The sequence below is a fragment of the Mesorhizobium newzealandense genome (genome assembly GCF_042682145.1).
In the GTDB taxonomy this organism is placed as follows: Bacteria; Pseudomonadota; Alphaproteobacteria; order Rhizobiales; family Rhizobiaceae; genus Mesorhizobium; species Mesorhizobium newzealandense.
This window is the reverse complement of record NZ_JBHUGZ010000016.1, coordinates 171,138-284,821: the sequence shown is the minus strand read 5'-3', so window position 1 is coordinate 284,821 and position 113,684 is coordinate 171,138. Positions and strand designations below refer to the sequence as shown.

At 59.3% G+C, this 113,684-nt stretch carries 88 protein-coding genes, 43 pseudogenes and 1 other annotated feature; of the genes and pseudogenes, 69 read left to right on the top strand and 62 right to left on the bottom strand.

What is annotated here, in order from left to right; translation table 11 throughout:
* Positions 1-278: 278 nt before the first annotated feature.
* Genes tnpC (ACFSOZ_RS24380) through tnpA (ACFSOZ_RS24370) form a run of 3 tightly spaced genes read right to left on the bottom strand, consistent with a single transcriptional unit; the run spans position 279 to position 2,685 of the window.
* Complete coding sequence (gene tnpC / locus ACFSOZ_RS24380) at positions 279-1,847, bottom strand: IS66 family transposase (protein WP_379101993.1); 1,569 nt, start codon at positions 1,845-1,847, stop codon at positions 279-281.
* 54 nt (positions 1,848-1,901) lie between these two features.
* A complete protein-coding gene (gene tnpB, locus ACFSOZ_RS24375; protein ID WP_379100304.1) occupies positions 1,902-2,255 on the bottom strand; it encodes an IS66 family insertion sequence element accessory protein TnpB in 354 nt (117 codons plus the stop codon).
* Positions 2,236-2,685, bottom strand: coding sequence for an IS66-like element accessory protein TnpA (gene tnpA, locus ACFSOZ_RS24370; protein WP_379101991.1), 450 nt, complete (start codon positions 2,683-2,685; stop codon positions 2,236-2,238). The genes tnpB (ACFSOZ_RS24375) and tnpA (ACFSOZ_RS24370) overlap by 20 nt, the downstream gene beginning before the upstream one ends.
* Before the next feature lie 345 nt (positions 2,686-3,030).
* Here tnpA (ACFSOZ_RS24370) and ACFSOZ_RS24365 point away from each other — a divergent pair, with 345 nt between their 5' ends.
* Positions 3,031-3,831, top strand: coding sequence for a hypothetical protein (locus tag ACFSOZ_RS24365; protein WP_379101989.1), 801 nt, complete (start codon positions 3,031-3,033; stop codon positions 3,829-3,831).
* Positions 3,729-4,622 carry a reverse transcriptase domain-containing protein gene (locus ACFSOZ_RS24360; RefSeq protein ID WP_379102041.1) on the top strand — a complete coding sequence of 298 codons (894 nt, stop codon included), beginning with the start codon at positions 3,729-3,731 and terminating at the stop codon, positions 4,620-4,622. The genes ACFSOZ_RS24365 and ACFSOZ_RS24360 overlap by 103 nt, the downstream gene beginning before the upstream one ends.
* A 324-nt stretch (positions 4,623-4,946) precedes the next feature.
* Here the strand turns inward: ACFSOZ_RS24360 and ACFSOZ_RS24355 are convergent, their stop codons facing one another.
* Positions 4,947-5,483, bottom strand: coding sequence for a hypothetical protein (locus ACFSOZ_RS24355; RefSeq protein ID WP_378924697.1), 537 nt, complete (start codon positions 5,481-5,483; stop codon positions 4,947-4,949).
* A 166-nt stretch (positions 5,484-5,649) separates the two neighbouring features.
* On the opposite strand from ACFSOZ_RS24355, the gene ACFSOZ_RS24350 reads away from it, so the two are divergent.
* The 6 genes and pseudogenes from ACFSOZ_RS24350 (at position 5,650) to ACFSOZ_RS24325 (ending at position 11,658) form a co-directional block, all read left to right on the top strand.
* On the top strand, positions 5,650-5,973 hold the full coding sequence (locus ACFSOZ_RS24350) for a hypothetical protein (RefSeq protein ID WP_379101987.1): 324 nt from the start codon (positions 5,650-5,652) through the stop codon (positions 5,971-5,973).
* Positions 5,948-6,460 carry a hypothetical protein gene (locus ACFSOZ_RS24345; RefSeq protein WP_379101985.1) on the top strand — a complete coding sequence of 171 codons (513 nt, stop codon included), beginning with the start codon at positions 5,948-5,950 and terminating at the stop codon, positions 6,458-6,460. The genes ACFSOZ_RS24350 and ACFSOZ_RS24345 overlap by 26 nt, the downstream gene beginning before the upstream one ends.
* Positions 6,387-7,460: a protein NO VEIN domain-containing protein gene (locus ACFSOZ_RS24340; RefSeq protein ID WP_379101983.1), complete on the top strand. Its 1,074-nt coding sequence runs from the start codon at positions 6,387-6,389 to the stop codon at positions 7,458-7,460. Before ACFSOZ_RS24345 ends, ACFSOZ_RS24340 begins: the two co-directional genes overlap by 74 nt.
* Positions 7,461-7,978: 518 nt before the next feature.
* Positions 7,979-8,430, top strand: a pseudogene (locus ACFSOZ_RS24335) (transposase); the annotation flags it as partial.
* 914 nt (positions 8,431-9,344) lie between these two features.
* Positions 9,345-10,643: pseudogene (locus tag ACFSOZ_RS24330) on the top strand (IS1380 family transposase); the annotation flags it as partial.
* Between the two features lie 466 nt (positions 10,644-11,109).
* On the top strand, positions 11,110-11,658 hold the full coding sequence (locus tag ACFSOZ_RS24325) for a hypothetical protein (RefSeq protein ID WP_379101981.1): 549 nt from the start codon (positions 11,110-11,112) through the stop codon (positions 11,656-11,658).
* A 22-nt stretch (positions 11,659-11,680) separates the two neighbouring features.
* Here ACFSOZ_RS24325 and ACFSOZ_RS24320 read toward each other — a convergent pair whose 3' ends face one another.
* Together ACFSOZ_RS24320 and ACFSOZ_RS24315 are read right to left on the bottom strand one after the other, a co-directional pair.
* Positions 11,681-12,145 (bottom strand): hypothetical protein, encoded by a 465-nt coding sequence (locus tag ACFSOZ_RS24320; RefSeq protein ID WP_379101979.1) that lies wholly within the window; start codon positions 12,143-12,145, stop codon positions 11,681-11,683.
* Positions 12,146-12,384: 239 nt separating this feature from the next.
* A protein-coding gene (locus ACFSOZ_RS24315) for an IS630 family transposase (protein ID WP_417568611.1) occupies positions 12,385-13,331 on the bottom strand; the annotation gives its coding sequence in 2 pieces (ribosomal slippage) (positions 12,385-12,987 and positions 12,990-13,331; 945 coding nt in all).
* Between the two features lie 254 nt (positions 13,332-13,585).
* Between ACFSOZ_RS24315 and ACFSOZ_RS24310 the strand changes: the two genes are divergently transcribed.
* Positions 13,586-13,846 carry a hypothetical protein gene (locus tag ACFSOZ_RS24310; protein ID WP_379101977.1) on the top strand — a complete coding sequence of 87 codons (261 nt, stop codon included), beginning with the start codon at positions 13,586-13,588 and terminating at the stop codon, positions 13,844-13,846.
* A gap of 92 nt (positions 13,847-13,938) precedes the next feature.
* Here ACFSOZ_RS24310 and ACFSOZ_RS24305 read toward each other — a convergent pair whose 3' ends face one another.
* Positions 13,939-14,226, bottom strand: a complete 288-nt coding sequence (locus ACFSOZ_RS24305; RefSeq protein WP_379101975.1) for a hypothetical protein — start codon at positions 14,224-14,226, stop codon at positions 13,939-13,941.
* Between the two features lie 186 nt (positions 14,227-14,412).
* A pseudogene (locus tag ACFSOZ_RS24300) lies at positions 14,413-15,011 on the bottom strand (IS3 family transposase); the annotation flags it as partial.
* Position 15,012: 1 nt separating this feature from the next.
* Between ACFSOZ_RS24300 and ACFSOZ_RS24295 the strand changes: the two are divergent.
* From ACFSOZ_RS24295 to ACFSOZ_RS24280, 4 genes and pseudogenes are all read left to right on the top strand, one after another.
* A pseudogene (locus ACFSOZ_RS24295) lies at positions 15,013-15,090 on the top strand (transposase); the annotation flags it as partial.
* 839 nt (positions 15,091-15,929) lie between these two features.
* On the top strand, positions 15,930-16,133 hold the full coding sequence (locus tag ACFSOZ_RS24290; RefSeq protein WP_379101974.1) for a hypothetical protein: 204 nt from the start codon (positions 15,930-15,932) through the stop codon (positions 16,131-16,133).
* The gene (locus ACFSOZ_RS24285) at positions 16,120-16,962 is read left to right on the top strand and encodes a hypothetical protein (protein WP_379101972.1); all 843 of its coding nucleotides are present in this window, start codon (positions 16,120-16,122) and stop codon (positions 16,960-16,962) included. The genes ACFSOZ_RS24290 and ACFSOZ_RS24285 overlap by 14 nt, the downstream gene beginning before the upstream one ends.
* A gap of 235 nt (positions 16,963-17,197) precedes the next feature.
* Positions 17,198-18,229, top strand: coding sequence for an IS110 family RNA-guided transposase (locus ACFSOZ_RS24280; RefSeq protein ID WP_378976624.1), 1,032 nt, complete (start codon positions 17,198-17,200; stop codon positions 18,227-18,229).
* A 404-nt stretch (positions 18,230-18,633) separates the two neighbouring features.
* Here ACFSOZ_RS24280 and ACFSOZ_RS24275 read toward each other — a convergent pair.
* The 3 genes and pseudogenes from ACFSOZ_RS24275 to ACFSOZ_RS24265 all read right to left on the bottom strand — a co-directional run bounded on the left by ACFSOZ_RS24275 (position 18,634) and on the right by ACFSOZ_RS24265 (position 22,158).
* Positions 18,634-19,857 (bottom strand): annotated as a pseudogene (locus tag ACFSOZ_RS24275) (IS701 family transposase).
* Between the two features lie 295 nt (positions 19,858-20,152).
* Positions 20,153-21,184: an IS110 family RNA-guided transposase gene (locus tag ACFSOZ_RS24270; protein WP_378976624.1), complete on the bottom strand. Its 1,032-nt coding sequence runs from the start codon at positions 21,182-21,184 to the stop codon at positions 20,153-20,155.
* 392 nt (positions 21,185-21,576) lie between these two features.
* Complete coding sequence (locus ACFSOZ_RS24265) at positions 21,577-22,158, bottom strand: hypothetical protein (RefSeq protein WP_379101970.1); 582 nt, start codon at positions 22,156-22,158, stop codon at positions 21,577-21,579.
* Between the two features lie 530 nt (positions 22,159-22,688).
* Here ACFSOZ_RS24265 and ACFSOZ_RS24260 point away from each other — a divergent pair.
* The 7 genes and pseudogenes from ACFSOZ_RS24260 to ACFSOZ_RS24230 all read left to right on the top strand — a co-directional run bounded on the left by ACFSOZ_RS24260 (position 22,689) and on the right by ACFSOZ_RS24230 (position 29,536).
* Positions 22,689-25,598, top strand: a complete 2,910-nt coding sequence (locus ACFSOZ_RS24260) for a Tn3 family transposase (protein WP_379101968.1) — start codon at positions 22,689-22,691, stop codon at positions 25,596-25,598.
* Between the two features lie 15 nt (positions 25,599-25,613).
* Positions 25,614-27,176 (top strand): hypothetical protein, encoded by a 1,563-nt coding sequence (locus ACFSOZ_RS24255; protein WP_095205182.1) that lies wholly within the window; start codon positions 25,614-25,616, stop codon positions 27,174-27,176.
* Between the two features lie 130 nt (positions 27,177-27,306).
* Positions 27,307-27,858 (top strand): recombinase family protein, encoded by a 552-nt coding sequence (locus tag ACFSOZ_RS24250; protein ID WP_379101966.1) that lies wholly within the window; start codon positions 27,307-27,309, stop codon positions 27,856-27,858.
* Positions 27,855-28,043 carry a hypothetical protein gene (locus tag ACFSOZ_RS24245; RefSeq protein WP_143748505.1) on the top strand — a complete coding sequence of 63 codons (189 nt, stop codon included), beginning with the start codon at positions 27,855-27,857 and terminating at the stop codon, positions 28,041-28,043. The genes ACFSOZ_RS24250 and ACFSOZ_RS24245 overlap by 4 nt, the downstream gene beginning before the upstream one ends.
* A 37-nt stretch (positions 28,044-28,080) precedes the next feature.
* Positions 28,081-28,215: pseudogene (locus ACFSOZ_RS24240) on the top strand (IS630 transposase-related protein); the annotation flags it as partial.
* 341 nt (positions 28,216-28,556) lie between these two features.
* Positions 28,557-28,824: pseudogene (locus ACFSOZ_RS24235) on the top strand (transposase); the annotation flags it as partial.
* Between the two features lie 439 nt (positions 28,825-29,263).
* Positions 29,264-29,536 carry a recombinase family protein gene (locus ACFSOZ_RS24230; RefSeq protein ID WP_379101964.1) on the top strand — a complete coding sequence of 91 codons (273 nt, stop codon included), beginning with the start codon at positions 29,264-29,266 and terminating at the stop codon, positions 29,534-29,536.
* A 5-nt stretch (positions 29,537-29,541) separates the two neighbouring features.
* Here the strand turns inward: ACFSOZ_RS24230 and ACFSOZ_RS24225 are convergent, their stop codons facing one another.
* Positions 29,542-31,605: a recombinase family protein gene (locus ACFSOZ_RS24225; RefSeq protein ID WP_379101962.1), complete on the bottom strand. Its 2,064-nt coding sequence runs from the start codon at positions 31,603-31,605 to the stop codon at positions 29,542-29,544.
* Entirely contained in the window at positions 31,602-32,792 is a 1,191-nt protein-coding gene (locus ACFSOZ_RS24220) for an IS110 family transposase (RefSeq protein ID WP_379101960.1), read from the bottom strand. The genes ACFSOZ_RS24225 and ACFSOZ_RS24220 overlap by 4 nt, the downstream gene beginning before the upstream one ends.
* A 248-nt stretch (positions 32,793-33,040) precedes the next feature.
* Here ACFSOZ_RS24220 and ACFSOZ_RS24215 point away from each other — a divergent pair.
* Positions 33,041-33,256: pseudogene (locus ACFSOZ_RS24215) on the top strand (transposase); the annotation flags it as partial.
* Between the two features lie 68 nt (positions 33,257-33,324).
* On the opposite strand, the gene ACFSOZ_RS24210 reads toward ACFSOZ_RS24215, so the two are convergent.
* A complete protein-coding gene (locus ACFSOZ_RS24210) occupies positions 33,325-33,594 on the bottom strand; it encodes a Ros/MucR family transcriptional regulator (protein ID WP_379101958.1) in 270 nt (89 codons plus the stop codon).
* 177 nt (positions 33,595-33,771) lie between these two features.
* Here ACFSOZ_RS24210 and ACFSOZ_RS24205 point away from each other — a divergent pair.
* Positions 33,772-34,126: pseudogene (locus ACFSOZ_RS24205) on the top strand (IS110 family transposase); the annotation flags it as partial.
* Here the strand turns inward: ACFSOZ_RS24205 and ACFSOZ_RS24200 are convergent.
* The 6 genes from ACFSOZ_RS24200 to ACFSOZ_RS24175 form a co-directional block, all read right to left on the bottom strand.
* Positions 34,107-34,499 carry a transposase gene (locus tag ACFSOZ_RS24200; RefSeq protein ID WP_379102039.1) on the bottom strand — a complete coding sequence of 131 codons (393 nt, stop codon included), beginning with the start codon at positions 34,497-34,499 and terminating at the stop codon, positions 34,107-34,109. The pseudogene ACFSOZ_RS24205 and the gene ACFSOZ_RS24200 sit on opposite strands and share 20 nt — an antisense overlap.
* Before the next feature lie 250 nt (positions 34,500-34,749).
* Complete coding sequence (locus ACFSOZ_RS24195) at positions 34,750-35,553, bottom strand: glycoside hydrolase family 108 protein (protein WP_379101956.1); 804 nt, start codon at positions 35,551-35,553, stop codon at positions 34,750-34,752.
* Positions 35,554-35,791: 238 nt separating this feature from the next.
* A complete protein-coding gene (locus tag ACFSOZ_RS24190; protein WP_379101954.1) occupies positions 35,792-35,917 on the bottom strand; it encodes a hypothetical protein in 126 nt (41 codons plus the stop codon).
* Positions 35,918-36,132: 215 nt separating this feature from the next.
* Positions 36,133-37,062, bottom strand: coding sequence for a caspase family protein (locus ACFSOZ_RS24185; protein WP_379101952.1), 930 nt, complete (start codon positions 37,060-37,062; stop codon positions 36,133-36,135).
* A 131-nt stretch (positions 37,063-37,193) separates the two neighbouring features.
* On the bottom strand, positions 37,194-37,694 hold the full coding sequence (locus ACFSOZ_RS24180; protein ID WP_379101950.1) for a caspase family protein: 501 nt from the start codon (positions 37,692-37,694) through the stop codon (positions 37,194-37,196).
* Positions 37,691-37,954: a hypothetical protein gene (locus ACFSOZ_RS24175; RefSeq protein WP_379101948.1), complete on the bottom strand. Its 264-nt coding sequence runs from the start codon at positions 37,952-37,954 to the stop codon at positions 37,691-37,693. The genes ACFSOZ_RS24180 and ACFSOZ_RS24175 overlap by 4 nt, the downstream gene beginning before the upstream one ends.
* 1,032 nt (positions 37,955-38,986) lie before the next feature.
* Here ACFSOZ_RS24175 and ACFSOZ_RS24170 point away from each other — a divergent pair.
* Positions 38,987-39,933 (top strand): IS630 family transposase gene (locus tag ACFSOZ_RS24170; protein ID WP_417568608.1). Its coding sequence is split into 2 segments (ribosomal slippage): positions 38,987-39,328 and positions 39,331-39,933, totalling 945 coding nucleotides; the frame shifts between segments, so codons are not numbered across the junction.
* A 6-nt stretch (positions 39,934-39,939) separates the two neighbouring features.
* Here ACFSOZ_RS24170 and ACFSOZ_RS24165 read toward each other — a convergent pair.
* Positions 39,940-40,398 (bottom strand): AfsR/SARP family transcriptional regulator, encoded by a 459-nt coding sequence (locus ACFSOZ_RS24165; RefSeq protein ID WP_379101946.1) that lies wholly within the window; start codon positions 40,396-40,398, stop codon positions 39,940-39,942.
* 205 nt (positions 40,399-40,603) lie between these two features.
* Here ACFSOZ_RS24165 and ACFSOZ_RS24160 point away from each other — a divergent pair, with 205 nt between their 5' ends.
* From ACFSOZ_RS24160 to tnpA (ACFSOZ_RS24150), 3 genes and pseudogenes are all read left to right on the top strand, one after another.
* Positions 40,604-42,052 (top strand): caspase family protein, encoded by a 1,449-nt coding sequence (locus ACFSOZ_RS24160; RefSeq protein WP_379101945.1) that lies wholly within the window; start codon positions 40,604-40,606, stop codon positions 42,050-42,052.
* 782 nt (positions 42,053-42,834) lie between these two features.
* Positions 42,835-44,066 (top strand): IS3 family transposase gene (locus ACFSOZ_RS24155; RefSeq protein ID WP_379101850.1). Its coding sequence is split into 2 segments (ribosomal slippage): positions 42,835-43,126 and positions 43,126-44,066, totalling 1,233 coding nucleotides; the frame shifts between segments, so codons are not numbered across the junction.
* Positions 43,119-43,235, top strand: a sequence feature (AL1L pseudoknot). Its footprint overlaps the gene before it by 117 nt.
* A 40-nt stretch (positions 44,067-44,106) precedes the next feature.
* Positions 44,107-44,496: pseudogene (gene tnpA / locus ACFSOZ_RS24150) on the top strand (IS66-like element accessory protein TnpA); the annotation flags it as partial.
* Between the two features lie 9 nt (positions 44,497-44,505).
* Here the strand turns inward: tnpA (ACFSOZ_RS24150) and ACFSOZ_RS38835 are convergent.
* Positions 44,506-44,943 carry a hypothetical protein gene (locus tag ACFSOZ_RS38835; RefSeq protein WP_465264471.1) on the bottom strand — a complete coding sequence of 146 codons (438 nt, stop codon included), beginning with the start codon at positions 44,941-44,943 and terminating at the stop codon, positions 44,506-44,508.
* Here ACFSOZ_RS38835 and ACFSOZ_RS24140 point away from each other — a divergent pair.
* A pseudogene (locus tag ACFSOZ_RS24140) lies at positions 44,927-45,157 on the top strand (transposase); the annotation flags it as partial. The gene ACFSOZ_RS38835 and the pseudogene ACFSOZ_RS24140 sit on opposite strands and share 17 nt — an antisense overlap.
* A 14-nt stretch (positions 45,158-45,171) precedes the next feature.
* On the opposite strand, the pseudogene ACFSOZ_RS24135 reads toward ACFSOZ_RS24140, so the two are convergent.
* A pseudogene (locus tag ACFSOZ_RS24135) lies at positions 45,172-45,368 on the bottom strand (transposase); the annotation flags it as partial.
* Between ACFSOZ_RS24135 and ACFSOZ_RS24130 the strand changes: the two are divergent.
* The 3 genes and pseudogenes from ACFSOZ_RS24130 to ACFSOZ_RS24120 form a co-directional block, all read left to right on the top strand.
* Positions 45,362-45,697 (top strand): annotated as a pseudogene (locus ACFSOZ_RS24130) (helix-turn-helix domain-containing protein); the annotation flags it as partial. The pseudogenes ACFSOZ_RS24135 and ACFSOZ_RS24130 overlap by 7 nt on opposite strands.
* 69 nt (positions 45,698-45,766) lie before the next feature.
* The gene (locus tag ACFSOZ_RS24125) at positions 45,767-46,465 is read left to right on the top strand and encodes an IS6 family transposase (RefSeq protein WP_379026924.1); all 699 of its coding nucleotides are present in this window, start codon (positions 45,767-45,769) and stop codon (positions 46,463-46,465) included.
* 53 nt (positions 46,466-46,518) lie between these two features.
* Positions 46,519-46,926 (top strand): annotated as a pseudogene (locus ACFSOZ_RS24120) (DDE-type integrase/transposase/recombinase); the annotation flags it as partial.
* A gap of 11 nt (positions 46,927-46,937) precedes the next feature.
* Here the strand turns inward: ACFSOZ_RS24120 and ACFSOZ_RS24115 are convergent.
* Positions 46,938-47,717: an IS110 family transposase gene (locus tag ACFSOZ_RS24115; RefSeq protein ID WP_379101943.1), complete on the bottom strand. Its 780-nt coding sequence runs from the start codon at positions 47,715-47,717 to the stop codon at positions 46,938-46,940.
* An 89-nt stretch (positions 47,718-47,806) separates the two neighbouring features.
* Between ACFSOZ_RS24115 and ACFSOZ_RS24110 the strand changes: the two are divergent.
* Positions 47,807-47,983, top strand: a pseudogene (locus ACFSOZ_RS24110) (MucR family transcriptional regulator); the annotation flags it as partial.
* A 190-nt stretch (positions 47,984-48,173) separates the two neighbouring features.
* Here the strand turns inward: ACFSOZ_RS24110 and ACFSOZ_RS24105 are convergent.
* Both ACFSOZ_RS24105 and ACFSOZ_RS24100 read right to left on the bottom strand, forming a co-directional pair.
* Entirely contained in the window at positions 48,174-48,695 is a 522-nt protein-coding gene (locus tag ACFSOZ_RS24105; RefSeq protein ID WP_095205177.1) for a helix-turn-helix transcriptional regulator, read from the bottom strand.
* A gap of 7 nt (positions 48,696-48,702) precedes the next feature.
* On the bottom strand, positions 48,703-48,978 hold the full coding sequence (locus ACFSOZ_RS24100) for a hypothetical protein (RefSeq protein WP_379101941.1): 276 nt from the start codon (positions 48,976-48,978) through the stop codon (positions 48,703-48,705).
* A 211-nt stretch (positions 48,979-49,189) separates the two neighbouring features.
* On the opposite strand from ACFSOZ_RS24100, the pseudogene ACFSOZ_RS24095 reads away from it, so the two are divergent.
* The 3 genes and pseudogenes from ACFSOZ_RS24095 to ACFSOZ_RS24085 form a co-directional block, all read left to right on the top strand.
* Positions 49,190-50,468: pseudogene (locus ACFSOZ_RS24095) on the top strand (IS701 family transposase).
* Positions 50,469-50,795: 327 nt separating this feature from the next.
* A complete protein-coding gene (locus ACFSOZ_RS24090; protein WP_379101939.1) occupies positions 50,796-51,116 on the top strand; it encodes a transposase in 321 nt (106 codons plus the stop codon).
* A 331-nt stretch (positions 51,117-51,447) separates the two neighbouring features.
* A pseudogene (locus ACFSOZ_RS24085) lies at positions 51,448-51,558 on the top strand (helix-turn-helix domain-containing protein); the annotation flags it as partial.
* A gap of 198 nt (positions 51,559-51,756) precedes the next feature.
* Here the strand turns inward: ACFSOZ_RS24085 and tnpC (ACFSOZ_RS24080) are convergent.
* The 3 pseudogenes from tnpC (ACFSOZ_RS24080) to ACFSOZ_RS24070 form a co-directional block, all read right to left on the bottom strand.
* A pseudogene (gene tnpC, locus ACFSOZ_RS24080) lies at positions 51,757-52,767 on the bottom strand (IS66 family transposase); the annotation flags it as partial.
* A gap of 215 nt (positions 52,768-52,982) precedes the next feature.
* Positions 52,983-53,222, bottom strand: a pseudogene (locus ACFSOZ_RS24075) (hypothetical protein); the annotation flags it as partial.
* Between the two features lie 154 nt (positions 53,223-53,376).
* Positions 53,377-53,563, bottom strand: a pseudogene (locus ACFSOZ_RS24070) (transposase); the annotation flags it as partial.
* A 440-nt stretch (positions 53,564-54,003) separates the two neighbouring features.
* On the opposite strand from ACFSOZ_RS24070, the gene ACFSOZ_RS24065 reads away from it, so the two are divergent.
* The 3 genes and pseudogenes from ACFSOZ_RS24065 (at position 54,004) to scpB (ending at position 56,424) form a co-directional block, all read left to right on the top strand.
* Positions 54,004-54,411 carry a hypothetical protein gene (locus tag ACFSOZ_RS24065; protein ID WP_379101938.1) on the top strand — a complete coding sequence of 136 codons (408 nt, stop codon included), beginning with the start codon at positions 54,004-54,006 and terminating at the stop codon, positions 54,409-54,411.
* A gap of 301 nt (positions 54,412-54,712) precedes the next feature.
* Positions 54,713-55,729 (top strand): annotated as a pseudogene (locus ACFSOZ_RS24060) (DUF1403 family protein).
* A 117-nt stretch (positions 55,730-55,846) separates the two neighbouring features.
* A pseudogene (gene scpB / locus ACFSOZ_RS24055) lies at positions 55,847-56,424 on the top strand (SMC-Scp complex subunit ScpB).
* 192 nt (positions 56,425-56,616) lie between these two features.
* Here the strand turns inward: scpB and ACFSOZ_RS24050 are convergent.
* The 3 genes and pseudogenes from ACFSOZ_RS24050 to ACFSOZ_RS24040 form a co-directional block, all read right to left on the bottom strand.
* Positions 56,617-57,958: pseudogene (locus ACFSOZ_RS24050) on the bottom strand (IS701 family transposase).
* A gap of 108 nt (positions 57,959-58,066) precedes the next feature.
* Positions 58,067-58,411 (bottom strand): hypothetical protein, encoded by a 345-nt coding sequence (locus ACFSOZ_RS24045; protein WP_379101936.1) that lies wholly within the window; start codon positions 58,409-58,411, stop codon positions 58,067-58,069.
* Position 58,412: 1 nt separating this feature from the next.
* Positions 58,413-59,504, bottom strand: a complete 1,092-nt coding sequence (locus ACFSOZ_RS24040; RefSeq protein ID WP_379101934.1) for an IS5 family transposase — start codon at positions 59,502-59,504, stop codon at positions 58,413-58,415.
* Between the two features lie 196 nt (positions 59,505-59,700).
* Here ACFSOZ_RS24040 and ACFSOZ_RS24035 point away from each other — a divergent pair, with 196 nt between their 5' ends.
* Positions 59,701-60,732 (top strand): IS110 family RNA-guided transposase, encoded by a 1,032-nt coding sequence (locus tag ACFSOZ_RS24035; RefSeq protein ID WP_378976780.1) that lies wholly within the window; start codon positions 59,701-59,703, stop codon positions 60,730-60,732.
* A 352-nt stretch (positions 60,733-61,084) separates the two neighbouring features.
* On the opposite strand, the pseudogene ACFSOZ_RS24030 reads toward ACFSOZ_RS24035, so the two are convergent.
* Both ACFSOZ_RS24030 and repA read right to left on the bottom strand, forming a co-directional pair.
* Positions 61,085-62,363, bottom strand: a pseudogene (locus ACFSOZ_RS24030) (IS701 family transposase).
* Between the two features lie 106 nt (positions 62,364-62,469).
* Positions 62,470-63,614: pseudogene (gene repA / locus ACFSOZ_RS24025) on the bottom strand (plasmid partitioning protein RepA).
* A 66-nt stretch (positions 63,615-63,680) separates the two neighbouring features.
* Here repA and ACFSOZ_RS24020 point away from each other — a divergent pair.
* Positions 63,681-63,926 (top strand): annotated as a pseudogene (locus tag ACFSOZ_RS24020) (TrbC/VirB2 family protein); the annotation flags it as partial.
* Positions 63,927-63,965: 39 nt separating this feature from the next.
* Positions 63,966-64,180: pseudogene (locus tag ACFSOZ_RS24015) on the top strand (VirB3 family type IV secretion system protein); the annotation flags it as partial.
* Positions 64,181-64,484: 304 nt separating this feature from the next.
* On the opposite strand, the gene ACFSOZ_RS24010 reads toward ACFSOZ_RS24015, so the two are convergent.
* On the bottom strand, positions 64,485-64,835 hold the full coding sequence (locus tag ACFSOZ_RS24010) for a helix-turn-helix domain-containing protein (RefSeq protein ID WP_379101932.1): 351 nt from the start codon (positions 64,833-64,835) through the stop codon (positions 64,485-64,487).
* A gap of 95 nt (positions 64,836-64,930) precedes the next feature.
* Positions 64,931-65,056: pseudogene (locus ACFSOZ_RS24005) on the bottom strand (IS3 family transposase); the annotation flags it as partial.
* 785 nt (positions 65,057-65,841) lie between these two features.
* Between ACFSOZ_RS24005 and ACFSOZ_RS24000 the strand changes: the two are divergent.
* Positions 65,842-66,522, top strand: coding sequence for a RolB family protein (locus ACFSOZ_RS24000; RefSeq protein WP_379101930.1), 681 nt, complete (start codon positions 65,842-65,844; stop codon positions 66,520-66,522).
* A 1,049-nt stretch (positions 66,523-67,571) separates the two neighbouring features.
* On the opposite strand, the gene ACFSOZ_RS23995 is transcribed toward ACFSOZ_RS24000, so the two are convergent.
* Together ACFSOZ_RS23995 and tnpC (ACFSOZ_RS23990) are read right to left on the bottom strand one after the other, a co-directional pair.
* Positions 67,572-68,003: an IS1096 element passenger TnpR family protein gene (locus ACFSOZ_RS23995; RefSeq protein WP_095090355.1), complete on the bottom strand. Its 432-nt coding sequence runs from the start codon at positions 68,001-68,003 to the stop codon at positions 67,572-67,574.
* Between the two features lie 8 nt (positions 68,004-68,011).
* Positions 68,012-69,295 carry an IS66 family transposase gene (tnpC, locus tag ACFSOZ_RS23990; RefSeq protein WP_379101928.1) on the bottom strand — a complete coding sequence of 428 codons (1,284 nt, stop codon included), beginning with the start codon at positions 69,293-69,295 and terminating at the stop codon, positions 68,012-68,014.
* A gap of 51 nt (positions 69,296-69,346) precedes the next feature.
* Here tnpC (ACFSOZ_RS23990) and ACFSOZ_RS23985 point away from each other — a divergent pair.
* Positions 69,347-69,511, top strand: a pseudogene (locus ACFSOZ_RS23985) (IS5/IS1182 family transposase); the annotation flags it as partial.
* Between the two features lie 257 nt (positions 69,512-69,768).
* Here the strand turns inward: ACFSOZ_RS23985 and ACFSOZ_RS23980 are convergent.
* Both ACFSOZ_RS23980 and ACFSOZ_RS23975 read right to left on the bottom strand, forming a co-directional pair.
* Positions 69,769-70,749: an IS110 family RNA-guided transposase gene (locus ACFSOZ_RS23980; RefSeq protein WP_379102037.1), complete on the bottom strand. Its 981-nt coding sequence runs from the start codon at positions 70,747-70,749 to the stop codon at positions 69,769-69,771.
* Positions 70,750-71,031: 282 nt separating this feature from the next.
* The gene (locus ACFSOZ_RS23975; protein WP_379102035.1) at positions 71,032-72,048 is read right to left on the bottom strand and encodes an IS110 family RNA-guided transposase; all 1,017 of its coding nucleotides are present in this window, start codon (positions 72,046-72,048) and stop codon (positions 71,032-71,034) included.
* A gap of 708 nt (positions 72,049-72,756) precedes the next feature.
* Between ACFSOZ_RS23975 and ACFSOZ_RS23970 the strand changes: the two are divergent.
* Together ACFSOZ_RS23970 and ACFSOZ_RS23965 are read left to right on the top strand one after the other, a co-directional pair.
* Positions 72,757-73,887: pseudogene (locus ACFSOZ_RS23970) on the top strand (IS3 family transposase).
* A gap of 2,007 nt (positions 73,888-75,894) precedes the next feature.
* A pseudogene (locus ACFSOZ_RS23965) lies at positions 75,895-76,098 on the top strand (transposase); the annotation flags it as partial.
* 459 nt (positions 76,099-76,557) lie between these two features.
* Here ACFSOZ_RS23965 and ACFSOZ_RS23960 read toward each other — a convergent pair.
* Positions 76,558-77,043, bottom strand: a complete 486-nt coding sequence (locus tag ACFSOZ_RS23960; RefSeq protein ID WP_379101926.1) for a hypothetical protein — start codon at positions 77,041-77,043, stop codon at positions 76,558-76,560.
* A gap of 519 nt (positions 77,044-77,562) precedes the next feature.
* A pseudogene (locus tag ACFSOZ_RS23955) lies at positions 77,563-77,670 on the bottom strand (histidine/lysine/arginine/ornithine ABC transporter ATP-binding protein); the annotation flags it as partial.
* A gap of 176 nt (positions 77,671-77,846) precedes the next feature.
* On the opposite strand from ACFSOZ_RS23955, the gene ACFSOZ_RS23950 reads away from it, so the two are divergent.
* The gene (locus tag ACFSOZ_RS23950; RefSeq protein ID WP_379101924.1) at positions 77,847-78,326 is read left to right on the top strand and encodes an IS4/Tn5 family transposase DNA-binding protein; all 480 of its coding nucleotides are present in this window, start codon (positions 77,847-77,849) and stop codon (positions 78,324-78,326) included.
* On the opposite strand, the gene ACFSOZ_RS23945 is transcribed toward ACFSOZ_RS23950, so the two are convergent.
* Positions 78,323-79,269, bottom strand: a protein-coding gene (locus ACFSOZ_RS23945; protein WP_417568611.1) for an IS630 family transposase whose coding sequence is annotated in 2 segments (ribosomal slippage) — positions 78,323-78,925 and positions 78,928-79,269 — 945 coding nt in all. Because the reading frame shifts where the segments join, the coding sequence is not laid out codon by codon here. The two genes, ACFSOZ_RS23950 and ACFSOZ_RS23945, sit on opposite strands and share 4 nt — an antisense overlap.
* 174 nt (positions 79,270-79,443) lie before the next feature.
* Here ACFSOZ_RS23945 and ACFSOZ_RS23940 point away from each other — a divergent pair.
* From ACFSOZ_RS23940 to ACFSOZ_RS23900, 9 genes and pseudogenes are all read left to right on the top strand, one after another.
* The gene (locus ACFSOZ_RS23940) at positions 79,444-79,644 is read left to right on the top strand and encodes a hypothetical protein (RefSeq protein ID WP_379101920.1); all 201 of its coding nucleotides are present in this window, start codon (positions 79,444-79,446) and stop codon (positions 79,642-79,644) included.
* A gap of 84 nt (positions 79,645-79,728) precedes the next feature.
* Positions 79,729-79,983: pseudogene (locus ACFSOZ_RS23935) on the top strand (IS110 family transposase); the annotation flags it as partial.
* 167 nt (positions 79,984-80,150) lie between these two features.
* On the top strand, positions 80,151-81,032 hold the full coding sequence (locus ACFSOZ_RS23930) for a tyrosine-type recombinase/integrase (protein WP_379101918.1): 882 nt from the start codon (positions 80,151-80,153) through the stop codon (positions 81,030-81,032).
* A gap of 10 nt (positions 81,033-81,042) precedes the next feature.
* Positions 81,043-81,375, top strand: a pseudogene (locus ACFSOZ_RS23925) (IS91 family transposase); the annotation flags it as partial.
* A gap of 847 nt (positions 81,376-82,222) precedes the next feature.
* Positions 82,223-83,722 (top strand): IS21 family transposase, encoded by a 1,500-nt coding sequence (istA, locus tag ACFSOZ_RS23920; protein WP_095085188.1) that lies wholly within the window; start codon positions 82,223-82,225, stop codon positions 83,720-83,722.
* Positions 83,712-84,488 carry an IS21-like element helper ATPase IstB gene (istB, locus tag ACFSOZ_RS23915; RefSeq protein WP_206073656.1) on the top strand — a complete coding sequence of 259 codons (777 nt, stop codon included), beginning with the start codon at positions 83,712-83,714 and terminating at the stop codon, positions 84,486-84,488. Before istA ends, istB begins: the two co-directional genes overlap by 11 nt.
* Entirely contained in the window at positions 84,485-84,706 is a 222-nt protein-coding gene (locus tag ACFSOZ_RS23910; RefSeq protein ID WP_095085189.1) for a hypothetical protein, read from the top strand. The genes istB and ACFSOZ_RS23910 overlap by 4 nt, the downstream gene beginning before the upstream one ends.
* Before the next feature lie 107 nt (positions 84,707-84,813).
* Positions 84,814-85,689: pseudogene (locus ACFSOZ_RS23905) on the top strand (IS91 family transposase); the annotation flags it as partial.
* The gene (locus ACFSOZ_RS23900) at positions 85,686-85,934 is read left to right on the top strand and encodes a hypothetical protein (protein WP_379101916.1); all 249 of its coding nucleotides are present in this window, start codon (positions 85,686-85,688) and stop codon (positions 85,932-85,934) included. The pseudogene ACFSOZ_RS23905 and the gene ACFSOZ_RS23900, both read left to right, overlap by 4 nt.
* Positions 85,935-86,238: 304 nt before the next feature.
* Here the strand turns inward: ACFSOZ_RS23900 and ACFSOZ_RS23895 are convergent.
* A protein-coding gene (locus tag ACFSOZ_RS23895; RefSeq protein WP_417568608.1) for an IS630 family transposase occupies positions 86,239-87,185 on the bottom strand; the annotation gives its coding sequence in 2 pieces (ribosomal slippage) (positions 86,239-86,841 and positions 86,844-87,185; 945 coding nt in all).
* Positions 87,186-87,326: 141 nt separating this feature from the next.
* Between ACFSOZ_RS23895 and ACFSOZ_RS23890 the strand changes: the two genes are divergently transcribed.
* The 4 genes from ACFSOZ_RS23890 (at position 87,327) to ACFSOZ_RS23875 (ending at position 90,796) form a co-directional block, all read left to right on the top strand.
* A complete protein-coding gene (locus tag ACFSOZ_RS23890) occupies positions 87,327-88,484 on the top strand; it encodes a site-specific integrase (RefSeq protein WP_379101914.1) in 1,158 nt (385 codons plus the stop codon).
* Positions 88,481-89,116 carry a hypothetical protein gene (locus tag ACFSOZ_RS23885; RefSeq protein WP_379101912.1) on the top strand — a complete coding sequence of 212 codons (636 nt, stop codon included), beginning with the start codon at positions 88,481-88,483 and terminating at the stop codon, positions 89,114-89,116. Before ACFSOZ_RS23890 ends, ACFSOZ_RS23885 begins: the two co-directional genes overlap by 4 nt.
* A 100-nt stretch (positions 89,117-89,216) precedes the next feature.
* The gene (locus ACFSOZ_RS23880; RefSeq protein WP_379101910.1) at positions 89,217-89,846 is read left to right on the top strand and encodes a tyrosine-type recombinase/integrase; all 630 of its coding nucleotides are present in this window, start codon (positions 89,217-89,219) and stop codon (positions 89,844-89,846) included.
* Positions 89,843-90,796, top strand: coding sequence for a tyrosine-type recombinase/integrase (locus tag ACFSOZ_RS23875; RefSeq protein ID WP_379101908.1), 954 nt, complete (start codon positions 89,843-89,845; stop codon positions 90,794-90,796). The genes ACFSOZ_RS23880 and ACFSOZ_RS23875 overlap by 4 nt, the downstream gene beginning before the upstream one ends.
* On the opposite strand, the gene ACFSOZ_RS23870 is transcribed toward ACFSOZ_RS23875, so the two are convergent.
* Genes ACFSOZ_RS23870 through ACFSOZ_RS23855 form a run of 4 tightly spaced genes read right to left on the bottom strand, consistent with a single transcriptional unit; the run spans position 90,743 to position 93,912 of the window.
* Positions 90,743-91,741 (bottom strand): site-specific integrase, encoded by a 999-nt coding sequence (locus tag ACFSOZ_RS23870; RefSeq protein ID WP_379101906.1) that lies wholly within the window; start codon positions 91,739-91,741, stop codon positions 90,743-90,745. The two genes, ACFSOZ_RS23875 and ACFSOZ_RS23870, sit on opposite strands and share 54 nt — an antisense overlap.
* A 46-nt stretch (positions 91,742-91,787) precedes the next feature.
* Positions 91,788-92,684, bottom strand: a complete 897-nt coding sequence (locus ACFSOZ_RS23865; RefSeq protein ID WP_379101904.1) for a tyrosine-type recombinase/integrase — start codon at positions 92,682-92,684, stop codon at positions 91,788-91,790.
* On the bottom strand, positions 92,681-93,187 hold the full coding sequence (locus tag ACFSOZ_RS23860; RefSeq protein ID WP_379102033.1) for a site-specific integrase: 507 nt from the start codon (positions 93,185-93,187) through the stop codon (positions 92,681-92,683). Before ACFSOZ_RS23860 ends, ACFSOZ_RS23865 begins: the two co-directional genes overlap by 4 nt.
* Positions 93,188-93,222: 35 nt before the next feature.
* A complete protein-coding gene (locus tag ACFSOZ_RS23855) occupies positions 93,223-93,912 on the bottom strand; it encodes a site-specific integrase (protein WP_379101902.1) in 690 nt (229 codons plus the stop codon).
* Positions 93,913-94,078: 166 nt separating this feature from the next.
* Here ACFSOZ_RS23855 and ACFSOZ_RS23850 point away from each other — a divergent pair, with 166 nt between their 5' ends.
* Both ACFSOZ_RS23850 and ACFSOZ_RS23845 read left to right on the top strand, forming a co-directional pair.
* On the top strand, positions 94,079-94,495 hold the full coding sequence (locus ACFSOZ_RS23850; protein ID WP_379101901.1) for a site-specific integrase: 417 nt from the start codon (positions 94,079-94,081) through the stop codon (positions 94,493-94,495).
* Complete coding sequence (locus tag ACFSOZ_RS23845; protein WP_379101900.1) at positions 94,377-95,474, top strand: MerR family transcriptional regulator; 1,098 nt, start codon at positions 94,377-94,379, stop codon at positions 95,472-95,474. The genes ACFSOZ_RS23850 and ACFSOZ_RS23845 overlap by 119 nt, the downstream gene beginning before the upstream one ends.
* Here the strand turns inward: ACFSOZ_RS23845 and ACFSOZ_RS23840 are convergent.
* Positions 95,461-95,578 (bottom strand): annotated as a pseudogene (locus tag ACFSOZ_RS23840) (integrase core domain-containing protein); the annotation flags it as partial. The gene ACFSOZ_RS23845 and the pseudogene ACFSOZ_RS23840 overlap by 14 nt on opposite strands.
* A 245-nt stretch (positions 95,579-95,823) precedes the next feature.
* Between ACFSOZ_RS23840 and ACFSOZ_RS23835 the strand changes: the two are divergent.
* A complete protein-coding gene (locus ACFSOZ_RS23835; protein WP_379101899.1) occupies positions 95,824-96,192 on the top strand; it encodes an IS110 family transposase in 369 nt (122 codons plus the stop codon).
* Between the two features lie 144 nt (positions 96,193-96,336).
* On the top strand, positions 96,337-97,047 hold the full coding sequence (locus tag ACFSOZ_RS23830) for a transposase (protein ID WP_379101897.1): 711 nt from the start codon (positions 96,337-96,339) through the stop codon (positions 97,045-97,047).
* 112 nt (positions 97,048-97,159) lie between these two features.
* Here ACFSOZ_RS23830 and ACFSOZ_RS23825 read toward each other — a convergent pair whose 3' ends face one another.
* The 3 genes and pseudogenes from ACFSOZ_RS23825 to ACFSOZ_RS23815 all read right to left on the bottom strand — a co-directional run.
* Positions 97,160-97,591 carry an IS1096 element passenger TnpR family protein gene (locus ACFSOZ_RS23825; RefSeq protein ID WP_379101896.1) on the bottom strand — a complete coding sequence of 144 codons (432 nt, stop codon included), beginning with the start codon at positions 97,589-97,591 and terminating at the stop codon, positions 97,160-97,162.
* Positions 97,592-97,599: 8 nt separating this feature from the next.
* Positions 97,600-98,883, bottom strand: coding sequence for an IS66 family transposase (tnpC, locus tag ACFSOZ_RS23820; protein WP_379101894.1), 1,284 nt, complete (start codon positions 98,881-98,883; stop codon positions 97,600-97,602).
* Positions 98,884-98,933: 50 nt separating this feature from the next.
* Positions 98,934-99,542: pseudogene (locus ACFSOZ_RS23815) on the bottom strand (DDE-type integrase/transposase/recombinase); the annotation flags it as partial.
* Between the two features lie 66 nt (positions 99,543-99,608).
* Between ACFSOZ_RS23815 and ACFSOZ_RS23810 the strand changes: the two are divergent.
* Positions 99,609-100,659 (top strand): annotated as a pseudogene (locus ACFSOZ_RS23810) (IS110 family RNA-guided transposase).
* A 216-nt stretch (positions 100,660-100,875) separates the two neighbouring features.
* Here the strand turns inward: ACFSOZ_RS23810 and ACFSOZ_RS23805 are convergent.
* Positions 100,876-101,154, bottom strand: a pseudogene (locus ACFSOZ_RS23805) (transposase); the annotation flags it as partial.
* A gap of 493 nt (positions 101,155-101,647) precedes the next feature.
* Here ACFSOZ_RS23805 and ACFSOZ_RS23800 point away from each other — a divergent pair.
* Positions 101,648-102,396, top strand: a pseudogene (locus ACFSOZ_RS23800) (IS5 family transposase); the annotation flags it as partial.
* Between the two features lie 492 nt (positions 102,397-102,888).
* Here the strand turns inward: ACFSOZ_RS23800 and ACFSOZ_RS23795 are convergent.
* A complete protein-coding gene (locus ACFSOZ_RS23795) occupies positions 102,889-103,149 on the bottom strand; it encodes a hypothetical protein (RefSeq protein ID WP_379101893.1) in 261 nt (86 codons plus the stop codon).
* Positions 103,150-103,632: 483 nt separating this feature from the next.
* Here ACFSOZ_RS23795 and ACFSOZ_RS23790 point away from each other — a divergent pair, with 483 nt between their 5' ends.
* Complete coding sequence (locus tag ACFSOZ_RS23790; protein WP_379101891.1) at positions 103,633-103,899, top strand: hypothetical protein; 267 nt, start codon at positions 103,633-103,635, stop codon at positions 103,897-103,899.
* Between the two features lie 950 nt (positions 103,900-104,849).
* A pseudogene (locus ACFSOZ_RS23785) lies at positions 104,850-105,050 on the top strand (integrase core domain-containing protein); the annotation flags it as partial.
* A gap of 168 nt (positions 105,051-105,218) precedes the next feature.
* Here the strand turns inward: ACFSOZ_RS23785 and ACFSOZ_RS23780 are convergent.
* A complete protein-coding gene (locus ACFSOZ_RS23780; RefSeq protein WP_379026924.1) occupies positions 105,219-105,917 on the bottom strand; it encodes an IS6 family transposase in 699 nt (232 codons plus the stop codon).
* Between the two features lie 85 nt (positions 105,918-106,002).
* On the opposite strand from ACFSOZ_RS23780, the gene ACFSOZ_RS23775 reads away from it, so the two are divergent.
* Together ACFSOZ_RS23775 and ACFSOZ_RS23770 are read left to right on the top strand one after the other, a co-directional pair.
* Entirely contained in the window at positions 106,003-106,479 is a 477-nt protein-coding gene (locus tag ACFSOZ_RS23775) for a recombinase family protein (protein ID WP_379101889.1), read from the top strand.
* 20 nt (positions 106,480-106,499) lie between these two features.
* Complete coding sequence (locus ACFSOZ_RS23770) at positions 106,500-107,642, top strand: recombinase zinc ribbon domain-containing protein (protein ID WP_379101887.1); 1,143 nt, start codon at positions 106,500-106,502, stop codon at positions 107,640-107,642.
* Here ACFSOZ_RS23770 and tnpB (ACFSOZ_RS23765) read toward each other — a convergent pair.
* On the bottom strand, positions 107,639-107,944 hold the full coding sequence (gene tnpB, locus ACFSOZ_RS23765; RefSeq protein ID WP_379101885.1) for an IS66 family insertion sequence element accessory protein TnpB: 306 nt from the start codon (positions 107,942-107,944) through the stop codon (positions 107,639-107,641). The genes ACFSOZ_RS23770 and tnpB (ACFSOZ_RS23765) overlap by 4 nt on opposite strands.
* Positions 107,941-108,285 carry an IS66-like element accessory protein TnpA gene (gene tnpA / locus ACFSOZ_RS23760; RefSeq protein ID WP_379102031.1) on the bottom strand — a complete coding sequence of 115 codons (345 nt, stop codon included), beginning with the start codon at positions 108,283-108,285 and terminating at the stop codon, positions 107,941-107,943. Before tnpA (ACFSOZ_RS23760) ends, tnpB (ACFSOZ_RS23765) begins: the two co-directional genes overlap by 4 nt.
* A 121-nt stretch (positions 108,286-108,406) precedes the next feature.
* Here tnpA (ACFSOZ_RS23760) and ACFSOZ_RS23755 point away from each other — a divergent pair.
* Positions 108,407-108,873, top strand: a pseudogene (locus ACFSOZ_RS23755) (transposase); the annotation flags it as partial.
* Positions 108,874-109,110: 237 nt separating this feature from the next.
* Here ACFSOZ_RS23755 and ACFSOZ_RS23750 read toward each other — a convergent pair.
* The 5 genes and pseudogenes from ACFSOZ_RS23750 to ACFSOZ_RS23730 all read right to left on the bottom strand — a co-directional run.
* Positions 109,111-109,278 (bottom strand): group II intron maturase-specific domain-containing protein, encoded by a 168-nt coding sequence (locus tag ACFSOZ_RS23750; RefSeq protein ID WP_379102029.1) that lies wholly within the window; start codon positions 109,276-109,278, stop codon positions 109,111-109,113.
* A gap of 172 nt (positions 109,279-109,450) precedes the next feature.
* The gene (locus ACFSOZ_RS23745; RefSeq protein ID WP_379102027.1) at positions 109,451-110,530 is read right to left on the bottom strand and encodes a class I SAM-dependent methyltransferase; all 1,080 of its coding nucleotides are present in this window, start codon (positions 110,528-110,530) and stop codon (positions 109,451-109,453) included.
* A 73-nt stretch (positions 110,531-110,603) separates the two neighbouring features.
* The gene (locus tag ACFSOZ_RS23740) at positions 110,604-111,707 is read right to left on the bottom strand and encodes an alcohol dehydrogenase family protein (protein WP_379101883.1); all 1,104 of its coding nucleotides are present in this window, start codon (positions 111,705-111,707) and stop codon (positions 110,604-110,606) included.
* Positions 111,704-112,417, bottom strand: a complete 714-nt coding sequence (locus ACFSOZ_RS23735; RefSeq protein WP_379102025.1) for an NAD(P)-binding domain-containing protein — start codon at positions 112,415-112,417, stop codon at positions 111,704-111,706. The genes ACFSOZ_RS23740 and ACFSOZ_RS23735 overlap by 4 nt, the downstream gene beginning before the upstream one ends.
* A 732-nt stretch (positions 112,418-113,149) precedes the next feature.
* Positions 113,150-113,596: pseudogene (locus ACFSOZ_RS23730) on the bottom strand (IS6 family transposase); the annotation flags it as partial.
* Between the last annotated feature and the right edge of the window lie 88 nt (positions 113,597-113,684).

Below are 113,684 nucleotides of genomic sequence, written 5' to 3'. Positions count from 1 at the left end.
ACGAGGTATTTGACCCCCGCCCCAACACAACCAAGGCCTTCCCGCCATCCCTCGGGCACCCTGATCTCCCCTTAGCCGGAGAGAGCGCCCAATCGATGCTATCGGATCTCGGCCCGCCGATAGTGCCCGTGTTTGCCGTCGCCTCGAGGTCTTGGGGCAGCGTGACGTTTCCGGAAACTGACACGGCTGGGGAAAGCGGCTTCGAGGTAAGCGCTCATTTCCATGCACGTTGATGCGGTCCGGTTGATGTGATGGGCGTATCCTGCGGTCGCTTTTGATCAGGCCGCGTCGGCTTTGGCGAAGTTGAAGGGCAGCAGGTCTGTGATGTCGGCATCTGTTGCGCGCTGCGGCAGTTCGCTGAGGACGTGGCGCAGATATGCCAAGGGCTCGATGCCGCAAGCTCGGCATGTCAGCATGAGGCTGTAGACGACGGCGCTCGCCCTGGCTCCGTCCACGGTGTCGCTGAACAGCCAGGACTTTCTGCCGGTGGCAAAGATTCTGATGTCGCGTTCGAGGAGGTTGTTGTCGATCGGCATCCTGCCGTCTTCTGTGTAGCGTGTCAGGTATTCCCACTGGTTCAGGGTGTAGGACACGGCGTCGCCGATCTTGCTATCGGGCAAGACCTTCGGGGCGATGTCGTCGAGCCATACCTTGAGGGCGTTCAGGATGGGGACGCTGTGTTGCTGGCGGAAGCGGCGAATGCAGCTGGCCTGCGTTTCACCTTTGTCCGGTTTTTCGTCGCGCGCTTGCTTTTCAATCCGGTAGAGCTGTTCAAAGAACTTCAGCGCCTGCTCCGGCGGACCGCCGCCTTTCTTTCTTGCCTTGAGGGCATCCACGAAGCGACGTCTGGCATGGGCCATACATCCAACATGGGTGGCCCCTGCCAGCGTGCGCCAAGCGGTATAGCCATCGCTCATCAGGATGCCGCGGTAATCGCCGAGGAAGGCCTGCGGATAAATCTGGCCGCGGCCGGGTTGATAATCGAGAAGAACGATCGGTTCGTCACTGTCCTCGCTGCTGCGATACGCCCACATGTAAGATGTGCTGGTGGCCTCCCTGTCCTTTTCCTTCAGCACCTGGACCGTCGTCTCGTCGCCGTGGATGAGGGACTGCGACCTGAGCCGCAGCTTCAGCGCGTCATAGATGCGGGAGAGATGCCTCTCGCTCGAGCCGATCACCCAGTGACCCAGTGCGCCACGGCTGACAGGAACGCCGGCGCGCTCGAAGGCTTGGGCCAGACGATAGAGCGGCGTGCCGTCGACGTATTTGTGAACAAGAGCAAAGGCCAGCGTCGAGGCCGTGGCGATGCTGCCCGGCAAGGGCTGCGCGGGCATCGGCGCGATGATAACCGGCGTGTTGATGCCGGTGCGATCGCAATGGCGGCAGGCATACTTGAACCGAACATTCTGCAGGACCTTTGCCTGCACCTCGATATGAAGCTGCTCGGTGACGGCCTCACCCATGCGATGCATCTGGTGACGGCAGCAGGGGCAGGCCTTCTGATCGTCGGCAAGGTCATATTCGACGCGTTCGCGCGGCAGGTGTTCCGGTAGAGGCTTGCGGCCACGCTTCTTTCCCTCCGGCTTTCCAGCGGACGCAAAGCCAGTGTCCGGCAGGTCGATGACCTCGCCATCGCCGCCGCCGGCGTCGTCTTCATCGGCAACCTCGGCTTCATTGAAGAGACGGTCCACGTGCTTTTCGCTCTTCGGCGCAAAACGATGAAGCCGCGCCAGTACCAACTCTTCCTCGAGCTTGACCACGCGTTCCGTGAGCTGACGGTTCTCTGCCTGCAGCGCCGCAATGCGCGCCATCAACTCCTCAACAGTGGGTTCGCCGGGTCGGGTCATCAGATTCTTGAATCTGAACCGTTTCGCCCCGTCAACCGCACACGTTGAGCGCTGTCAGCCGGCGATCTGGTATTGCCGCACCGGATGGCGGACCATCGCGTCGATGTCGATGCCGTCGAGAATCCAATGGAGCTGTTCGGTCGAAAGCGTAACCACCGCCGTCTCCCGGCGCGGCCAACGAAACTTGTCTTCCGTTAATCGCTTCAGGACCATCACAAAACCGGACCGATCGAAGAACAACAACTTCATCCGGTCGCGGCGGCGATTGCAAAACGCAAAGACCGCAGGCGCAAACGGGTCAAGCTCCATCACCTCCTGCACCAGGACCGCAAGGCTGTTTATGCCGGCGCGAAAGTCGATCGGCTCGCGATGCAGGTAGACCTTGATATCAGCGCCCAGTCTGAACATGGCCCAGTGCTCCAATGATCGCCGTCAACGCATCCACATCACCGCATTCCAGCGAAAGCTTCACGCCGTTCGGCAGCAACGCGCTGATTTTGGAAGAACCTGACAGACGGGCCGTCTTCTTCAGTGATGCCGGTTGTTCTTCACTACACGCGACCGGCATGTCCAGCGAGCAGGTCCCGACAGGCAGGCTACAGTTTGCTGCGATGACTGGGATAAACGCCGAGCTGCCAGATACCGCCGAGGAGTAACCCTCCCTGGCATCCTTGACCCATTTGCGCAGAAGGTTGGCATTGACCCCATGGGCAAGCGCGAGGCCTGATATCGACACACCAGGCTCAAGGCAGGCCTCAACAAGCCGCGCCTTTGATCCCGGATCGTACCGGCGTCGCCCATCGCGCCCCACACGCAGTTTCTGATCATCGTCACTCATATTTGGTGTCCACCTATTTTAAGTGGACACTTCATGCGGCAGAGACCTCAACGCGAAAAGGTGCCAGGAAATTAGCGCTTAGTGCGGCTGCAAAGCCGATGAAAGATAGTTGATGAAAGTTCAATACGGAGAAGAAGTGGCGAATCACTCTGACCCCGAGTCATGCGGGGCACATCGCGAGGTGTGCGTCGAAGCGTTGACAGGGGAAACCGGCAGGCCGGCCATTGAGCCGCGAAATGATCAATTCGGGATGCCGACGCTGTTAAGCGAAGCGGAAGGCAACACGGTGCATGGCGTTAATCGCAAGCCATGCCCCGATCCCGCGCGGTCGGAGACCCTGTGCATGTGCCGGGAAGTCTTTCATACGGAAGCAGCGAGATCTCATCAGTGTCCAGTGCAAATGGACTGGACGGGACTGGGAAGGTCGCTGACCACAAGCCAGTCATCGACGCTGATGAGAAGTCGGATACACCCATAGTACCGCAGAAGTTGCCGAACAAGGGAGATGATCCTGCGGAGGCAATGGAGGGAAGGGGTGTAATCGGAGGGAACGTCTTCGAAACTCCAGCGTGCCGGACGCAGAGCCGGATCAAACACGCTTCGATGGGTATCGAGGGCGTACGGGAAGCCGCCAAACGGGACCCGAAGTTGCGTTTCACGACGCTGATGCACCACATTACCCCGACGCTATTGGTGGAGAGCTTCCATGCGCTTCGCAAGCAGGCGGCGAGCGGTGTGGACGGCGTGACGTGGTACGACTATGAGAAGATGCTCGACGGGCGTGTGCACGAATTACATTGGGAGATTCAATCCGGTGCATATCGTGCACAACCGTCCCGACGGGTCTACATTCCGAAGAATGACGGAAGACTCCGTCCCCTCGGCATTGCAGCGCTGGAAGAAAAAGTCGTGCAGATGGCCGTCACCACGGTTCTGAACGCGATCTATGAGCAAGACTTCCTCGGCTTCTCATATGGGTTCCGACAAGGAAGGGGACAGCATGACGCGCTGGACGCCTTGTGGGTTGGGATCGACAACGGAAGATCAACTGGATACTGGACGCGGATAATCGCTCGTTTTACGATGAAATCGATCACGAGTGGATGGTTCGTTTCCTGTCGCATCGAGTTGGTGACCGCAAGCTGATTCGTCTGATCCACAAATGGTTGAAAGCGGGCACGATTGAGGATGGCCGCCGCGTGGCATCAACGCGAGGAACTCCTCAAGGCTCTGTAATTAGCCCCGTGCTATCGAATATCTACCTGCATTACGCATTGGATTTATGGGTCCAGCAATGGCGTACTCGAGATGCTAAAGGCGACGTGATCATTGTACGTTATGCCGACGACAGCGTGATTGGGTTCCAGTACGAAGGAGAGGCGCAGCGCTTCCTGCAAGCATTGCGGGAGCGTCTCGCTCAGTTCGGCTTGCAACTACACCCGGAAAAGACGCGGCTAATACGCTTTGGGCGGTATGCTGCGCGACAATGCCGGGAACGTGGTATCCGCAAGCCAACGACTTTCGACTTTCTGGGATTCACGCATTGCTGTGGCAGGCGGCGCAATGATGGGGGCTTCAAGATTGTCCGTCTGACGATCAAGAAGCGCATGCGCACGACGCTGGCGGCCATTCGGGAAACGCTAATGCGACGACGCCATGAACCGGTGGCAGTAGTAGGTCGGTGGCTACGGCAAGTGTTACAGGGGTATTTGAACTACCATGCGGTGCCAGACAATCTACGAAGATTGGGAGGGTTCCGCTGGGAAGTTGGTCGCGCTTGGCGACACGCTTTGATGCGTCGAAGCCAACGAAACCGGCTGTCTTGGGATCGTTTCCAAAGGCTGCTTCGCAAATACCTGCCACCATGTCGGCTGGTGCATCCGCATCCAGATGCTCGGTTCACCGTCACAACATCCGATAGGAGCCGTATGCGGTAGTGCCGCACGTACGGATCTGGCCGGGGGGCGATGGGCAACCATCGTCCCTACCGGGACCGCTTCGAGGTTGAGAGCTGGTCCTATGATCCCGTTCCCTTGGGAGGAAACCGCTCGGTGGATCCGCTTTCCCCTCTATATCCAGTTTCAGGACAATCCCGACGAACGGGTGGCGCTGGCTGCCGCCTCTCTCTCTTGGAGAACTTCAAATGGTGAAGGGCATCGAGCGCTTCGTAGAGCACTTCGCGGGTTTCGAGGAGCAGTACGCCGTCATCGGCGGGGCTGCCGGCGACTTGCTGTTCGATGACGCGCCAACTTTTAAACGGGTCAGAACCGGGGGGAGGGCAAGTAGCCTTCTTCTGGCTCCTCGGCAAACCTATTCAGGAGAGTTCGCTTCCGCCTCTCGTTAGCCGCCTTGTCCGCTTCGGTTGACCCGATCGGACGCGCCAGATCGGCGTCGTTATAGCGCTGACCATTCCTGAAGGATGATCCTGGTGGAGCGGATACGACTTTGTAGATCAGGAAGGCGAAAAGTGTTTCGCCGCAGAGCCGCCTGATGTCTTCGGGAAGAATCACTTCTGCTGCCACCCGCACGAACACGACCCCTTCTCTTTCCGGAGAGGGCTCGGGCAGACGCTGGATGGCAAAGTCCAGTTCGTCGGCCGGAATGCCAACGTTGACCGTATAGGAGTTCCGGGAGCTGTGGACGTGCAACTCCCAAAAGGGCGGAATTCCCGCTTCTTGATGCGGCAAGCGTCGGAATTGAACAACATAGTTCGGGCAACGCCGGAACCCCTCGTCGCCGAGTACCTCCGCAGCGAAGTCTCGGCCGTCAAGGAAGTCTGTGTTCTTGCTACGCCTCATTCTCTGTCTCCCGATCTGCCTGAGGCAGGATCGGGGCGGATTAAGCAAGGATCAAACACCTGACTTGGGCAGTATCGCGTACGCGTGAAGACAGCGCTCTGTTACCAGCTTCGCGGTCGGCATCGATCTGGGGGATTTTACTGCGGACTTCGCGGCGACGCTTGGGTTGGTCACCTCGGTGCGGGTCAGCGATCTGGTCAAACTGCTGCGCGAGACGCGCGATGGGGTCGAGGCCGTCGATGACGCGCAGGTCATGGCGATCTATCGCAACATAGCGAAATACGTGCCCCGCGCGGTCGTGTGGAACACCCGCATCGGCGACATGACCGCCCAATACGTGCCCCGCGCGGTCGTGTGGAACACCCGCATCGGCGACATGACCGCCCAGGATTTGCGCAAGGCTTTCACGGAGAACCAAGGGCTTATCCACATCGGCGGCAATGTTTGGCGAAGGCAACGAGCTGATGCGCGGCAAGGATATCTTTCATGACCGCTCGCGCTTCGTGCCGGTTGGACCGGCCATTGCGAGCCTCTGGTCGGCCTTGGATGTGCGCGAGCCCACGCTTGATGACTGCCTTACGTTCTTGAAGTCGCTGGCGGGGCAAGCGTATGACGTGGGGGTCACGTCACGCCTGATCGACGTGTATCGCTACATGGAGCCGCTTCTGGCCGAAGCGGAGCGACGGCACCGCGAACGCATGAAAACCCTGTCGCTGTACTGCGGCGATCGTTGGGAGTCCGAGCGGCCGATTTTCCTGGTCGAGGAATCCGAACTTCGATCGCAATTGGCGAAGGCGCTACCCGCAATGAAATTCTGGACGCCGCCCTGCGACCTTCGCGAACTGGCGTCGTTCATAGTCTTCACAGGCGTAACGCGGAGCGAGCCCACCTTGGTCGTCGCGGATGATCGCGAGACGGCATCTTGGCGATGGGACGCGCGCGCACTTCCGGCAGGCGGTCGATCACCTGTCCGATGAACTGGCGCGCAACGACCCAGAGGTGCGTCAGCGCATGGCGATCAGTTGGGACGCGCTGCGGGAGATTCCGTTGTTCGTACATGCCGGTCCGATTGCGGTTCTAGCGAGGGACGAGGAATTGTCGGCGATGAAGATTCCGATCCAGCTTCAGGCGTTGATCGTGCGGGATCCGCTCGAACTGCATGTCTGGGACGAGGCCGTGGCCAAGCGCGAGTACGGTGGCCACGCGATCGCGTCGCTGTTCCCGCATGCCTCGCGCCGCGGCATCGAGGCCGAGTGGGTGGTGGCCTGGCAGGAGGCGCGCGAGACCGCGGCCGATGCCATTCGCCTCGCATCGGACGAGGAACACGTTGAGGCGATGGAAGACCGCGCCGCCAAGATCAACGCGGCCCCGAAAAAGAAAATCTCGGTGAGCACACCGGGTGGAAAAGGCCCCGCCTCGAAGCCTCGTACTCTTAAAAACAACGTTGGTCCCATTCTAGGCGCCACGGTGGTGCCGGGCAGTGATCCGAAGCCGGCGCCACCACCGGTAAAGCCGAAGCTGCACGACACGCCGCCTCCAACAAAGCCGTTCGATCCCGGATCGCGCACGGCACCGACGGCCTACACCGATCGCGATCTGGAACAACGCGGATGGGAGTTGCTTACGCAGGCGTTGGAAACCTCTGCGGAGGAACTGCTGGTTGATTTCCGCAGCCGGCATGGCGTGGGAGCCGATGGCGCGATCGACTGGAAGACCTTCGTCGAAATGAAAGCGACCGGCCGCGCGCCACAGGGGTCGATCGAGATGTCCAACGCCGAATACGAGCGCGCCAAGGAACGCGGCAACGACTTCATCTTGGCTTTGGTCAGCGGCCTCGAAGATGGCTATCAGGACGAGGTGCGGTTGATATTCGACCCGGCCCGTCGCGCAGCCGTCCGCCCGTTGAACGGCGTGAAGCTAGTTGCATTGACAGAAGCGCCTTTGATTCTGATCCCGTTTGGGAACTCAGAGGATTGACCTGACTTCCTGCCGTTTCTGTATTTGTCGGGCAAAACGAGCGCAGGATAAGACCAAGCTCAGTTCCGTAAAAATCCAACGAAGGGATTTCAACAGGATTAACCTACAAATTAGATAGGCAATATTCTTTTTGCTGAGGATCTCGACTCCCTTGGTTCGCTTATGTATAGGCGCGCCCCATGTTCACGAGCGCCCTTTCTTTCGCACGCATATGACCCTCGCCACCTGGTGAGCGACGTCATTTATCGTGCAAAGAAAGGATCCAAATCATGGATATCGCCGCTCGTATCAAGCTGGCCATCGGTGCGCATGCGGGTCCGTTGCCCGAGTACGCCTCCCTCAGCGCCTTCGATCTTCGCTTCCGTGACGGGAACGCTGCCGACGGCTGGCATCTCGATGACGAGAGCCTGACGCGCGCAGGATACTACTGCACGTACGCCGCAGGGCGACGGCGGTCGTGCTCATGCCCGGATTTCCGTCGATCCCTACCTTCTGGCGGCCCGCCGTACTCTTCCTGCCGGAACTCAATGGACTTCGTGTCCTGGAAGGATCGCAAGCCGCTCGTGACAGCCCCTGAAGGGAATCTACCGTGCCGTCGACGCTCAGGCCGCCGAGGAGGCGCTGACGACCTTCGAGGCCAGTGAATGGGGCAAGCGCTATCCCGCGATTGGCCAGAGCTGGCGGCGTGTTTGGAGCGAGGTCGTCCCCTTCTTCGCCTTCCCCGATGCCGTGCGCCGGATCATCTATATGACCAATGCCATCGAGGCCCTGAACTCGAAGCTCAGGCGGCCGTCAGGGCCAGGGGCCATTTCTCCGGCGACGAAGCCGCCACCAAGCCACCAAGCTGCTCTATCTGATCTTGAACCGGTCCGAGAAAGAGTGGAAAATGCCGCCACGTGAGTGGTCCATGGCCAAGGCCCAGTTCGCCGTCATCTTCGGTGAACGCTTCATCAAGGCCATGGCGGCGTAATGTTCAACCGCCCGACCGCACACGGAAATCCTGACAGTCCCGCTGTATCAACGTCTCTGGCCTGTCTGACCAAAGCGTCAGCACCGGTGCCCAGCTGGTCACAGCATTTTGTCCGTGTCCGATTGACGACAAATCTGTGTTCAGATCCAAACATCCTGGGGGTTAGGATCAAGCCGGCCAGCGGACGACTCCTCCGATTTGGGGTCGCTGCTCACAACCCGTTTGGTGGCATGCCAATTGCATATTCATAGCCATGATACCGTGTTCCGACATGGCCGTCGCGCAGTCTTAGCCCAGGAGTTCACATGACATTCGTCCGAACGCAATACAGGCTGCGCATCCCGTCGCACCGCCCCAGCTCGGTTGGATCTCGCTGCGATCAGACAGGATCGCCATCCCGCAGACCGCTTTCAGGCTGTCAGATAGGGCTGCCATAAGGGTTCTCGTAAAACAAACATTCAGGAGGAATCTATGACGACCACATGAATATCTGCTTCGCCGGCTCTCCCAATGGCACATAACACCAGACCCCTCTTCAAATCTGTGATGATCCAAAAGGAAAACGAAAAATGCCTACCTCAGAAAAAGACGCTGTGGCGCGCCCGAGGCTCCTGAAATTGCGGTCTCACTGGCCACGAACGATACTTGCTGCCACGGCGTTGGCCGTTGTAACGACCGCTCCAGCTCCAGCCGTCACCCAAGACGCGGACGAGCACTACTCCGACCAAAGCTTGTCGTTTCGTGAAGGCTGGGGGTGTATACTTTGGGCATTGTGCATTGGCGACCCAGATGTCATCGATTAGCTAGCCCGAAAAATTCATGGCGGGTTGGCGGATGTGGTGCAAGCCGTTGAAATGACGTAGGATTTGGTTGCTTAAGCCGATCCGAACCATTTCCCGGAGACCACACCCGCCATGAATGATCTTACGCTGCCGCTGAGCGGTTTGTCATCTGTTCGCGGCAAGTGCGTCGTCGCCCGTTTCGACGGCGGCATGCTCTCTTCCAACGGTGGGGTTCTGGCACTGGCCGAGGTGGAGAAGCGGCTGCGGGTGGCCGAGCGTCTGGCACGGTGCATCGACGATCCGCGCCGTCCGGACCAGGTCATCCGTAGCGTGTCCGATATTATCGGCTTCCGCATGAAGATGATTGCCGCCGGCTACGAGGATGGCAACGACGCCAACCGGCTGCGCTCCGATCCGATCTTCAAGATGGCCCAGGATGCGCTGCCTTCGGGGCGGGATCTGGCCTCCCAGTCGACGATGTGCCGGCTGGAGAACCTGCCCGGCGTGCGGGAACTGGTCGTTATGGGCAGTGCGATGGTCGACCTCTATTGCGCTTCCTTCCGCCAGGTTCCGACGCGGATCGTGCTCGACATTGACGACACCTTTGACGCCGTGCATGGCGGCCAGCAGCTCCGCCTGTTCAATGCCCATCACGACGAATACGGCTTCCAGCCGATTGTTGTGTTCGATGGCGACGGCCGGTTCGTCGGTGCGGTCCTGCGACCAGCGAAGCGGCCGAGCGGGGCAGAAATCCGCCCCCACCTGCGCCGCCTGGTGCGGGCGATCCGCAGCAACTGGCCGAACATCCGCATCCTGATCCGGGCCGACAGCCACTATTGTAGTCCGCAGGTCATCGACTGGTGCCGCGCCAACGATGTCGACTTCATCCTCGGCGTGGCGCCCACCACGACCCTGCGCAAGCATGTCGCGGACCTGGAAACCAGCACGATGGCGCGCTTTGAAGCATCGAAGACGAACAAGGTCCGCCGCTTCAAGGAGTTTTTTGACGGCGCCGCCAGTTGGAGCCGCGTAGAGCGCATCATCGCCCGCGTCGAGGTCGGCGCCCAAGGTGCCGATACCCGCTTCATCGTCACCAACCTTGCAAGTGGCAAGGCCAAGGCGCTCTACGAGGATGTCTACTGCCGGCGCGGCGCTGCCGAGAACCACATCAAGTCGTGGAAGACGCATCTCGCCGCCGACCGCACCTCCTGCACAAGAGCGACGGCCAACCAGTTCCGGCTGTTCCTGCATGCCGGCGCCTACTGGCTGATGTGGGGCCTGCGCGCCGCGATGCCGAAACGCTCGAGCTTTGCCGTCGCCCAATTCGACACGCTGCGATTGCGCCTCATCAAGATCGCCGCCCGCGTGGTCGAGATGAAAACCCAGATCCGCCTGCACCTGCCGACCTCCTGCCCCGACCAGCGCATCCTGCGCACAGACGTCCCGAAACAAACCCGCCGACCTCAACCCGCAAACCCCCGCCTTCCATCACGACGGATCATCGCCGGCGCCCGACGAGGCTTGTCAAAATGCACTCCGAGGGCGGCCAGATCGCCGATGCAGGCCGCCGAAAGCCGATCGCCGTGCATCAAGCGGGCTAGAACCAAACCTTACTCCGAAAATTGGTCACGGACAGTATCGGTTCCAATGTGGTTGAACTCGTCGCGATGGCGGACGAGTGGAGCGCGATTGTCGCGATCGCGGCAGCCACGAAGGGAAGCCTTTCGGGAAGGCAGGTCGCCTTGCTGGCGGCGCCCTATATCGGGGGGTTGCCTTTGAGCCACTTGTCGTAGTGAGTGCCTATCTGCCACCAACAGAGTCAGCGCTCCCCTAATTTCCTCGCTGGGATTTCGATCGCGGCGACGCGCTAGGTTCGCGCACCTCCGGGATTGGATTCTTGCTTCAGGCCGCCGCAAGCTCTTCGGGAAACTGGAGTTCGAGAATGTCCGCAGAACCGTTCCCAATAGAGCACGATCTTTTCCAAGTCGGACGGAAGGGATTCGCCGTCCTTGAAAGCATGATCTTTCCATTTCCGCTCGACCACGAAGGCCCGAGCCACAGGGCGGCTCGCCTGACGATCCGAACACCCGATGCCCAGTACGCAGTCTTCGCCGCGAACATAAACCAGCAGGAAGCACGCGAACTCGCTAGCCTGTTGCCGCTTCCGCGTCGAGATCTTAACGGGTTGAAGCTCACTGCGGGCAATGATGGCTGGCGCGGCTGGAGCGATCCCTTCGTTGCGGCAGGACAAGTGCCTTCGCGCAATTGGGTTCTGCAGGTTGACGATCCTGGCGACGCTGCAGTTCAGGTCGGTGACATATTCACGCCAGACGGCCTCGACCGCCTTATACCGTCAGAGAATCCCAACGCTGAAATCGGCGATCATGTCGCCAGGGAATTCTACCGGCTGCGAGCGGCCGAGAGAGAAGCCAAATTCACGCTCTGAGGCACAGCGTCAACGCTTCGCCTCAGTCGGACGTTTCGCCCTCCGTGTGACAACGACCAAGTCCAGGCCCCATCATATTCGTAGGCAACACCGTCGAGTTTGATCCCGCGTTCGTCTGGCGGGAGAGGGGCGCTCCGTTGGCATGGGCTTCGCACGCAACGTAAAGCCAGTGCTTGTCTCGGAGGCCGCCTGGCTCGCCGCAGGTCTCGCAGTATCGATAGGAGCGCGAGTCGGCGAGGACCTCGGCCTTGTCTAGCGCAAGGTGAACCAAGTTCGCCACAGGGCCCTCGGGCATCGCGTCAACCCACAGGCTCCCATACTTCTCGTAGACCCTTTCGAGGCGCAGGCGCGTTTCTGACGGCAGGGCCGCGGCCACTTCGCCGAAATACTTGTCCAGTACCTTTTCCCATCCCGGCCCGCACTCGAAATCCATCCGGATCGGAATCAGGTCAGGGTACTTCGTTTTCAAATTCAGGAATTCTGTCATCTCCGAAACCTTTCACCGTTCGCAGAGGAGCGCCTACCTGCAACGGTAGCAACCTGGAGGTGAAGGTTCGTTGATCGCGAGAGGGCAATGCTGGCCATGCGTCCGGGCTGATGGCTGTCGCGCACTTCGGCGAGGGTTCTGAAAACAGCTCAGATTTCAGGCAAAAAGTAGCCGCAAGGTCAAAACGGCCAAGATATGAGGCGAAAGCGCTCGCTAGAGCAGTTTCTGGATAATCACGGTTAGGCATCGTAGCCGGCGTGGGCGAACAGGTTTTCGCATTCTTTGGGGTGGAAACGATCGATGGCGACGGCCACGGCGTCCCATAATTCCGGGATGGACCGGGCTGCTGCCTTTCGCAGTAAAGCCTTCAGCTTGGCGAAAGCCATCTCAATGGGGTTAAAGTCCGGGGAGTAGGGCGGAAGATAGCGAAGGGAAGCCCCCGCAGCCTCGATGATTTCGCGGACACCGACCACTTTATGAGCAGGCAGGTTGTCCATCACGACGACATCGTCGGGTTGAAGCGTCGGCACGAGGACGCGGCGCAAGTAGACCAGGAATGCTTCGCCATCCATGGCGCCGTCCAGGAGCCAGGGTGCGACGATCCCGTCGAGGCGCAGGCCGGCCGTGAAGGTCGTGGATTTCCAGTGCCCATGAGGAACAGCCGCCCGGCAACGCTGTCCACGCGCAGAGCGGCCTCGTAGCCGGGCCATCTTGGTATTGAGGCCACTTTCGTCGATGAAGAACAGGCGGCTCGGATCGAGATCGAGTTGGCCTTCGAACCACTCTTCCCGCGCTGCCAAAACATCCGGTCGCTGCTGTTCGGCCGCGTGCGCTGTCTTTTTTTGTACGTGATGTCACGCTTTGCGAAGAACGCATGGACCGTCGTCAGGCTGGCTTTGACCCCGCGCTCTGCCGCAAGGCGATCAACGATCTCGGCAAGCGTGATGTCCCGCTCATCGGTCTCGACCAAGGCGAGAATGAAAGTCTCGTGCGCGTCCAGCTTCGATACCTTCGGCTTGCCCTGCCGCCCAGGTTCCAGATTGCCGCTCGAACGCCAGGCCCGATACCATGCACCAGACGTCGATATCCCGATGGCAAACCGCCGTGCCGCTTCTCGGGTCGACAGGCCTGCCTCTATCGCCTCGATAACACGCGTCCGCAAATCCAGGCTGTAAGCTCGTGCCATGCCGCTGCTCCTTCCGCAAATCACTTCGATCAGGGAATCAGAACAAGCCGTTCACTGCAAACAAACGACTCCGATTAAGGGAAAACCGCTCTAGTTCGCCATCGGCCCATGGAGGCAAAGAGGCGTCACTGCAGCTCACCACCTGCCATCGACTGGGAAGGTGTTAGTGCAGACCCGGGGCAACGAACATTTGGCGGATCTTAATAGTTTCGCTGGAAAAGGCGAAGCGCACTAAGTTCCTCTGAAGCCTGCCCTTGCCCGATACCATGCCTATTCTGCCCAGTTCAACTGGATGGGAGCCTCATTTCGTCATCGGCTTGCCCCCGAATTACAGAGTGGAGCGCAAAAACGGCCGGAAAAAAGGAGGACCATATCGCTTGTTTGGCCCGATCGGCTTCATGGCCGAATTCAAAGAGGAAGAGGATGCATTGTATCCAGCCGAATCGGATTGGGAAGGTCGGAATCAACATGAAGGTCAAGGTGTCGGTGAGGACACCTCGGATTTCATTCCATAGTCTCTCCAGCGAGGTGCGACCAATTTGGGGTCACGTGAAACCTTGTTGGCATTCTGCAACATTCGTGAGGGAAAGACGTCTAGGCTGATTAGCTACCTCACCAAAGGATCTTCAAGATCCATGGCCGCACCAATTCCATGCTTGTTCTCAAAAGCCTGGCCCTCAAGGAAGAATGCGTGAATGCGCTCGAGGGTATGAGACCGGCGCGAGCTCTGGAGCAATTTGTCGGTTTTAGCTAGGTACTTGCCAAGCATTCTGACGTCGCCCGACTTGGCACACACCTTCATGGTTTTGAGCACAAGTTGGCGGTGTTTGCGTGATCCGACAGGGTAGCGCCCATCTTTCTGCTGTGTAATTTTCGTTGTCTCTTTCTCGACCATTTCATTTCTCCAATGGTTATCATGATGATCATTTCAACGACGGCTGCAAGCAATCAGGCAGTATTGGGCTTAATGCGAAGCGCTCTGACGTGCTACCCGTCTTTGGATCGCCCCGGGCCGGAACTTCCGGGGGGGCTGATCCGATACCATTCTTTGGACCGCCGGAAGGTGGAGTTTTCCGGCTGTTACCGCGGGCGAGAAGCGCGAAAAGGTGTCGACGACGGTGAGCACCCGGATCTTGCGGCCTGTTGCCAACTGGTCGTGAACGAAATCCATGGCCCAGACATCGTTGGAGTGCACGGCCTCTGTCCGGTCTTCGCGCAGCCTCGCCTTCATCCGTCGCCGTGGCGTCTTGTTGCGGATTTGCAGGCCCAACTCCTTGTAGAGGCGATAGATTCGCTTGGCGTTCACAGGCCATCCCTCCCGGCGCAGCAATACATGGACACGACGGTAGCCGTAGCGCACCCGCGTCGCTGTGATCTCCTTGATCCTGGCTTTCAAGGCAGCCTGGTCGCAGCGCTTCGACTTATAGTGATAGAGCGACGTGTCGATCAGGAACGTCGCGCATGCCCGGCGGATCGACACCTTCCAGTCCGCCCGAACCTCATCGACAAGCCGGCGGCGGCGAACAGGCTTCAGAGCTTTTTTGACAGGACATCCTGCAGCATTGCCTTGTCGAGCGTCAGGTCGGCGACGATCTTCTTCAGCCGATTATTCTCGTCCTCGAGCTGGCGCATGCGCTTGACCTCGGACGGCGTCAAACCGCCATAGCGCTTCTTCCAATTCATTTTGCGCCAGGCGGATGAAGGAACGCCTGTCGCGGAGGTATGTCGCAAGGCCGGCATCTCGGACGCGACGTTCTACAAGTCAGGCCGTCGGACTGAGATTCAGGAGCGGCCAGCGACCGCTTCCTAAGGGAGCCCCTCTGTGGGGAAAAGTTTTCCCGCCTACGGTTCGTGTCCTCTGGCGGCCGAAGGCCCTCTCCGAGTGGGAATGGAGCTGGGATGCTTCATAATAAGCAAGCCTTTTTCGACGTTAAGATGAATTGTATGCGTTTCGCGACCCGGATAATGGATTTTCGACCTAATCGATTTTCGACGTTGACCTGCCATCCGACGCATACCAACGCCCAAATCGAAGACCACGTCGCGCGGGAATTCTACCGTTTGCGAGGGGCAGAGACGGATGCCAACTTCGCATTCTGAGACTGCCCCAATCTCGCGAGGGCGACCTCATAGTTTGGATGTCGCATTTTTCGCGAGTTGCAAACGATGAAGTGGCGAATGGATGGTCGCGAGTACCGGGAAAACAGCATCCCGCTCTTCAATGCGGCTTTCGAAAACAGATCATATGTGAGGCGAAAAGCGACCCGGCACGAAAACAGCCAGGATATGAGGTGGATGGACGGTCGCCCCCGATTTGAGAAACTAAGCTGTCAGTGGATTCGCGCATCAGATGACTATCATTGTGGAAGTGGAATACCCGGCAGCGACGTGGTTTTTGCAATCCACGTGGCCGTGCCTGACAGTGCAGGCATAGGACAGTCACCGGCGGCCTCGAGAAGTTCCAAGTGCGGGTTTGCGAGCGAGGAACACGGCCTCATCTCTTCTCAGAGGGCAGGGTCGTCCCGTCCGGATTCATGTGGCCTTGCAGTGCGCGTAAGCCGGATGCATCCTCGAAGATGGCACGCTTGGGAGGAGAGCTTGAGACACATCAATCTGGGCAGCGCTGCCGACGACGTCGCGGCCTTAGATATAAGGACTCTTCAGGGCCTTTCGGGCATCGGCGGCGAGCGGCTGAACGCATGGATTGCTCAGGTGGGCATCGACGGTTCCGCAGTGGCCGCCGGACTTGACACAGAGCGCTGGCTCTTTCGGAACTGGAGTTCGGAACGTGATTCGCTCTGAACTGGCCCGCATTTTGGCGGACGAAGCGGGAACCCCGTCACTTCGCGAATTTCTCGACTGCTTCCCCTGTCTTCGTGAAGATACTGCCGCACTCGCCATGATGGTGCGGAATTTGGAGAGGCGCGAGAGGGTCATGCCGTCGACATCCAGCCTTGATGAGGTCGACCTCCTGCGGGCGGTTGCCGATTCCGTCGCGTGGACGGAACATCTTGTGCTCGCCTTCGCGGACCTGGAAGAGGTGCCGCTGCGCCACCCGGCCGCCTTCGCCGCCGCTTCGACCGCTTCGATCCGCGCGGCGTGGGGCAAGCATCCGTCTGCGGCGGCATACGCCGCCTTGCGACTTCATCGGCTGCTTCGCTTCGCCATCGCGCGCGATCGAACTCTGGAATGCGTCGAACACGACGAGTCCTTCCTTCGCATGCTCGCTGGATTGCCGGGCAGCGAGCGAATCCTCTGGCTCCTCGATCGCGTCTCGGAACTGTTTATCGGTGTCGCGATGGAGAAGATTGCGTGGATCTATCTCGAGGGCGGCGCAAAGGGTCACTGGCGCTGGCTTGTCTATGGGAGGCTCGTGACAGAACCCGATATCGTCGACGCGTTCGTCCGTTTCACGATGGGCTCTCTTCCGCGCGAGACTTACAACGACGTCGAACAGTTGGTCGTGGAACTGCTGCGCGATGCGGACAGGTGGGCTACCGTCGACGAGATTTCCTCCACTGACGGGGGTATCGCCATGCTTCGGGCTGGTAACCTGCTGAGGCGTCGACGACTGGGATGCCTGAAGGCAGACTACCTCATCGCCGGGGATGACGGGAAATCCGGTTTGTGATCGGACTTCAGTTCCTCGTACTTCGGGAAGGGCACGTCGGCGGTCGTCTCCAGGCCGTAGCCCCTCATGGCGACTAAGAACTCGAGAATTGAGAGGCGCCCGCTTAGGTCGCACGCTAGATGCCGTAATGGGCCGGCCTTCGCGAGCATAGCCAGGTTGGGTGGCTGTCCCTCAGAATGAAGGTGTTGAAACGGAGTCCGAGCGATCGGCTCCAAACATCATGAGAGGAACAGCCATGGAACATTATGCGGGAATCGATGTCTCTCTGGAAGAGAGCAGCGTGTGCATTGTTGACGCGACCGGAACGATCATGCGCGAGGTCAAGATCGCCAGCGAGCCGGAGGCGCTGGTCCGCTATTTCGACGAACTGGAATTGTCTGTTAGTCGCATTGGGCTCGAGGCCGGGCCATTGTCGCAATGGCTGCATGCCGGGCTTGTGGCCGCCGGACGCGATGCGATTTTGCTCGAGACGCGGCACGTGAAGGCGGCGCTCTCGGCTATGACGGTGAAGACCGACCGGAAAGATGCACGCGGGATCGCCCAACTGCTGAGGATGGGATGGTACCGTCCGGTTCATGCCAAATCGGTGACTTGCAAGGATAGCCGAGCCCTTCTTGTTGGACGCAAGCTTCTGCAAGGCAAGCTTCTCGACGTCGAACTTAGCATCCGCGGGATCTTGCGCGGCTATGGGCTGAAGGTCGGAGAGGTCAGTCGTGGAAAGTTTGAGACGCGCATCCGGGAGCTGACAGCAGGCCACGTCACTTTGGAGACGGTGATTGGTGCGATGCTGGCGGCGCGGATGGCGTTGTGGTGCGAGTTCAGCAAGCTCCATCGCGAGATGCTGAAGATCGCGCGCGCTGATAAGGTCTGCCACAGATTGATGAGCACACCTGGCGTTGGGGCCTTGGTCGCCCTGACCTATCGCTCGGCGGTGGACGACCCGATGCGGTTTGGAAAATCCAGTACGGTCGGAGCCTACTTCGGGCTTACGCCCAAAAAATATCAATCCGGTGAGACCGATCGGGACGGTGGTGTCAGCAAGGTCGGCGACGCCATGGTGCGAACTGCGCTCTTTGAAGCTGCGCACGTCATGCTGACGCGGGCGATCCGCTTCTCGAGCCTGAAGCACTGGGCGCTCGACGTGGCCAAACGTCGGGGCATGAAGCGCGCCAAGGTGGCCCTTGCCCGCAAGTTGGGCGTCGTGCTCCATCGCATGTGGGTGGATGCGACCGACTTCCGCTGGAGCAAGGCCGCAGCGATGGCATAGGAGATAGAGCGTTCGGAGCGAGCCGAAACGGCACCGCTCTCCTGAGGTCCCGTCGCCGGGACGAGGGCTTGGCAAGGTCGTGTGTAGTGCTGTGAATGCTTCGGCAAACCACGCTTCCTAGATTGACCTGTCAGCTCTGGATCTGATGGCATAGTGTGGCGGCCTTCGCGCTGACCACGGACAGAAGCATGATCCTGGCGACGAGATATCGTTCAGAGGGGACTTGACGAACGAAGGCCCATTACAGAAGCATTACAGTTGCGTATTTGACTTGATATGCGCTTGTCGTGCGACGGCCTGATGTGCTCTTCGCCAGAGCGACCATGCAATGATATGTGCGGGTTCGATGCGCCGTTGGGCGAGCCTGACGGCGATGCGCCGGATCTCCTGGACCGACCAGCGGATCAGGGCCGCATGAGTTTCGGTTGGACGGTTCGGGTGCTTTTTTGGGGAGGTGCGGCGTTGGCGCGATGGCGGATGGCCGCCATCATGGCGAATGCGAGCATGACGAGCGAGACGTGACGGTGCCAGCCATGCCAGGAACGGGTTTCGTTGTGGTCAAGCCCAAGTTCGTTCTTGGCAGTCTCGAACCCGTCTTCGATCGCCCAGCGGTGGCCTTCGACTTTGACTAGTGTCGCCATGTCGGTTCCGGCCGGGCACCATGTCGAGAAGAAGGCCAGGGCGCCATCGGCGATATTTTTGCGGACCAAAAACCCCCGCGTCCAAAGGCCCGAGCGGCTTTCGTCGTATTCGGCCGCGTCGAGGTCGGCGAGTTCGCAATAGGCCCAGTCGTGAAGCCTCTCGCCCTTTGTCCCTTCACCCGCCGACAGGCGTTTCCAGAGCGCGGGATCAAGCGCGCCTGCGATCTCCTCGGCCGTGCCGGCGACTGGCGGCTTGCCGATCCAGGAGCCAAAATGATGATTGGCGTTGACGCCAAGCACATAGCCCTTGCCGGCGTGGCGCAGCGCCATCTCGATGTCACCGACACCATAAACGCTGTCGGCGGCGACCCAACCGAACGGGACGCCAGCGGCCAGCGCACGGTCGATCATGGCCAGGGCCAGAGCAGGCTTGGTCGCGAAGGCTGTCTCCGTCGGCACATGGGCGGCCGCCATCCGATCCGCGTCGCCCGTCCAGGCCTTGGGCAGATAAAGCGCCCTGTCGATGAAGGTATGGCCATGGCGCGACACGTAGGCTGCGAACACGCCGATCTGGCAGTTGGTGATCTTGCCGGCCGAACCTGTGTACTGGCGTCCCACACCGCACGATGCCTTGCCCTGCTTCAGGAACCCGGTTTCGTCCACAACCATCACGGCGTCCGGGTCGGCCAAGGTCTCCATTGCGTAGTCGCGCACCATGTCCCGCAACGCATCGGCGTCCCAGCGACCCCGTCCAAGAAGCGCCTGCTGGCGCCAGGGGCCAGGATCGCCGGCAGCCTACGCCCGCATCCAGCCGGTCTTGCGCCGCTCATCACCCAGCAGGCCATCGAGAAACAGGCCTGCCGACGCCGCCACCCGCGCCTGCGTGAACAACGGTGCGATCCGTGCCTTCACATCGCGCAACGATGACGCCCAAAGCTCCAGTGTCGTCTCGATCGATGCGCCCGTCATCCATAATCTCCGAATCATGGTGATCCATGGATTCAGAGATCAACAAAATACGCAACTGTAATGCTTCTGTAATGGGCCTTCGTTCGTCAAGTCCCCTCTGAACGATATCTCGTCGCCAGGATCATGCTTCTGTCCGTGGTCAGCGCGAAGGCCGCCACACTATGCCATCAGATCCAGAGCTGACAGGTCAATCTAGGAAGCGTGGTTTGCCGAAGCATTCACAGCACTACACACGACCTTGCCAAGCCCTCGTCCCGGCGACGGGACCTCAGGAGAGCGGTGCCGTTTCGGCTCGCTCCGAACGCTCTATCTCCTATGCCATCGCTGCGGCCTTGCTCCAGCGGAAGTCGGTCGCATCCACCCACATGCGATGGAGCACGACGCCCAACTTGCGGGCAAGGGCCACCTTGGCGCGCTTCATGCCCCGACGTTTGGCCACGTCGAGCGCCCAGTGCTTCAGGCTCGAGAAGCGGATCGCCCGCGTCAGCATGACGTGCGCAGCTTCAAAGAGCGCAGTTCGCACCATGGCGTCGCCGACCTTGCTGACACCACCGTCCCGATCGGTCTCACCGGATTGATATTTTTTGGGCGTAAGCCCGAAGTAGGCTCCGACCGTACTGGATTTTCCAAACCGCATCGGGTCGTCCACCGCCGAGCGATAGGTCAGGGCGACCAAGGCCCCAACGCCAGGTGTGCTCATCAATCTGTGGCAGACCTTATCAGCGCGCGCGATCTTCAGCATCTCGCGATGGAGCTTGCTGAACTCGCACCACAACGCCATCCGCGCCGCCAGCATCGCACCAATCACCGTCTCCAAAGTGACGTGGCCTGCTGTCAGCTCCCGGATGCGCGTCTCAAACTTTCCACGACTGACCTCTCCGACCTTCAGCCCATAGCCGCGCAAGATCCCGCGGATGCTAAGTTCGACGTCGAGAAGCTTGCCTTGCAGAAGCTTGCGTCCAACAAGAAGGGCTCGGCTATCCTTGCAAGTCACCGATTTGGCATGAACCGGACGGTACCATCCCATCCTCAGCAGTTGGGCGATCCCGCGTGCATCTTTCCGGTCGGTCTTCACCGTCATAGCCGAGAGCGCCGCCTTCACGTGCCGCGTCTCGAGCAAAATCGCATCGCGTCCGGCGGCCACAAGCCCGGCATGCAGCCATTGCGACAATGGCCCGGCCTCGAGCCCAATGCGACTAACAGACAATTCCAGTTCGTCGAAATAGCGGACCAGCGCCTCCGGCTCGCTGGCGATCTTGACCTCGCGCATGATCGTTCCGGTCGCGTCAACAATGCACACGCTGCTCTCTTCCAGAGAGACATCGATTCCCGCATAATGTTCCATGGCTGTTCCTCTCATGATGTTTGGAGCCGATCGCTCGGACTCCGTTTCAACACCTTCATTCTGAGGGACAGCCACCCAACCTGGCTATGCTCGCGAAGGCCGGCCCATTACGGCATCTAGGACCTGTGGCACCAGCGGCTTCCCTTTAACGACCAGGGCGGCGGCGGCGCTCTGAGCGCAAGGAAACAGGCGGTCGACAGACAAATCGTCGCCCGCCATCCTCGATGCGACGAACTCGGCGAAATCCGTGGCGTCGACGCTCCCGACACGGTCGGCATGGCAACCCACCATGTATCGGTTGGAAGTACTCGCCGCGGTCGCGACGTCCGCGAACACCGCAGGCGCAGGGCGGAGTGTCGGCAGAATTCGCGTATCGCACCCTTCTGCATCGGTCACGACCCGAGGATAGAAGAGATAGTACCCATTCCGGTTGACAACAGGTTGTCGAGTTGTCTCCCTTCATTGCGCCCGACGTTGGCTCGGTCGCGCTGGCGGGCGTCCGCGTGCTTGGCTTGGATAAGAACGACGCGAAAGCGTGGCAGACCCAGCACCGACGCGCCGACGACAATGGCAAGGTCGGCACCCATATGATCCTTGGTCCGCTCCATCTTCGCGGCGCCGGCGTGGAGATATTTTCCCGGCGGTAGGCCGCAACCAGCAGATCTGTAGGCTCGGGCTACATCATCGAGCCGTCTCAGCAAGGTGTCGTGAACGGAGGAGTTGACGGCTGGCTCGTCCAGGCTTCGATCTCGAAGGACGTGGTGGGCGGTGGCTTGCGCGGTGGCATACAGGATCGCGGAGACTGTGTTACCCCAAGGCCAAGCCTCGATGGCGGAGATGTCCGCATTGTCGGTCGCCGTCTCGCTCGCTAACTTAGCAGCGATGCCCGAGAGACGAGAACGCTCGAAACGCGCCTCAATTGCGGTCGCGTCGGAAGGCAGTCGGCCGATGCCAATATCTCGTCTTTGGAGCACCTCGTCCGCAAGACGCTGGAAGGCCCGAGAGACGGGGTGGTTCGCATCCCAAAGAGAGGGATCCTGGAACGCCCGAAGGGGGTCTTAACCGCTGCAGCCAAGGACCGGACAGCCAGGTAACGGTGCCACCAGCCAACGCGTGCGGGTCGAAAGTCGGCCTGCTTACTCGCACTGAAGGCCCGAACGATGCGACGTTCGGGCCTTCTTTTGCTATTTCACATCAGGGTGAGCAAACTTCGTGTGTCGAATGAGCGATCTACCTTGACGTTGAGCGAGATTCAGTGACGCGTCAGGCTCAGGTCGCTTGCTCAAGAATTGCCTAGCGTTTGTCCCACCACAGATGGCGCACTTGTCGCGCAATCCGTTCCTTCTCACCTTTCCAGTCACCTGAAGAGCGGCGGTCGAGCCGCTCCAAGTAGGCCTAATCGGCCCGAAGCTGTGATTTTGGCCAAGTTGTGGAACGTTGCCGGAACGGATTGACGGGATGGGCATGATCGCCTGAGATTTCGCTTCTGCAAGGGAGTGGATTTATGGGTGTGCATGTTTTGCCGGAGGAGTTGGCCAAAGGGTGGAGCCTTTCGTTTGCCGACCTTGAATTTGTGAATGCCAAGCCGGTTGGAACGCGGCTCGGTCTTGCGGCTCAATTGAAATTCTTTGCCGCATTCGGATATTTCGCTACGACCGTTGGCGATATTCCTGACGAGGCTGCAAGCTATCTGGCCGAACAACTCGGCGTCGGCAGCAGCGCCCTTCTTGGGTATGAGTTTTCAGGACGTTCGGGACGGCGCCATTGCGCGGAAATCCTGCGTCACCTCGGCATTCGAAGAATGAGGCGGGCGGACCGCGCAACTCTTGAGATCTGGATCGCAACAGAGCTGTGCCCTTGCGGCATGGCCGCTGCGGCAATGCTTGAGGACGTGTTTCTCTGGTGTCGGGACCACAGGATTTTCGCGCCTTCGCGCAAGGAGATGGACCGGTTGGTGCGCGCTCAGCGGCAGCATTTCGTGGACACGTTCCTTGAAAGAGTGTCGGATAGTCTGCGCTTGGAAACGATCGCGCAGATGGAGGCTTCGCTTGCCGATCCGGACGGGGTGACTGGGTTTCATACGATCAAGGCCGATCCGGGTGCCGCCACGCTGGAGAACATGCTGTCTCTTGCCGACCAATTGGCGTTCATCAAGACGCTCCATCTGCCGATGGAGGTGCTGTCGGGTGTCGGCAAACACTGGATTGATCAGATCGTCCGGCGCGTTGGTGCCGAAAAGGCTTCGGAGATGCGCCGCCACTCTGCACAGCGGCAGCTGGCTTTCTATGCGGTATTCCTGATGGTGCGCCAGGCGCAGATCATTGATGGCATGATCGACCTGCTGGTGGAGACCGTCCACAAGATCGGCGTACGTTCGAAACGCAAGGTCGTGGCCGGGATCGCCAAGGACATTGAGAAGGTCTACGGCAAGGAACAGCTGCTCGTCGATATTGCGGGGGCGGCGATCGAGAGGCCTGATGGCGTCGTCTGCGACGTGATCTTTCCGGTGGCTGGCCAGGACAAGCTGGCGGCGATCATCAAGGAATATCGGACGAAGGGCACGCTCGAGCGGCGCGTCTATGCGGTGATGCGCGGCTCCTACGCCAATCACTACCGGAGGATATTGCCGAAACTGCTGTCGGCTCTGGAATTCCGTTCGAACAACGCCGTGCATCGTCCGGTGCTTGAGGCGTTGGAATGGATAAAGCTGGCCTTCGACACTGGATGCCGTGTCGCGCCAAGGGGCGCTGTGCCGATCGATGGCGTCATTCCGGCTAAATGGCGCACCGCCATCATTGGCAAGGACGCGCGCATCAACCGCATCAGTTATGAATTGTGCGTGCTCAGCCAATTGCGCGACCGCATCCGGGCCAAGGAGATCTGGGTCGTTGGCGCCGACCGCTATCGCAATCCGGACGACGATCTGCCGACGGATTTCGAGAGCCGGCGCTCGGCCTATTATGATGCGCTGAACCTGACGCCTGATGCGCGCGCCTTCACGCGCCAAATCCGGGCCGAACTCGAGCGGGAACTGCGACTGCTGAACGCCGAGCTGCCCCGTAACGACAAGGTGCGCATCCTTTGGCGTGGCGAAAACCGCATCTCGATCACGCCGTTTCAGCCGCTGCCGGAACCGCAGGGCCTACAATCGCTCAAGGGCGAGATTGGCCGGCGATGGCCGATGACGGAACTGCTGGACGTTTTGAAGGAGACCGCGCTCGATACGGGCTTCCTCGATACCTTTGAAACGTCGGCCACCCGCGTAGCGCTTTCGCGCAGCGATCTCGATCGACGGTTGATCTTGTGCCTTTACGGGTTGGGCACAAATGCCGGCCTGAAGCGCGTGGCAGCGGGATGCCCGGATGTGAGCTACGAGGAACTGCTACATGTAGGCCGGCGCTTCATCCATCGCGATGCGCTCGAGGCAGCGTGCGGGTGCGTCGTCAATCAGACCCTGGCTGTTCGAAACACCGCCATTTGGGGCGAAGCCGGCACGGCCTGCGCGTCGGATTCCAAGAAGTTCGGCGCCTGGGACGGCAACATGATGACGGAATGGCACGTCCGCTATGGCGGCCGCGGCGTGATGATCTATTGGCACGTCGAAAAGGGTTCGACCTGCATCTTCTCACAGCTCAAACGTTGCTCATCGTCGGAAGTGGCTTCGATGATCAAGGGCGTGCTGCGCCACTGCACCGACATCGAAATCCAGCGGCAATATGTCGACAGCCATGGCCAGAGTACGATCGGCTTTGCCTTTTGTCATCTGCTCGGGTTCGAGCTGGCGCCCCGCCTGAAGGCCGTCTCCCGGCAGAAGCTAGCGCTGCCGCATGGCGGATTGCGGGCCGAATTGCCCAATCTGCTGCCGGTTCTTTCCAGTGTCATCAACTGGGACGAGATCGAGCAGCAATATGACGAAATGGTCAAGTATACCGCCGCCATGCATAGCGGGATGGCTGATCCGGAGGCGATCCTGCGCCGGTTTGCGCGCGCCGAGGTGATGCATCCTACCTACAAGGCGCTCGCCGAGCTCGGTCGGGCGATCAAGACGATTTTCCTGTGCCGGTATCTGCGTCAGGAGCAATTCCGCCGCGAAATCAATGAAGGGCTGAACGTGGTTGAGAACTGGAACAGCGCCACCAGCTTCGTGTTCTTCGGCAAGGGCGGCGAGATCGCCAGCAATCGCTTGGAGGATCAGGAGAGCTCGGCGCTGGCGCTGCATCTGTTGCAGAATTGTCTTGTCTATGTGAACACCCGCATGATGCAGGCGGTGCTGGTCGAGACGACATGGGCTGGACGGCTGGCAGCGGAGGACTATCGCGGCCTTACGCCGCTGATCTATAGCCATGTCAATCCCTATGGCCGCTTTGATCTCGATCTTGAGCGCAGGATCGATTTCGGGCGGAAAGCCGCATAGCCTCGGAGAACGATTATGGCCAAATTTGCTGTGTCATGCCTGGATGTTCTCAACCGACATGGGCTGCCGTCGATGGAGTTCCAGTCTTATTTTGAGAGATCAAAGCATGATCTTCTTGCTGATGGCGCCGCTGCCATCGTAACGGAGGTAATGCAATCCACGGATGGTCGCCCGGATGCGGCTTTGTTGTTCGGTTTACTGCTGGATGAGGCGCGGATGGGCATCGAGAATGACAGCTCATACGGAAAGATTTTTCTGAAAGACGCGGAGACCGCAATCCAGGCTCACGTTGCCGCCGAAGTATGCGAACCGCTTCACCTCATGAAAATTGCCGGCTTGTATCGGCGTGCCGGTCTGCCCGTGCCGGATATATTGATACTCAATACAGTCGGGCAAACTATACCTGCCGAGGCTCCGGTCTCGGACCTCGATGGCACCCTTGCCACTTTAGCTGCCGAAGTTGAGGCCGAGGGTGGTGGGCCGTATGAGTTTTTCAGCGGCCTGGACGAGATGACGGCAGGAATGCCGGAGGAAATGCAGGCTGCGTTTGTCGATCATCTTTTGACCCTGGACAATCCAATTTTGGAACGCTGCGCCCTGTATTGGCTGTTGTCCGGCACACCATTGATCCAGGAGGCCGTGGCCGCCGGTCTGCGCCAAAGACTCACAAGCGCGAGCCTGCTGGCCGGAACCTTGTTCTATCTGCCAATCATTCGCGGCTGGTTGCCGGCAAGCGCCGCCCGGGCAATCGTCGATGACATCGGCAAGCTGGCTCGACGAAAAAGTCTCGCCGGTGCTTCCCATGACAATGAGGCAAAGCCGGTAGTCGGCGACATCATGGCAAGCCTCGCTGACGGTGTCGGAGCACAAAGCATCTCGATTGTCGGGAAACAGAAGAACCAGACATTCGTCGCGATGATTCTGCTGAAAACAGGATACGGCATCAAGGATGCCTTTGTCATTCGCTGCCGCTCAAAGCGCGAGGCAACCAGCATCGTCTCTTACACCCGCCAGGAAGCGAATAGCGTTCGCATTGATCGAATGACTGCCGAGTTGTTGCTGGAGGCGGCATTGGCAGATGGGATAGAAAATGAACACATGCCGGCGCCAGGTTTTATCGATGTGATGGAAGCCTGCAATTTGAACAATCTGCGGCCCCAAGAAAGGGATCTGCAGGCTCTGCTGGATCATGTCGACCCGCAAGGAGAGATCCCAAATGCGACAACGGCAAAGCTGGATCGGATGCTCAACAACGAGACGGCGCTGGATGCGCTTGTCCCGCTGATCGACAGCTGGTTTGAAGACACGGGCGAGACGCGCGACATCATTCGACGATCCCGCTCTGCGCGAACCGCAGAAACCAGGATCTGGGCTTTTCTTGAAGGCCGTCGAGACATCTGGGCGAGACGGTTTCTGCAAACTGCGATCATCCTCAAATCGGCCAAAAAGGAAAACCAGTCGAAAACACTGGCCGCAGCAGCTTTTGCCTTGATGCAGAAGCATCCCCTGCAAGATATCCCGCTCATGGAGGATATCGTTATGACCACCCTCGAAGCTGGCGGCGCACCTTTGTGGTGACAATGTTGGGTATACCCAGCCAGCACAACGCAAATGAACACGTTCCAGCCGCACAGCCATGTTTATTTTGGGTCCGATTTGAGATATTGAACGAATTCATGCCTTGGCACACCCAAAATGAACGGTTCGCATGACTCGTATCGGATACGCGCGCACCTCCACCACCGACCAGAATCTTGCCGCGCAACTCGCCGCACTCAAGACCGCCGGCTGCGAGGTCATTCGCGAGGAACAGAAGAGCGGCGCCTCGCTGGAAGGTCGCCCGCAGCGCACCACCATTCTCGACTTCATCCATGCCGGCGAGACGCTCGTCGTCACCCGCATCGATCGCTTGGCGCGCTCCTTGCGCGATCTGCAGGTGATAGTGGACCGGCTGAAAGCCAAGGGCGCGCATCTGTCCGCGACCGAGCAGCCTGTCGACACCTCGACCGCCACCGGCAAAGCCTTCTTTGACATGCTCGGCGTTTTTGCCGAATTCGAGACCAATCTACGGCGCGAGCGGCAGGCCGAGGGCATTGCCGCCGCCAGGAAGCGCGGCATCTACAAAGGCCGGCCGCCAAAGATCGACCGTGCCGAAATCATGCGCCGACTGAAACAGGGCCACGGCCCGACACAGATCGCTTGTGATCTCGGCATCTCGCGCGGAACCGTCTACCAGGTACGGAAAGGCGAACCAGATTGAGCAAAGGAAACCGCATCATCCGGCTGACGCCTGTAGCTTGCGAGCGGATCCAAGCCCGCATGCTCGAAGCCTGCCAAAAGATCGCCGCGGATCACGGGCTGGCCATCGAAAGCGCCGGATGGCGTGGCCTAGAGCGGTTTTCCCTTAATCGGAGTCGTTTGTTTGCAGTGAACGGCTTGTTCTGATTCCCTGATCGAAGTGATTTGCGGAAGGAGCAGCGGCATGGCACGAGCTTACAGCCTGGATTTGCGGACGCGTGTTATCGAGGCGATAGAGGCAGGCCTGTCGACCCGAGAAGCGGCACGGCGGTTTGCGATCGGGATATCGACGTCTGGTGCATGGTATCGGGCCTGGCGTTCGAGCGGCAATCTGGAACCTGGGCGGCAGGGCAAGCCGAAGGTATCGAAGCTGGACGCGCACGAGACTTTCATTCTCGCCTTGGTCGAGACCGATGAGCGGGACATCACGCTTGCCGAGATCGTCGATCGCCTTGCGGCAGAGCGCGGGGTCAAAGCCAGCCTGACGACGGTCCATGCGTTCTTCGCAAAGCGTGGCATCACGTACAAAAAAAGACAGCGCACGCGGCCGAACAGCAGCGACCGGATGTTTTGGCAGCGCGGGAAGAGTGGTTCGAAGGCCAACTCGATCTCGATCCGAGCCGCCTGTTCTTCATCGACGAAAGTGGCCTCAATACCAAGATGGCCCGGCTACGAGGCCGCTCTGCGCGTGGACAGCGTTGCCGGGCGGCTGTTCCTCATGGGCACTGGAAATCCACGACCTTCACGGCCGGCCTGCGCCTCGACGGGATCGTCGCACCCTGGCTCCTGGACGGCGCCATGGATGGCGAAGCATTCCTGGTCTACTTGCGCCGCGTCCTCGTGCCGACGCTTCAACCCGACGATGTCGTCGTGATGGACAACCTGCCTGCTCATAAAGTGGTCGGTGTCCGCGAAATCATCGAGGCTGCGGGGGGCTTCCCTTCGCTATCTTCCGCCCTACTCCCCGGACTTTAACCCCATTGAAAGCGCATAGTAAGGAAACCTCTGGAGGTGAGGTTCCGCTGATACCACGCATTGGCCACAAAGCGCTGATTCTGTTGACCCAATGGATGGCGAATCGTGATGAGCCAGAAGCGAATATACATCCGCTGGACGGATTTGCCGGCAGATCGCCGTCGTCGCCTCGTAGCGCTGATCAGCAGCCTGATACAACGGAATGTGTCGACGGATCGGGAGATCGGTCATGAATGCAGAAGCGAGCCTGCTCACCTTCACGTTGCCGGAAAAGATCCACAGCCGTCACAATGATCGCCAGGCCATCGTGTACGTTCGGCAGTCGACGGTTCGACGGTTCGACAGGTCGACAGGTCGAACACAACCGCGAGTCAACGCGGCTTCAATACGCCTTGGCGGACCGGGCATTCCGGCTGGGGTGGCGTCGTGACCAGATAACGGTGATCGATGACGATCTGGGCCGCTCGGGCGCGTCGGCGCTTGATCGGCCCGGCTTCCAGCGTCTCGTCGCGGAGGTTGGGCTCGGTCATGTCGGAATGGTCATTGGCATCGAAGTCTCCCGCCTCGCACGATCATGCCGTGACTGGCATCAACTTCTGGAAATGTGCGCGTTGTTTGATACGCTGATTGGCGATGCCGACGGCATCTACGATCTATCATGTTGATACCCTCATTCGGTAGCAGATTGGGTAAAATCGAGATGTTGCCTGAGGCCTGATTTGAGCTGTTGTATTGCGGCAATCGTCTCAGCTGCATCCGGAAACAGAACGCGGTTAGGATAGGCGTTCTGTTGGATTTTGATCACGCCCCTGCGGATTCGATGCCGGATCCATGAGCGAGATACGTCCGCTGCCATCGCTAATTCAGACACCGTTAGCCACCCGGGGAGGTGGTAAGAGCGGATTGGCGTGGACTGCCTCAACACGCGATTGCGTTGACGGACGACCTGGACGGTGCGAACAGGAACGTAGCTGCAGCGCGATGAGCGGAAGCCTTCCTCCGTCAGCTTTGCCGCTATTTCTGTGTCGTTGAGCCCTTGATGAGCCAGCTCGATCAGCCGGACTTCCATCTCGGCCCCGCGCGACAGGGCGCTCAAGGCATGCACCCTCGGCTCGACCTCGCGTTCAGTGACTTCACCTCCTCGCCAAACAATGCGGATCGTAATCCGATCCCGGACGACCCGTTGCAGGATCACTTTGTCGATCAGGCTGCGCAGTAAAGCTTTCTTGCGCCCCCACTCTATGTCAGGCCTCCGCCAAAACGCAGGAAGCTGCGAACTGGCATCGATAAAATCATTCTGGTCGACCAGCGTCAGATCGTCAGATTGACTTTGCATCGCGCGACGGCGCTCAAATGCTTCCTCCGCGCGACGAAGCTCGCGAAGAGAACTTTCCCAGCGGCGTTCCAACTCGGCTGCGATCAGGCGATTGTCGGGGTCGACCCGATCATACTGCCTTTCTGCAAGCAGCGCTTGATAGCGCAGGCGTTTGATCTGCTGCTCTTCAGCGCGGTCAAAAGCATCATTTGCCTGCTGACGAGCATCTTTGGCGTGCATCAACTCGGCCAGTTCAGCCGGACTGGCCGCCGCAAAGAAGGCGTCAACGACGCACGCGTCGATGGGATCGGCTGGCAAATGCTGGCATAAGGCTCCGCTCTGGCTGCGTGCCAGGAAGTTGCAGACATACCGGTTGCCGTTCTTGTATTCCACGCCCATTTTGTGGCCGCATCGCCCGCACCAGACAATGCCTTGCAACACCGCCGCGCCATCACGCGGCGCGCCGCGTGTCTGGTTTCTTCGGTATTCAGCGTGATTGTCACTCAGCATGGTCTGGATCCGCTCGTAACGCTCCCAGTCGAGATAAGCAGGATAACGGTCTTTCACTACGATTTTCCACTCCGCCATTGGCTGACGGCGCGAGATGATCTTACCACTCGCATATCTGGCGCGACAGGACTGGGTGCGGCCATAAACGAAGGCGCCAGCATAGGCCGGGTTCTTCAATATTCCCGCAAGCATTCCGGCAGTTGGCACGCGCCAGACAATGTCGCCAAATCGATTTCGTCGCGGTACGGTGAGGGCGCGATCCCTTAGGGAGCGGTTGACTTTCCCGACAGTGCCCAATTCCCAAAATGCCGAGAATATCAGGGCAATCCTGTCCCGCACCTCCTGGTTTGGATCCTTCATCACGATCCCATTGGCGTCCCGTTCCAATCCGGCTGGTAACAGCAATGCCAACTCGCCCCGCTCGGCCTTGCTGAGCAAGCCCGCTGTCAGACGGCCGCGAAGCGTGTGTAATTCTACTTCCGAGATGGTGCCCTTCAGGCCAAGCAACAGGCGCCCATTGGCCGAACCCGGGTCGTAGACACCATCGCGGTCGCCGATGAGGCATTGCCGATAGCCACATAAATCAAGGAGCGGATACCAATCGGAGCAATTCCGAGCAAGCCGTGTCACTTCGTACGACAGAACGATGCCAACTTCGCCCAGGGTGACGCGTGCAAGGAGATCTTTGAAGCCGGCACGGTGAGCTGCCGCCGCTCCACTCTGGCCAAGGTCCGCGTCGATCAATTCGATATCGTTGTCATCCCAGCCGAGATCCCCCGCACGCTGATGCAATGCATATTGCAGCCGCAGGCTCTCTTGGTTGTTGACCATCTGATGTGGCGTCGATTGCCGGATGTAAATCACGGCTTTCCGGCACAAATGCTGGGTCTTTATCAGATCCGACATCATGGCTCGCCCTCCAGAGAACCATGCGATTTCGATAGAGGTGATTCGGTTTCTGACGTCAGGCTATCATGTTCAGTCCTATCGACGGAACTTTGCCGCGCCTGCACCTTTGCAATGCTGGCCAGGCGAATAAAATCGCGAACGCTCGCAGTCGATAGCTTGGATGTCGGCGCATCGGGTGCTGGGGGGTACAAATCGGTGGCTGAGATCGGAATCTTCAGGAAAATATCATCGCGATAAACCACAAGAAGTTGCCGAAAGGGCCCGGCGCCGCTCTGTCCCGCCGCCAAAAGAAAATCGCGCCCCGCGGCTGCCGCATGGCCCGCATTCGTCGGACCGCCGAGCCTGGCGCTTTGTAGCTTGCGAGACGCGAGGGCCCGGAATCTCCGGGGCTTCAAATTCACCGCCGCAAACGTTGCCATCCTGCTACAAACTTGAAGCAAGCCCTGATGTTCGTCAAATGTTCCCAGACTTGGCCAAAATCTCAGCTTCGGGCCGATTAGGCCCAAACCGGCCGCCACTGTCAGATTGACACCGGTGATGGTCAGAAGTCGCCTGATCGCCGGGTCATCCATCGTGCTTTCGGCTATCTCCCGGTCAAGGATCGCCAGGTCCTCGGCAAGCCGATCGAGTTCGCGCACGTGCCGCTCGATCGCAGCACGTTCATCATCGGGCACCGGCTGGCGCATCAGCCAGGCGCGACCGGGACCATTGAACAGATCGGCATGCGGGCACTTCGAGATCAGATGAGCGTGCAGGATCGCATGCACCTCGTTCTTGATCCGGGTGCGATGCCGCACGACCTGGTAGCGGCGCGCGACAAGCCGGCGCATCCGCTCGGTGGCGGCATCCGGCGTCCATATCTCCGGCAAGTAGCCAGCCGCACAAAGGCTGGCCAAGGTGCCCGCATCGATCTTGTCGGTCTTCACATGGGCATGGGCGATCGCCTTCACCTGCAGCGGATTGGCAATCACCACCCGCTTAACGAAGGGCGACAGCACCCGGGCCACCGCCATGCAGTTGCCGGTCGCCTCGATCACCACCTCGTCCGTTGCCAAAAGGCTCTTGCCGAAGCCTTCCAGCGCCGTTCGGGTCATGTCGACACGGCCCCCATGGCGAAGCTTGCCATCTTCCCAGAAAACCACCTCACCGAAGGTGCGGTGGATGTCCATTCCAATCACGCGTCGCATGCGCGCCTCCTGTCAGTCAGGTTGATGACGGGAGCGGCGGGCGACACGACAACTACGGATTCGCGCTCACGGCGCAACCGGGCGAGTCGCAGAGGCGGCCAGCTACTAACACGAGCTCGCAGCTCATCGTGTGGATCGGCCTGCCCGCACCTTCGTGCTCCCGGTGCCTCTGTCCCGGATGGTCGCACCATACGCCGCGATCAAGGAATCCGCAGCCGGACTTCAGCACCACGGATCTTATACCGGTTACGAATCCGATCGAGCGTCTCAACGGCGAGATCAAGCGGCGCACCGAGGTCGTCGGCATCTTCCCCAATGACGATGCAATCGTGCGCTTCGTCGGCGCAATCCTGCTCGAACAGAACGATGAATGGGCCGTCCAGCGGGCCAGATACATGACCCTGGAAAGCGTCGGCCAATTGAGCGATGATCCCCTCATCAGCCTGCCTGCCGTGGCGCGCTGATCAGCCCGGCCCATGCCGGACAGCACGGCGACCAAGGCCGCCAGCTACACCACGCCGCGGGACACGATCTAGTGGACACCCAGATGTCGCTTCAACGATTTGAATCTCTTCCCGTCTTCGAGGCAAATAATGTAGTCGGGAAATACGGACCTTTTTGGGTTCACTGCGGGGAACTGGGCCGGCATATCGGGTTCGGCTAGCTGTCCAATCTTGGCGAGCGACGAATTCACGCTGGCGATCAGTTCCGGGAGAGATGCCACGGGCCCGGGATTCTTACTGCCGTAGGCGGAAACGATATCTGCGGTTAGTTCGATCAGATTGACAGTCTCGTCGGTCAAGCGGTTTCTCCTTTGAAGCGCATCTGTCTCACTAACTGCCCGGTGGGGTTGATCAACAACATAACTAGGCTTTGTACTGAAATCGGAGCTGACCCAGGTTGCATCGGTTTGAATGGTGTTCGTGCGCGGCAATGTTGGGAAATGTTTTCCCAAACCGAACCGTGTCTTCGGGCGACAGACGAGGTGGTGATCGAAGCGACCGGCAACTGCATGGCAGTGTCATGGGTGTTGTCGCCCCTTCGTGAAGCGGGTGGTCATCGCCAATCCGCTTCAGGTGAATACGATCGCCCATGCCCATGTGAAGACCGACAAGATTGACGCGGGCACGTTGGCCAGTTTGTTCGCAACGGGCTATCTGCCGGAGATCTGGAGGCCGGATGCCGCCACCGAGCGGATGCGCAGGCTAGTCGAGCGTCGCTACCAAGTCGTGCGTCATCGGACCCGGATCAAGAACGAGGTGCACGCGATCCTCCATGCGCACCTGATCCCGAACTGTCCGCACGCCGATCTGTTCAACGGTCGTGGTTGCACGCCCGGATCTGTGAGGGCGAAAGCCGAATGGCTGAGCTACTCGACCGCGACCCCTGCGGCCATTCACGCTCACCACTTCCATGCGCCCGCCAGCCGGTTCTGGACCCTTCTTGGGCTGCTCCGCTACGGATCATCGCCGGCACGAAGCCGCAGACGCCACCTTCGCCACGCCGACCCTCGTGATGCGCCTTGCGCCAGGCAAGCAGCAGCGGGTTGGAAATCCCGTGACGCCGTGCTGTCGCGGATGCCTGCCGCGGAGCCGAATGGCTCTCCTCGACGATCCGCAGCTTCTCTTCCTGCGACCAGCGGCGCCGAAGGCCAGTGTCGACAATTTCGAGACGAGTGACTTGGCGACAGTCAGTAGCGATATCCATACCGACAGTCAGCTACACCGTCCGTTCGCCGGCAAGGCGGCCGTCCTTGGCGCGTGCCTTCGATTGCCTCACTGGCTCGATTCATCGAGCCAGCCACGGCGATACCGTCGAGTTCGGCCGGCAGGAAACCAACGAAATGGGGCAAGCCGAGTGACGAGTGGGCCGAACTGAAGGAGGACGACTCACTCGAAGGGGAGATCAGCTAAGAGGAGTCTGACGACCGCGCAGCCTTGACGCTGGATCGAACTCCTCAGCAAGTCGCTGCAGCAGCGTAGGCCACGACACGCTCCTTATGGTGGCGGGCTTTGATAACGAGCACAACCGCGCCGATCATGAGAAGAGCAACACCCCCGATCACGATCCAACCGGGGCCGTGGTCCAGGATCGTATCGCGGATGCCGACGCCGGCCCCGAGACCTGCCGCGCACTTTGCGCTCTTGCCTCGAACAACAGCCTTTTTCTTCGCAGCGATGCCATGTTGCTTTATCTCCGCTCGGTCCTCCTCCGTTAGCTGCCCAGTTCCGCGCGTCAGCCACATGGTGACTGCCTTCGCCTCAACCTCAGCGACGCGCCGTGACCAGCCCTTACCGAAATGCGCGCTCGATAAAAGGGATTGCACAAAGCCACGACGTTTCGCGCAAATCCTTTGGATAGTCACTTTGCCGTTCGCAGCAAGCGCTTTCGCAATCGTCTCATTTCCGACGATACCATCCTGTTTGGCCCCGACTGCCCCTTGCAACCATCGAACGCCTCGCCGAGGTCCGGACATCACACCGGCGTCAAACGTCGCGAGATCGACGCCGCAAGGCAGACTATCACCGCGCACTTTCTTCCAATAATCCCTTTCATAAATGGACTTTGCGTCATCAAGCGTTAGGTTCTTGATGTCGAGAGCCGGATATACATGAGCTGCGATCCCGTATTTGGTTCCCTTCAGAGTTCCGACGCCGACGTGCCCGCCGGTCCAATTACCCCGATCATTTCGATTGTCCGAGTATCCACCTTCGTATTTGAGCGTCACAGCCAGGCACGCTGGGAGATTTTCGATTGTCATAGCCGTCCCGTCCAAGTGAGCGCTTAGGTTGGAGACGCTTGCCGAGCACACCGACACGGCACGTGTCATCATGTCGTCTGTCTTCTCGAAGGTCAGGCTTTAGCAATCGGCGCGAACAATCACTTATGATGCGCGGTTGGACGACTTCTCGAGCGGCGATGCCAACGCATAGGCCTGAATCTGACCCAGATTAAAGCTGTTCACTACACGGAACGGCTTGCCGTCAGCGGAAATCAGCTCACGTATCCACGGATACAGTATCCTTGGTGCGGACAATCGTGCCCTCAAAGCTTTGCCAGGCTCCGCCGATGAATGCTTCAAAGCGGGTGATTTTGGTCGCTTTAGACTCGTGAGGTGACGTCATCGATAATCTCCTTTGCGACATAGGTTTGGCAAGTGCGATCGTGAAGAGAGACCTGCCCATTCCGAGCGGCGAGGGCAGGCTGAAGAGGGTGAAAGCTGCCCCAAGACGGCCAGCTTTTTGGCGTTATTCTGCTAGTCCAGTGAAGACTCACTCATGGTCTGGATTCAATCTGCTTCACAGAGGTCAGTACTGAGTTGATAAGGCGGCTCAGAACCCTATGGTCCAAGCCCTGACAGCTTCTGCTCGATGACTTGCTGATCTTTGATCAGATCGCGGACGACGTGGCCGAACAGGCTCTTTTCGATTTCGGCCGGCTGCTGGCCTTTGACCGCCTCTCTGACGATCGAGGCGATCATGGGCAGGACGCGTATGGCGTGGCCGAACAGGCTCTTTTCGATTTCGGCCGGCTGCTGGCCTTTGATCGCCTCTCTGACGATCGAGGCGATCATGGGCAGGACGCGTATGGCGTGGCCCAACAGACTCTTTTCGATTTCGTCAGGCTGCAAGCCTTTGGATGCTGTTCTGATCATCGAGGCGATCGTCGGCATGAGAATCGCATTGCTTATCCCGAATCGCTTTTGCTCGGCAGACCTCTGATCTTTCGCAAGGTCACCTACAATCTGGAGCGCTTGGTCAAGCAAGCTGCTGACAACTGCATCGGACTGCTGCTCCTTGATCGCAGCCGCGACCAGCGAGGCGATCGCAGGGTTCACAATCGTACTTTCCTTAGCGGAAGCCGTTTGCTTGGCTGGAATGTTCTCTTTAGCACCGCTGATTAGCAGTTGAATAAGCGTCGTTGCATCCATTGTGGATCCTCCGGTTCGTACGCGTTCCATAATGTCAAGCGGGCCGGATGTGAGGTCGCTTGCGGTCTCCCAGGTTTCATCAACCTTGGGCGCGTCAAAGTTGATAAAAGTGCGATATCGCAAGTCGCCCGGATCCGGGGACTCCTTTAGAGTAGGCGTCTGGGCAAGACCGATACTCTCGATCGTTGACTGCGCAGCTCTCGTAAGCGCTCCCAACGCTGCTCCGCGACGACGCTCCTTCAAGGCTTGGAGCAGGGCAAAGGTAAAGGCAGATTTCCCTTCCGTTGATCCGGTGCTCGCGGCCGCCGTTTCGTTTTCGAGGCAGGCGGACAGAAGCACGCCGTTCAGCTGTAGCCCGGGACGCCGGGCTCGCGGCCTGAATATGTGAATTCCCAAGGACGGTCGTCCCACCAAATCGTTTAACTTCTGTTGCGATGTCCTGCGCGTAGACGTGTTCAAGGAACTTCTCGCTAGTTGCATGAGTGTAGGCTTTGACGCGCGCACGATTGCCTGCGCCAACGTCCCGAGACACCGGCATCAGCAAGCGTTTTTTCGAGACCGCCTGAAAGGCAGCAATCGGCGACGAGCGTGAATATCCCCGGCGGCAAGCTTTGCGTCATCTGACTGAGCTCGTCATCGAAGAGATACCCATCGTAGAGCACCATGCATTGCTCGGCCACGCCGTTTCTCAATTCAGTCGATCCGTGACCAGAGAAGAAGAATACCAATCGATCATCCGGTGAGGCATCCGCGACCAGCCTTTGAAGCGCGGCCGTTACGCCGGCCACCGTGGCTTCGGAATCGACAAGCCGACCGATTTCCTCGAATGCATAATCCTCCCTGAGTATCTTCTCAAAGGCTTTAACGTCATTAATACAGCTCGGAAGATGGTTGTTCCCGTCTTGATAGTCGTTGATCCCCACGACTACCGCTCGGCGCTTCGCGAATCTCGTCTCACGTGCATTCGTCACGTCGGCCTGCCATTGCTTAGGGTTCGGATGTCCAGGTTTGGGACTCTTTGTAAAGGTGTGCCGCGGAAGTATAGTACAGACTGCTCGACGGAAGTGTCGTGAACCTCACGTGAAATGCGCAGGCGGGCGGCTAATTCAACGCTCTTGAATGACGACGCGCCGAAGGTGCCCTCAGCGCGATCAGTGTCGACAAGATTGCCGGACGGCGCGAGTGCGGCACTCGCGAATGGTTCCGGAAGATAATCGGACTGCTCTTTCATCTCGTCGTCCCGTTTGCTATACGTCGACCCCTTAGAGGATGGGGCGGTGACACTTGGTATCGATTTTTGGGGACGTCAGACCGCTACTGCGACTGCGCGTCTTTGGCGCCATGGAGGCGTGGAGCTGGACGGGCGAGAGCATTCTGCCCCGCGGCCGCAAAGCTCAGGCAATCTTGGCTTATCTCGCCATGTGCGGAGAGGCTGTCGTCCCGCGTCGCCGCCTTGCCAGGTTACTCTGGAGCACGCGCTGGGATGAACAAGCGCGGGCCAGTCTCCGGCAAAGCCTTATGGAGCTGAGGCGGGGCATCATCGCGATCGCTCCGGAATTGCTTTGCATCGAAAAGGATCGTGTCTCGTTGCAGATTGCCAAAGTCTGGATCGACGGGATCGGCAAATCGGCCCGGCCCCACCGGTTAATATCCCAGCAGGATCCCGACACGTTTCTGGAATCCCTGCGTGGCCTCGATGCGGCATTCGATCGGTGGATCGACACAAGACTGCTGACGTTGACACAATCGGGTGACACGAAAGGTTTGTCAGCGACTTGTGGAGACGCTGCAACAACTACTCAGTCGCGGTCTCCTGTAACGACCTCGCCATCTAGACGTTATGACCGTAGTCTGAGTGGCGGCCCATCCTTAGTCTTTGCAGCTGTAAGCAATCGGGGGTTGCTTCTCTATTCGTCAGGTTGAAGTCAAGCGCTTGTCGAGCTTTCCGCTTCGCCGGCGCGTGACGTCTTTCGCGGGGTCATGCCCGGTCCGGAGGCGACATGTAAAGACCGACGATGTCCTGCACCTTGTTTGCGGCCTAGTCTAGTTTCGCATCAGATTGCTCGCTGGCGAGCCGTCACCGGGGCCGCGAGCTGAGTGGTTGTTGCAGTTTCTCCATATTTCGCTGCCAAACTCCTCGTGTCGCCCGATTGTGTGAACGTCGACAGCTTAGAGCGGTTTTCCCTTAATCGGAGTCGTTTGTTTGCAGTGAACGGCTTGTTCTGATTCCCTGATCGAAGTGATTTGCGGAAGGAGCAGCGGCATGGCACGAGCTTACAGCCTGGATTTGCGGACGCGTGTTATCGAGGCGATAGAGGCAGGCCTGTCGACCCGAGAAGCGGCACGGCGGTTTGCGATCGGGATATCGACGTCTGGTGCATGGTATCGGGCCTGGCGTTCGAGCGGCAATCTGGAACCTGGGCGGCAGGGCAAGCCGAAGGTATCGAAGCTGGACGCGCACGAGACTTTCATTCTCGCCTTGGTCGAGACCGATGAGCGGGACATCACGCTTGCCGAGATCGTCGATCGCCTTGCGGCAGAGCGCGGGGTCAAAGCCAGCCTGACGACGGTCCATGCGTTCTTCGCAAAGCGTGGCATCACGTACAAAAAAAGACAGCGCACGCGGCCGAACAGCAGCGACCGGATGTTTTGGCAGCGCGGGAAGAGTGGTTCGAAGGCCAACTCGATCTCGATCCGAGCCGCCTGATCTTCATCGACGAAAGTGGCCTCAATACCAAGATGGCCCGGCTACGAGGCCGCTCTGCGCGTGGACAGCGTTGCCGGGCGGCTGTTCCTCATGGGCACTGGAAATCCACGACCTTCACGGCCGGCCTGCGCCTCGACGGGATCGTCGCGCCCTGGCTCCTGGACGGCGCCATGGATGGCGAAGCATTCCTGGTCTACTTGCGCCGCGTCCTCGTGCCGACGCTTCAACCCGACGATGTCGTCGTGATGGACAACCTGCCTGCTCATAAAGTGGTCGGTGTCCGCGAAATCATCGAGGCTGCGGGGGCTTCCCTTCGCTATCTTCCGCCCTACTCCCCGGACTTTAACCCCATTGAGATGGCCTTCGCCAAGCTGAAGGCTTTACTGCGAAAGGCAGCAGCCCGGTCCATCCCGGAATTATGGGACGCCGTGGCCGTCGCCATCGATCGTTTCCACCCCAAAGAATGCGAAAACCTGTTCGCCCACGCCGGCTACGATGCCTAACCGTGATTATCCAGAAACTGCTCTAGTGTCGATCCACTGGTCGAATGCCACGTCGAGGCCACGCAGGGTTTCGAGAAACGTGGCGGGATCCCGCTGGGATACTGACCGGCGGGCTGTCGCCGATATGCCAATCCCGTCGATCCAGACTTTGGCAATCTGCAACGAGACACGATCCTTTTCGATGCAAAGCAATTCCGGAGCGATCGCGATGATGCCCCGCCTCAGCTCCATAAGGCTTTGCCGGAGACTGGCCCGCGCTTGTTCATCCCAGCGCGTGCTCCAGAGTAACCTGGCAAGGCGGCGACGCGGGACGACAGCCTCTCCGCACATGGCGAGATAAGCCAAGATTGCCTGAGCTTTGCGGCCGCGGGGCAGAATGCTCTCGCCCGTCCAGCTCCACGCCTCCATGGCGCCAAAGACGCGCAGTCGCAGTAGCGGTCTGACGTCCTCAAAAATCGGTTCCAAATTTCACCGCCTCATCTCTGACGGTGGACGTATTATCAAAAAGCACAAGTTCAAGAGCAATGAATTAGCCGCCGTCGCTTTCACGTGAGTTTCACGACACTTTCTTCGAGCCGTCTGTATTGTCACCGCAGCGCTGTTGGTGGCAGACCTCTTAAAAAGAAAGCCATACCTGAAGATCCGAAACCCAAAGCAATGGCAGGCCGACATGACCAATGGACGTGAGACGACCTCAGCGAAGCGCCGGGCCGTAGTCGTGGGGATCAACGACTATCAAGACGGTAACAACCATCTTCCGAGCTGTATCAATGACGTCAAAGCCTTTGAGAAGACGCTAAAGGAGGATTACGCGTTCCAGGACATCGTTCGGCTTGTCGATTCCGAAGCCGCGGTGGCCAATGTAACGGTTGCGCTCAAAAGGCTATTCGCAGACGCATCGCCGGATGATCGATTGGTATTCTTCTTTTCTGGCCACGGATCGACTGAACTGAGAAGCGGTGTCGTCGAACAATGCATGGTTCTCTACGACGGGTTTTTATTCGATGATGTGCTCAGCCAGATGTCGCAAAGCCTGCCGCCTGGAATATTTACGCTCGTCGCCGATTGCTGCTTTTCCGGGGGGCTCGAGAAACGCTTGCGGGTGGCGGCGTCCACAGAGTGTGGCGCAGCCAATCGGGCTCGCGTCAAAGCCTACACTCACCCAACCAGCGAGAAGTGCATCGAATACGGCTACGCTGATAACAACGCAACAGAAGCTAAACGATTTGGTCAGGCGACCTTTCTTGGAGGGTCAAAGGTGCGGGCCGCGAGTCCGTCGTCCCGGGCCCAGCTGAACGGCGTGCTTCTGTCTGCCTGTCTCGAAAACGAAACGGCATCCGCGAGCAACGATTTAACGGGAGGGAAGTCGGCTTTTACCTTTGCCCTGCTCCACTCCTTAAAGGAGCTTGGTCGTGGAGCAGCTTTGGGTGCGCTTACAAGAGCCGTGCAGTTAACCATCGACAATATTGGGCTTACCCAGACGCCTACTCTAAAGGAGCCCCCGAATCCGGGCGACTTACGATTTCGTACTTTCATAAACTTTGGGGCGGCCAAGGCTGATGAAACCTCGGAGACTGCAACCGATCTTACATCGGGACCACTCGAGGTCATTGAACGCGTACTAACTGGAGAACTAACAATGGATGTATCGACGCTTATTCAAATGCTAATCAGCGGAGCTAAGGAGAACACTTCTGCTAAGCAAACGATTTCGCCTATGGACAGTGCGATTTTGACTTCCGCGATCGCCTCGATGATCGCGGCTGCGGGGAAGGAGCTGCAGCCCGATGCCAATAGCAGCAGCTTGCTTGACCAAGCTTTCCTAGATGAACTTGCGAAAGATCAGCGGTCTGCCGATCAAAAACTGTTCGGCATTAGCAATGCGACTCTCATGTCGACGATTGCCTCGATTATCAGAGCGGCGGTCAAAGGCCAGCAGCCAGAAAAAATCGAAAAGAACCTGCTCGGCCACGCCATCCGCGTCGCGCCCATGATCGCCGCTATCGTCAGAGCGGTAATCAAAAGCCAGCAATCAAGTGAAGTCGAAAAGAGCCACGCCATCCGCGTGGTGCACGATCTCATCAAGGATCAGCCACTCATCAACCAGACTCGGGCTTGACCATACGGCTCCGAGTCGCGTGATCAACTCGGTACCGACGGCGGCGGGGCAGATCGAATCCAGACTAGCTACGTGAATGAGCCTTCACTGGACGAACAAACTCGCGCCAAGTCCTGGGCTGCCTTGAGGCGGCTGCTATCCTCTCAACCCGCTCCTCGTCGTTCGTATGAGAGGGTCCTTCACGACCGCAGCAAGCCTATGCGCAAAAGGAGAGTATTGGTGACGTCACCTCGCGAGTCTAAAGATACCAAAGTCACCCGCTTCGAAGCATTCATCGGCGGGGGCCCGGTATTCCGTTCCGTGTAGTGAATTGCTTTAATCTGGGTCAGATCAGGCCTATGCGTTGGCATCGCCGCTCGAGAAGCCGTCCACCCGCGAATGATAAGGCGCTGTTCGCGCCGATACTGATAAGACCTGACCTTGGAGAAAACAGACGGCGGGATGACTCTTGCCGCGGGGATGTGCGCGGCGAGAGTCTGCAACGTAAGCTCTCAATTGGCGGAACTACTATGGGAGTCGAAAATCTTTCAGCGTGTGTCTGGCTGTGACACTCAAAGCAAGCGCGAATTTCCCCGCACCTTTTGCTGTTGAGTGCTCTTATGCATGAGGTGTCCACTAAAATAGGTGGACACCTCATGATGGAAGAAGATGATCAGAAACTCAGAAACTGCAGGTAAGGCTTGTTGGTCGTAACGGGCGACTCCGATACGACCCGGCATCGAAGGACCGTCTTGAACCGCACCGGGTTGCTCGGAGGCTCCAATTCCTGAGAAGGTGGAGCCATGACAAGCAAGACGACCAACAAGTTCTCTCCCGAAGTCCGGACCCGTGCGGTGCGGCTGGTTCTGGATCACGAGCATGAACACCCCTCGCGCTGGGCTGCGGTCTTGTCGATCGCGGCCAAGATCGGCTGCACGGCGCAGACGCTGCATGAGTGGGTGAAGAAGGCCGAACGCGACAGTGGCGTGCGCGCCGGTGTGCCTACGGATGTGGCAACGAAACTCAAGGCCTTGGAGCGCGAGAACCGCGAGCTTCGCCAGGCCAACGAGATCCTTCGCAAGGCTTCCGCGTATTTTGCCCAGGCGGAGCTCGACCGCCGGTTCAAGCCATGATCGCGTTCATCGACGATCACCGCCAGGCGCATGGGGTCGAGCCGATCTGCAAGGTGCTGCCGATCGCCTCGTCGACTTACCACGACCATGTCGCCAAGCGCATCGATCCCTCCCGGCTGTCGGCTCGGGCGAAGCGGGATGAGGCCTTGAAGGATGAGGTCCGACGCGTGTTCGAGGCCAACTTCCGCGTCTACGGCGTTCGCAAGGTCTGGCGGCAGTTGCAGCGCGAGGGCTTCGACGTCGCCCGCTGCACGGTTGCCCGCCTGATGAGGGCCATGGGTCTTGAGGGCATCATCCGCGGCAAGCCGATCCGCACCACGGTGAGCGACAAGGCCGCACCTTGCCCTCTCGATCACGTTAATCGCCAGTTCCATGCCCCGGCGCCGAACATGCTGTGGGTCTCCGACTTCACCTACGTCGCGACCTGGACGGGCTTCGTCTATGTCGCCTTTGTCATCGACACCTATGCCCGCCGGATCGTTGGCTGGCGGGTGAGCCGGACGGCGCATGCGAGCTTCGTCCTGGACGCTCTGGAACAGGCACTCCATGATCGGCGGCCGATCCACCGCGGCGGGCTCGTGCACCATAGCGATAGAGGCAGCCAATATGTCAGCATTCGATATACCGAGCGCCTGGCGGAGGCCGGCGTCGAGCCTTCGGTAGGCAGCGTCGGCGACAGCTACGACAATGCTCTCGCCGAAACGATCAACGGTCTTTACAAGGCCGAGGTGATCCATCGACGCGGACCATGGCGTAACTTCGAAGCCGTCGAGTTCGCTACGCTCGAATGGGTCGACTGGTTCAATAATCGCCGGCTGCTGGAGCCCATCGGCAACATCCCGCCGGCCGAAGCCGAGGAACGCTACTACGCCATGCTGGATGAACCAGCCATAGCCGCGTGACTCAAACGAAACGGCCTCCGGAAAACCCGGCGCGGTTCATCTTGTCTCGGCGTGCCTTGAGCCTGGCGTGTCGGTATCGAGCCTTGCACTCGAACATGGGGTCAATGCGAACCTTCTTCGGAAGTGGATAAAGAAGCGCACGGAGACCCAGTCTCTCCCGCCGTCTTCACCCCCGGCGTTTATTCCGGTTCAGATTGAAAGGGCTGTCGATCGAGCACTGTTGCGACAGAGCAGCATGGATGTGGTGGATTTGCCGGCGACTTGTGATGAAGTGCGTGGGTCGGAACCCAAAAGGGCTGCAGCTTTTTCCTCTTCAGCCAAGGTGAACGTGTCAATGCCGAACGGCGTGAAGCTGACGCTGGAATGCGGTGATGTGGATGCATTGTCGGCGATCATCGGAGCACTGGGCCATGTTCAGACTGGGCGCTGACCTGAAAGTCTACCTGCACCGTCGTGAGCCGATCGACTTCCGGGCCGGCAACAACAGCCTGCGGTTCTGGTCCAGGAAGCGATGGCGCTCGATTCGTTTGCTCCGGCGGTTTTTGCGTTCTGCAATCGCCGTTGCGACCGGATGAAGCTCCTGTTCTTCGATCGGTAGGGCTTTGTGCTGGTCCTGAAGCGGCTGACCGAGGACAAGTTCCGGTGGCCGCGCCGGGAGGCAGCGGTTGTCATGCTTACGACCGAGCAATTGCACTGGATACTCGACGGCATCGATATCGATGCGATGGTCCGCCATCCGGTGCGGCAATATCAGGTCGCCCGCTGACGGCCCTCGAATTGAGTGGTTCACGCGGCGGCATGCTTTCGATTCAAGAATCTGATGAATCGACCAGGCGAACCGACTGTTGAAGAGTTGATGGCGCGTAATCAACGGCATTTTGTGGTGGTTCCGCAGAGGCTCGCCTTGGGCGGACGTACCGGAGCGATATGGGCCTTACACCACCTGCTACAACCGCTTCGTGCGATGGAGAAAAGCGGGTGTTTGGGATCATATCTTGCGTGAGATCGCAAAGGCCTTCGATGGCGACGTCGTAATGATCGACAGTTCCTGTGTCCGCGTTCATCAGCATGCGGCCACGGGAAAAAGGGGAACTTCGCAGCAATTGTCGCCTTCGAGCAACCGGTCGCGGTTCTTCGAAAACACCGAAGGTCCCAAGCTGGATCGTCAATGCCAATGCCAACGAACCCGCGGAACAGAAGGTCGTATTCCAGCCGCTCCACCAAAAGCCGCTCAGAGCGGATCGAATAGAAGGCTCGCAGAAGCATGGCGCGCAGAAGCTTCTCGGGCGCGATCGATGGCCGCCGATCAGCGGCCGATCGGTCGCAGGGTAACGCCGCAGCGTGCACACTACCGGCGTCTGGCAGAGTCGGCGGCTATCGGAACCGTGACGCGTGCTCAATTGGCCGTGCTTGCGCAAAGCCTGACATGCACAGGGTTGATCAATGGGACCGAAAGTCACCTGCTGGTGGCGCTGATCAACACGGCCTCCGCCGAATCGTTCGACAAGTCCCGCCGTCCGATCATCTTCAAATCGAACCAGCAACTGGTCTTTGAGATCGGCCGGTCGATCGGTCGCGTCAGCCGAATGCTGTCGCGCCTGTTCGACGCGGGTTTGATCACGATGCAGGACGGATCTGTTGCAACCTTTTGATTACCAGCGCTGTGGCAAGGAGCCTTCGATCATTTTCGGAGGGTTGCAATGTTTAAAGGCCGTCAGTTCGACCAGTCCGTGATCCTGCTTTGCGTGCGCTGGTACCTGGCCTACAATTTGAGCCTGCGTGATCTTGAGGAGATGATGGCTGAGCGCGGCATCAGGGTCGATCACACGACCATCCACCGCTGGACCGTTCGTTTCTCGCCCTTGTTGCTCGAGCGCTTCAACCAGCGCAAGCGTGGCGTGACCGGCAAATGGCATGTGGACGAGACCTACATCAAGGTACGCGGCCAGTGGATGTATCTCTATCGCGCCATCGACAATGCCGGTGACACAGTCGAGTTTTGGTTCAGCGAGCAGCGCGACCTGCCGGCGGCCAAGCGCTTCTTCAGAAAGGCGCTGGACCGTCATGGCCGACCGGATCGCGTCGTCATCGACGGGAGCCAGACCAACCACGAGGCGATCGTTTCCTGCGACACCACAAATCGCTTGCAGGATCGCGCCCGGCGCCGGCTGAAGCCGATCCGCATCCGCCGGAGCCAGTATTTGAACAATCGGATCGAGCAGGACCATCGGCGCATAAAGCGCCGAGTCCGGCCGATGCTCGGCTTCAAATCGACGGCCACCGCCTCCGCCATCCTTTACGGCATCGAAATGATTCACATGATGCGCAAGCGACAGGCGAGGTATGCCTTCAATCCGAATCCGTCCCTGGCCGAGCAGTTCGAAATCCTCGCCGCCTGATTGACCTTACATCAGGCCTCTCTGCGCCCTCTATTCACCCGTTGCAACAAAACCTCGAGTTTTGGTTCAGCGAGCAGCGCGACCTGCCGGCGGCCAAGCGCTTCTTCAGAAAGGCGCTGGACCGTCATGGCCGACCGGATCGCGTCGTCATCGACGGGAGCCAGACCAACCACGAGGCGATCGTTTCCTGCGACACCACAAATCGCTTGCAGGATCGCACCCGGCGCCGGCTAAAGCCGATCCGCATCCGCCGGAGCCAGTATTTGAACAATCGGATCGAGCAGGACCATCGGCGCATCAAGCGCCGAGTCCGGCCGATGCTCGGCTTCAAATCGACGGCCACCGCCTCCGCCATCCTTTCCGGCATCGAAATGATTCACATGATGCGCAAGCGACAGGCGAGGTATGCCTTCAATCCGAATCCGTCCCTGGCCGAGCAGTTCGAAATCCTCGCCGCCTGATTGACCTCGCATCAGGCCTCTCTGCGCCCTCTATTCACCCGTTGCAACAAAACCGTCGCCGCCAGCCGGCGTAGGCGTTCCTGTTCGATGGCGCGGATCTGCGCACGCACGAGGTTGAGCCGCTCAAGGAAGCGGTGGAGCTCGGCGCGGGCGTTGTGCGGCAGCGGTGTTCCCTCCGCCGTTCGGATGCTCTCCAGCCTGTCCGCGGCCTGGCGCAGGCTCAGCCGGAAGCTGGGGACGCCGAAGCGGGCGAGGATCGCCTTGATGCGGTTGATGAGACGCGTCTGCTCGCCGATCAGGGTCCCCCGCTCGCGGTTCGGCCGCCGCGCGTCCTCCTCTTCGAGCGTCGGGATCGCGGCCATGGAGCAATGGCGTTTCTCGCCGCGCAGCCAGCCGAGAAAAGCGCGCATCAAAAGCTCGGAGTCGAGACGATCGGTCTTGGCGCGGCGGTGCTCGCGCGATACCGGAACGCTCGAGGGATGGATGGCATAGGCCTCGATGCCGTGCGCCCGCAACCAGCGTGCCAGCCAGAAGCCGTCGCCGGCCGCCTCATAGGCGACGGCGATCCGCTGGACCGTGTGCCCGGCCCGGTCGGCTTCGTCGCGCCAGCGCTGCAGCAGCTTCAACAGTGCTGGCGCGTCGGCATCGAGCTTCTTGAGCGGCTGGCGCTTGAGACCTGGAACAAGCCCGGCGACGAGCCACTTCGCCTTGCTCATTTCGGTGACGGCGATGATCGTGTTATCCTGTTCGAGAGCGGCAAGGGACCGGCTCGCGTCAAAAGATTGCGACATGGGACGCCTCCTTCTGAGGTGGTTGAAACAGCGAAGGATGCCACACCCTCGCCGCTCGCCCCATAGCATCTACCTGATGGGACACGACCGTCAACTACGGCCTCACTCCTGACGGGTACCGTGGGAAGTGGGGGTTGAAGTCAGACTACCCTATGGTTGCGCCCAACTATGCGGCCGCGAGGTCCGAAATGGCCAAGGCACTCGGCCTTGGCCGCAAGGCTGTGCCCGCGAAGGCAACCAAGAAGCCTGGAAACCGGAAGGCCTGAAATTTCGAAATGCCCCACTCGGGCGCAGCGGAATTGAAGAGTGCAGCGGTGGATTAAAGTCGGGTAGCGCTCGGTTGATAGCGATCCCGACTTCAGAAGTTTGATAGAAGGCCGCTTGTTCCATCAACAGCAGTGTGACGGAGCTGGATTGCCAGCTTTGTCGGCGAGGTGCCTAAGCCGGCCTGTTTCCCTATGCTATCAAGCGCTCCAACTCGCGCATGGCTGTGGGAGCGAAGCGTCTTGCCTCCTTCGCCACGTTGACCTCCAGAGTCGCCTTTGCCGTTTCATACAAGATGCGCTCCGGCTGATAACCCCGTCGTCCCTCCAGCCAACTCAGGACATCGCTCAGATGCCATAACGCACCGTTGCCTTCATGCACAGGGGCTGGAAAATCGTTGTTGCCCAGCATTAGCTTGCGAAGGTACTGACGGGACACGCCCATCATTTCGGCCACGTCCGTCAGTCCCACAAGGTCAGGCGTGGCTTCTACCAAGGTTGCGCTCGGGATAGCGGCCTTCACGTCTGCGAGCGCACTGCGAACGGCTTCCTGCGCGCTGTCCGCTTCTCGAGTAAACTCGAGAGCAAGCCGACCGACAATGCCGATGCCCACAAGAGCATCGGTGCATCCAGCCTCGCCCAGACGCTCCACCAAGGCATCTGCGTCCTGATCATCGTCCGCGAGACGGTACTTTAGGGTGAAAGTGTATTCCATGACGAAGTCACTCCTTGCCTTCAGCCGTCTCTTCGGTTTTAGCCTTATGCGTTGTGCAGTTATCGATAAAACGCTTCAGCTTCTTTGCTTCGTTGCCAGCGTTCTTTGGCGTGCTCCAAATGCTGGTTATGCAGAATTCGCCGCAACGACATTGGTCATCGTTATATGGGCAATACATCTTGCCCCACGCGTGACTTCCACCTATTTTGATCCGCCACCCTTGCGCTTCGGCATACCTGAGTGCGGCTTCAATTTCCTTCTTTGGGTGCGATTTACGCGCCATCTGTACCCTCAATATGCGACTCACAGAGAGGTTGTCAAGTGACAACCAAGTCGGACTGACCAGCCGGATCCGGTGACGGACCGCCTCAGTCGTCGTGGCGCTCCCATGCAGAACCTGGCCCATAGCGCATCCTTTGATTCGGAAGACAAGCACTACTTTGGCAGATTTTTAGCAGCGGGCGCGTTTTTGGAATTCCCAAGAGAGAGTTTGCGTGATTCATGGGAGGTCGGCTTGTGGAGGGCCGATCAATGGATGTGGACTGGCAAGCCGATCTCGAGCACTGGCTTCAACCGTTTTTGGCAGGTCTTTCGCATCCAGCTCGGCGCCGGATGTGTCCGCTGTACATTGCTGGTCTGATCGGGCCGGGCGACCGTAAGAGCGTACAACCGATGGCCGCGCGCACTGGCGAGGTCGGCTACGATCAGCTTCATCATTTCGTCGCGGCAGGGGTTTGGGACAGCGCTCCGCTCGAGGCCGCCCTGCTGAAGGAGGCAGATCGCCTGGTCGGCGATGAGGCGGGTTTTCTCGTCATCGACGACACAGCGTTACCGAAGAAGGGACAACATTCGGTTGGTGTCGCGCCTCAATACGCTTCGTCGCTTGGCAAGACGTCCAATTGCCAGTCACTGGTGTCGGTGACCCTGGCCTCGCGCGAAGTGCCGGTGATGGTGGGCCTTCGGCTCTTCCTGCCCGACACCTGGACGAATGATCCCGAGCGGATGATGCGGGCGCGCGTCCCGAAGGATCGACAGGTCGCTCTGACAAAGCCGGAGATCGCCATCGAAGAGATCGATCGTGTCATCGCCTCCGGCGCGCGTTTCGGCTGTGTGCTTGCCGACGCGGGCTACGGGTCGAGCAGCTCTTTTCGTCAGGCTTTGAGTGAGCGCGGTCTGCTGTGGGCGGTAGGACTATCGCGGCGCCAAAACGTCTATCCGGCCGATGTTGATCTGATCTTCCCGGTCGCGACCACCGGCAGGCGCCGCCAATATCACATCCCGGACCAGCCGCCGGTCTCTGCCGAGGTGATGCTGTCTGGTGAGAGATGGCACAAGATAAGCTGGCGGCGCGGCACTAAAGGTCGGCTGACATGTTTGTTTGCGGCTCGCCGTGTCCGCGTTGCGGATGGTCATAAGCACCGCATGCTCGACAATCGCGTGCAGTGCATGCCGGGCGACGAGGTCTGGCTCGTCGGCGAACGCCGGTCGACTGGCGAGCAAAAATACTATGTTTCGAACTTACCGGCCGATGCCAGCCTCAAGATGCTCGCTGCCACGATCAAGGCCAGGTGGGTCTGTGAGCAGGCACATCAGCAATTGAAGGAGGAACTCGGCCTCGACCACTTTGAAGGTCGATCCTGGACTGGATTACATCGACACGCCTTGATGACCATGATCGCCTACGCCTTTCTCCAAGCCCGCCGCATCAAAGCAGCGGGACGGAAAAAAAAGAGTCGGCGGACCACCGCCACAACCGAGCATGCCAGCTGTTAGACAAGCCATTCTCGACCTCTTCACGCGGTCGCCACCCCGCAGATGCCCTCACTGTCAGAAGCTGCTCGCACACGCCCTCAAACCTAAACTGCCAAAGTAGTGCAAGGATGCCCCATCAAAGCCTGGGATCAAACATCTCTAGGGTGCCGAACCCTCATGGCGGATTGGATATCCGTTGGGTCAGGTTGTTGATTTTCAATGAGAACTGACCCGGCATTGGAGTGAACCCCACCGGCTGGACCAAGAGAACCTGAAAAACTGATACGCTCGATGGGCCTTGAACGGAGAAGGCTCATGAAGTCACGAGGTCCATACCGTCGTCACTCGATGCAATTCAAACTGCAGCTTTGCCAGGACATCCGCGGTGGCGTCATCGGGCGCCGCGATGCCCAGCGTACCTACGAGGTCTCGGCAAACCTCATCCAGCTGTCGTTGACCCAGTTCGATCGGGGCGAACTGAATGACGAGGAAGCTGAGGCCAGCGTCATTGCTGAATACGAGGCGCGTATCGCGGCCTCGAGCGCAAGGTCGGTCAACTCACGATGGAATTGGACCTTGCCAAAAAACGCCGCGGCTGGCGACCGCCGGCGACAGCGAGAGATTCTTCATCGTCACCGGCCTGCTCCGTCAGACGGGGTTGTCAAGTGATCGACCTACCGAGAAGCACCTTCTACTATCGCGCGACGACCAAACGGCCAACCTCTCGGACGCGGACCTCGTCACCCTCATCGAGGACATCCAGGACGAATTGACCTGCTATGGCTATCGGCGGCCTGCGTGTTTCGCTAATTCCCGGACACCCTTTTCGCTAAATCCCAGTGATTTCAGTAATTCGCGGACAGCGATTCCGATAAATCCCGGACAGCGTTCGGGAGCGGATTTGGCGGTCGGTTCTCGACTGCGCCGTTCTGGCAGTTTGGCCTCTCACGATGATGTTGAGAGGGGCCATGCCAAACGGAAGCAAGCGAGACGAACGAGCGTGAGGAATATCCAAGCGATCTTGCGCCTGACCCATGAGCAGGGTCTTTCGGTGCGTGAGGTGTCGGAACGGCTCAAGATCAGCAAGACGACAGTATCGACCTATTTGCTGCGGGCGCGAGAGGCCGAGCTGTCATGCTGGCCGCTGCCGCCGGGCCACGACGACGCGACGCTTGAGCGGCTGCTGTTTGGCCGTGCCGGTCGTCCGCCGCAAGACCTGAGCGAACCGGACCTTGCGCTGATCGCCAGGGGCCTGAAGCGCAAGGGGGTGACGCTGACGCTGTTGTGGCAGGAGTATCGCGCCGCCCATCCCGCCGTAGCCCTCGACCTGCAGGATACCGCTGAAGCCATCGAGATGCGCAATCGGCCGCTCGGCCTTGCGGTCGGGCGCATAGACGTAGGCGACGCCGGGCGGATCGTCTCCGTCCCAAGGCCGGTCGTCGCGGGCATAGGCCCACAGCTGCCCCGTCTTGGTCTTGCCGCGACCGGGATCGAGCACCGGCGCGGTCCTCTCGTTGGCGAAGAGCTTCGGCGAGGTTTTCAGTTTCGCCAGCAGCCGCTCGTGCACCGGACGCAGGTGCCAGGCGGCACGGCCAACCCAGTCGGCGAGCGTTGAGCGATCGAGATTGATGCCCTGCCGGGCCCAGATCTGCGCCTGGCGATAGAGCGGCAGGTGGTCGGCATACTTGGACACCAGAACCTGTGCGATCGTCGCCTCGGTTCGCAGGCCGCCCTCAATCAGTCGCGCCGGCGCAGGTGCCTGCATGACGACGTCCTCACAGGCGCGGCAGGCGTATCTGGGCCGGCGCACGACGATCACGCGCAGCTGCGCCGGCACGATGTCGAGCCGTTCGCTAACGTCTTCGCCGATCTTGTGCAGGTCGCTGCGGCAGCAGGGACAGGCGTGGTCGTCGATGTCGACGACCGTCTCGACGCGAGGAAGGTGCGCGGGCAGGGCGCCCCGGTTGGCGCGGCGCTTCGCCGTGCGCGCCTGACGTTCGGCCGGGGCAGCCTGTTCCTTTGCTTCCTCGCCAGCCGACCCGTGCGCTGGAACCTGGCGATCAGGCCGTCTGTTGGGCGCTTGCCGCGTCTGTGCCCGACGGCTCACCGTCGTGTGATCGGGGACGGCGAGATCCAGTCCCATCAGTGCCAGCAGGAATCCCAGCAAACCTTCTGTCTGGCGCAGGCGCAGGCCGAATACCAGGCCCAGCGTCAACGCAGTCTTGATCGCCAGGTCGGAATAGCGGTGCTGGCCGCCGCGGGTCTTGCGTCTGGGCGCTTGCCACGACGAAAGGGCTTCCGGTGTCAGCCACACGGTCAAACTGCCGCGCCGACGAAGTCCCGCCTCATACTCCCGTCAGTTCGTCACCTTGAATTTCATCTTGCCGATGCGATGGCGACGGGAGGTGTTGTGTTTGAAGGGCATGGCGACGCTAAACCGGCTATTGAGGGTGCCGATCGCCTAAAGCAAGATCACTGAAGGATCTGTGCACAAACACTGTTGTCGATTTCAAAAGACGCTGAGGGTAAAGGCCTTTAAAGTTCATTCCTGACCGGAAATATATCTTCTCCATAGTGGTGAGGTCTCGTGTGATGCCGTCGGCATAACCACCGTACCCTTAAAGGCTCGTCATATTGATCATGATGGGCATCGACCGCTTCAACTCTGCAGACCTCACACGTTTGTTCCTCCAACTCGCCTGCCTTCACTGCCCGCTGCACAGCAAGATGAGCATCATATTTGCTTGGATTGGCACGACGCCAATTCGTTTGGCGGGGTTTTCAGCATCGCTGCATCCTGCCCTTTGTGTTAGTCTCTGCTCTCGCCTGATAATTATATATCGTTATTAACAACGCGGTCGAGAAGACGGGCGCCCCGGAAATGGCTCGGGGCAAAGACACAGCTCGCCGTCATCTTCGGCGAGCGGTTCTACAACTGATGAAAGCGGCCCACCCACTCGCGCGGGGGACGTTTCCATTCCTCGGCGGCGTTGTTCAACACCAGATATAGGCAGCTTCATGGCTGCGCCGTCACCGGGGAAATGGCCACGCGTACGCACGGCCCGGCGCAGCTTTGAATTCAGCGCCTCGATGGCATTCGTCGTATAGATGATGCGCATCTTCTCCTCCGCGCGGCGAACATTGCCCAAGGCAGCAAATTGCGGTAGGCATCCAATAGCTGGCGCGGATCCCACCTTTCGGATCAAGGAAAGCACGTTCTAACATACAGCAAGTCGCTGACCTTCGCGCAATGCTTTCAGGCTATTGTCAGTTCTGGCCGCTACACAAGTTCCGTTCGACTTGATTGATCGCGAGACTGATGCGATGGCGGACAATTCACAAACGAGCACAGGGAAATCCTTACATGAGATCCTCACCGAAAGAGACCGCCACCGCGGCCATCCCGATTTATCGAGTGCATCCCCCGTCTTTCTGGAAGGGGATGATCCTTGCTGCGACCGTCCTCGTACCGAGTAGTCAGGTTTCGGCTGAGGACAAGAGGCAAACCGGTCACCACATACATCAGGCAGCCTTAGTTGGTTGGGAAAGCAAGGAGATGGAAGAGCTTGCAGCCTCAGTTGGTTGGGAGAAGAAGAAGATGGAAGAACTTCCAGCGGGAACAAAGTTCAACCATGCTAATAGGGATGGGGTGTGGGGCGGTTCGGGGCAAAGCGGGTACACGGGCGAAGCAATTTGGATGACCTCAGAAAACGATGTAAACACGGCACGCGGCTATGCAGGTAGTTCTGGAAAGTACTTTGTTATCGAGGGGCAAGAGTCCCTCAAATTAGCGATCATGGATGAGCAGGGTAATCAAGTGTTCCCTGACGAACTAGGCGCATGGACTACCTTGGCGCAGAGATACGGCTTGGATGGAGTGAAGACGGAATATGGAAACTCGTACGAGGTGATTTTATTTGACAGAAGCAAGATTGCACCTGTGGACGAACGTGGTTTCGATTAGCAGAGCGCCAGCGCATGAAGTTTGCGAGTTCGGTCATGGTCTGTCTCCCGGGTGTGTGTTTCCCGAAGGGAAAACCCTTTCGGGCTAAGCCTCCCCGGACAGAGGGGGGAGGGCGAAAGCCCGCCCCACGGCGGCGGGCGGGACTGTCAAGTGGCGTGGTGCGGAAGGTGGGGGTCTTCTCGGGTCCGCTGGCGGACAGTGCCCGTGGAGGACAGTGTCATTCGTTATATCGGCACGACAGGCACAGCGCTTGTTGTCCATTTCTGTTGCTAAAAGCGCCGCCGTGTTTCATCGTGTTGCGATGATTCTGCGTCCCAAATCCTCTCCGCGCCACTACGCCGCGTTTGGCGGTGCCCTTTCGACCGCGCCGATGGCAACGGTGCCGGCCTGGCTGCGCCGGGGCCATCCGGGATGCGCAAAGTCTTGCGGGAAAAGATGTCGAGGAGGTCGCGCTCGCTGACGGCGCTGCCATCGGCGCGCTCGATGCGGTGGTCCGCCGGCAGGAGCGGCGGGCCGGCGCCTGGCGGCAGCGTCTGGCGCATTCGGCGGCCGCGGTAACGGCGAAGCGGGCTGGCCGCGTCGAGGAAGAAAGCGCGCTACGCGACGCCGTGCTATTGACAAGCCCGGGCGACAATGTCGGGCTCGCCGGTCGTTTGCTTCTCGCCTGGCGCCGGCTGGCCGGAACGCCTGCGGAGAAACTGCTGACCGAGGCGAGCATCGGCGCGGTGCTGGATGACCTCGGTTTCGCGCGCAATGACGAGGGCGCGAGCGATCTGACGGACAATCTCCGGCAGCTCGCCGCCAGTGACGGGACGGCGGGAATGATGACTGGCGCCATCGCGATGCCGAACGCGACGGCTTGGGGCGCGTCCTTGGAGCCTGGCTCGCCGACGTCCTGCTGGCGCAACGGCTGGGTTGGGCAAACGCGGTGCCGCTGTTGGGCGCCGAAGCGGCCGTGGGCACAAGGGCGCGCCCGCATCGATCGGCAGCCAGTTCTGTGGCGACAAGGATAGTGACAGATCCTGAGCGTGCGAAAGGTCTGCTTGCCGCGCAGGCACGCGCTGCGTTGCGCGCAATTGATCTTCACGCCGAACTCGGGCGCCGCGCGGACCGGCTGCTTGCCGTCACGCCGAAGCTTAGAGCCAAAGCAGCGGACGCTGTTGTCGACAAGCTCCTTTCCGACGATGCGATCGTGGCATCCGAAAAGATCGCAGGCATGAGTGACCGTGGGCTGCGCCGCCTGTTCGACCGGCTCGTCGAACTCGGCGCCGTGCGCGAGCTTTCCGGCCGTCCCACCTTCCGCATCTACGGGCTCTGACGACCATGGCGGAGGCAGCGCCGAGGGGGGAGCCGGTCAGATGACGGTCGATCAGCTGACCAGCTGTTTGACCGGGAGCTGGATCACCTGCCGCCGGAGGCGCGCTGGCGAGAATGGATGCATCGCGTCGAGGCAACGATTTTTGCGGCAAGCGAGCCGGTCGGCCGCGAAACGCTGGCCCGCATAGTCGGCAAGAGCTGCAGCATCGACCTATTGATCGACGACATTGCGCGGCCGGCCCTACGATCTGGTGGCGGTCGCCGGCGATTTTCGGCACCTGACCCGCCCGGCCTACGCCGACGCCATCCGCAGTGCATTTGGCACCGCCGAAGGCGGCAACGGGCGTGCGGTGGACCTGAGGCAGTCGGACGTGCTGGTGCTGATGTGCATCGCCTATTTCCAGCCGATTACACGTGGGGAACTGTCGTCGTTTTTTTGGGAAAGAGATTTCTCGCGACCTGATCGGCCATCTGCGCGGCGCCGGCTTGATCGCGTCCGGTCCGCGCAGTCCGATGCCGGGTGCGCCCTACACCTACGTTACGACCAAAGAATTCCTGCTGGAGTTCGGTTTCGACACGTTGCGTAACCTGCCGGATTTTGAGGCGCTCGAGGACGCCGGGTTGCTGTCGAAGGAGAAGTTGCTGGCTGGTGAGATCATGCCGGTCTGCAACGACGCGGAAGGGGATTCGGCATGAATGGTGATGAGTAGGACGGCGCTTAACGTCCACCATCAAACGTGAGTTGCCCCGGGTAAAGCCGGTCACCTCTGAGGCGCGGCGAGGGCGATGCATCTAGTCTTACTGCGTCATAAATTTGGATATTTCGGCTTCGACTGAGCGCAGCAGGGACATCGCATCAATCTGCGGGCGAGTGCGACGGTCAGTTTTCTATGCAGCGTCGCGATCGAATTTGAGGTGTGCCGTTCGGGGCGAATGGGCGGGCTCGCTGGATCGTGAACCGCGGGGAATAGGAGGTTTTTCGCTGCTTTTGGAACGGGCGATTGCTGAGGGGGGGAATCGTCTCCCGTTCGGAGAGGAGAAACCCGTAAGCCGCGATGCAAAGACTGGCGTGATGATGGAATCCGCGCCAACCTCGACCCTCGTAGTGGCCAAGGCCCAGTTCCTGCTTGAGCTCGCGATAATCCCGTTCAATCCGCCACCTTAGCTTGGTCGTGGCAACAAGATCACGCAGCGCGGTCGTTTCCGGCAGGGTCGAAAGCCAGTATTTGAGCGGCTCTTTGTCACCTTCGGGCCATTCGACAAGCAACCATTCTTCGGCGTGCGGATGTCCGAGATTATAGTCTCTGGACGCGACACGAAGACGAACAGCGGTAAAGCGCGACGCAAGATCGGTATTGCTGCCCTCCCGCCATATGACGGTCTGCCACGCGTCTATCGGCAGACTTTCCGCAAGCGCCTTGGCTGAAAGAGGTTGATGATCCGCGCTTCGTTGCATCAGCGACGGCGGCCGACCCTTTCCGCTCCAGGTCTTGGGCGGTAGCGGTCCTTCGCCTGGGCGCCAAACACTGAGCGTCGGCTGGACACCCACGACATAGCTGAGGCCCAGCTCGGTCAATCCTCGGCGGAACCCGCCGTCTGCGCCGTAACCGGCGTCGGCAAGGATCACGCCCGCCGGCATCTGCGTCTCTAGCGCCGCACGTACTTGTTCAAGCGCGATCTGTGGCTTGGTTTGAAATAGGATCTCGTCCGGGATCTTCGCCTTCTTCCGGCGCTCTGGATCATTTGCCCAGATCTCAGGTAGATAAAGCTGCCAGGCAACCGGTAAGCTGGCCCCCTCATTCGCAATCGAAAGACTGACGGCAACCTGGCAATTGTCCTGCTTGCCGAGCTGGCCGCAATATTGGCGTGCGACACCGACGGAATGCTTCCCCTTCTTTGGAAAGCCAGTGTCGTCGACAATCCAGGCGGTGATCGCACCGCCACGCTCGATCATGCGCGGCAAGGCCCAATCACGAACGCGCGCCAGCAGTGCGTCATCCGACCAAGGCGCTTGTCCCACGAAATGCAAAAGCGATTGATGCTTGGCCGAAACACGTGATGGCGCCGTAACGGCGGCCAGGGGCTCCACGCTTTTGCGCGCCACCGGCATCATCAAACCCGTACAATAATCCCGCAGCGGCTCTGCCCGATCGGCATGGCCTATGACCTCGACCAGTGCTTCCAAATACCCATCAAACGCGGCTGCTTCGCAACCGTCCTCGCTGACCATGGCGCTCATCCATCGCTGTGAATCGCCAACCTATCACAACCAGGTCGCCTACGAATCCCCCTCCGCGCGCTTTCGTGACTCAGTAAGACTAGCAGGCTGTTGAAGAAGTCACGTGCGCTCGCAGACGAAGCCTGAATCGTCGGCATTGTGGATGTAGAAGTGGCCGACGAGGCGACCCGTGGTGCCGATCATCGCCCATCCGCGACCGCAAGCGGGATCGCTTTCGTCGTGACCCTCCCACGAGAATTCCGCGCAGGCCGAGCCGTCTCGCGCGCCGTAGCGGACATCAAGGAAGCCTTTGAGGGCGCCGAAGCCGATCTCGCCGTCCGCCGCGCCTTTGAACGTCAGATGCGCCTCTTCGACGAGATCGAGGAAATCGTTGTCCCAGACATCCATTTCGACGATACGCCAGCGACCGGCAAAGGCCTTGGCGATGGCTGGAACCTTGGCCATGTCAGCTGGTCCCCGCGATGAGCTTCGGCAGCCGCACCAGATTGTAGGCGGCGGCAGCGAAGGTGAAGCCCCATCCGACGCGGTCCCGGCCGCGGAACTTGGTTTGGCGCTGACCGGCGACCGTCTTGATCCAGCCGAACGCCTCTTCAATGCGCTTGCGAATACGCTGACTGACAGCATAGCCGCTATGCCGGGTGGTGCGCCCGTCGATGGCCGAACTACGGCCGCTGGTGTTCTGCGCCACATGCGGCGTCACCTTCATCGAACGCAGTTCGTTAACGAAGTCCTCCGCATCGTAGGCCTTGTCGGCACCGAGCGTGATCGCCTGCGGTCGGTCGGCGCGAGGCTCGACCATGTGCAGTGCCGCTACCCGCTCGGCATGCCCGTCGGCCAGTGTCAGGCAGGCTTCGACCAGCAGGCCGTGGCGGTTCTCCATCAGCCCATGTCCCATGAAGCACAGCTTGGCCTCCTTGCCTTTACCCTTGCGATAGAGCCTGGCGTCAGGATCGGTGGTCGAGCCATGTGTATCGTTCGACCGCTTCTGGCCATGGAAATCCGCTTCGGCGTTGCGCCCGTCGCCTTGAGCCGGCGGCTCGCCCGAGCCGTCTTTCGGCTTGACGCTCTTCATCGACGCCCAGGCCTCGATCAGCGTCCCGTCGACCGAGAAGTGATCCGTCGACAGAAGCCTCTCGACCTTGGGCTGCGCCAGCACCGCGCTCAGGAACTTTGCAGCGATGTCGCCCTCCAGCAACCGGTCGCGGTTCTTGGAGAACACAGAATGATCCCAGGCCGCATCGTCAACGCCAATCCCGACGAACCAGCGGAACAGAAGGTCGTATTCCAGCCGCTCCATCAACAGCCGCTCCGAGCGGATCGAATAGAAAGCCTGCAACAGCATCGCCCGCAGCAGCTTCTCCGGCGGGATCGATGGCCGTCCGATCGGCGAATACATCGCCGCGAAGTCCCGCTCCAGCGCCGACAGCGCCTCGCTCACGATTAACCGGATCGCCCGCAACGGATGATTGCGCCGCACCCGCGCCTCAAGGTCAACATAGCTGAACAGTTCGCCAGTTCGATCGTCGCCGCCGCGCACTCGTCACCTCCGAATCCCTTCGGAACCAGTGAATCACCGCTGCGGTCCGGTGGCGAGTGCCTTTTTCAACAGCCTGCTAGATGCCGTAATGGGCCGGCCTTCGCGAGCATAGCCAGGTTGGGTGGCTGTCCCTCAGAATGATGGTGTTGAAACGGAGTCCGAGCGATCGGCTCCAAACATCATGAGAGGAACAGCCATGGAACATTATGCGGGAATCGATGTCTCTCTGGAAGAGAGCAGCGTGTGCATTGTTGACGCGACCGGAACGATCATGCGCGAGGTCAAGATCGCCAGCGAGCCGGAGGCGCTGGTCCGCTATTTCGACGAACTGGAATTGTCTGTTAGTCGCATTGGGCTCGAGGCCGGGCCATTGTCGCAATGGCTGCATGCCGGGCTTGTGGCCGCCGGACGCGATGCGGTTTTGCTCGAGACGCGGCACGTGAAGGCGGCGCTCTCGGCTATGACGGTGAAGACCGACCGGAAAGATGCACGCGGGATCGCCCAACTGCTGAGGATGGGATGGTACCGTCCGGTTCATGCCAAATCGGTGACTTGCAAGGATAGCCGAGCCCTTCTTGTTGGACGCAAGCTTCTGCAAGGCAAGCTTCTCGACGTCGAACTTAGCATCCGCGGGATCTTGCGCGGCTATGGGCTGAAGGTCGGAGAGGTCAGTCGTGGAAAGTTTGAGACGCGCATCCGGGAGCTGACAGCAGGCCACGTCACTTTGGAGACGGTGATTGGTGCGATGCTGGCGGCGCGGATGGCGTTGTGGTGCGAGTTCAGCAAGCTCCATCGCGAGATGCTGAAGATCGCGCGCGCTGATAAGGTCTGCCACAGATTGATGAGCACACCTGGCGTTGGGGCCTTGGTCGCCCTGACCTATCGCTCGGCGGTGGACGACCCGATGCGGTTTGGAAAATCCAGTACGGTCGGAGCCTACTTCGGGCTTACGCCCAAAAAATATCAATCCGGTGAGACCGATCGGGACGGTGGTGTCAGCAAGGTCGGCGACGCCATGGTGCGAACTGCGCTCTTTGAAGCTGCGCACGTCATGCTGACGCGGGCGATCCGCTTCTCGAGCCTGAAGCACTGGGCGCTCGACGTGGCCAAACGTCGGGGCATGAAGCGCGCCAAGGTGGCCCTTGCCCGCAAGTTGGGCGTCGTGCTCCATCGCATGTGGGTGGATGCGACCGACTTCCGCTGGAGCAAGGCCGCAGCGATGGCATAGGAGATAGAGCGTTCGGAGCGAGCCGAAACGGCACCGCTCTCCTGAGGTCCCGTCGCCGGGACGAGGGCTTGGCAAGGTCGTGTGTAGTGCTGTGAATGCTTCGGCAAACCACGCTTCCTAGATTGACCTGTCAGCTCTGGATCTGATGGCATAGTGTGGCGGCCTTCGCGCTGACCACGGACAGAAGCATGATCCTGGCGACGAGATATCGTTCAGAGGGGACTTGACGAACGAAGGCCCATTACAGAAGCACTACTTTGGCAGTTTAGGTTTGAGGGCGTGTGCGAGCAGCTTCTGACAGTGAGGGCATCTGCGGGGTGGCGACCGCGTGAAGAGGTCGAGAATGGCTTGTCTAACAGCTGGCATGCTCGGTTGTGGCGGTGGTCCGCCGACTCTTTTTTTTCCGTCCCGCTGCTTTGATGCGGCGGGCTTGGAGAAAGGCGTAGGCGATCATGGTCATCAAGGCGTGTCGATGTAATCCAGTCCAGGATCGACCTTCAAAGTGGTCGAGGCCGAGTTCCTCCTTCAATTGCTGATGTGCCTGCTCACAGACCCACCTGGCCTTGATCGTGGCAGCGAGCATCTTGAGGCTGGCATCGGCCGGTAAGTTCGAAACATAGTATTTTTGCTCGCCAGTCGACCGGCGTTCGCCGACGAGCCAGACCTCGTCGCCCGGCATGCATTGCATACGATTATCGAGCATGCGGTGCTTATGACCATCCGCAACGCGGACGCGGCGGGCCGCGAAGAGACATGTCAGCCGACCTTTGGTGCCCCGCCGCCAGCTGACCCTTTGCCATTTCCCTCCGGCCAACAACGCTTCAGCAGCGACCGGGGGCTGATCAGGGATGTGGTATTTGCGGGGCTTTCCAGCCTTCGCGACGGGGAAGATCAGGGCAACGTCGGCCGGATAGACGTTTTGGCGCCGCGACAGACCCACTGCCCACCGCAGGCCGCGCTTGCTCAAAGCCTGTCGGAAAGAGCTGCTCGACCCGTAGCCCGCGTCGGCAAGCACACAGCCGAAACGCGCGCCGGAGGCGATGACACGATCGATCTCTTCGATGGCGATCTCCGGCTTTGTCAGAGCGACCTGTCGATCCTTCGGGACGCGCGCCCGCATCATCCGCTTGGGATCATTCGTCCAGGTGTCGGGCAGGAATAGCCGCAGGCCCACCATCACCGGCACCTCGCGCGACGCCAACGTTACCGAGACCAGCGACTGACAGTTGGCAGTCTTTCCGAGCGACGAGGCATATTGTGGCGCGACGCCAACCGAGTGACTTCCCTTCTTGGGCAACGCCGTGTCATCGACGACAAGAAACCCCGCCTCATCGCCAACCAGGCCATCTGCCTCCTTCAGCAGGGCGGCCTCCAGTGGAGCACTGTCCCAAACTCCGGCAGCGACGAAATGATGAAGCTGATCGTAGCCGACATCGCCAGCACGCGCCGCCATCGGCTGAACGCTCTTGCGGTCGCCCGGCCCGATCAGACCAGCAATGTACAGCGGACACATCCGGCGCCGAGCTGGATGCGAAAGACCTGCCAAAAACGGTTGAAGCCAGTGCTCGAGATCGGCTTGCCAGTCCACATCCATTGATCGGCCCTCCACAAGCCGACCTCCCATGAATCACGCAAACTCTCTCTTGGGAATTCCAAAAACGCGCCCGCTGCTAAAAATCTGCCAAAGTAGTGCTAGATCGTCATTACCCGAAACCTCAATGAGATTCTTGCGGGCCATTATTTTCTCCCCCAAGTGGCCTTCAGAAGGCCCTCGATTTCGGAATTTACCTGGTTCAGGCATTCCATGGCACGGTCGTAAGTACCGCGGGTGAACTGAGAACGCTCAACCTCATAAAGCGTCTGCTTGGTGACACCGGCATCGGAGATGGCCGTCGACTTCAGCATGGGGTTATGAAGCATCCGATTGCCAAATATGGCCTTCATGAACCCCGTCATCTGACTTTGTGGGCCGTCATTTGGCTCGAAACGGGTCACGAGATAGCGCATCCAGTCGTAGCTGGTGCGTCCCCCTGCCCTTTCGACCACTGACATGAGTTCGCTCGTCATTGCCAGAAACTGGCTCATGGACATCACATCGAGCATCTGCGGATGAACGGTGATCAAAACCGAGGTCGCCGCACACAGCGCCGACATCGTCAGGAATCCCAACTGTGGCGGACAGTCTATGATGACTACGTCGTAAAGGCTCTCGATGTCCGTTAGGACTTCGCCGATCCGGGCAAAGAACATCGATTCCGCCGAACCAGTCATAATCGCCTTCGGAGTCTCATGTTCGAATTCCATCAATTCGAGGTTGCCCGGCACTATGTGCAAATTCGGCGTGTAGGTCGCTCGTACGATATCTGCTAGTGGGCGCGGCTCATCATATCGGATGGCGCCAAACAGCGTCTCGCTCTCTCCCACGTCAAGTTCGGGCTGGTGGCCGAACAATGCAGACAGGGAGGCTTGCGGGTCCAGGTCAATCGCCAGGACCTTGTAACCGCGAAGGGCGAGGTACTGGGCTAGGTGGGCGGACGTGGTGGTTTTGGCAGACCCCCCTTGAAATTCATGACCGCGAGCACTTGAAGTTTTTCGCCAGGGCGGCGGTTCGGGTCATATTTTGGAGTGCCGTTCCTTTCATCAAGGGTCCGCCGAATACGCCCCATGTCTTCTGGCGTGTACATCCTCCGACCGTTTGCGAGCGGCTCGGGGCCATAACCTTCCGATGCTATCTGCCTGAGATAGCCTTCTCCTATACCGATGTAATATGCGGCCTCGGCCGGGCTGAAACTACGAATCGCCTTCTGCGAGCTTGGAGGAAAAATCTTCTGCTGGTGCAACTGCAACTGCCGGGATAGTTCCCGAGAATCCGCCGACAACATGGACGGCAGGTGCTCCTGTTCACCGCTTTGAATGGTGTTTCAAAACAGTCAAACGGAGCAGAGTGAATGACCTTCAGTTGCCGTATCCGATCGATCGCCGCCTCCGCTGTCCTAGCGCCGGCCATCGTCGCGACCGTGATCGAGCCCGCATTCGCGGAAGCCGCCGGCATCGAAACCGTACTGCAGAACATCGTCGATACGCTGACCAGCAACATTGCCAAGCTGCTGGCCACCATCGCGGTGATCGTGATCTGCATCGCCTGGATGTTCGCCTACATGGATCTGAGACGAGCGGGGTTCTGGATCATCGGTGCCACCGATTCGTCAACACCATCTTCGGAAGCTGACGCCATGGCGAGTGCGCGGCCGACGCTCGAGGAAGATACGCTGTTCATCGCCTGCACCCGGCCGGCGATGATCGCGGACGTGACGATGGAAGCCATGGGCGTGAACATCTTGCTCACCACCATCCTCTACATCGTTGCCGGCTCGATCGCTTACGCTCTCGTGGGCGTGGCCTTCCACCTGTTGTTCCGTACGCTCGTTAACACGACCACAACATGTTTCGCATCCTGCTGGCCTGGGTGGAGACACGTGGCCGTTCACGGAACAGCAACTATTGGGGCGGCGCGTCACTGATACCGCTTAGACTCGCCCGACGCTTCGACGAAAGGATCTCGGTTAGCCGACTCATCGACAAGTCCGCTCCAGTGTGGCCACGACATCTTCTCCCCGGTAGCTGAACCGCGGATCGACCGCAGGAGAGAAGCGCGAGAAGGTGCTGAGCCGAAGTATTTTTTGACGGCTGCTTCGGAGCAAACGAAAACCGGTCTGCTGGAAAAGCCTGTTCATCCATAGGGCCAGAGCGTCTTAGCGGCCCAATCGATTAGAAGGTTTAAGCGGCGGCGATGTGCCATTCATGTGCGTTTGCCTACCCGAACGCCGCGCTCGGCGGCAAGGCGCTCCCCGATCTCGGCAAGCGTGATGTCCGGCGCGTGCTCGATGAGGCCAAGAATGATGGCCTCTTGCGTCGAGCTTCGAACGCGACGGCTGGCCCTGCTTGCGCGCTTCCATCTCGCCGGTCTCGCGATAGCGGCGATACCAACTCCCGGCCGTCGAAATACCGGTCCGGAAGCGACGCGCCGCCTCCCGCGTCGAAACCCCGTCTTCAATGGCCGCAATCACGCGCCCACGAAGGTCCGCGCTCAGGCTCCTCGTCATCATCACCTCCTCGCAAATCACCGGGACAGTGAATCAGACAGGACCTATCGCGTGAAGGTCCTCAAACCGACTCTGTGTTCATCAAAGATGCTCTAGGCATCGAAGCCCAACCGCGACACCCCGAGCGCATCGCATAGCCATGCCACCGGCCAGATCGTCCGGTGCTCCGCGATGAAGCCGAACTTCATATCGCTTCCTTCGCGAAGTAGGCTGCGGCCTTGGTTGTCCATCAAACCGGCAGCAGCTCAGATCGATTTCCAGGCTCAGCTCGTTGAGCCTGCACATCTTCACGGACGCCGCTTACACAGACGTTCTGACGGTCCCGTGCACGAATGCACAGACAAAGAAAGAGAGAAAGGTGACAACGCCATATATCCTGCTAACCCACCAAAAGTGACCAGCCAACCCACCAAAAGTGACCAGCCAACCAAGTGAGATGACTCCCTCATCTTTATTGCATCTGTATTCCGGTGGGCCGGCTATTCCTTATTGGACCGCAATTGCAGACAGTGACAGGCTTCAATGGACAAGGAGAACTCCACTTCTGTTCGCGCAATATTATGCGAATGGCCGCATGCGAAGAGATTACGGGCAAGAAACCGCCCCTTGGAGACGAGCGGGAGGTTCTGCCTTTCCATTGCTCGTTGAAATAGTATTTTGCCCCTTCGCCGGTGAAAGGGTCGTTTATTTCTGTTAGCCTTGGCGAAGCAAGCACCTTCTGCAAAGGGCTAAAAAGCGAGAGAAATTATCACAAGCTTTTTATAAACAAAAAACAGTACGCTTGTCGCTGAATACACGCTTCGTGTGATTAAGAGGCTTTTTCTTATTGGACCACGCTTTAGACGGGGGCATTTGATGGCTTTTGGCAGAAGGAAAGGAGGTTTTTCGATCTCGGCCCGCTGGCTGGTGAACGCGTGGACAAGCCTGTCTATATATACGAGTCACTCTTATAGTTGATCACGCAACAAGCCCTCTATAGTATCTGTCGTAGACATCACACTTCACCATGGCAGGCAATTATCCGATCTATGAGCGCCCCCAATTTGACAGCGTCTGCCTAACGGGCATGACCGGAGACAAACTGTGCAAGGGTCTCAAGAAGGCAGTCAAAGGATACCGTAAGCACCTCCAAAAGCGGGTCCAGCGGGCTCAGGTCAAGTGGGTGGCTGCGGCGCGAGCTTATGAACAAGCTACGGGCCGTCCTCCAAGGAATTTTGGGGCGTTCGAAACGGAGCCCTGTATGACAGAGTCTCCACTCGATGGCACCAATGAGGCGATCGATGTTGACGCCCTCTCGGTTGATGCTCCAGACCCCCCTCTCTTGTATGTCTATTTGCCTAGCGACCTTGCACAATCCTGTGTTACAGACAGGAGTTTCGCGGCGGTCCCCACCAAATATTGCCCCGGGGTGGTGATAGCGATGAACTGCCGGCCATACGATGCCGTCATCACTGCTAGATCTATTTCGGGCAAGTACCACGGGCGATTGTGCACTAACGTTGAGCGCGAAGACATGCAGTATTTCCTGGCTATCGTTCAGACCGACCGCTTCAGTTTCCAAGACAACGAAGTATGGACGCGCGATACGACGAGAGGGCGGTTCGACATCGTGGCCCATGGACAGATGACTTGGCCTCCCCCTATCCCCGCCACGGACTGGCCGAGTGCGTCTGGTTGGGATGATTAGTGGTGTCAATTTCGCCGCCGATACGCCAATGTTGGTCCTGGCCCCCGGAGAACGACATTAGGTTCTTCCACTTATGTATGCGTCGTCATGTTTGTTGGTTGTATTGTTGTTGTTTCCACTTTCGTTAGTTACGCTGCGCCTATGGTGCCATGTTGTACTGTTCACTTAACTTAAAATAACGGCCAGGCAAGTTTCCGTCTATCTTCTTCTCGGTCTGCTTTGACCATTTTGTGAGCGATTGTAGTTCGCATCGGCTGTAATGCGTGCCATCCAGTGAGACGTGTGCTTGTTCGCTTGTTCGCGTCGCCAATGTGGTTTGTCACGTACAGTCGCGTCGAGCGGTGTGAAATCGAACCCGATCCATTCTTCACTTGGCCCGCCGGTCATTTTTCTCTCGTCGCCGTCCACAGCAAAAGAGCTCGACGGCTTCGGCAAAAAGACAAATGCGCTCCGCCTATCAAACGGAGTTGCCCCTTCCCACTAAGACTTTGGTCGCAGACTCGGGGCAATTTCCGCGTTACAATGCAAACACTAAGAAAGGTGACAACTCTATTCGCACTTGCGACGAGCATGGGATAAGCATATAGGCCACGCACCACACTCAGCCATTCTTGACGTATAACTCTCGTCTCGCCCAGGTGCGAAACGCCCTCCTTGGAACCAGTTGTGACGTGTCAGGAGTTCGGTTCTTCAGCGCAGAACTACCAAGCCAGTTAATTGCACTCCATAACGCATACGCCCGTTGCGCAGGAGCATAGCTGCGCCACACCTTTGCTATTTTGTATAACACCTTTTTTCTCGCTACGTTATTGTATTCGAGTGGATACTACTGTTTTATAATTTATAATTTTCGTACATAGGCGACAACATTGCGCGCCATCTATTTCGCATAAAACAAACAAATATGCGCGCCTTCACAATACACCAACAGCCACAACGGTAACGACGAGAATAAGCTCGAACTAAATAGATAATATGACACTGGGTACACCGTTTAAATAGCAATTCCAGAGTAATTACCCACCCTTTCGATGCGGCACGGTGCGTCGTCACTCGTCGTCGATGTCCGGGTACTGCGGGGGAGCCTTGCCGATCTTGCTGACGATCCTCGGGTAATTGGCATCGGGCTGCGCCTGCCCTGTTCCAATAAGTTCAACGCGGAAGCGCCACTCGTCACCGTAGTCGTACAAGAAGGTCATTGCCGAGCCCACCTTCTGGAAGGCTGTGCTGACGCGGGTGCCCTTCACGCTGCGAGAGCCGCTCCCCTCTATGTCGGCGAAGAGTTCGAACCGCAGGGGCGAGTCGAACAGCTTTCCCGTCAGCTTTGAATAGAAGCCGTAGGCGTGGTCCAAGTCGAAGCCAAATGCCGCTACGATGGCTTCGGCCAGATCCGCCAGCGTGCTCGAACTCGACACCTCGATGTCCCGACAAAGCCGGGCCCGAAGAGAGGCTCGGAAGATCAAGGTCGCGGGCTCAGTCATCGCAGATTTCAGGCGCTGACGGTTTGAAGGATGATTTTGAAGGAGTTCGTGCCTGGCGCGAGACGAGCCGTGTCGACGACGGTTCGAATGTCGGCTTCGCCCTGGGCGGCCCACATGGCGCGATAGCCGTTGGTGATCTTCCGTTGAACGACGGCGGGTCTCAGCGCCCGTTCGCAGGCGTTGTTCGTCGCGTCGACCATTCCTGGCCATTGGGCAAAGGTCAAAAGTTGATCACGAGCTCGCCTGAACTTGTTTTGGATGTCGCGGGCCAGATCGCACGACGTTGTGGTGGCGAAGATATCGTCCAGACTTCGCTCCAGGGCGCGACGCTTGCCGGCGATGGTCGAGGCGGCGAAGGTTTCCATACCGTCGGCTAGGGCGAAGGCCCTTTGCAGCCAACGTTTGAGCCGTGAGGGCAGCATGTCCTCACTTGCCTCGTCCGCATAGGCGACGTCGCGGGCGAGATGCGCCAGGCAGGTCTGATGCGCATTTGCGTGACCTTGTTGTGCGGCATAGCGATCGGAACACCAGACGTCGGGCCGATGGCCGTCCATCAGGGTCCGGACCACGACAGCGCCGCGCGTTGGCGCCGCTTGATGAACAACCGCTTCGGCGCAGCGAAACACCCAGTGGTAGGCGTTGCTTCCTTCGATCCGCACGCCGGTCTCATCGGAGGCGATGACCTTGGCCCGGCGCAACGCCGCGACGGCCTTGTCGCACTCGGCCGCGAATGCGCCCTGGGCACGGCGCAACATGTTCATCAGTCCGCCCTGGCTGATGGTGAGACCGAAAAGGTTCGCGAACGCGCCCTGCAGCCGCTCGTAGGACAGGGCCTGGAAAGTCTTGAGATAGGTCGCTACGGCGTGCACGCGTGGCCCGAACGGCGTCCCCTTCGCCGCATCTGGCACAGCCGCGACGACCAGCGTGCCGCAGGACGGGCATCGGACTGCCAGACGCCGATGGCGCTCAATCAAAGGCCTGATCGCGGGAAGCTCAATCTTGTCGTGCTCGCTGACGGTTTCGGCAGCAAGATCGCTCGACAGGCTGGCGCGGCAGCAAAGACATTGGTCGGGATGATGATCGATGATGCGATCGGCATCCTCACTCATGGCGCGGCTGTGACCTTTATGACCCGCCTTAGCGCCGCCAGGCTTTGCCCTGTCCCGACGCGCCTTGCGATCGCTCGAAGGTGGCTTGGACGACGTGCGCGATGTCTTCTCTGGCCGCTGTATCCGCAGCACCAGATCGATCAACTCTTCCTTCGTCAGACGCTGCAAATCAGTGCGATCCATATCCCCATAGATTCAGGGATTCTTGCCCCTGACAAGGGCGTGAGTAATTACGGACGCAACGCTGAGCGCAGCTTCCACAAAGAGAAGCGTTCAAATGAAACGCACCAAAGCACGACGGACCCGGAAGCTCGGCTATACAAGAAGGGCGACGGGCAGCCGGCCAAGCTCTGCTACATGGGGCATGCTCTGATGGAGAACCGCCATGGCCTGGCAGTCGGCGGCATCGTTTGCCGGGAGGCATGGTTGTCTTCGCGGTCGACATCTGTTCGCCGCATTATGGATATTCGCAAGGCGAGGCCTTCCAATGTAATTAACGCAGTTTGCGTGAACGTTACGCACCTGCAACCCACGATAGCGGAATGGCCCGACCTACGTCCCGGCAGGGACGTCTCGGCGTGTCCGAAGAAAGGACGCAATCTGGTTGTGGCTCAATTTCAAGTCATGAGTGGTCTCCCATGCCATGCGGTGCGATCTCAGGCGGTCGCGCCGGCGGACCGATCAAAAGGCTCGCCGGTTTTCAGCATTGTGTGCATGATGACAGCGAGTTTGCGGGCCACGGCGACCGCGGCCCGCTTGAAGCCGACCTTTTTCCTGAGCTTCAGTCCCCAGGTTCGAAGCGTGCTGTCAGCAAGGGTTCTCGTTAGGATCACCACGGCAGCTTGATAAAGCAGCCCCCGCAGATGGTTGTCGCCACGCCGCGATATATGCCCGTCAAAATCAACTTCTCCCGACTGGTAGCGCCGGGTGGTGAGACCGAGCCACGCACCAACTGAACGAGATGTCCTGAAGTTTTCCGGAGCCTCGATCGCTGAAGCGAAGGAGGCTGCGACAACCGAGCCAACACCCGGTATCGACACCAGCAGCTGACATGGCGCGCTTTCCCGCGCAGCGGCGACAAGCTGCCGATCAAGTTCCGCCGCCCGGTCGCGCACGGTGCGCCAGGTCTCGAGCAGAGGCAGGATAATCCGCTCCAGTCCCTTGTTATCGACAATCAGGTTTCGGACATTGGCTTCGAATACGCGGCCGGCACCCTTGGGAACGACCAGCCCGAATGTCTTCATCAGCCCACGGATCTGATTGGACAGCTCGGTTACGATCTTGATCAGCTGGCTGCGCGCGGCTACCAGTGTGCGGGTCAGCATGCTGTCATACTGCTTGACCCGCACCTCCCGGTAAAAGCCAACTTCTGCAAGCTGCGCCAGACCGTCTGCATCGTTCGCATCGGTCTTGTTCGGCGCCATGTCGAGCGCCGCTTTGGCGTGACGGGCATCGATGCAGATCGCCGGCAGGCCTTCCCCCGTCAGCGCATGATAGAACCAGACCGATAAGGGGCCGGTCTCGAAGACGATCTTCTTCGCGTTGGGCGCACGCTTGCAGATCACTTCGGCCAGCAACTTCGGATCAGATGGGCATTTGCCGCGCCAGCTCCGCTTGCCATTCTGCCGCACCGAGATCGAGGTCTCTTCTGTGGTTGCCGCCCGTGGCGCAAGAAGTTTCTAACCCAAATATGCGAGTGATCGAGTGCGGTCTTCTGTCAGGCCTTTAAATGCGGCATGTCAAAAGCCGCTGGCCGGTATGGTGATCTGCGGATCAGGTCCAAATCTTTCAAACGAGCTCAGATGCTCAAGAGACTGCACTGGTTTTCCTGATCCAGATCTGATCGATCATTTTGCCCATTCGGGTCGTCGCCTTCTTACTCCCTCGCTATCCGACGCCAAGTGGCAGTGGCATATCGATCATGCTACGGCTGCCCGTGTCGGAACTCGATAATCCTCATTTTTTGTAAGCACGGCCCAAATCGTACGCGCCATTTTGTTGGCCAATGCTATCGCTACAAGCATTCTTGGCTTTCGCGCGGCCATACGCGCGAGCCATGAGCCTTCGGTGATCGATTTGCGGGTCAGCCAGGTCAGGCGCGACATCGCGCCAATGATTAGCAGTCGGCGGATATCAGCTTGGCCCGCCTTAGAAATGCGTCCGAGCCGCTCTTTTCCACCGGAGGAGAATTGGCGCGGAACAAGCCCTAGCCATGCGGCAAAGTCGCGCCCGCACCGAAAGCTCTCTATGGGCGGGGCAAAGGCCTCAACAGCCAGGGCGGTCAACGGGCCGACACCTGGAATTGTTTGTAGTCGCCGCGCCGTGTCGGCTTCAGCCGCCAGCGCCTTGATCTTCACTGTTCGCGCATCGATGCGGACCGTCTTCTCGGCAATCTGGTCCATCAGGTCGCGGCACTCCTCGCGCATCAAATCTGGCAAGTCGCTATTTGGGTTATTGAGGATCTCATCAATGCGTTTCAACTGATGCATTCCCTTCGGAATAACATGGCCATATTCATAGAGGCAGCCCCTGAGTGCGTTGGCCAGTTCGGTGCGCTGATGCACAAGGCGCTCTCGAGCGCGAAACAAAATTGCCCTGCTTTGTTGCTCGGCAGTCTTTGGATCTACGAAGCGCATTTCAGGTCTCTGAGCCGCGATTACGATCGCTTCGGCATCTGCCGCATCGTTCTTCTGACGCTTTACAAAAGGCTTCACGTAATGCGGGGCGATCAACTTCACCTCATGGCCATACCTGCTCATCTCGCGGGCCCAATAATGCGCGCTGCCACAGGCTTCCATCACGATCACCGCTGGCGGCTGATCGGCCATAAATTTGGCAAAACTCCCCCGTGACAATTTCTTCCGGAACTTCAGCTCTCCCGTCATCGACGCCCCGTGGAGCTGAAAAACCGTCTTTGCCAAATCCACCCCGATCATTGTATCTTTCGTCACGGTTGCCGTCCTTTCCGCTCAGTGGCTGTAAACACCACTATCCTGGCACATTGCGATGCCATCTGGGGAGGGCGGCAACCACTCCATCTTTCAATGACACATCAAGGCCGATAAATTGGTCCATGGTTGTTGTTCTCCGATTGCTGCTGGGTCCGGGTCCGACTCGTGAGCCCCGTTTTTCATCATATCGGGGAACAACCGCCGCCTATGCGCAAGGGCTACAAAGCGGCACGTGGACGCGGCTCCCGCGATTACCCCATGTAATTACATTCCAGAGGCCTTTACGCCGCCCTTGGGCTTCCGACGATTGAAGGCGCATAAGCAATTGTCGGTTCTGCGGGCCGCTCTTACCATCGCATGACGATCAACGCCCGTTGCACGTCACGTGTGCCGCGTAACATTCATTCTGCCAACGGTTCGGCCCGACCAGGTTTTGGACATCGCGTGGCAAACAAACGAACAAACTAGCGCACAAATACACCAACAAGCGAAGGCGCCAACGCGATATATCCTGCCGCCGCCGCCATTCCGATATCGTCTATCCCCATTCCGATATTCACGTGAGCATATACCCGTATTCGATTTCACGCCGCTCGACTCGACCGAAGAGGTGGCTCGGCAAAAAAATGGACAGGGTGATAAGTGGAATTTCTGCCTGAGATCGGCATGAGTGCCGGAACAGGAGAATCACGGATGAGCAGACGACCACGCCGGAACCACAGCCCGGCTTTCAAGGCGAAAGTTGCGCTTGCGGCGATCAAGGGAGAAAAGACGCTGGCCGAGCTGGCGCAGCAATATGATGTACATGCGAACCAGATCACGGATTGGAGAAAGCGGCTTCTGGAAGGGGCCTCGAACGTGTTTGGCGTGGCGGAGAAATCGGAGCCGACGGTGGACATAAAGGCCCTCCATGCCAAGATCGGAGAGCTGACGCTGGCCAATGATTTTTTAGGCTCGGCGCTCGGCAAGGCCGGCTGGTCGGGGAGCGCAAGACGATGATCGACCGGGAACATGAACTGCCGATTGCCAAGCAGGCGGCCGAACTGGGGATCAGCCGCGGCAGCGTCTACTCCCTACCCAAGCCGACATCGGCGGCAGACCTGAAGCTGATGCGGCGCATCGACGAATTGCATCTGGATTACCCGTTCGCGGGCAGCCGCATGTTGCAGAAGCTTTTGAAGCGCGAAGGCTATGAGGCGGGTCGCCTGCATGTGCGCACCTTGATGAAGCGCATGGGTATCGAGGCGCTCTACCGCAAGCCGCGCACTTCGAAGCCGGGCGACGGGCACAAGATCTATCCGTATTTGCTGGGCAAGCTGGCGGTGACGCGGCCCAACCAGGTCTGGGCGACGGACCTGACCTATATCCCGATGGCCCGCGGCTTCTGCTACCTGGTTGCTGTCGTCGACTGGTTCACGCGCAAGGTACTGAGCTGGCGGCTGTCGATCACCATGGATGCGGCCTTTTGCATTGAAGCCCTCGAGGAGGCGCTGGCGACATACGGCAAGCCCGAGATCTTCAACTCCGATCAGGGCAGCCAGTTCACCAGCCGTGACTTCACCAAGGTTCCTCCTCGACCGGGAGATCAGGATCAGCATGGATGGCACGGGCGCTTGGCGCGACAACGTCTTCGTCGAGCGTCTCTGGCGGTCGGTGAAATATGAGGAGGTCTATCTCAAGGCCTATGACAGCGTTCGCGAAGGGCGAGCGTCGATCGGAAAATATCTCGATTTCTACAATCGGGGACGCCCGCATTCCAGCCTTGACGGCAGAGCGCCAGATGAGGCCTACTTCACCCCGCTACCGCTTCCCGAGGCGGCCTAACCAGAGGCAGTGTTCCACTTATAAATCGGGAATTCCTGTCCAAACAAACCGAGCCACCTCTCGATGCGCGACAAACCGCATTGGCAACGCTAAGAGGGACTGGACTTGCTGGATAACACACGCTTTAGCTTACACGGACAACAATCGCTCATTAGCAAGTTCAATATTTCAACTTTTTATTGTTTATTGATTTGTAGCGCCCTATTCTTGCGCGATCGTGGGCGGTTCGCATCTTTTGAGTAATTTTTTCGAATTCAATTTTTCGCTTCGGAGTTCCCCGAATTCCCGTTGAATAAACCCAGTCCATACGAAATCGCGGAAGCGGTATTTTACTACAATTATAACCTGACCTGACTTTATTCATAACAATGAACGGCGATACAGACGGGCCTTGCCACAAAGCCGAGTCACAGTACATGATAGCAAACGCTTACAAGCCAAAAAGCAAAATATAACAAGTACAACTGACTGAACGAAACACACAACACCACAAATACGCGCCAGGTCGATCGGTGGCGGCCTTTGATCACTCCAGTGTCACGCGGCCCCATGCCACCACCGGAACGTTATTAGCGGCGCGGATGGTCCCGTCCTGGTGGACAGCTGCGTACCAGTTACTCGGGACAGCAACGAACCAGTCGTACGGGCCTATCGGACCGAAAATCGGAGGCCGCTTCTGTTGTGGCGTCCAGCTAGTAACGGGACCAAAGCTTAGTTGGGCAACACAAGCACGAGCATCCTGCTCCATCATGTAGATGTACACGAGGTTAATAGCATGGACACGTATATGGGCTGCGTACGTAAGCGTGCGGGCTCTGATGTGGTTCAAAATCTGGGCAGGATCATTATCGGTGAATGGCTCACCAGCGTTCCACGCCATCGCGAGAGAGAGAGAGAGAGAGAGAGAGAGAGGGGGGGGATAGAACCGCTTAGTCGTGCTTCGTAATGGAAGAAAGAAGTGTGCCACTTGATTGTGCTTGGTGAATGGGAGAGCTAATGAGCCTTATATAGATCCCGGCCCGGCAGTTATCGCCTGTGCGCGTGACTTAATGCTATTGTTCTTCGTTAATCGAATTGGTGGCTCTTTGCGAATCAAGGGAGTTTGATTGCGACTGCGGAACTTTCTCACTTGGCTGTTCGCGCAAGGAGAGGGCGCTCTTCCTTATTGGACCGAAATTGTAGACAGTGACAGGATCCAATGGACAAGCAGAACTCAACTTGGGTTCACGCAATTATGGGAAAGACCTGCCCCTTGCAGACGAGCGGGAGGTGAAGCTCATCGGGGTAGCTCTACGGTCCAATGAAGCTATTCTGATCCCTGAAGTCAGGCTGTCGGCTTCGCTGCTTTACGTCACGAGTGCATAAACAAAGAAGGGCGACAAAGCCCCACCAACCACCAAAAATGTGGTCCCGAAAACTGATCTCCACGGTGACAATAGGTCCCTGTCACTTTCTGCCATCGTTGTCCGAGAGCGGCACCAAATCTGGCTCTTCCCGAACTCGTAGCGATCGCTTGCTCTTGGGGGAATGTGACGTGTTGTTGACTCAGCAGCCGGCCAGCCCTCTACGTAACAGTTGCGCCCTTTGAACCGTAGCAAGGGCTATGGATAACAAATTCCGGTGGACGCACTCTCCGCAAAGAGTGATTGGCTTTTATGTACAAGCATTTTTTTAGTGATGAATGAGCCGAATGCTCCCCAAATGGATGGGTCCCACACATTCTTTATTGCGCGCGGCCCAAAGCTTGAATCGTTCCCTATAAAAAGCTTTATTCGTGGTTCCATCACTCACAACTACCTACACATCTGGATATATCCTGCCGCCGTCGCCGGCGCAGGCTCGGCAAAGGGCCGGTCATCCCGCAGATAAGTCCGCCCTGTCGTGCACTTGCCCTTCCCCAGGATACGGAGATACGGATGGTGGTGTCATCGCCATGAAGGCGCTCGGCAGCGCGTAAGCCTCCGAGGACCTTGCGACGAGCTGGCCTGATGGTCGAGAACTGTACGTATGGACAGCCATACGATCAGTGCGCTGAATCGATTAGAAGTGGTGGAGACAGGCCGGCGGCGCCGTTGGTCTAAGGAAGAGAATGCACGGATTGTCTTGGAGAGCCTGTCCGAGCCAAGCCTGGTTGCTGCGACAGCGCGGCGATACGGCTTGTCGCGTTCTCTGCTGGTGACTTGGCGAAGAGCCTTCGCGGCGAACCGAACCAAATCCGAAGCTGGCTTTGTCAGGGCAGTTGTGGCCGACGGTGGGCCCGTGGCATCGGAGGCGGCCTCATGCCCAAAGGCTTCACCTCATTGTCGTTGCAGGTACAAGACGTGCTGCGCCGCGATCCGCTGTTATGTGTCGGTCGTGGATATGTGGCGGCGCTGTCCCGAAGCGGCTAATTCCGCGGTGATCGCGAGCTTTGCCGCCACATAATATCTCATCACGTTCTCCTTTGGGCTCAGGATTTCCCTGGCACGCCCGTGATGGAGTTGGAGCTTTATTTCAAGTATCCGAGTGTGCTCAGACGTCTTCGCAGCGGGGGCAATTGGTGGGGAGATGGACCGCAATCCGGCACATTTCTCCAGGTCGGTTACAAGCAAACCTCGGCCAAGGTTATCTCGACGCGATCGACGTGACGATGCCTTCAGGCGCGCCCTAAAGCGTCCCCGTGCGGTTTGGTTATTCCCGCATTTGGTCCTCGGGCGTTTGTCCGTCATCGGTGGGTGTTGGTTCGTGCTTCAACTTTCTCCTCCTCCTCCCTTCCGCTCCCGGTGGTTCGTCTGGTGTTTCCTCTGCCACTTTGGCATCCAATTGGTATGCCTCTGCGATGAGCTCCTGAAATTCAGTGTCGCTGTCGTTCAATGCTGCCGAAATCAGCTTGTCTAGAATGTCGGCACCTTCGGATGGTGATTTCACTACGCCCTGCCCAAGCCTTCCTATCACAAATCTGTAGCATTCATTATTAATCTTGTTCACTGGCTTCTTGTATTTGAACGGGTTATCTTTTTTTGTGAAAGCCCTCAGTACTGGCCCGACATCATTTAGAAATGCTTCAACCGATCCGTTCGGCCTCAATTTGATCTGCGCAAGCAATTCCAAACCGCTCTGCATTTTGCTGACGTGTCCTCTTGTGTTTGTCGTCTCATTTGTTGCTTCGTTTGCCATTTCGATTCCCTTTAAAAGGCATTAAGACAGCTCGGAAGGTATGGCAGGGACATGATAGTCGTTGATTCCGCGTCCACAGCCCAGCCTTGGTTGCGTTCGGCTTCGCTGGTGCCCGCTTTGGACCCACTGTGGGAACCCACGGTCAGGATCGGGATAGGGGGCAGCCTCGTGGCTGCGCCCCTCCCACACCACCGGACGTACGGGTCCGTATCCGGCGGTTCGATGGATTATGCAGGCTCGGCCGATCGTAGAAGTCTGTTGATGTTCAACCATTGAAACTCTCTGTGAAGCTGAACGCAGAATGTCTTGTTGTCTCGATTATACAGAAAGATCCGAAGGAAATGCCGTGAAACTCACGTTAAAAACAAGAGCCAGGTTTCACCATCGTGCGTCAGAGCGGCTCAGCGCGGATCACGAGTAAAGCCAGGCGCCATTCCAATTAGTCGTCTGGTGAAACGGAGATGGCGACGTCTCCCCCAGATCGAGAGGCGCAACTGCATTAGGGTGACCGAACGTGGGGACGAAGGCCCGACACCTTGGTGACGTCGGATTCTGGAACACTTCTTGCGGCGTTCCCTGCTCTTCGATTTGCCCCTTTTCGAGGAAGAGAACCTTCCTCGATACATCGCTAGGTGTGAGATCTCAGGAGGTTGTTCATGCCGTCTGAGGACCTGAAGGTGGTTGTTGCGACCTTGCAATTACCCACATTTGACGTCGGATTTGAGCGAGGCGCCGCGGCCGAAATCTTGAATCAGTAGGATCTGTTGTGATTCGTTGTTGAGCACCTGATCCGGAAGCGCGGGGTGCTCGATGGGCTTGGTGAAGGAACGTGCGGGGGCGCGTGCTCAGCGATTGACGACCGGTTGAAGTGGGTTGATCGGGAAGTTGCGGGATGCGAGTTTAAGGATGAGCGGCTTGGTCGCCGGTTCTGCAAATTGCTCGCACAAATCGGGAGCGACATGGGTCAAAGCATCCCGCTGGTTTGTCAGGATTGGGCCAACACGAAGGCCGCCTATCGCTTCTTCTCCAACGAGCGGGTCGACGAGGCGGATATTCTTGGCGGTCATTTCGAGGCGACGCGCGGGCGCGTAGCGGCGACGGAGGGACCGATCCTCGTCCTCCATGACACGACGGAATTCAGCTTCAAGCGCGAGAAGCCGGATCTGATCGGCTTTACGGGCAAGACGGCAGGACGCACGCAGTGCGGTATCCTGATGCATTCGAGTCTCGCCGTGACGACCGAGGGGCTTCCGCTAGAGCAGTTTCTGGATAATCACGGTTAGGCATCGTAGCCGGCGTGGGCGAACAGGTTTTCGCATTCTTTGGGGTGGAAACGATCGATGGCGACGGCCACGGCGTCCCATAATTCCGGGATGGACCGGGCTGCTGCCTTTCGCAGTAAAGCCTTCAGCTTGGCGAAAGCCATCTCAATGGGGTTAAAGTCCGGGGAGTAGGGCGGAAGATAGCGAAGGGAAGCCCCCGCAGCCTCGATGATTTCGCGGACACCGACCACTTTATGAGCAGGCAGGTTGTCCATCACGACGACATCGTCGGGTTGAAGCGTCGGCACGAGGACGCGGCGCAAGTAGACCAGGAATGCTTCGCCATCCATGGCGCCGTCCAGGAGCCAGGGTGCGACGATCCCGTCGAGGCGCAGGCCGGCCGTGAAGGTCGTGGATTTCCAGTGCCCATGAGGAACAGCCGCCCGGCAACGCTGTCCACGCGCAGAGCGGCCTCGTAGCCGGGCCATCTTGGTATTGAGGCCACTTTCGTCGATGAAGAACAGGCGGCTCGGATCGAGATCGAGTTGGCCTTCGAACCACTCTTCCCGCGCTGCCAAAACATCCGGTCGCTGCTGTTCGGCCGCGTGCGCTGTCTTTTTTTGTACGTGATGTCACGCTTTGCGAAGAACGCATGGACCGTCGTCAGGCTGGCTTTGACCCCGCGCTCTGCCGCAAGGCGATCAACGATCTCGGCAAGCGTGATGTCCCGCTCATCGGTCTCGACCAAGGCGAGAATGAAAGTCTCGTGCGCGTCCAGCTTCGATACCTTCGGCTTGCCCTGCCGCCCAGGTTCCAGATTGCCGCTCGAACGCCAGGCCCGATACCATGCACCAGACGTCGATATCCCGATGGCAAACCGCCGTGCCGCTTCTCGGGTCGACAGGCCTGCCTCTATCGCCTCGATAACACGCGTCCGCAAATCCAGGCTGTAAGCTCGTGCCATGCCGCTGCTCCTTCCGCAAATCACTTCGATCAGGGAATCAGAACAAGCCGTTCACTGCAAACAAACGACTCCGATTAAGGGAAAACCGCTCTAGGACTGTCGGCAATCAAGTTCTCGACCCGCAAGAAGTTCAAGGGGACGACGGCGCTGAAACGAAAGATCAATCCGACACGGGTGCCGATCGAGCAGAAGGAGAGCATCCGCTGGCTCGAGAATTTACGGCAATCGACCGATCTTCTCGCTGCCCCTGGACGATGCGTTCATATTGGTGATCGCGAGAGCGACATCTATGAGCTGTTTTGCCTGGCCGAGGAGGTTGGAACGCATTTCCTGGTGCGAACCTGTGTTGATCGGCTTGCCGGGGACGGCAATTGACCTGATGTGGTGGACGGCCTCCGCTCCCGGCATCGCAATGTGCCAAAGTGTGGCTGTCGAAAGTCACATGAGGGAGAGCCGTCCATGGAGAAGATTACCACAATTGGGGTGGATATCGCCAAGCACCTGTTCCAAGTCCACGGGATCAATGCTGCTGGCGCAACCGTGACCCGCCGTAAGCTGCGCCGCGACGATGTCGTTGGATTCTTCGAGGCTTTGCCGCCGTGCCTGATCGGTATCGAGGCTTGTGCGACAGGACACCACTGGGCTCGGGTTCTAATGGCACTGGGCCACGAGGTTCGGCTGATGCCGGCGTCTTACGTCAAGCCATATGTGAAGTAGGACTAACCCGCTCCGCCATGGCGGAGCGGCAAGGAGGGTGTACGCCGACGGCGCGGTCTTGATGGCGTCCTCTGTGGTGCCGGTCAGGCGTTCAATAGGAGCTCCAACTGCGCGAGCATGGGGTGGCTGCTTGCAGCCCATTCCATCGGACAAAGGAGCTTGTCATGACCCAACTTCGGCAACGCATGAGCGAGGACATGCAGGTGCGCAACTTCGCGCTCAACACCCAGCTCTCCTATCTGCAACAGGTGTCGCTATTCGCCCGCCACTTCGGCAAGTCGCCGGACGTGCTCGGGCGCGAGGACATTCGGACCTATCAGGTCTATCTGACCAACGAGAAGAAGCTGGCGTCCGGTTCGATCCACACCGCCATCGCTGCGCTGCGCTTTCTCTACAGTGTGACGCTCGAAAGGGACTGGGCGCCTGAAGAGGTCCTCCCGTTCCCCAAGAAGCCGCAGAAGCTGCCGGTCATCCTCAGCCCCGAGGAAGTTCAGCAATTCCTCGGCTGCGTCCTCAACGTCAAACACCACGCCATCCTGACCACCTGCTATGCCGCCGGCTTGCGCATCTCGGAGGCGGTTCAGCTGAAGACCACGGACATCGACAGCCAGAGAATGGTCATCCGCGTCGAGCAGGGCAAAGGCCAGAAGGACCGCTACGTGATGCTGTCGCCCAAGCTGCTGGAGATCCTGCGCAGCTATTGGAAGGTGCGCCGGCCAGAGGCGTGGCTCTTCCCCGGCGATCGTGCCGGCCAGCCGATCACCAGGGATGCGGTGGGACAAGCCTGCGCGAAAGCGCGCGACCTCTCCCGCTTGCCCAAACCGGTCACGCCGCACAGCCTGCGGCACGCCTTTGCCGTCCATCTATTGGAGGCCGGCGCCGACGTGCGCACCATTCAACTGCTGCTCGGTCACCGCAGCCTCGCGACCACCGCCCATTACCTGCGGATTGCCACCAACAAGGTCTGCGCCACGTCGAGCCCGTACGAGCTCTTACCGCGTCCGGCCCCCACCCCGCCGCCGCCGGCCAAGCCTCAGTACTTCTGAGCTCAAGCCGATGGCCCGCTCGGGGCCGGAGGTGGCGGATATATTCCGCCGCTATGGCGAAGCCTATCGCGTGCAGCATGACGCGTCGCTCAGCACCGCGCAGCGTCGCGTCATGACGGCGATCGAACTCTGCCGCACCGCCGCGCTCGGCGGGCATATCGAGCAGTGCGATCAATGCGGCCACCAGCGCATCGCCTTCAACAGCTGCCGCGACAGACATTGTCCCCGCTGCCAATCGCTGGCCCGCGCGCAATGGCTGGAGGACCGTCGCGCCGAGCTTCTCGACACCCAGTACTTCCACGTCGTCTTCACGCTGCCGGGTGACATTGCCGCCATCGCCTATGTCGAAGACGGTCGAAACCCGCTGATAAACGACGACAAGATCTGAAGCGCTGGAAGAGCAAAGGCGGCCGCCCGCGCGCTCTTCAACTAGCGCTGTAGCGGGCGGCCGCCTTTGCGGCGCGGTGCTGATCATGGGAGGTTGAAGGGATAGACGCGGGGCACGTCTCCAGCCGCCCTGAGGCGGCTTTCGACGTACCCCGCCATGCGCGTGCCTTGTGGTAGATCTGCGGGTAATCAGCGCCCAGAAACAATCCGGCGTAACACCGATCTCAACTGGCAAGTCCGGGCTCGGTGTCACGCTCCACTGACGGTGCGCGACTGCATTATCGCATTGTCAGCGCATTCCGTCGACCTTTTCCCCGAACTCCCAGCGGCGCTCCGAAAGGATCGTCGCGGATGCTCACGGGCCGCTTCTTTCTGTGCGGCCGCTGCCGTTCGCAGGTAACGATCTGCCGCAGCTGCGACCGGGGACAGCGCTACTGCGGCCAGGACTGCGCCCGTGCTGCCCGCCGCGAGAGTGTGCGCGAGGCGGGGCGACGTTATCAGCGCAGCCGCCGGGGACGCCTGGCTCATGCGGTCCGGGCCCGACGATATCGGGCTCGGCACAATAAAGTGACGCATCATTCTCCACCTGCATCTCCTGCCGGTTCACTACTGGTCAGTCCCTCGAACGATGTCGTCGCTGCTTTTGCTGACGTCGCCGGGCGGGCGACGACATCGGTCATGCCCACGCCGTGCTGTCGGCGCTGCGACTGTCGACTGTCGCCGTTCGTTCGCACCGGCTTCGTGCGTCGCCGGGGGCCTCGTTATGCCCGTGAAGCTGACTACGCAGACGGAGAGCCCGTATCATGACCATCAGCCCCGAACTGGAAGCGCAGATCCTGCGCCTGTATCACGCCGAGAAGTGGCGCTGCGGCACCATCGCCAGGCAATTGCATGTCCATCACACGACGGTGCATCGCGTTCTGGCCCAGGCGGGATTGCCCCGGCACAAGCCGCTGCAGAGAGCCTCAATCATTGACCCGTATCTTCCATTCATTGAGCAGACGCTGGAAAAGTTCCCCTCGCTGACCGCCAGCCGCCTTTATGCGATGGTGCGCGAGCGCGGCTACCGGGGCTTGCCGACGCACTTTCGGCACCTGGTCGCCCTGCACCGTCCCCGCAAGCCGGCCGAGGCGTTCCTGCGGCTGCGCACATTGCCGGGCGAGCAGGGACAGGTCGACTGGGCCCACTTCGGTCACATCGAGATCGGCAACGCCCGCCGGCCGCTCATGGCGTTCGTGATGGTGCTTTCTTACTCACGCGACATCTACCTGCGCTTCTTCCTCGACGCGCGCATGGAAAACTTCCTGCGCGGTCACGTCGGCGCGTTCAACACATGGTGCGGGCTGCCCAGGGTCCTGCTCTACGACAATCTCAAGAGTGCGGTGCTCGAGCGCCAGGGCGATGCGATCCGCTTCCATCCGACGCTGCTTGCCTTCGCCGGCTTCTATCGGTTCGAGCCACGTCCTGTCGCGGTTGCCCGGGGCAACGAAAAAGGCCGCGTCGAGCGCGCCATACGGCATATAAGGGAAGCATTCTTCATCGCCCGCAAGTTCACCGATCTCGACGATCTGAACGCCCAGGCCGAACAGTGGTGCCGCAACCAGGCAGCCGACCGGCCATGCCCCGAGGACCGGACGATGACGGTCCGCCAGGCGTTTGCGCAAGAGCAGCCACTGCTTCTGCCGCTGCCCGCCAACCCATACCCCGTCGAGGAGCAGGTCGCCGCCAAGGTTGGCAAAACGCCCTATGTGCGCTTCGACCTCAACGATTACTCGGTACCGCATGCTCATGTCCGGCGCACGCTCAGCGTGCGCGCCGATCTCGGCCTGGTCCGCGTCTTCGACGGCGCAAAGATGATCGCCAGTCACCGTCGCAGCTATGATCGCGACCAGCAGATCGAGGACCCTCAGCACCTCAAGGCACTCGTCGCAATCAAGCGCGAGGCGCGCCAGCATCGCGGCCTCAACAGCCTGACCCGCGCCGTGCCGGCCTGCCAGACCCTGATGATCCGGGCCGCCGAGCGTGGCTCCAATATCGGTGCGATCACAAACGCGTTGCTGAAACTGCTTGACCTGTACGGCGCGCAGGAACTGCAGGCCGCCGTCGAGGAAGCTTTGCATGCCGGCGCCTCCCATTCGAGGTCGGTTCGCGACGTACTGGAACGCCGCCGGGTCGCCCGCGGTGCTCCGCCGCCGGTCGAAACGAGCCTGCCCGAACACGTGCGGCGCAAGGATACGACGGTACGGCCGCATCGCCTCGACAGCTACGACCAACTGACCCTTGGAGGCAAAGATGATGAATAATCCCGACATCCTGCTCAACCGGGCCAAGGCGTTGCGCCTCAATGGCCTGATCACCCATTGGGACGAAATCGCTGACGCGGACTGGCTGGCCGCCGTCCTTCAATGGGAAGAAGAGGAGCGCTCCGACCGTTCGATGCGGCGACGCACGCGTGCCGCCAGGCTCGGCCACTTCAAGCAACTGTCCGATTATGACTGGCACTGGCCTCGCCGCATCGACCGCGCCGCCGTCGAGGATCTGATGACCCTGTCCTTCATGAACGATGCCGCCAACATCGTCTTTATCGGCCCCAACGGCGTCGGGAAATCGACACTTGCTCGCAATGTCGCTCACCAGGCGCTCATCTGCGGTCACACCGTCGTCTTCCGAACCGCCAGCGAGATGCTCGGCGAACTCGCCGCCCTCGACAGCGACGCAGCCTTGCGCCGACGCCTTCACCACTACGCCGCCGCCGACGTTCTTGCGATCGACGAGGTCGGGTATCTGTCCTACTCGAACCGTCATGCGGACCTGCTGTTCGAACTCATCAGCCGGCGCTACGAAAAACGCTCAACCATCATCACCACCAACAGACCCTTCGCTGATTGGTCGGAGGTCTTTCCCAATGCCGCCTGCGTCGTCAGCCTCGTCGACCGCCTCATGCACCGATCCGAGGTGATCTCCATCGAAGGCGATTCCTACCGCTTCAAGGAAGCGGCCGAGCGATCAAAGGCACAGCGCGAAAAACGCACCAGCCGCTCCTCCGGCGAAAAGGTGCCCGCAGCATGAAACCAGATCCTCAACCGTCCGGCCTCAGTCGTGGTATCCACTTCCTCATCAATCCCGAATGGACACCCGAACAGGCGCTCGCTGTCTTCGAGCTCCTCAACGATCTCGCCGATAGCATCTGGTCTCACTACGGCGTCCAACTCCAGGAACTTATCCAGGAGCAGCAACGAACACCGACCGATCACAGCGATATCGAAAAAGCCCCGTCCTCGCTCTAAAGCACACATCCTCCACACTCGGCGGCCTGCAAAGGCCGCCTTTTTGTTCCGTCCACAAGCACCAAACGCTTGTCGTCGTTTAGACGCGCTTTTGAAAAGCCATCAACATCGCCTATCAGAACAAGGCGCTCGTCTACGGTCTGCTCTTCCGCGCCACCGCCGAGACCCTGCGCACCATTGCCGCCGATCCCAAACACCTGGGCGCCGAGATCGGCTTCTTCGCCGTGCTTCACACCTGGGGCCAGAACTTGCTGCACCATCCCCACCTGCACTGCGTCGTCCCAGGCGGTGGCCTTTCTGCCGACGGCACGCGATGGATTGCCTGCAAACCCGGCTTCTTCCTGCCGGTCCGGGTGCTCTCACGCCTGTTCCGACGCTTGTTTCTGGAGCACCTGGAGAAAGCCTTCGCGGCCGGCCAGTTGAAGTTCTTCTCTAGCTTGCAGGCCTTGAGCGAGCGCGACGCCTTCCGGCGCTATCTGGCGCCCGTTCGAAAGGCCGAGTGGGTGATCTTCGCCAAGCCGCCCTTCGCCGGGCCCGAACAGGTCCTCGACTACGTCGGCCGCTACACGCACCGCGTCGCCATTTCCAACAATCGCCTCGTCGCCATCGAGGATCGCACCGTTCGTTTCCGCTGGAAGGACTACCGGCACGGCAATCGGCAAAAGGTCATGACCGTCTCGGCCGACGAGTTCATGCGCCGCTTCCTGCTGCATGTCCTGCCCGACGGCTTCCATCGCATCCGCTATTACGGCTTCCTCGGCAATCGCCATCGCGCGCAAAAGCTCGCCCACTGCCGCGACCTGCTCGGCATGCCGGCTCCAGAGGCGTCGAACAGCTGCTCGGCGAAGGACTACCGCGACCGCTACGAGGACCTTACCGGGCATTCCCTCCGGCAATGCCCGGCCTGTCATCAGTGGCGGATGATCGTCATCGAAACGTTCGACGGCGTCACCGGACCCCCGCCATACCGGGATACATCATGAAAGAAGCGCTCAGCTTTCGTCGTCACCGTATCGCCCGCGCCGTTCGGCCGCAAAACCGAGCCGGTCCCGCGAAGGTGCGCGCCATCACCCCCGGGCAGCCTCTCCCGGCAGGGCGCGGCGCCGGTCCTCACCTTGCCGCAACCGATATCGGTGCCGCTTTCGGCGCAGGCGACCCCTGCAATCGCCGCGTCCAAGACCGCATCCGCGCCCACGCCATGCCGGTTCATGGGCACGGCCTCAATTGAACGCCCATAGCGGCCACCCGTGCCGGCGGCTTAGTCCAACACGTTTTTAGCTCACCATCGCGATCCACCACAGCGGGCTCTCGTCAGCCACCTTTCTGCGCGACGCCAAGCTAAAAACGCTCTGCATAATCACGAGGTCCCCGTAATGCGGAGGAGCGCGGCCTGATTGGCGGATTTTCGCCGATTTCTGATCGGCTTGCTTTGCATTATTCTGTGCCGAACCTCTGCGGGTCAATCGACCAACAGAGGACCCGACAATGCCGGATAGCCGTCACGAACTAGAGCAGTTTCTGGATAATCACGGTTAGGCATCGTAGCCGGCGTGGGCGAACAGGTTTTCGCATTCTTTGGGGTGGAAACGATCGATGGCGACGGCCACGGCGTCCCATAATTCCGGGATGGACCGGGCTGCTGCCTTTCGCAGTAAAGCCTTCAGCTTGGCGAAGGCCATCTCAATGGGGTTAAAGTCCGGGGAGTAGGGCGGAAGATAGCGAAGGGAAGCCCCCGCAGCCTCGATGATTTCGCGGACACCGACCACTTTATGAGCAGGCAGGTTGTCCATCACGACGACATCGTCGGGTTGAAGCGTCGGCACGAGGACGCGGCGCAAGTAGACCAGGAATGCTTCGCCATCCATGGCGCCGTCCAGGAGCCAGGGCGCGACGATCCCGTCGAGGCGCAGGCCGGCCGTGAAGGTCGTGGATTTCCAGTGCCCATGAGGAACAGCCGCCCGGCAACGCTGTCCACGCGCAGAGCGGCCTCGTAGCCGGGCCATCTTGGTATTGAGGCCACTTTCGTCGATGAAGATCAGGCGGCTCGGATCGAGATCGAGTTGGCCTTCGAACCACTCTTCCCGCGCTGCCAAAACATCCGGTCGCTGCTGTTCGGCCGCGTGCGCTGTCTTTTTTTGTACGTGATGCCACGCTTTGCGAAGAACGCATGGACCGTCGTCAGGCTGGCTTTGACCCCGCGCTCTGCCGCAAGGCGATCGACGATCTCGGCAAGCGTGATGTCCCGCTCATCGGTCTCGACCAAGGCGAGAATGAAAGTCTCGTGCGCGTCCAGCTTCGATACCTTCGGCTTGCCCTGCCGCCCAGGTTCCAGATTGCCGCTCGAACGCCAGGCCCGATACCATGCACCAGACGTCGATATCCCGATCGCAAACCGCCGTGCCGCTTCTCGGGTCGACAGGCCTGCCTCTATCGCCTCGATAACACGCGTCCGCAAATCCAGGCTGTAAGCTCGTGCCATGCCGCTGCTCCTTCCGCAAATCACTTCGATCAGGGAATCAGAACAAGCCGTTCACTGCAAACAAACGACTCCGATTAAGGGAAAACCGCTCTAATCGACGCACTCAATTCCTCGCTTATCAGTAAGCAATACAGCCCGGTCGTGGCGAGGAACTACTGCACCTACGCATCTGGATTTCTCGATTATCTGGGACAGCGGGGCATTTCGATCACTGACGTGATCGACCTGCAGGTGGAGCAATACCTGCGGCACGCGATCGTACTGTTCGAAAAACAGCGTGGTCGACGTCCCAGCGCGCGCTGGCACGAGGTCCCGCGTTCCGGAATTCACGCGCTGCTGCGGCTTGTTCACGGCCAATGGCCGCCAGCTATCAAGCCTACCTGTGTGGCCGATGAGGTCCGATTTTCGATCTGCGACGAATACGAACTCTGGCTGCGTGAGGAACGCGGGTTGGCTTGCTCCAGCGTCGCAGCATTAATGTGGGAAGCCCGGAACTTCCTTGCCTGGCAGATCGATCACGGCATCGACGGATCGACGGGCCTCAGCATCAGTGACGTTGACGGTTACATGGATTTGCGCGCGCCGAAACTGACGCGCTGCTCGCTGAAGGCTGTAGCCGAGCGGCTTCGCTCGCTGCTGCGTTATCTCCACACCACAGGTCGCGTCACGACGGACCTGTCAGGGCACATCATAGCGCCGATGCTTTACGCATATGAAGGAGTACCTTCGGTCCTGGACCGCAGCCAGATCGTGACCGTGCTGGAGAGCGCGAAGAAGGACAAGACATCAGCAGGGTTGCGAGACCATGCGATTTTGCAACTCCTTGCAACATATGGGCTACGGTCTGGAGAGATCCGCCATCTACGGATCGAGGACATCGACTGGCGGACGGAAGCCATCCATGTTCGTCACCACAAGACGCGAGCCAGCACATCCTTGCCCCTGATGGAGCCGGTCGGCGAAGCGGTGCTCTCCTATCTGCGTTCCGGACGACCCCTGACGGACGCCAGAGAGATCTTCATCCGCACGCGCGCGCCCTATCGCAAGCTCGACAAGCTTTACAGCGTTGTTCGCCGGCGGCTCCGTGACGCTGGCGTCCAACCGCCTGGTAAGTGTGGACCCCATATCTTCCGTCATGCGCGCGCGGTTGAGATGCTGCGGGTCGCGGTGCCTCAAAAGATCATCGGCGACGTGCTGGGGCACCGCTCGACAGGATCGACGGCTCCCTATCTCAAGCTCGCCACCGAGGACCTCAGGGCCATTGCGCTTGATGTGCCGGGAATGGAGGTGGCGGCATGACCGCCCGCTGGCCCGATCCCGACCGCGCGACCATTGACCGATATGTCGCGAGCCTTGGTCTGCGCAGCATGAAAAGCCTAACCAGTTATCGACAGGTCTTGCATGGCTTCCAGGATGTCACCGAACGTCACCAGGCGCTCAATCAGGAGGTGCTGCTGGCCTGGCTACGAGAATCAGCCATTCGCCGGGCGACATCCACGCTCTTGCACCGCACCCGCATCATTGACCGGTTCCTCGAGCGCCTGGTGGAAATCGGCGCGATCGAACACAATCCCGTCGTCGCTCTGCGCGATGAGTGCAATATCAAGCAGTGCATGCCGATCTGGAGGGCATTGGCGTCGCGGGATCCGGAACGGGCTCTTGCCGAACTGCGCCAGCCCAGGCCGTTCTGCAGCGTGCTGGGCGAAAATGGCCGAGCATGTCGCGATGATGCGGCGCAGAGGATACAAATACACTTCGCAACCCCTGTTGCTCTTGCGGTTCGACCGGTTCCTGCAGTTGCATCCGGGACCGGAAACCGAACCTCTGAGCGCCATGATCGATCGATGGGCGGCAACGAATGTCACGCGGGACCACGCGGAGGAAAGCGAAAAGCTCAAGCGCGTCTTTGCGAGAATCCTTCGTCACCGTGACCCGTCGATGCCTGTGCGGCGACCGGATCCGAGACCGAGGAAGGAGGCCGCCAAGCAATGGCGAAAGCCCCATATCTACTCGCCTGCCGACGTGCGACGGATGCTCGACGTCGCACGTACCTATCCGTCTCCACGGGTGCCGCTTCGGCCGCTGAGCATGTACACGATGCTGCTGCTGGCTTATTGCGCAGGCTTACGGCGCGGCGAGCTTGCCCGTCTCGATCTTGGTGACGTTGACCTGCGGGCCGGTACGATAACCATCCGGCAGACCAAGTTCTTCAAGACCCGGATCCTGCCGCTACCCGACAGCGTTATAGCCGAGCTCCGGGCCTACATCGATGCGCGACGGCGTGCCGGTGGATCACAGGACGCGCGCTCCGGCCTGTTCTGGCACGAGCGAGGCGATGGCCATTACACGCCGGAAATGATCACCTGGTTGCTTGCTGACGTCATACGCCGCGCTGGGTTGAAGCCATTGCGAGGAAAAACGGGTCCCCGCGTTCATGACCTGCGCCACTCGATGGTCGTGAACAGGATCCTCGAATGGTACCGGACGGGCATCAATCCACAGGACCGCCTGCCGTTCCTCGCGACCTACCTCGGCCATCGGGATATCAACTCCACCCTGGTCTACATCACCGTGACGCAAGACCTGCTGCATTACGCAAATGAGCGGTTCCGGGCAATTGGCGCATCATGTCTCAACCTGGGGCAGGAGGTGGGGTCATGAGCAGGGCTGATCGGTTCCCAGACCTGATGCGCGCGTTCTTCTACGAATGGCTGGTCGAGCAGCGCAACGCGTCCATCCATACGGTTCGATCATACCGCGACACCTGGCGGTTGTTGCTCCGATTCGTCGCCCAGCGCACTGGGAAGAAAGTGGCTATGATCATGCTGACCGATCTGGCCGCCCGCGAGGTCGCCGCGTTCCTCAGTCACGCCGAACATGAACGCGGCGGTACGATCGGCACGCGCAATTGCCGGCTTGCCGCGATCCGCAGCTTCTTCCACTTCGTGGCCACCAAGGATCCTGCATCGATCGCGCAATGCGTGGAAATCCTCAACATACCGATCAAGCGCGCTCCGGTGTCGGAACCGAGCTATTTGGATCCGGCGGAAGTGACGGCGATCCTCGGTCAGCCAGACCGTTCGACCGTTGAGGGCATGCGAGATCATGCGCTGCTCTCACTCCTCTACAACAGCGGCGCACGAATACAGGAAGCGCTCGACCTGTGCCCCGAAGCAATCCGGTTCGAAAGCCCGAACTGCGTGCGTCTGATCGGCAAGGGCCGGAAGGAACGTATCTGCCCGCTCTGGCCGGAAACCGTGATGTTGCTGAAGAAACTGCTTGAGCGGCAACCACGGGCGCCCGACCAGCGGCTGTTCGTCAACCGCTATGGTGAGCCCCTAAGCGCCTCGGGGGTCCGGTTCAAGCTCGCCGCCTACGTGAAGGCGGCGGCCAAAACCATGCCGACGCTGCGCGCCAAGCACGTAACGCCACACGCCTTCCGGCACTATCTACCCTGCCCGACTATGTCGGGTAGCTTTGACCGTAACGGTAAGTATCGGAGGAATAGAGATATTTCCTGCAGAAACGCCCGGCACACCCGACATAGTCGGCTCGATCTACAGGCTGTTCAAGAACTCCAGCAGATTGTCGTCGGGCCGGAATCGGGATGACTTGCCGGAATATGGGGATGTCTTTGCCAACGCCGCCTCCTTCATCGCCAACGTCGCCTCGAGATAGATCTGCGTGGTCTCGACCGATTCGTGGCCGAGCCACAGAGCGATGACGGCGCGATCGACGCCCGCCTGCAGGAGGTCCATGGCCATCGTGTGCCTCAAACGATGAACAGTGACGCGCTTTCCATCCAGCGACGGGCAAATGCCAGAAGCGGTCTGGCGGTGTTTGTTCAGCATATACTGAACGCCATGAACGCTCAGCCGCTTACCTCTGGCGCTGGGAAACAAGATACTCTCTTCTCCGCGCTGAGGCTCTTTCAGCCAGCTTCTCAAGACTGCGGTCGTAGACTTGGCGAACGGGGTGCAGCGTTCCTTGCGCCCTTTGCCAACGACGCGCAGGTGGGCGCCCGTGCCGAAGAACAGATCGTCGCGCTTGAGGCCAGTGATCTCTGATAGCCGCAATCCGGTCTGCACGGCGACCAGCAGGAACGCGTGATCGCGTCGCCCGGACCAGGTCGATTGATCCGGTGCGGCCAGCAAGGCATCGACCTCTGGGCGGGTCAGGAAATTGACCAGCGTTCGAGTGAAGCGCTTGCTTGGGATCGCGAGCACGCGTTGGATTTGGGCGGAATGCTCGGGTGCCTCGAAGGCCGCGTAGCGAAAGAAAGAATGAATCGCCGTGAGGCGCAAGTTGCGGCTGCGGACGCTGATACCCTGCTGGTTCTCCAGGTCATCAAGGAAGGCAACGATCAACGGCGCGTCGACTTCCTCGAAGTTCAAGCGAGACGGCGGCTTATGCAATGTTCGTGCAGTGAACTTCAGCAACTGCCGAAATGTGTCGCGATAGGAACTGATCGTATGGGGGCTTGCCTGCCGCTGTTGCATCAGGCGTTGGATGAAAAACCGCTCCAAGAGTGGCGCCAGGCTGGCATGTTTGGTCATGTCCGATCCTCCCAGCTGCTCTCAAGGCGGCGCATTGCTTCTTTCATCAGTTCGGGTGAACGGCTGAGGTACCATTGGGTATCGGCCACGTGGACATGGCCGAGATAAGTGGACAAAATGGGCAGGAGCCGCTCGGGATCCTGCTCGGCTTCGTACCACCGCACCAGCGTGTTCGTCGCGAACACATGCCGCATGTCATGCAGGCGCGGGCCGTGTCGATGGCGGTTGCGCCGCGCAGGCCGATCTGGCGAGACAGAGCATAGAATGTTCGATGAATGTCTCCCACATCAAGGCGGTTGCCTAACTGGGAAGTGAACAAGTAAGGAGACGCCGCCTGGGCTGCACAATGCTGCCGGCGGCGTTTGAGATAATCCTGGAGCACTGTGCTGGTTGATGCGTGCATCGGCACAAGACGGGACTTTCCGAACTTCGTGCCGCGGATCGTCAGCACAGCGGCATCGAAATCGATGTCCGAGAGCTTGAGGTTGCGGGCTTCGCCGAGGCGCAGGCCGGAAACGCTCAGCAATCCGAACAGGCAATAATATGTCCATGGCCTGAGCATGCAGCGGGTATATCTGCACGGCATCTCCAGAGCGGCCGACAGGAGGCGTTGGATGTCTTCCTTGGAATAGAGATATGGCCGTGCCCGCTTCGGGCGAAAGGGTAGCAAACCGTCTGGGGGTATCTGGGTCCGCGGATCAGCGGCAGCCCGATGACGGGCGAATACGCGGACGTGGCCCAGCCGTCTCGCCCAATGCGAAGGCTGCGCATGCGATGGTCGCTGAGCCCAGGCAAGGGCGAGCTCCGTCGTGATGTATGGCGTGTCATTGGCCTCCAGAATGGTGACGAAATCGAACAATCCTCTTCCCGCCTCTCGCAGCTTGAACCCCAGCCCTCGCCGCATCTCGATGTAGTCCTGAACAGCCTGTCGGAGTGTGCTCATTGAACTTCTCCCGGCCACGGCAAAGCCAATGTTCGCAACGCGTTCAGGTCGACCTTGGCGTAAATCGCCGTTGTCTGCACATGACGGTGGCCCAGAACCTCACCGATCTCACCCAGCGACGCGCCGCCACGCAGCATCTCTGAGGCAAGCCCATGTCGGAACTGATGCGCTCCCTTTGTGGGAGCGTCGATCCCGGCCCTTTTGAGTGAGCGTCGGATAACTGACCCGAGTCCACTCTGGCCAGTGAAACCACGGATCGGGGCCTTGTCGCGCAAAAAGACGCGACGACTGGCATTGCGTGGACGCGACTTCCCCAGGTAGTCGGCAATCGCCTCGCCAACATCCGCAGGCAACGGAAGATCGTTGCGCTGCCCGTTCTTGCCAACCACATGGATCTCTCCGGCTGCCCAATCGATATCGTCGAGTTCGAGCGTCACCAGCTCGCTCGACCGCAATCCCAATCGCGCCAATGCGAGGATCATCGCATAATCGCGACATCCGATGGGCGTATCCCGATCAATGCTGGCGAGTAAACGAGCTACCTCTTCGCGGCCGATCTACGAGGAATAGACGAGAGCGACCAGTTGGCCACGATCGGAACTGCTGCCGCCAAGTCTGCGGTGATGTCTCCACGATAACGCGCATAGGAGAGAAACGACCGCAATGCGGTCGTCATGGTTTTGGCGCGTCGCATATTGAGACGCGAAACCCTCTTTTGCACGAAATCGGTCACGTCGACGGCGCGCAGTTGCGCGAGCGACACCCCACCATCACTGAAGCGGAAGTTGAGAAAATCTCGAACGACTGGCCGGTAATTTATGATCGTTTGACGAGATAGCGCACGTGCATCTTGCAAGTACCGCTCGTATGCCAGCACATGCTGTTCTACCGGCGATGGGCTGTGGTCGGCCTTAATCTCTTCGGCGATTGCGTTCTGGCTTCGTAGAAAGGCCAATAGATGTCGAAGAGCGGCGTCATCTCCAAGCTTTGGCCGCTGCGCTCGGTCCAGCAAATAACGCCCAGCATGGGCTCCACTTATGTCGCTTAGCGCAATCCCCTTTTGCCGAAGCCAACTGCTGAAGCCTGCAGCCATCAGCACCTGGTTCCTCGTAGAAACAAGACCATAGCCTCGATCAACGAGCCATTCGGCAAACGGGATAATGTAACTCGCCACCGGACCCTCTGGCGGCCGCGACAACGCAAAATCAGCATTGATGAAATACTTCATTCTTCGCTCCCTTCCCAAGCTGGATTGCTGGAAGGGCTACGAACTATGTCTATACGATATCTATAAAGCATTGAAATCTTTGATCGAAATCTAGTTACCCGACATAGTCGGGCAGGGTAGATAGTGCCGGCTATGTCTTGATCAACATAGCAGGCACGCCACCGCCGTGCACCTCATCTCGGCGGGCGTCGACGTTACGGTCATCCGAAGTTGGCTCGGCCATGTGAGCCTCGATACAACCAACCACTATGCCAGGGCCAATCTGGAAACGAAGCGGAAAGCCCTGGAAAAGGTCGCCGTTCCAGCCATACCCGGCGGCCAGCCTTCTTGGAAGCGCGATGCAAGCGTGCTCGCCTGGCTTGAGCGACAATGTGACCACGGGCAGGCATCACGGAGCGCGCAAGCATGGCGACGCGCTGCTTGCCGGTCTTGTCCGCTGCCGGCGCTGCGGCCGCAAGCTCACGGTGCGATACACGGGCGCCAAGCACAACATTCCGCGCTATTCCTGCTGGCGGGGCCTGCTCGACAATGGCGAGCCGCGCTGCATCGCCTTCGGCGGGCTGCGCGTCGACGATGCGATTGAGGGAGCACTCTTACGTGTCGTCGAGCCCGGCGCGATTGCTGCCGCCGCCGAGGCCGAGGCGCAGGCAGCCGGTCGCCGCGACCAGGTCCGGGACGCCCTCAGCCGCGATCTGGAAGCTGCCCGCTACTCCGCCGACCGGGCTTTCCGGCAATATGACGCCGCCGATCCCGAAAACCGGCTGGTTGCGGCGGAACTGGAGGTGCGATGGAACCGCGCCCTCGCGCATGTCGGCGACATCGAAAGCCGGATCGCTGCCCATGATGCAGCGACACCGAAACCGTCACCTGTCGTGGGAAAGGACATCGCCGCGCTTGCCGGAGACCTTCGCACCGTCTGGTCGGCGCCGACGACGGATGCCAGGCTCAAGAAGCGCATCGTGCGCACCGTCATCCAAGAAGTAGTCGCCGATATCGATGATGAAGCCTCCGAGATCGTCCTGCTGATCCATTGGATCGGCGGCGTCCATACAGAACTGCGTCTGCCGAAGCGGCGACGTGGCCAGCGCAATGCGACCTCCGCCGACATCATCGCAGCCATCCGGCAACTGGTGCTGATCGCCAGCGATGACCTGATCGCCGGCATTCTCAACCGGAACGGCCTGGTGACTGGGCATGGCAATCGCTGGACACGGGAGCGGGTCACTGCGCACAGGTCGCATCACAAGATCCCGGTTTTCCGTCTGGTGCTGGACGGCATTGAGCCATACCTCAATCTGAACAAGGCGGCGCGCCTCCTCGGCGTCTCACCGAAGACCCTCAGGCTCGTCGCCGAATCCGGCGAGATCAAGGGTATCCATCCCCTGCCGGATGGCCCATGGAGCTTCAAGCGATCAGAACTTGGAAAGCCGGAAGCCCAGCGGATTGTTCATCGCGCGCGACAAAACCCAAATACCCCGCGGGATCGCATCCCGATCAGCAAAACCTATTCGCTTCAAGGACATAGACAGATGAGTGTTATGAAACAGGATTGTAGTCGGTGACCCAGGTTGGCGACCTTGGCGCGGGCATCGTCGAGATCGAAGAACAGGGTCTCGTTGAGCAGCTCATCGCGCATCCGGCCATTGAAGCTCTCGATGAAGCCATTATCCGGCATGTTGTTCTGGGTGCCGTCGTTTGTTCGGTCGTCAGGTTTCGTTAAGCTTGGCGCATCCGGGCCACGGGGCACCGGGAGCACGCAAGTGCGGGCAGGCCGTCGTATGCAGATGAACTGCGAGTTCGAGCACGTTATCTGGCCGCCCCTACGACTCGCCCGGATGCGCTGCGAGCGCGGATCCGTATTTGTCGTGTTGCCCGCTGGCTCCCTGTTCGTGACCAACGATGGAGGGAACCGTGCGTATTATCGGCATGGACATACACCGAGTAGCCGCCGAGGTCGTGTCGTTGCTTGATGGCGAGATCGTCAAGCTCGGCCGCGTTCAAATGCTACGCAACAAGCTCGAGGAGTTCGCCAGGAGGGAACTCACCCACGATGATCATGTGGTGATCGAGGCGACCGGCAATGCCACGGCCGTCGCTGAAGTGCTGTCGCCCTACGTGGATCGGATCGTGATCGCTAATCCCAAGCAGGTGCACATGATCGCGCACGCGAAGGTGAAGACTGACACGATCAACGCCACTGTCCTTGCGAAGCTCTATGCCTCGGGCTTTCTGCCGGAGGTCTGGGTTCCGGATCCGGGGACCCTTGCCCTCCGAAGATAGGTCACCAGGCGGACACAGCTGGTTCGCCAGCGTTCGCGGCTGAAGAACCTGATCTAGTCAATCCTCCACGCACACCTGATCCCGCCGTGTCCGCATGGGAACCTGGTCGGGATCAGCGGGCGCAAATGGCTGACGAGGCAAATATTGCCTGCGGATGAGCGCGCCGCCATCGAGCGCCACCTCGGCTTGATTAACCAGATCAACGAGGCGTTGACGGTGGTTGAGGCGGATATCGCGGTGCATGCCCTCCAGGATCCGACAATCCGCCGCCTGATGACGTTGCCCGGCATCGACGTCACGGTGGCTGCAAGCGTTGCCGCGGCAATCGGCAACATACGGCGCTTCAGCGATCCACAGAGGCTCGTCGCCTATCTTGGCCTCAATCCGAGCGTGCGGCAGTCCGGTGAGGGGCCAGCCTATACGGCCGCATCACGAAGCAGGGCCGCGGCCCATGCGCGGGGGATGCTGGTCGAGGCGGCATGGGCGGCCGTGCGATCGCCAGGACCTCTACGCGCCTTCTACAAGCGGATTGCCTCGCGCCGCGGGAAGCACATCGCGGCCGTCGCCACCGCGCGCAAGCTTGCAATGATCATCTGGCACATGCTGAGCAAGGATACCGACTACATCTGGGCCCGGCCGGCCTTGCTCGCCCGCAAGTTCAGATCGGTCGAGCTGCGTGCCGGCCTCCCGACCAGCCATGCCAGGCGCGGCACCGCCTTCGACTACAACATCCCGGCCAAGCGCGCCGAAGAACGATCCCGAATAGAGAAGGCGGAAGCTGCCTATGCAGCAGCGACTTCCCGATGGCGAACGAGGCCGGAAAGGCCGAAGGCTGTGGAAAAAGCTGCCGAATGAGAAGAAGGGGCTATTCTACGACATCCGTCTGCATAGGCTTGCCGGGCGCGATGAAGTGCCAGTCGATGTAATTACCCACCCCCTCGCCCCCTCGATGCGGCACGGTGCGTCGTCACTCGTCGTCGATGTCCGGGTACTGCGGGGGAGCCTTGCCGATCTTGCTGACGATCCTCGGGTAATTGGCATCGGGCTGCGCCTGCCCTGTTCCAATAAGTTCAACGCGGAAGCGCCACTCGTCACCGTAGTCGTACAAGAAGGTCATTGCCGAGCCCACCTTCTGGAAGGCTGTGCTGACGCGCGTGCCCTTCACGCTGCGAGAGCCGCTCCCCTCTATGTCGGCGAAGAGTTCGAACCGCAGGGGCGAGTCGAACAGCTTTCCCGTCAGCTTTGAATAGAAGCCGTAGGCGTGGTCCAAGTCGAAGCCAAATGCCGCTACGATGGCTTCGGCCAGATCCGCCAGCGTGCTCGAACTCGACACCTCGATGTCCCGACAAAGCCGTGCCCGAAGAGAGGCTCGGAAGATCAAGGTCGTGGGCTCAGTCATAGCAGATTTCAGGCGCTGACGGTTTGAAGGATGATTTTGAAGGAGTTCGTGCCTGGCGCGAGACGAGCCGTGTCGACGACGGTTCGAATGTCGGCTTCGCCCTGGGCGGCCCACATGGCGCGATAGCCGTTGGTGATCTTCCGTTGAACGACGGCGGGTCTCAGCGCCCGTTCGCAGGCGTTGTTCGTCGCGTCGACCATTCCTGGCCTTTGGGCAAAGGTCAAAAGTTGATCGCGAGCTCGCCTGAACTTGTTTTGGATGTCGCGGGCCAGATCGCACGACGTTGTGGTGGCGAAGATATCGTCCAGACTTCGCTCCAGGGCGCGACGCTTGCCGGCGATGGTCGAGGCGGCGAAGGTTTCCATACCGTCGGCTAGGGCGAAGGCCCTTTGCAGCCAACGTTTGAGCCGTGAGGGCAGCATGTCCTCACTTGCCTCGTCCGCATAGGCGACGTCGCGGGCGAGATGCGCCAGGCAGGTCTGATGCGCATTTGCGTGACCTTGTTGTGCGGCATAGCGATCGGAACACCAGACGTCGGGCCGATGGCCGTCCATCAGGGTCCGGACCACGACGGCACCGCGCGTTGGCGCCGCTTGATGAACAACCGCTTCGGCGCAGCGAAACACCCAGTGGTAGGCGTTGCTTCCTTCGATCCGCACGCCGGTCTCATCGGAGGCGATGACCTTGGCCCGGCGCAACGCCGCGACGGCCTTGTCGCACTCGGCCGCGAACGCGCCCTGCGCACGGCGCAACATGTTCATCAGTCCGCCCTGGCTAATGTTGAGACCGAAAAGGTTCGCGAACGCGCCCTGCAGCCGCTCGTAGGACAGGGCCTGGAAAGTCTTGAGATAGGTCGCTACGGCGTGCACGCGTGGCCCGAACGGCGTCCCCTTCGCCGCATCTGGCACAGCCGCGACGACCAGCGTGCCGCAGGACGGGCATCGGACTGCCAGACGCCGATGGCGCTCAATCAAAGGCCTGATCGCGGGAAGCTCAATCTTGTCGTGCTCGCTGACGGTTTCGGCAGCAAGATCGCTCGACAGGCTGGCGCGGCAGCAAAGGCATTGGTCGGGATGATGATCGATGATGCGATCGGCATCCTCACTCATGGCGCGGCTGTGACCTTCATGACCCGCCTTGGCGCCGCCAGGCTTTGCCCTGTCCCGACGCGCCTTGCGATCGCTCGAAGGTGGCTTGGACGACGTGCGTGATGTCTTCTCTGGCCGCTGCATCCGCAGCACCAGATCGATCAACTCTTCCTTCGTCAGACGCTGCAAATCAGTGCGATCCATATCCCCATAGATTCAGGGATTCTTGCCCCTGACAAGGGCGTGGGTAATTACCAGTCGATGGCAGCATCCTTGCACCAAGCGAGCATGGCATTGCAGGTGAACTCGGTGCCGTGGTCGGATACGATCATTCCTGGCTTGCCTCGTTGTTCGACGATCGCCGTCAGTTCGCGGGCGACGCGTCGGCCCGAGATGGATGTGTCCGGAATGGCGCCCAGGCATTCCTTGGTGACGTCGTCGACAATGTTGAGAATGCGGAAGCGTCGGCCGTTGGCGAACTGATCGTGGACGAAGTCCAGCGACCAGCGAGCGTTCGGCTTCGCCTCGACCAGGATTGGGGCTCGGGCTCCCACAGCCTTGCGGCGGGCCCGCCGCTTACGGACGGCGAGCCCTTCCTCGCGATAAAGCCGGTAGATCCGGTTGATCCCCGATGGCTCTCCCTCCCGCCGCAGCAGGACGAACAGCCGGCGGTAGCCGAAACGCCGCCGCTCGTTGGCGAGATCGCGCAATCGGCCACGTAAAACTGCGTCCGGCGGACGGCTGGAGCGATAGCGGATCATCTTTCGATCCGCGTCCACGATCGAGCAGGCCCGCCGTTCTGACAGGCTCATGACGGCCTGCAGATGCGCGACCGCAGCGCGCTTGGCGGCGGGCCCTACCATTAAGGGATGGTCCGCCCCGTCCTTTTCCTTCATCATAGGAAGGCCAGATCAAAAGAGGAGAGTATCATGACCCATCGCAATTTGCCGCAACCGGCGGCAGTCTATGGAATCGACATTGGCAAGAACCTGTTCCACGTCGTTGGCCTGAGCTGCGACGGCACACCTGTTCAGAAAGTTCGCTTTCGACGGGATACCCTTCTTCAGTTCTTTGCTCGGGCACAACCAGCATAGTTGGCATGGAATCCTGCGCCGGTTCACAGTGGCTCGCCCGGATGATACAGGAACTTGGTCACAAGGTGCGCCTGATCCCCGCGCAATTCGTGAAACCCTACGTGAAATCAAACAAGAACGATATCATCGACGCCGAGGCGATCGCTGAGGCCGCGACGCGACCGACAATGCGCTTCGTCGCCGTGAAGGAGGAGGGCCAGGTCGATCTTCAAGCGCTGCACCGAATCCGTGACCAGATGGTCGGCTCGAGGACACGCCTGATCAATCAGATGCGGGCTTTCTGCCTCGAGTACGGTGTACCTTTGCGTCAGGGTGCCGGAATATTCAAACTCGAGTTGCCGCGCGCTTTGAATGACGAAGGAAACGACTTGTCACCAGTGATGCGTCGCCTGGTGGCGATCTCTTCGCCGATCTCCGCCGCCTCGAAGAACGGATCCGCGAACTGACACAGGAGATCGAAGCGGTCGCCGATCGAGAGGACGTCACACGCCGGCTGATGACAATCCCTGGTATCGGCGCATTGGGTGCGACCGCCGTACTTGCCGCAATTGGTGATGGGCTGCAGTTTCGCAAGGCCCGCGACCTTGCTGCCTGGCTGGGGTTAGTGCCAAGGCAATACTCGACCGGCGGAAAACAGACGTTGCTTGGTGTCAGCAAACGCGGCAACCGTTATGTGAGAAAGCTTCTGGTGCATGGCGCGCGATCCTGCTTCCGGCATTTGGACCGGACACGCGATCGCCTAGGAGGCTGGCTCGACGGGCTCCAGGCTCGGATGCATCCGAACAAGGCCGTTGTCGCTCTAGCCGCCAAAATGGCCCGCATTGTCTGGGTTGTCCTGACCAAGCCGGGAGCGCTCTACGAACGCAGGGATCCTGCATTCGCCTGACGCTTCTGGCTTCGATTGCAAGGCTCGGGAACAGTGATGACGAAACAGTGGATCAACATGCCGTAAGCCCTGTGCAAAAAAGCGGGCTTCGTGCCCGAACCATTTATTGGGAACGGCGTGCGCGGATCTCATCATGGCCTGGCTGCAACAGCAGTCCACTCGCGAGAGGCCGGATACATTTATGCAACTGAAAGCGTCATTTTTGCTGTTACGAACCCTTGCACGGGCGGGGCGGACCATACATTTTTTTGAAAGGAGCTCGCGAAGTGCGGCCGCATCGAGCATCTGCTCGGCCAGAAGCTTCTTCAGCTTCGCGTTCTCCTCCTCCAGGGCCCTCAGCCGCTTTGCTTCGGAAACGTCCATGCCACCGAATTTGGCCTTCCAATTGTAGATTGTCGCTTCGGAGACACCGTGCTTGCGAGCCAGGTCGGCTGTCTTCGCCCCAGCCTCATGCTCCTTCAATACCGCGATAATCTGCTCCCTTGCTCGCTTCATTCGTCCGTCCTTCTTCGGGCGGACTCTAACTCCTTCTGGAGGAAAAACTCAGTGGAAGAGCCGGATTGCGAGAACTTTCGTTGGATGGATTAAAAGCTGGCTGAGGCGATTTCCTCTGTATGTCGGGGCCACAAACGACGCTCCACAATAGTGGATGCAGCCCGAGAGGGCTGGGACGCGGTCGTCTATCCCAGCGGGATACGGGATGCCCAGCGATGGGCGACTGTTGCAATAGATCTGATCTGAGAGCTGAACGAAGGTTCGTCAGATGATGAATGCGGCTCGATAAGACGGCGGCACAGCTGTTATTCCGCGCCGCCAACTTCAGCCAAAAATGTTGCGCGGCGACAGAAAACTCGAGTCACAATCGAAGATTGGATTTAAGCTTCCCCGTCCAAACGAAGGCCATATGCCCTTTAGCAGGGTGTTGAAAAAGTCTCTAGCGGGATGGAATTGGACGTGATTCTCTCGATGATTGAATCGGGAGACCGGAATGCGCGGATCGGACGAGGGATCTGGATCGCTGTTCAGTTACGTGGATCTTGAAGCGCGCGTTCGGCGGAATCATCCCTTACGGTTGATCCGAGAGATTGTGAACGCTTCTCTGGACGATCTGTCGAAGGCATTTGCGAGGCTTTACCCGGATTTTGGCCGGCCCTCGATTGCACCGGAGAAGCTGCTTCGGGCGATGTTGCTGCATGCCTTCTACGGTATCCGCTCGGAACGACAGTTGATGGAGCGGCTGGAGTTCGACCTGTTGTTCCGCTGGTTTGTTGGTCTGGGAGTGGATGATCAGGTGTGGGATCACTCGACCTTCTCCAAGAATCGCGACCGGCTGTTAGAGGGTAAGATTGCCGTTAAGTTCCTTTCTGCGGTGCTGGCTCAGCCGAAGGTGAAGCGGCTGTTGTCGAGCGATCACTTCTCGGTGGACGGCACGTTGATCGGCGCATGGGCTTCGATCAAGAGCTTCCGCAGAAAGGATGGAGGCGACAACGACAGTGAGGGGCCGGGACGCAAGGACGCAACGCTGAGCGCAGCTTCCACAAAGAGAAGCGTTCAAATGAAACGCACCAAAGCACGACGGACCCGGAAGCTCGGCTATACAAGAAGGGCGACGGGCAGCCGGCCAAGCTCTGCTACATGGGGCATGCTCTGATGGAGAACCGCCATGGCCTGGCAGTCGGCGGCATCGTCAGCCAGGCCACCGGCACTGCCGAACGAGACACGGCGCTGGCGGCCATCAGCACAGGGTCCACTTCAGTCGACCCACCTTCGAGCCGCGACCCGATCGACTGGAAGCTGGTGACCAGCTTGCCAGTCGACGATCTGGCAGCCGCCGCGAAAAGCGCGGAGGTCTTGTGTAATAATTGCAAAAATGTGTCACGCTATATAATAAAATAAAACGCTTCAGTTTTTTGGGATCGATGATGTTTTGAGATTGAAAAAATAGACAAATACGCCGCAACAAATTCTGAACAACCTGACAATAACCAGTGCCCTTTATTGAATTCAAGTGAAACAGTACAATACGATGCGCCCTAGGCGCCAAGCGTAACGAAAAAACAAAATACAAGCAGCGCAACATCGCGGTGGTAAACCGCAGGCCGGATACTGAGCAATTTCTGGCCAATTATTTATGTCTATTACAGAACACTCGACAGTTCATAGTAAGATAGCATACAACCAAAAGCCAAAAAACGAAGATACAACAGTGGCCAGGCCAAGTCGGCTTGATCACTCCTCGTCCGAGTCGTCGTCCTCCAAAGAGGATAAACCCGAAGAGGAAAAGTCGTCTTCGTGCAGATCGGCAGGCGGAGGCTCTAGGCCATCTTCTTCTTCTTCTACTTCTTCTTCTTCTTCTTCTTCTACTTCTTCTTCTACTTCTTCTTCTTCCTCCTCAGAGGAAGAGTCGTCATCTGAGGAGGAGCCGTCTTTCTCGTCAGAGAAAAACGTTGAGTCCGAGTCCGCGACATAGTCCGACTCCGCGTCCGACATGGCTAGAGGGGAGCTGTATAATTCTTTGTGGTGGGAGAACGAGTGCCGATAGCTAGCTGGTCATGCGGTATTTAAGCCCTTCCAGCCCCGAATGTTGCCAGCTTTTGAGACGAGCGAACAAATGATGACTCTTTCATGTAAGTGAAGCGCTACCCCTTAGCGAGACCGACGCATACTTTGCTGTTGTTTTCCAACGAGTTGCCTTATGCGAAAAGCCATTCAAACGTCGCTCTCGGGGATTCCTAGGTAGGCACATCGGCTTTGAGACGTATCAGCGAGCTATTAGCCGTTTCTCGCTTACGAAAGGCCATTATTCTGTGCGTTGCGCGAGAAGCCACTTAACCTTTTGCAAGGCTGGAAGGACCTCACTCATTCAGTATTTAAACGTTCTCTCACAGCCATGTTTTTTCCATTACGCATAGCAGATTAAACAGCTCTCTATCTCTCACGATGTGGCATTTCACCGATACCCACCCTGAGAACATGAGGAACGCCATCGCCAACGCCTTGCGGAATAGCCACCTAACTCCTGGAGACGTCAAGAACGTTTATCTGAGCAAGGCTGATGCAAAGTTCGCCTCGGAGAATGGACGACTGATGCCTAACACGGGCTATGTGGTATCGGCCCTCACTCCGGATAACGTGCCACAAGCTGAGATATCGTACTTCGGGTTCATAATTGTTAAGGAGGACGCAAACCTATCTGGCACTTTCAACGTGCTCATATGGGGCAATGCGATAAAAGTGTGATTAGCTTCGGTGGCTACTGGCCTGACCTGCTCGTTGTTTCATATGTTTATCTTTCGTGTAAGCATTTATGCTGTGTTGTTTTCTGCCATATGCGGCGGTTTTATGTAATTGTGAAATAAGTCAGGCCAATCAATAAAATATCGTTCTATTGTTTTCTCTATGCTTACCCTAATGCTCGTTCATGGAGGCGCGGTTTGCGCTTCGATATCTTGAACGCTTTTTTGCTGCTCTGTACGACGTTTATCTCGATTGGTACCGTCGTCGAGCATTGCTACTAATGCGACGTTTTTTGGCAACTATTGCGTTAGCACTATTTTAAATGCGCCCGCTTAATTCGTAAGCTGCTCGGTATTGGTGAAGTGGACCCCCGGATTTTGGACCGGCGGCTTAGGTGGTGCGGATGCCGTTCCGTTTTGATAAACGGAGCGGACTGACCTGCCACCGTGTACTTCCTCCAGAAGGAGTTAAAGCCCCCCCCCGGGGCCAGCTCTCATTTCAGGCCATCAGCACAGGGTCCACTTCAGTCGACCCACCTTCGAGCCGCGACCCGATCGACTGGAAGCTGGTGACCAGCTTGCCAGTCGACGATCTGGCAGCCGCCGCGAAAAGCGCGGAGGTCTTGTGTAATAATTGCAAAAATGTGTCACGCTATATAATAAAATAAAACGCTTCAGTTTTTTGGGATCGATGATGTTTTGAGATTGAAAAAATGGACAAATACGCCGCAACAAATTCTGAACAACCTGACAATAACAAGTGCCAGTTATTGAATTCAAGTGAAACAGTACAATACGATGTGCCCTAGGCGCTAAGCGTAACGAAAAAACAAAATACAAGCAGCGCAACACCGCGGTGGTACACCGCAGGCCGGATACTGAGCAATTTCTGGCCAATTATTTACGTCTATTACAGAACACTCGACAGTTCATGGCCAGGCCAAGTCGGCTTGATCACTCCTCGTCGAGCGTCTCTGGCGGTCGGTGAAATATGAGGAGGTCTATCTCAAGGCCTATGACAGCGTTCGCGAAGGGCGAGCGTCGATCGGAAAATATCTCGATTTCTACAATCGGGGACGCCCGCATTCCAGCCTTGACGGCAGAGCGCCAGATGAGGCCTACTTCACCCCGCTACCGCTTCCCGAGGCGGCCTAACCAGAGGCAGTGTTCCACTTATAAATCGGGAATTCCTGTCCAAACAAACCGAGCCACCTCTCTCGCCATCGACGTTGCGGATCGGATAGCGCTTGTAGTTGCCGCTGTCCTGCAGGTTTTGTTGCAACGGGTGAATAGAGGGCGCAGAGAGGCCTGATGTAAGGTCAATCAGGCGGCGAGGATTTCGAACTGCTCGGCCAGGGACGGATTCGGATTGAAGGCATACCTCGCCTGTCGCTTGCGCATCATGTGAATCATTTCGATGCCGTAAAGGATGGCGGAGGCGGTGGCCGTCGATTTGAAGCCGAGCATCGGCCGGACTCGGCGCTTTATGCGCCGATGGTCCTGCTCGATCCGATTGTTCAAATACTGGCTCCGGCGGATGCGGATCGGCTTCAGCCGGCGCCGGGCGCGATCCTGCAAGCGATTTGTGGTGTCGCAGGAAACGATCGCCTCGTGGTTGGTCTGGCTCCCGTCGATGACGACGCGATCCGGTCGGCCATGACGGTCCAGCGCCTTTCTGAAGAAGCGCTTGGCCGCCGGCAGGTCGCGCTGCTCGCTGAACCAAAACTCGACTGTGTCACCGGCATTGTCGATGGCGCGATAGAGATACATCCACTGGCCGCGTACCTTGATGTAGGTCTCGTCCACATGCCATTTGCCGGTCACGCCACGCTTGCGCTGGTTGAAGCGCTCGAGCAACAAGGGCGAGAAACGAACGGTCCAGCGGTGGATGGTCGTGTGATCGACCCTGATGCCGCGCTCAGCCATCATCTCCTCAAGATCACGCAGGCTCAAATTGTAGGCCAGGTACCAGCGCACGCAAAGCAGGATCACGGACTGGTCGAACTGACGGCCTTTAAACATTGCAACCCTCCGAAAATGATCGAAGGCTCCTTGCCACAGCGCTGGTAATCAAAAGGTTGCAACAGATCCAATCTCGGAGCTTGAGTTGCACACGATCCGCTGCCGGCTGACGAGCGGTCTGCTGGCAAAGGCCGAACGCGGCGAGCTTGCGCTCAGCTTGCCGATCGGCCTGACGCGCGATCCGAGCGGGATTGTCGTCAAGGATCCCAACCTCGCGGTGCAGGAACGGCTCGGGCTGGTGTACGAGATGTTCCTGAAGCTGCGCACCGTGGCCAAGGTCATGCGGGTGCTGAATGATCGCGGCCTCGACCTGCCGCGCCGTGACCGGCATGGCGATCTGCGCTGGTCGCGCGCTACGGTCTCGGCCGTGTCGTCGATCCTGAAGAATCCCGCCTATGCAGGCGCCTTCGTCTATGGACGCACGCGCATTCGTACGGCCGGGCGCGAAGGCGCTTCATCGGCGAAGACCCCACGGCCAATGGAGGAATGGCGGTTCGTCGTGAAGGACCGTTATCCCTCCTACATCGACTGGTCGACTTATGAAAATTCCGGAGCATCGTAAGAGACAAGCGAGCCGAATATATGCGCATCAAGACCAGAGGAGCCCCGCGCGACGGCGAACTTCTGCATCACGGGATCGCCTGGTGCGCACGATGCGGCCACAAGATGTACGTTCGTTACAAGGGTGGCGGCGAGTACGTCTGCAACCATCTGCGCACCCACGAAGGATTGCCGACCTGCCAGCACATCCGTGCACCCTGGGTGGATGCGGCTGTAGCAGATGCGTTTCTGACGGCGCTGGCGCCTGCTGAGCTTGACGCACTGTCCAGGGCGCACCGAGCCCAGCAACAGATGAACGCGGCGTTGCGCACCGGCGCGGAGCGCCAGCTCGAGCGGAAACGGTACGCGGCTGCGCTGGCCGAGCGTCAGTTCAACCGGGTCGATCCTGACAATCGTCTCGTCGCCGATGAGCTCGAGCGTCGGTGGGAAGCAGCGCTGAGAGAGGCCCGGGAAGCCGAGGAGGCGCTCGCCAAACAAGCCGTTCTCCAACCCGTCTCCAGGATAGCAATCGGCAAAACCCTCAATGGCAAGGTCGTCGCTCTTGCCGGTCGCCTGCCGCAAATCTGGGCGGACGAAGACACCACGGATGCTCAACGCAAGGCGTTGTTGCGGTGCCTTGTCGAGAAGGTCTTTTTAGATCGCGGCGAACGCGACCTCGCCACGGTCAGGATCGTGTGGCGGGGCGGAGCCGTGACCGACCTCGAAGTGAAGATGAAGGTCAACTCGGTCGCCAAGCTTACGCGAGGTGTGGAGATGCGAGATCGCCTTCTCGATCTCGCACGCACAGGCATGCCTGATGACGAGATTGCCACCGTCCTCACCGCCGAAGGACACCGCTCGCCCAACTGTGCAGAGAAGGTCCTGCCGATCACCGTGCAACGCGTTCGTCTCGGCGCCGGAATCAAAATGACCTCTCAGCGTAGCCGATGGTCCCACGCATCCAGCTTGCTCAGCGCCCCGGAGCTGGCAGCCAAGCTCAATATCCCGGTCAATTGGCTCTATGTACAGATCAGGCACAAACGCCTTTTGATCGACCCTCAGCCGGCCGGAGGCTATCTATTCCAAGACACGCCTGACGTGCTCGATGCGCTCAAAAACCTCCGAGACCACGCCATCCCCCAACTCGATCTCAGAATCTGTCAGCCTCAGCAGGAGGGGCATTAACATGCGTGATCGAAAAGCATCGACAACTGAGCTTGCGTCAGATGCGCAACTCCATCTTTCGCCGTCGGCCAGGGAAAGTATCCGCGTTCCAAAATTTTGTAAAACAGGCAAAACCCTTGGCCATCCCACCATAAAAGTTTGATCCGATCAGCGCGTTTTCCGCGGAAGCCGAAGATTGCGCCGGAGCCCGGCGCCTCCTTAATAGCCGCCTCGACAAGCGCCGACAGTCCATCAATGCCACGCCGCATGTCGGTCACCCCGCAGGCCAGATAGACCCGCACATTCCCAGAAGGCCCGATCATGCCGCCTCCACGCAAGCGATCAACGACCCGAGCATCCTTAGCTCCACGTCAGCCGGAACCCTCAAACACCGACCGTTTCGTAGCGAGATCTCGATGACCGCTGGCGCCGGTGGCGTGTCAGGTGCCTGGGTAGCGCTCACCTCCTCGGTGATTTCCACCGGAAGGAACATCGCTGGTCGACCAACATAGCTGAAGGACTGCCGCCACAAACGGATCTGGCCAGGATGAATGTCATGCCGGCGAGCCACATCACCAATGCGAACACCAGGTTGATCCGCTTCTGTCAATATCCTCAGTTTCGCCTCGTCCGACCACCGACGCCTACGCTCAGTGCCGGACATGATCTCCATGCGAGCCATGCAACCTCTTCGATCTGGTATTAATGTCAGCACTAATGCTGGTTCTAATGCCAGAACATCGCCCGATTTGCGCGATCAGCAAAATCCGCTCGCCGGACGCTTACAGATCATCGCCCGCGCGATGACCGAATGGGACACAGGCGATGCCTCGCAGGTGGCCCCGTTGCTCGACCAGATCAGTCGCCCGGTCGGACAGTTCACCGCCGACGGCGCCTATGATGGAAAGCCGACCTACGACGCCGTCATCAACCACAGCGCCGGCGCTGTGATCGTTATTCCGCCGCGTGCTAACGCGGTCGAGCGCGCCGACACCGAACCTCCCGGCCAAAGGGATCTGCATATCACAGCAATCGGCAGAGACGGTCGAATGAAATGGCAGGCCACCACCGGCTATGGTAAGCGCGCGCTGGTCGAGATCGCCATCGGGCGATACAAGGCCCTCATCGGGCGGCGTCTGCCCGGTCGTTTCATGCTCAGCAGACGGCAATCGCCATCGGCTGCACAGTCCTCAACCGCATGCTCGAATGCGCACGCCCGAAATCCGTCCGCCGTAATGGAGCCACCGCGTAGACAGCTCCATCAAAGACTGGCATCCGCTCAAGTCCCCATCCACGCACCAACGCCTCCCGAATCCCAAAAATAGCAAGTGCCAATGCAGAAACTTTCGGATCAGGTTGATGCTTCCGCCGGCGATAGTGCGGCCCGGAGATCGAACCGGCCAACGTTGCTCTGGCGACGTGGAACCGGGGACAAAGGCTGTGACGGCCGCGCGGATGCTCGATGCAATTCGCGATCTGGCTCTTGCCATTATGGCGCGTGCGCCTGGACCCAGTACCGCGCACGCCGACGATGGCGTCTCAGGCAGCGATATTTCGACATCGCCCAGCGTGCCAGGCGCAGATCGAGATGCATCAATGCTCGGGAAGGTGCCGATTTGTGGTAACGACCATTGTAGTTGATCCACCCACGAAGGATCGGGTTGAACTCTTGGCCAGGTCGTTAATACGTTTGTCGATACGCCCAACCTGCGCCGCTCTGAGTTCCTGCTCCCAAGTCAGCAACGACCCTGACCATGACGCGACAAAACATGGCTCCCTTCATAACCTATCGAAGGGAACCAGACAATTAATGATCCGCAACTGGAGTATTAGGTCGGGCGGCGGCCGCTGAGATGGCAAGGGATGAGATCGCCGGAATCGAGCGCCCCCTGACGGCCCTTGGCGCTGGCGAGACGGTTCTCGGCCATCTCCGTGCCGACGATCGCCGCAAGCTTCTGGCGTATCGGACCTTCGAGCAGCGCCACCTCCTTGCGGTTGGCTTCCTGCAGCTCACGGCGGAGATCGCTGACCTTCGGTTCGGCGAAACCCGCTTCGATGAGTGCCCGAAGGGCGGCCGCGGGCGGCGTAAAGGCGAATGTCAATTGCATTTTAGAGAGCCAGGCATGAACGACGGCGCTCTCGGCCGCGCTTTCGGACCAGAGCCAATCCGCGGCAATGAACCAGCCGCCAGGCTTCAGCACGCGGAGAACCTCTGAGTAGACCGCCAGTTTGTCGGTGATGTGCACCATCGCGTCCTTGGAGAAGACCAGGTTGAAGCTGGCATCCGCAAACGGGAGCTTCCCCGTCGTGACCAACTGGAAGGTGACGCGCCCGGAGAGCCCCTCCTTCGCCGCCAAGTCGCGGGCCGAGTCGATCAGCTGCGGCTCGACATCGATGCCGATTACCGCGGACGCCCCGTGCTTGGCCGCAAGCAGCACGTCGATGCCGCCTAGGCCGGAACCGATGTCGAGCACGCGGCAGCCGGAAACGTCGATGCCCTCCAGCATCTGCGCGACCTCCTCCGGCCCGCCCGGCGAAAGGATGCCCTCACCCCAGATGAATTCCAAGGCATTGGTCAGATTCGTAGGATACTGCATAGTTGGCTCTCCAGTGATGGGGAAGGATTGGATGTTTTGTCGTCCGGCGAGCCCGATCTGCTGGCAGGTCTGGCTGCGCGGGATGTCCTCCCGGACCAAGGACCAGTTGAGGATCGTCACTTCTACGGCGGGCATTCTCCTGGCCTTGTCCGTCGGCGACTCTGCATAACGCCACCATGAAACGGTCATCGGCTGGGGGCGCAAAACGTCGCCATAGATCATCAGCGGGCGGACGCGTGATCCGTAGCTCTGCATCCAAGCGTGATTCGTGAAGACGAAGCCCGAAAACTGTTCGCCGAATTCGCCATGCATAAGCAACACCGGGGCCGATCTCCTCCAGCCAGCTGACGGCAATTTCCATCTCGCGCTTCAGGAACACTTCATATCAGACAGTAACGACGATATTCCCAACGTGTAGCTTTTCCATGAAAGCCTGTTGCGCCTTTGCAAGATCCGGCAGTGTATATTCCGCTGCAAGGAGAGGCCTCAGCAAGCCACGTTCAATCAGATCGACCAATCGCCTTGCCGTTCCCGGCGGCACGATCGTCGCACCGGTCAGTTGAAGGTCCTTGTAGATGAGTTGCCTGAGGTCAAAATCGACTACTGGTCCCGAAATGGCGCCGGAGCTCGAATAGCGTCCACCTTGGCGTAAGGCGCGGACGAGATGGTGGAAGATACGGCCTCCCACGACGTCGAGCGCGACGTCGACGTCGCCGCCAGCCGCCGTTCGGATCGCCTCGGACATTTCCGCCGTCTCCCTATCGATCACGGCGTCGGCGCCAAGCTTCCTCAAAACGCTCGATTTGGACCGTGATGCAATGGCGATGATCCGAGCTCCGCGCAATCGGCACAACTGGATCGCAGCAGTTCCCACGCCCCCAGAAGCGCCGGCGATTACGACGGTTTCTGCCGGCCTCAAGCCTGTGCGCGCCACCAAATTCTCTGCCGTGGCGTAGGCGCAAGGGAACGTTGCGAGTTGGGCGTCGGACAAATCGCAGTCAACGCGGAGCGCGTTTTCGGAGCGTACAGTCGTGAATTCAGAAAAGCCGCCGTTGCATTCCGATCCGAAGTAGACGGCGCTCGAAGGATTCATCCAGTCTCCCGAACCGAGAAGCCAAGGATCCACGATGACCCTTTCACCAATCCGAGTAGAACCCACGCCATCACCGACCGCGGCGATCCTGCCCGCGACATCGGAGCCTTGAATAAGCGGGAAGCTTATCGCAGAGCTTCCCCAACTGCCTGCGTCGAACTGAGCCTCTGCAAATCCGGCGCTTCCAGTAGTGGGCGTAATGCCGTCGGTGACACGCTTGGAGTACCAAGCCGTCCGCGTGTTAATGTCGGCGTTGTTCAGGCCGCATGCACCAACCTCGATGAGCACTTCTCCGGCGCGCGGCGCCGGAATGGGCCAATCTTCACGATACTCAAGCTTCTCAAGACCGCCGTGACCAGTGAGGATGACCGCGCGCATCAATGTCTTCAAGCTCATAATTGCTCTCCAAGGGTACGAGATTCTCGATACCGGAGGGTCGAGACTTCCGATTTCCGGGCGACTCCAATGCCAGGCGCGCAGGGAGCATAGCCTTCAATCTGTCTGGCCTGTCCGGAAACCGGATCCATTGCGGGATGGGAATGGCTAAGGACAATTCGCCAAAAGGGTCCGAGCACCACGATATCAATCTTTCGAATGATTGTATCCGACTCGCGAAGATCGCGCCCTAACAATGGAGATGCAAACGGAACATCGAGGCGGCTGCAGCGTAAAAGAGTAGGTTCGTCAGTAGTTTGACTAACTGGCCCTGACCGCTGTCTCCGACATGGAAGGAGACGGCTCTCATGGTTTGCGATACGGCCTCGCAACGCCCTCCGATGGCTCGCCGACGAAGAAGCTGACATTGGCAAAATCGACCCCCATGTGGAACAAGTTGCTACGGGCGCTTCTAGCGAATGCACGCCAATTGCTGCAGCCAGGCGGGCGGTCTCGATCGTGTGGGTAGTCGGTAGTTGACGTGTCGGTCCACACGCTCCCCGGTGCCCATATCCGGCCAAGGCGCCTTTCTCGCCCGTCATGTTGTCGAAGACGTCGTGTGGCAGCAACAGGCAGGTGATGACAATCTCGCAATTGCGGGCCGCGTCTCGCGGTGCGTCATGCCACCGTGCTCCCTTTTCGACAACGTCTTTCGAGGCCGTGGGCTCGATATCGTAGACATCGACCCCGATAGGCGGCTCCCAGGAGCTTGGCGATCATCAGTCGCCGCCCCATGCTGCGTCGGTATTGTGGATATGAATAGTGTGCACAGCGCTTCCTCTAGCCTCTACAGCAGCCATGGGACATCCTTTCGCAAGTAATTCACGATTTGACTTGGATAAGTGTCAATATCGACAGCAAAGGAATATCCATCGCACTCATGGCAAAGGCAAGTATATATAAATGAATAATTCATTGGGCTATTGTTAAATACAATTGACTTTCATTTGATGTATGACAGATAGAAGGAATGGCCAGCCCCGTCTGCAAGAGGTTTTTGTGCAGGCGACAACCCTCACCAGAACCGCTGAATGACAAGCTTCTGGCAGATCGGCGCCCATATGCTCACGCACCAGCGCAACCAGCCCCTTCCGCACCTTTGCGGAAGTCCACCGGGCTTCGTCGCCACTATGACCTTGACGGCGCCCGTCGGCCCGATCACGACGTAGGCTTCAGCGCACGGATCACCGCCGCAACAATCTTGGTGTCGGCTCCCCGACCGACCCGCATGGCCGTCGATCTCAAGCTCGGTGACACCAGCACTCCCGGGCGTCTTCCGCTTCCGTGGCCGTGCTGGACGCGTCGGCGCCGGTTCCGGAAGCGTCGCCGTCACCACTGCGGGAACAAACAACGGCGTTGTCACCTTAACTTGATGAGGAGGGCGAAGTCGAAATGGGTCGATTTCAGGCGGCTGCAGTCGCTGCTTTCCACTCGGCTATGGCGGTAAGTCGGTGGAGATGTATCTGGAAGGCGGAGTGTTGGTGGTGGGACGGAACGAAGTGGTTTCGGAGACCTGAGAAGATCGACACGAACCGTTGCAGGCCTCTTGTTGATCGAAAGCCCTGCATGATGTTCTCACGCTTTCGCAACGGCACATGCGAATTCTCGGCGCGGTTGTTGAGAGCTTTGTGCGACCGATGCTCGACGTTCGGCATGATCTGGCGGCGTGCGGTGCCGTAGGAACGCAGCTTGTCGGTGACCATCCGCTTCGGTGTGAGACCCTGCTTTCTGAGGAGCCGGATCAGCAATCGCTTTGCCGCCTTGGTGTTGCGCCGGTTCTGGACGATCTCATCAAGTACACAGCCGTCCTGATCGACCGCGCGCCACAACCAGTGCTGTCTGCCGGCGATGGTGACGGCCAGTCGAGTGGCCCGGGGGAATTTCACCCCCAGGCTCTCACAGATCTGGACGTGAGCGTCTCCACTCATCCGGCTCCTA

Coding starts and splice junctions, on each gene's coding strand:
- tnpC (WP_379101993.1), bottom strand. CDS start 1,847: ATGACCCGACCCGGCGAACCCACTGTTGAGGAGTTGATGGCGCGCATT.
- tnpB (WP_379100304.1), bottom strand. CDS start 2,255: ATGTTCAGACTGGGCGCTGATATCAAGGTCTACCTGCATCGCGAGCCG.
- tnpA (WP_379101991.1), bottom strand. CDS start 2,685: ATGAGTGACGATGATCAGAAACTGCGTGTGGGGCGCGATGGGCGACGC.
- ACFSOZ_RS24355 (WP_378924697.1), bottom strand. CDS start 5,483: ATGAGGCGTAGCAAGAACACAGACTTCCTTGACGGCCGAGACTTCGCT.
- ACFSOZ_RS24345 (WP_379101985.1), top strand. CDS start 5,948: ATGCGCGGCAAGGATATCTTTCATGACCGCTCGCGCTTCGTGCCGGTT.
- ACFSOZ_RS24340 (WP_379101983.1), top strand. CDS start 6,387: ATGATCGCGAGACGGCATCTTGGCGATGGGACGCGCGCGCACTTCCGG.
- ACFSOZ_RS24320 (WP_379101979.1), bottom strand. CDS start 12,145: ATGACAGAATTCCTGAATTTGAAAACGAAGTACCCTGACCTGATTCCG.
- ACFSOZ_RS24305 (WP_379101975.1), bottom strand. CDS start 14,226: ATGGTCGAGAAAGAGACAACGAAAATTACACAGCAGAAAGATGGGCGC.
- ACFSOZ_RS24280 (WP_378976624.1), top strand. CDS start 17,198: ATGGAACATTATGCGGGAATCGATGTCTCTCTGGAAGAGAGCAGCGTG.
- ACFSOZ_RS24270 (WP_378976624.1), bottom strand. CDS start 21,184: ATGGAACATTATGCGGGAATCGATGTCTCTCTGGAAGAGAGCAGCGTG.
- ACFSOZ_RS24260 (WP_379101968.1), top strand. CDS start 22,689: ATGGGTGTGCATGTTTTGCCGGAGGAGTTGGCCAAAGGGTGGAGCCTT.
- ACFSOZ_RS24255 (WP_095205182.1), top strand. CDS start 25,614: ATGGCCAAATTTGCTGTGTCATGCCTGGATGTTCTCAACCGACATGGG.
- ACFSOZ_RS24250 (WP_379101966.1), top strand. CDS start 27,307: ATGACTCGTATCGGATACGCGCGCACCTCCACCACCGACCAGAATCTT.
- ACFSOZ_RS24225 (WP_379101962.1), bottom strand. CDS start 31,605: ATGATGTCGGATCTGATAAAGACCCAGCATTTGTGCCGGAAAGCCGTG.
- ACFSOZ_RS24220 (WP_379101960.1), bottom strand. CDS start 32,792: ATGCGACGCGTGATTGGAATGGACATCCACCGCACCTTCGGTGAGGTG.
- ACFSOZ_RS24200 (WP_379102039.1), bottom strand. CDS start 34,499: ATGGATATCGCTACTGACTGTCGCCAAGTCACTCGTCTCGAAATTGTC.
- ACFSOZ_RS24195 (WP_379101956.1), bottom strand. CDS start 35,553: ATGACAATCGAAAATCTCCCAGCGTGCCTGGCTGTGACGCTCAAATAC.
- ACFSOZ_RS24190 (WP_379101954.1), bottom strand. CDS start 35,917: ATGACGTCACCTCACGAGTCTAAAGCGACCAAAATCACCCGCTTTGAA.
- ACFSOZ_RS24175 (WP_379101948.1), bottom strand. CDS start 37,954: ATGAAAGAGCAGTCCGATTATCTTCCGGAACCATTCGCGAGTGCCGCA.
- ACFSOZ_RS24160 (WP_379101945.1), top strand. CDS start 40,604: ATGACCAATGGACGTGAGACGACCTCAGCGAAGCGCCGGGCCGTAGTC.
- ACFSOZ_RS38835 (WP_465264471.1), bottom strand. CDS start 44,943: ATGCCGTTGATTACGCGCCATCAACTCTTCAACAGTCGGTTCGCCTGG.
- ACFSOZ_RS24125 (WP_379026924.1), top strand. CDS start 45,767: ATGTTTAAAGGCCGTCAGTTCGACCAGTCCGTGATCCTGCTTTGCGTG.
- ACFSOZ_RS24115 (WP_379101943.1), bottom strand. CDS start 47,717: ATGTCGCAATCTTTTGACGCGAGCCGGTCCCTTGCCGCTCTCGAACAG.
- ACFSOZ_RS24105 (WP_095205177.1), bottom strand. CDS start 48,695: ATGGAATACACTTTCACCCTAAAGTACCGTCTCGCGGACGATGATCAG.
- ACFSOZ_RS24100 (WP_379101941.1), bottom strand. CDS start 48,978: ATGGCGCGTAAATCGCACCCAAAGAAGGAAATTGAAGCCGCACTCAGG.
- ACFSOZ_RS24090 (WP_379101939.1), top strand. CDS start 50,796: ATGCAATTCAAACTGCAGCTTTGCCAGGACATCCGCGGTGGCGTCATC.
- ACFSOZ_RS24065 (WP_379101938.1), top strand. CDS start 54,004: ATGGAAGAGCTTGCAGCCTCAGTTGGTTGGGAGAAGAAGAAGATGGAA.
- ACFSOZ_RS24045 (WP_379101936.1), bottom strand. CDS start 58,411: ATGGCCAAGGTTCCAGCCATCGCCAAGGCCTTTGCCGGTCGCTGGCGT.
- ACFSOZ_RS24035 (WP_378976780.1), top strand. CDS start 59,701: ATGGAACATTATGCGGGAATCGATGTCTCTCTGGAAGAGAGCAGCGTG.
- ACFSOZ_RS24010 (WP_379101932.1), bottom strand. CDS start 64,835: ATGACGAGGAGCCTGAGCGCGGACCTTCGTGGGCGCGTGATTGCGGCC.
- ACFSOZ_RS24000 (WP_379101930.1), top strand. CDS start 65,842: ATGGCAGGCAATTATCCGATCTATGAGCGCCCCCAATTTGACAGCGTC.
- ACFSOZ_RS23995 (WP_095090355.1), bottom strand. CDS start 68,003: ATGACTGAGCCCGCGACCTTGATCTTCCGAGCCTCTCTTCGGGCCCGG.
- tnpC (WP_379101928.1), bottom strand. CDS start 69,295: ATGGATCGCACTGATTTGCAGCGTCTGACGAAGGAAGAGTTGATCGAT.
- ACFSOZ_RS23975 (WP_379102035.1), bottom strand. CDS start 72,048: ATGATCGGGGTGGATTTGGCAAAGACGGTTTTTCAGCTCCACGGGGCG.
- ACFSOZ_RS23960 (WP_379101926.1), bottom strand. CDS start 77,043: ATGGCAAACGAAGCAACAAATGAGACGACAAACACAAGAGGACACGTC.
- ACFSOZ_RS23930 (WP_379101918.1), top strand. CDS start 80,151: ATGACCCAACTTCGGCAACGCATGAGCGAGGACATGCAGGTGCGCAAC.
- istA (WP_095085188.1), top strand. CDS start 82,223: ATGACCATCAGCCCCGAACTGGAAGCGCAGATCCTGCGCCTGTATCAC.
- istB (WP_206073656.1), top strand. CDS start 83,712: ATGATGAATAATCCCGACATCCTGCTCAACCGGGCCAAGGCGTTGCGC.
- ACFSOZ_RS23910 (WP_095085189.1), top strand. CDS start 84,485: ATGAAACCAGATCCTCAACCGTCCGGCCTCAGTCGTGGTATCCACTTC.
- ACFSOZ_RS23900 (WP_379101916.1), top strand. CDS start 85,686: ATGAAAGAAGCGCTCAGCTTTCGTCGTCACCGTATCGCCCGCGCCGTT.
- ACFSOZ_RS23885 (WP_379101912.1), top strand. CDS start 88,481: ATGACCGCCCGCTGGCCCGATCCCGACCGCGCGACCATTGACCGATAT.
- ACFSOZ_RS23880 (WP_379101910.1), top strand. CDS start 89,217: ATGCTCGACGTCGCACGTACCTATCCGTCTCCACGGGTGCCGCTTCGG.
- ACFSOZ_RS23875 (WP_379101908.1), top strand. CDS start 89,843: ATGAGCAGGGCTGATCGGTTCCCAGACCTGATGCGCGCGTTCTTCTAC.
- ACFSOZ_RS23870 (WP_379101906.1), bottom strand. CDS start 91,741: ATGACCAAACATGCCAGCCTGGCGCCACTCTTGGAGCGGTTTTTCATC.
- ACFSOZ_RS23865 (WP_379101904.1), bottom strand. CDS start 92,684: ATGAGCACACTCCGACAGGCTGTTCAGGACTACATCGAGATGCGGCGA.
- ACFSOZ_RS23855 (WP_379101902.1), bottom strand. CDS start 93,912: ATGAAGTATTTCATCAATGCTGATTTTGCGTTGTCGCGGCCGCCAGAG.
- ACFSOZ_RS23825 (WP_379101896.1), bottom strand. CDS start 97,591: ATGACTGAGCCCACGACCTTGATCTTCCGAGCCTCTCTTCGGGCACGG.
- tnpC (WP_379101894.1), bottom strand. CDS start 98,883: ATGGATCGCACTGATTTGCAGCGTCTGACGAAGGAAGAGTTGATCGAT.
- ACFSOZ_RS23795 (WP_379101893.1), bottom strand. CDS start 103,149: ATGTCGGACGCGGAGTCGGACTATGTCGCGGACTCGGACTCAACGTTT.
- ACFSOZ_RS23790 (WP_379101891.1), top strand. CDS start 103,633: ATGAGGAACGCCATCGCCAACGCCTTGCGGAATAGCCACCTAACTCCT.
- ACFSOZ_RS23780 (WP_379026924.1), bottom strand. CDS start 105,917: ATGTTTAAAGGCCGTCAGTTCGACCAGTCCGTGATCCTGCTTTGCGTG.
- ACFSOZ_RS23770 (WP_379101887.1), top strand. CDS start 106,500: ATGCGCATCAAGACCAGAGGAGCCCCGCGCGACGGCGAACTTCTGCAT.
- tnpB (WP_379101885.1), bottom strand. CDS start 107,944: ATGATCGGGCCTTCTGGGAATGTGCGGGTCTATCTGGCCTGCGGGGTG.
- tnpA (WP_379102031.1), bottom strand. CDS start 108,285: ATGTCCGGCACTGAGCGTAGGCGTCGGTGGTCGGACGAGGCGAAACTG.
- ACFSOZ_RS23745 (WP_379102027.1), bottom strand. CDS start 110,530: ATGCATGGCGAATTCGGCGAACAGTTTTCGGGCTTCGTCTTCACGAAT.
- ACFSOZ_RS23740 (WP_379101883.1), bottom strand. CDS start 111,707: ATGAGCTTGAAGACATTGATGCGCGCGGTCATCCTCACTGGTCACGGC.